At 60.3% G+C, this 112671-nt stretch carries 105 protein-coding genes, 2 tRNA genes, 1 pseudogene and 1 riboswitch (2 of these 109 only partly in view); of the genes and pseudogenes, 47 read left to right on the top strand and 61 right to left on the bottom strand.

Annotated features, from left to right (window positions below; translation table 11 throughout):
- Positions 1-496, bottom strand: the start of a protein-coding gene (locus FHT78_RS17395) for a 2'-deoxycytidine 5'-triphosphate deaminase (RefSeq protein WP_183746469.1). 599 nt of this gene lie to the left of the window's left edge; 496 of the gene's 1095 nt are visible here — the first part of the coding sequence; it begins with the start codon at positions 494-496; its stop codon lies beyond the left edge, outside the window.
- A gap of 73 nt (positions 497-569) precedes the next feature.
- Positions 570-648, top strand: a riboswitch (SAM riboswitch).
- A 45-nt stretch (positions 649-693) separates the two neighbouring features.
- Here FHT78_RS17395 and FHT78_RS17390 point away from each other — a divergent pair.
- Positions 694-1878, top strand: a complete 1185-nt coding sequence (locus FHT78_RS17390) for an O-succinylhomoserine sulfhydrylase (RefSeq protein WP_183746467.1) — start codon at positions 694-696, stop codon at positions 1876-1878.
- A gap of 245 nt (positions 1879-2123) precedes the next feature.
- Positions 2124-2516: a Co2+/Mg2+ efflux protein ApaG gene (gene apaG, locus FHT78_RS17385; RefSeq protein WP_183746465.1), complete on the top strand. Its 393-nt coding sequence runs from the start codon at positions 2124-2126 to the stop codon at positions 2514-2516.
- A gap of 8 nt (positions 2517-2524) precedes the next feature.
- On the opposite strand, the gene FHT78_RS17380 is transcribed toward apaG, so the two are convergent.
- The 3 genes from FHT78_RS17380 to FHT78_RS17370 all read right to left on the bottom strand — a co-directional run bounded on the left by FHT78_RS17380 (position 2525) and on the right by FHT78_RS17370 (position 5771).
- On the bottom strand, positions 2525-3517 hold the full coding sequence (locus tag FHT78_RS17380) for an Hsp33 family molecular chaperone (RefSeq protein ID WP_183746463.1): 993 nt from the start codon (positions 3515-3517) through the stop codon (positions 2525-2527).
- 91 nt (positions 3518-3608) lie between these two features.
- Positions 3609-4526, bottom strand: a complete 918-nt coding sequence (gene argF, locus FHT78_RS17375) for an ornithine carbamoyltransferase (protein WP_183746459.1) — start codon at positions 4524-4526, stop codon at positions 3609-3611.
- Between the two features lie 45 nt (positions 4527-4571).
- A complete protein-coding gene (locus FHT78_RS17370) occupies positions 4572-5771 on the bottom strand; it encodes an aspartate aminotransferase family protein (RefSeq protein ID WP_183746456.1) in 1200 nt (399 codons plus the stop codon).
- A 424-nt stretch (positions 5772-6195) separates the two neighbouring features.
- Between FHT78_RS17370 and FHT78_RS17365 the strand changes: the two genes are divergently transcribed.
- Both FHT78_RS17365 and FHT78_RS17360 read left to right on the top strand, forming a co-directional pair.
- Positions 6196-6726, top strand: a complete 531-nt coding sequence (locus tag FHT78_RS17365; RefSeq protein WP_183746453.1) for a GcrA family cell cycle regulator — start codon at positions 6196-6198, stop codon at positions 6724-6726.
- A gap of 298 nt (positions 6727-7024) precedes the next feature.
- Positions 7025-7816, top strand: a complete 792-nt coding sequence (locus FHT78_RS17360; RefSeq protein ID WP_183746450.1) for a pyrroline-5-carboxylate reductase — start codon at positions 7025-7027, stop codon at positions 7814-7816.
- A gap of 198 nt (positions 7817-8014) precedes the next feature.
- Here the strand turns inward: FHT78_RS17360 and phoB are convergent, their stop codons facing one another.
- The 7 genes from phoB to phoR all read right to left on the bottom strand — a co-directional run bounded on the left by phoB (position 8015) and on the right by phoR (position 15836).
- Positions 8015-8698: a phosphate regulon transcriptional regulator PhoB gene (gene phoB / locus FHT78_RS17355; protein WP_183746447.1), complete on the bottom strand. Its 684-nt coding sequence runs from the start codon at positions 8696-8698 to the stop codon at positions 8015-8017.
- A gap of 129 nt (positions 8699-8827) precedes the next feature.
- Positions 8828-9541 (bottom strand): phosphate signaling complex protein PhoU, encoded by a 714-nt coding sequence (gene phoU, locus FHT78_RS17350; RefSeq protein ID WP_183746444.1) that lies wholly within the window; start codon positions 9539-9541, stop codon positions 8828-8830.
- A 44-nt stretch (positions 9542-9585) separates the two neighbouring features.
- A complete protein-coding gene (gene pstB / locus FHT78_RS17345; protein ID WP_183746441.1) occupies positions 9586-10401 on the bottom strand; it encodes a phosphate ABC transporter ATP-binding protein PstB in 816 nt (271 codons plus the stop codon).
- Between the two features lie 14 nt (positions 10402-10415).
- The gene (gene pstA / locus FHT78_RS17340) at positions 10416-11738 is read right to left on the bottom strand and encodes a phosphate ABC transporter permease PstA (RefSeq protein ID WP_183746438.1); all 1323 of its coding nucleotides are present in this window, start codon (positions 11736-11738) and stop codon (positions 10416-10418) included.
- A complete protein-coding gene (gene pstC, locus FHT78_RS17335) occupies positions 11735-13216 on the bottom strand; it encodes a phosphate ABC transporter permease subunit PstC (RefSeq protein ID WP_183746435.1) in 1482 nt (493 codons plus the stop codon). The genes pstA and pstC overlap by 4 nt, the downstream gene beginning before the upstream one ends.
- A gap of 163 nt (positions 13217-13379) precedes the next feature.
- Entirely contained in the window at positions 13380-14414 is a 1035-nt protein-coding gene (locus FHT78_RS17330) for a substrate-binding domain-containing protein (RefSeq protein ID WP_183746432.1), read from the bottom strand.
- A gap of 198 nt (positions 14415-14612) precedes the next feature.
- Entirely contained in the window at positions 14613-15836 is a 1224-nt protein-coding gene (gene phoR, locus FHT78_RS17325; protein ID WP_183746514.1) for a phosphate regulon sensor histidine kinase PhoR, read from the bottom strand.
- A 246-nt stretch (positions 15837-16082) separates the two neighbouring features.
- Here phoR and ppk2 point away from each other — a divergent pair, with 246 nt between their 5' ends.
- Entirely contained in the window at positions 16083-16964 is an 882-nt protein-coding gene (gene ppk2 / locus FHT78_RS17320; protein WP_183746430.1) for a polyphosphate kinase 2, read from the top strand.
- Positions 16965-16986: 22 nt separating this feature from the next.
- Here ppk2 and FHT78_RS17315 read toward each other — a convergent pair whose 3' ends face one another.
- A complete protein-coding gene (locus tag FHT78_RS17315; RefSeq protein WP_183746427.1) occupies positions 16987-18231 on the bottom strand; it encodes a hypothetical protein in 1245 nt (414 codons plus the stop codon).
- Between the two features lie 396 nt (positions 18232-18627).
- Here FHT78_RS17315 and FHT78_RS17310 point away from each other — a divergent pair, with 396 nt between their 5' ends.
- Together FHT78_RS17310 and FHT78_RS17305 are read left to right on the top strand one after the other, a co-directional pair.
- The gene (locus tag FHT78_RS17310) at positions 18628-19587 is read left to right on the top strand and encodes a nitronate monooxygenase family protein (protein ID WP_183746425.1); all 960 of its coding nucleotides are present in this window, start codon (positions 18628-18630) and stop codon (positions 19585-19587) included.
- 125 nt (positions 19588-19712) lie between these two features.
- Positions 19713-19788 (top strand) — tRNA-Thr (locus FHT78_RS17305).
- A gap of 271 nt (positions 19789-20059) precedes the next feature.
- Here the strand turns inward: FHT78_RS17305 and FHT78_RS17300 are convergent.
- The 3 genes from FHT78_RS17300 to FHT78_RS17290 form a co-directional block, all read right to left on the bottom strand.
- Complete coding sequence (locus FHT78_RS17300; RefSeq protein ID WP_210289861.1) at positions 20060-20851, bottom strand: DUF3037 domain-containing protein; 792 nt, start codon at positions 20849-20851, stop codon at positions 20060-20062.
- Between the two features lie 2 nt (positions 20852-20853).
- Positions 20854-21888: a HipA family kinase gene (locus tag FHT78_RS29795; RefSeq protein ID WP_348644752.1), complete on the bottom strand. Its 1035-nt coding sequence runs from the start codon at positions 21886-21888 to the stop codon at positions 20854-20856.
- 305 nt (positions 21889-22193) lie between these two features.
- Complete coding sequence (locus FHT78_RS17290) at positions 22194-24641, bottom strand: VapE domain-containing protein (protein ID WP_183746417.1); 2448 nt, start codon at positions 24639-24641, stop codon at positions 22194-22196.
- Positions 24642-24651: 10 nt separating this feature from the next.
- Here FHT78_RS17290 and FHT78_RS17285 point away from each other — a divergent pair, with 10 nt between their 5' ends.
- Positions 24652-24858, top strand: coding sequence for a hypothetical protein (locus FHT78_RS17285; protein ID WP_210289860.1), 207 nt, complete (start codon positions 24652-24654; stop codon positions 24856-24858).
- Positions 24859-25078: 220 nt separating this feature from the next.
- Here the strand turns inward: FHT78_RS17285 and FHT78_RS17280 are convergent, their stop codons facing one another.
- Positions 25079-27082 (bottom strand): EAL domain-containing protein, encoded by a 2004-nt coding sequence (locus FHT78_RS17280; protein ID WP_183746512.1) that lies wholly within the window; start codon positions 27080-27082, stop codon positions 25079-25081.
- A gap of 260 nt (positions 27083-27342) precedes the next feature.
- On the opposite strand from FHT78_RS17280, the gene FHT78_RS17275 reads away from it, so the two are divergent.
- Complete coding sequence (locus tag FHT78_RS17275; protein WP_183746412.1) at positions 27343-28386, top strand: class I SAM-dependent methyltransferase; 1044 nt, start codon at positions 27343-27345, stop codon at positions 28384-28386.
- 72 nt (positions 28387-28458) lie between these two features.
- On the opposite strand, the gene FHT78_RS17270 is transcribed toward FHT78_RS17275, so the two are convergent.
- Together FHT78_RS17270 and FHT78_RS17265 are read right to left on the bottom strand one after the other, a co-directional pair.
- Entirely contained in the window at positions 28459-28962 is a 504-nt protein-coding gene (locus FHT78_RS17270; protein ID WP_183746409.1) for a hypothetical protein, read from the bottom strand.
- Between the two features lie 69 nt (positions 28963-29031).
- On the bottom strand, positions 29032-29874 hold the full coding sequence (locus FHT78_RS17265) for a glycosyl transferase (RefSeq protein ID WP_183746406.1): 843 nt from the start codon (positions 29872-29874) through the stop codon (positions 29032-29034).
- A gap of 367 nt (positions 29875-30241) precedes the next feature.
- Between FHT78_RS17265 and FHT78_RS17260 the strand changes: the two genes are divergently transcribed.
- Positions 30242-31735: an MDR family MFS transporter gene (locus tag FHT78_RS17260; protein WP_183746403.1), complete on the top strand. Its 1494-nt coding sequence runs from the start codon at positions 30242-30244 to the stop codon at positions 31733-31735.
- 54 nt (positions 31736-31789) lie between these two features.
- Here FHT78_RS17260 and FHT78_RS17255 read toward each other — a convergent pair whose 3' ends face one another.
- Complete coding sequence (locus tag FHT78_RS17255; RefSeq protein WP_183746400.1) at positions 31790-32689, bottom strand: GntR family transcriptional regulator; 900 nt, start codon at positions 32687-32689, stop codon at positions 31790-31792.
- Between the two features lie 249 nt (positions 32690-32938).
- On the opposite strand from FHT78_RS17255, the gene FHT78_RS17250 reads away from it, so the two are divergent.
- The 7 genes from FHT78_RS17250 (at position 32939) to FHT78_RS17220 (ending at position 40898) form a co-directional block, all read left to right on the top strand.
- On the top strand, positions 32939-34441 hold the full coding sequence (locus FHT78_RS17250; RefSeq protein WP_183746397.1) for an altronate dehydratase family protein: 1503 nt from the start codon (positions 32939-32941) through the stop codon (positions 34439-34441).
- 40 nt (positions 34442-34481) lie between these two features.
- Positions 34482-35501, top strand: coding sequence for an aldo/keto reductase (locus FHT78_RS17245; RefSeq protein ID WP_183746394.1), 1020 nt, complete (start codon positions 34482-34484; stop codon positions 35499-35501).
- Positions 35502-35510: 9 nt separating this feature from the next.
- Positions 35511-35957 carry an RbsD/FucU domain-containing protein gene (locus FHT78_RS17240; RefSeq protein WP_183746391.1) on the top strand — a complete coding sequence of 149 codons (447 nt, stop codon included), beginning with the start codon at positions 35511-35513 and terminating at the stop codon, positions 35955-35957.
- Positions 35958-36168: 211 nt separating this feature from the next.
- Positions 36169-37158, top strand: coding sequence for an ABC transporter substrate-binding protein (locus FHT78_RS17235; RefSeq protein WP_183746388.1), 990 nt, complete (start codon positions 36169-36171; stop codon positions 37156-37158).
- Positions 37159-37257: 99 nt separating this feature from the next.
- Positions 37258-38811, top strand: a complete 1554-nt coding sequence (locus tag FHT78_RS17230; protein WP_183746385.1) for a sugar ABC transporter ATP-binding protein — start codon at positions 37258-37260, stop codon at positions 38809-38811.
- A 27-nt stretch (positions 38812-38838) separates the two neighbouring features.
- Positions 38839-39813 carry an ABC transporter permease gene (locus FHT78_RS17225; protein WP_183746382.1) on the top strand — a complete coding sequence of 325 codons (975 nt, stop codon included), beginning with the start codon at positions 38839-38841 and terminating at the stop codon, positions 39811-39813.
- A 65-nt stretch (positions 39814-39878) separates the two neighbouring features.
- Positions 39879-40898 carry a zinc-binding alcohol dehydrogenase family protein gene (locus tag FHT78_RS17220; protein ID WP_183746379.1) on the top strand — a complete coding sequence of 340 codons (1020 nt, stop codon included), beginning with the start codon at positions 39879-39881 and terminating at the stop codon, positions 40896-40898.
- Here FHT78_RS17220 and FHT78_RS17215 read toward each other — a convergent pair.
- Positions 40895-41617 (bottom strand): copper homeostasis protein CutC, encoded by a 723-nt coding sequence (locus FHT78_RS17215; protein WP_183746376.1) that lies wholly within the window; start codon positions 41615-41617, stop codon positions 40895-40897. The two genes, FHT78_RS17220 and FHT78_RS17215, sit on opposite strands and share 4 nt — an antisense overlap.
- Before the next feature lie 33 nt (positions 41618-41650).
- Positions 41651-42865: a LysR family transcriptional regulator gene (locus FHT78_RS17210; protein ID WP_183746372.1), complete on the bottom strand. Its 1215-nt coding sequence runs from the start codon at positions 42863-42865 to the stop codon at positions 41651-41653.
- Positions 42866-42905: 40 nt separating this feature from the next.
- Between FHT78_RS17210 and FHT78_RS17205 the strand changes: the two genes are divergently transcribed.
- From FHT78_RS17205 to FHT78_RS17175, 7 genes are all read left to right on the top strand, one after another.
- Complete coding sequence (locus FHT78_RS17205; RefSeq protein WP_183746369.1) at positions 42906-43097, top strand: acetyltransferase; 192 nt, start codon at positions 42906-42908, stop codon at positions 43095-43097.
- A 199-nt stretch (positions 43098-43296) separates the two neighbouring features.
- A complete protein-coding gene (locus tag FHT78_RS17200) occupies positions 43297-44205 on the top strand; it encodes an ABC transporter substrate-binding protein (protein WP_183746367.1) in 909 nt (302 codons plus the stop codon).
- Positions 44206-44262: 57 nt separating this feature from the next.
- Complete coding sequence (locus FHT78_RS17195) at positions 44263-45429, top strand: ABC transporter permease (RefSeq protein ID WP_183746365.1); 1167 nt, start codon at positions 44263-44265, stop codon at positions 45427-45429.
- The gene (locus FHT78_RS17190) at positions 45426-46370 is read left to right on the top strand and encodes an ABC transporter ATP-binding protein (RefSeq protein ID WP_183746363.1); all 945 of its coding nucleotides are present in this window, start codon (positions 45426-45428) and stop codon (positions 46368-46370) included. The genes FHT78_RS17195 and FHT78_RS17190 overlap by 4 nt, the downstream gene beginning before the upstream one ends.
- Entirely contained in the window at positions 46367-47116 is a 750-nt protein-coding gene (locus FHT78_RS17185) for an ABC transporter permease (protein ID WP_183746361.1), read from the top strand. Before FHT78_RS17190 ends, FHT78_RS17185 begins: the two co-directional genes overlap by 4 nt.
- Positions 47117-47164: 48 nt before the next feature.
- Positions 47165-47560 carry a VOC family protein gene (locus FHT78_RS17180; protein WP_183746359.1) on the top strand — a complete coding sequence of 132 codons (396 nt, stop codon included), beginning with the start codon at positions 47165-47167 and terminating at the stop codon, positions 47558-47560.
- A gap of 16 nt (positions 47561-47576) precedes the next feature.
- The gene (locus FHT78_RS17175; RefSeq protein ID WP_183746357.1) at positions 47577-50027 is read left to right on the top strand and encodes a glycoside hydrolase family 2 protein; all 2451 of its coding nucleotides are present in this window, start codon (positions 47577-47579) and stop codon (positions 50025-50027) included.
- 49 nt (positions 50028-50076) lie between these two features.
- Here the strand turns inward: FHT78_RS17175 and FHT78_RS17170 are convergent, their stop codons facing one another.
- Complete coding sequence (locus FHT78_RS17170; protein WP_183746354.1) at positions 50077-50469, bottom strand: PRC-barrel domain-containing protein; 393 nt, start codon at positions 50467-50469, stop codon at positions 50077-50079.
- 239 nt (positions 50470-50708) lie between these two features.
- Between FHT78_RS17170 and FHT78_RS17165 the strand changes: the two genes are divergently transcribed.
- The 3 genes from FHT78_RS17165 (at position 50709) to FHT78_RS17155 (ending at position 55094) form a co-directional block, all read left to right on the top strand.
- Complete coding sequence (locus FHT78_RS17165; protein ID WP_183746351.1) at positions 50709-52409, top strand: long-chain fatty acid--CoA ligase; 1701 nt, start codon at positions 50709-50711, stop codon at positions 52407-52409.
- A 139-nt stretch (positions 52410-52548) separates the two neighbouring features.
- Positions 52549-54174: a glucose-6-phosphate isomerase gene (gene pgi, locus FHT78_RS17160; RefSeq protein ID WP_183746349.1), complete on the top strand. Its 1626-nt coding sequence runs from the start codon at positions 52549-52551 to the stop codon at positions 54172-54174.
- A gap of 116 nt (positions 54175-54290) precedes the next feature.
- Positions 54291-55094, top strand: a complete 804-nt coding sequence (locus tag FHT78_RS17155; RefSeq protein WP_183746346.1) for an alpha/beta hydrolase — start codon at positions 54291-54293, stop codon at positions 55092-55094.
- A gap of 2 nt (positions 55095-55096) precedes the next feature.
- On the opposite strand, the gene FHT78_RS17150 is transcribed toward FHT78_RS17155, so the two are convergent.
- From FHT78_RS17150 to FHT78_RS17140, 3 genes are all read right to left on the bottom strand, one after another.
- Positions 55097-56023: a carbohydrate kinase gene (locus FHT78_RS17150; RefSeq protein ID WP_183746343.1), complete on the bottom strand. Its 927-nt coding sequence runs from the start codon at positions 56021-56023 to the stop codon at positions 55097-55099.
- A 62-nt stretch (positions 56024-56085) separates the two neighbouring features.
- On the bottom strand, positions 56086-56781 hold the full coding sequence (locus FHT78_RS17145) for an orotate phosphoribosyltransferase (protein ID WP_183746341.1): 696 nt from the start codon (positions 56779-56781) through the stop codon (positions 56086-56088).
- 75 nt (positions 56782-56856) lie between these two features.
- The gene (locus FHT78_RS17140) at positions 56857-57510 is read right to left on the bottom strand and encodes a TetR/AcrR family transcriptional regulator (protein WP_183746338.1); all 654 of its coding nucleotides are present in this window, start codon (positions 57508-57510) and stop codon (positions 56857-56859) included.
- Between the two features lie 100 nt (positions 57511-57610).
- Here FHT78_RS17140 and FHT78_RS17135 point away from each other — a divergent pair, with 100 nt between their 5' ends.
- On the top strand, positions 57611-58093 hold the full coding sequence (locus tag FHT78_RS17135) for an anthrone oxygenase family protein (protein ID WP_183746335.1): 483 nt from the start codon (positions 57611-57613) through the stop codon (positions 58091-58093).
- Positions 58094-58192: 99 nt separating this feature from the next.
- Positions 58193-58834, top strand: a complete 642-nt coding sequence (locus FHT78_RS17130) for a glutathione S-transferase family protein (RefSeq protein WP_183746332.1) — start codon at positions 58193-58195, stop codon at positions 58832-58834.
- A gap of 1 nt (position 58835) precedes the next feature.
- Here FHT78_RS17130 and FHT78_RS17125 read toward each other — a convergent pair whose 3' ends face one another.
- The 7 genes from FHT78_RS17125 to FHT78_RS17095 all read right to left on the bottom strand — a co-directional run bounded on the left by FHT78_RS17125 (position 58836) and on the right by FHT78_RS17095 (position 65675).
- Positions 58836-59372: a glyoxalase superfamily protein gene (locus FHT78_RS17125; RefSeq protein WP_183746331.1), complete on the bottom strand. Its 537-nt coding sequence runs from the start codon at positions 59370-59372 to the stop codon at positions 58836-58838.
- Between the two features lie 185 nt (positions 59373-59557).
- Positions 59558-60736 (bottom strand): GGDEF domain-containing protein, encoded by a 1179-nt coding sequence (locus FHT78_RS17120; RefSeq protein ID WP_183746329.1) that lies wholly within the window; start codon positions 60734-60736, stop codon positions 59558-59560.
- 185 nt (positions 60737-60921) lie between these two features.
- A complete protein-coding gene (gene pyrC, locus FHT78_RS17115; RefSeq protein ID WP_183746327.1) occupies positions 60922-61962 on the bottom strand; it encodes a dihydroorotase in 1041 nt (346 codons plus the stop codon).
- Between the two features lie 64 nt (positions 61963-62026).
- On the bottom strand, positions 62027-62659 hold the full coding sequence (locus FHT78_RS17110) for a nucleoside triphosphate hydrolase (protein WP_183746325.1): 633 nt from the start codon (positions 62657-62659) through the stop codon (positions 62027-62029).
- The gene (locus FHT78_RS17105; RefSeq protein ID WP_183746323.1) at positions 62656-63438 is read right to left on the bottom strand and encodes an ATP-binding cassette domain-containing protein; all 783 of its coding nucleotides are present in this window, start codon (positions 63436-63438) and stop codon (positions 62656-62658) included. Before FHT78_RS17105 ends, FHT78_RS17110 begins: the two co-directional genes overlap by 4 nt.
- A 2-nt stretch (positions 63439-63440) precedes the next feature.
- The gene (locus FHT78_RS17100) at positions 63441-64505 is read right to left on the bottom strand and encodes an ABC transporter permease (RefSeq protein ID WP_183746321.1); all 1065 of its coding nucleotides are present in this window, start codon (positions 64503-64505) and stop codon (positions 63441-63443) included.
- A 150-nt stretch (positions 64506-64655) separates the two neighbouring features.
- Positions 64656-65675: a sugar ABC transporter substrate-binding protein gene (locus FHT78_RS17095; protein WP_183746318.1), complete on the bottom strand. Its 1020-nt coding sequence runs from the start codon at positions 65673-65675 to the stop codon at positions 64656-64658.
- Between the two features lie 211 nt (positions 65676-65886).
- Between FHT78_RS17095 and FHT78_RS17090 the strand changes: the two genes are divergently transcribed.
- On the top strand, positions 65887-67134 hold the full coding sequence (locus FHT78_RS17090; RefSeq protein WP_183746316.1) for an ROK family transcriptional regulator: 1248 nt from the start codon (positions 65887-65889) through the stop codon (positions 67132-67134).
- Positions 67118-67594, top strand: a complete 477-nt coding sequence (locus FHT78_RS17085) for an RbsD/FucU domain-containing protein (RefSeq protein WP_183746314.1) — start codon at positions 67118-67120, stop codon at positions 67592-67594. The genes FHT78_RS17090 and FHT78_RS17085 overlap by 17 nt, the downstream gene beginning before the upstream one ends.
- 9 nt (positions 67595-67603) lie before the next feature.
- Here the strand turns inward: FHT78_RS17085 and FHT78_RS17080 are convergent, their stop codons facing one another.
- The 10 genes from FHT78_RS17080 to FHT78_RS17035 form a co-directional block, all read right to left on the bottom strand.
- On the bottom strand, positions 67604-68641 hold the full coding sequence (locus FHT78_RS17080) for a 4-hydroxyproline epimerase (protein ID WP_183746312.1): 1038 nt from the start codon (positions 68639-68641) through the stop codon (positions 67604-67606).
- A 92-nt stretch (positions 68642-68733) separates the two neighbouring features.
- Positions 68734-69984: an FAD-binding oxidoreductase gene (locus FHT78_RS17075; RefSeq protein ID WP_183746310.1), complete on the bottom strand. Its 1251-nt coding sequence runs from the start codon at positions 69982-69984 to the stop codon at positions 68734-68736.
- A gap of 77 nt (positions 69985-70061) precedes the next feature.
- Complete coding sequence (locus tag FHT78_RS17070; RefSeq protein WP_183746308.1) at positions 70062-71336, bottom strand: alpha/beta hydrolase; 1275 nt, start codon at positions 71334-71336, stop codon at positions 70062-70064.
- A gap of 516 nt (positions 71337-71852) precedes the next feature.
- Positions 71853-72734: an aldo/keto reductase gene (locus FHT78_RS17065; protein WP_183746306.1), complete on the bottom strand. Its 882-nt coding sequence runs from the start codon at positions 72732-72734 to the stop codon at positions 71853-71855.
- 290 nt (positions 72735-73024) lie between these two features.
- Positions 73025-73690 carry a TetR family transcriptional regulator gene (locus tag FHT78_RS17060; protein ID WP_183746304.1) on the bottom strand — a complete coding sequence of 222 codons (666 nt, stop codon included), beginning with the start codon at positions 73688-73690 and terminating at the stop codon, positions 73025-73027.
- Positions 73691-73706: 16 nt separating this feature from the next.
- On the bottom strand, positions 73707-74366 hold the full coding sequence (locus FHT78_RS17055) for a methyltransferase domain-containing protein (protein WP_183746302.1): 660 nt from the start codon (positions 74364-74366) through the stop codon (positions 73707-73709).
- A 352-nt stretch (positions 74367-74718) separates the two neighbouring features.
- Positions 74719-74994 (bottom strand): hypothetical protein, encoded by a 276-nt coding sequence (locus tag FHT78_RS17050; RefSeq protein ID WP_183746299.1) that lies wholly within the window; start codon positions 74992-74994, stop codon positions 74719-74721.
- A 155-nt stretch (positions 74995-75149) separates the two neighbouring features.
- Positions 75150-75521, bottom strand: a complete 372-nt coding sequence (locus FHT78_RS17045) for a cell surface protein (RefSeq protein WP_183746296.1) — start codon at positions 75519-75521, stop codon at positions 75150-75152.
- 201 nt (positions 75522-75722) lie between these two features.
- Complete coding sequence (locus FHT78_RS17040; protein WP_183746293.1) at positions 75723-76037, bottom strand: hypothetical protein; 315 nt, start codon at positions 76035-76037, stop codon at positions 75723-75725.
- A 232-nt stretch (positions 76038-76269) separates the two neighbouring features.
- A complete protein-coding gene (locus FHT78_RS17035; RefSeq protein WP_183746290.1) occupies positions 76270-76704 on the bottom strand; it encodes a MarR family transcriptional regulator in 435 nt (144 codons plus the stop codon).
- Positions 76705-76839: 135 nt separating this feature from the next.
- On the opposite strand from FHT78_RS17035, the gene FHT78_RS17030 reads away from it, so the two are divergent.
- The gene (locus FHT78_RS17030; RefSeq protein ID WP_183746287.1) at positions 76840-78447 is read left to right on the top strand and encodes an FAD-dependent oxidoreductase; all 1608 of its coding nucleotides are present in this window, start codon (positions 76840-76842) and stop codon (positions 78445-78447) included.
- Positions 78448-78687: 240 nt separating this feature from the next.
- Here the strand turns inward: FHT78_RS17030 and FHT78_RS17025 are convergent.
- From FHT78_RS17025 to FHT78_RS17015, 3 genes are all read right to left on the bottom strand, one after another.
- A tRNA-Arg gene (locus tag FHT78_RS17025) sits at positions 78688-78764 on the bottom strand.
- A 123-nt stretch (positions 78765-78887) separates the two neighbouring features.
- Entirely contained in the window at positions 78888-80408 is a 1521-nt protein-coding gene (locus FHT78_RS17020; RefSeq protein ID WP_183746283.1) for a HAMP domain-containing sensor histidine kinase, read from the bottom strand.
- A gap of 153 nt (positions 80409-80561) precedes the next feature.
- Positions 80562-82553: a methyl-accepting chemotaxis protein gene (locus FHT78_RS17015; RefSeq protein ID WP_183746280.1), complete on the bottom strand. Its 1992-nt coding sequence runs from the start codon at positions 82551-82553 to the stop codon at positions 80562-80564.
- 450 nt (positions 82554-83003) lie between these two features.
- Between FHT78_RS17015 and rpmH the strand changes: the two genes are divergently transcribed.
- The 4 genes from rpmH to yihA all read left to right on the top strand — a co-directional run bounded on the left by rpmH (position 83004) and on the right by yihA (position 86136).
- Positions 83004-83138: a 50S ribosomal protein L34 gene (gene rpmH / locus FHT78_RS17010; protein ID WP_016552555.1), complete on the top strand. Its 135-nt coding sequence runs from the start codon at positions 83004-83006 to the stop codon at positions 83136-83138.
- A 22-nt stretch (positions 83139-83160) separates the two neighbouring features.
- A complete protein-coding gene (gene rnpA, locus FHT78_RS17005) occupies positions 83161-83562 on the top strand; it encodes a ribonuclease P protein component (RefSeq protein WP_183746277.1) in 402 nt (133 codons plus the stop codon).
- Positions 83562-85352: a membrane protein insertase YidC gene (gene yidC / locus FHT78_RS17000; RefSeq protein WP_183746511.1), complete on the top strand. Its 1791-nt coding sequence runs from the start codon at positions 83562-83564 to the stop codon at positions 85350-85352. Before rnpA ends, yidC begins: the two co-directional genes overlap by 1 nt.
- Positions 85353-85482: 130 nt before the next feature.
- Positions 85483-86136, top strand: coding sequence for a ribosome biogenesis GTP-binding protein YihA/YsxC (gene yihA, locus FHT78_RS16995; RefSeq protein ID WP_183746274.1), 654 nt, complete (start codon positions 85483-85485; stop codon positions 86134-86136).
- 83 nt (positions 86137-86219) lie between these two features.
- Here the strand turns inward: yihA and FHT78_RS16990 are convergent, their stop codons facing one another.
- Both FHT78_RS16990 and FHT78_RS16985 read right to left on the bottom strand, forming a co-directional pair.
- Positions 86220-86939, bottom strand: a complete 720-nt coding sequence (locus FHT78_RS16990) for an anti-sigma factor (RefSeq protein ID WP_183746272.1) — start codon at positions 86937-86939, stop codon at positions 86220-86222.
- A pseudogene (locus tag FHT78_RS16985) lies at positions 86936-87277 on the bottom strand (sigma factor-like helix-turn-helix DNA-binding protein); the annotation flags it as partial. The pseudogene FHT78_RS16985 and the gene FHT78_RS16990, both read right to left, overlap by 4 nt.
- Before the next feature lie 107 nt (positions 87278-87384).
- Here FHT78_RS16985 and argB point away from each other — a divergent pair.
- On the top strand, positions 87385-88272 hold the full coding sequence (gene argB, locus FHT78_RS16980; RefSeq protein WP_112753917.1) for an acetylglutamate kinase: 888 nt from the start codon (positions 87385-87387) through the stop codon (positions 88270-88272).
- 29 nt (positions 88273-88301) lie between these two features.
- On the opposite strand, the gene FHT78_RS16975 is transcribed toward argB, so the two are convergent.
- A complete protein-coding gene (locus FHT78_RS16975; protein WP_183746270.1) occupies positions 88302-89147 on the bottom strand; it encodes an oxidoreductase in 846 nt (281 codons plus the stop codon).
- A 119-nt stretch (positions 89148-89266) separates the two neighbouring features.
- Between FHT78_RS16975 and FHT78_RS16970 the strand changes: the two genes are divergently transcribed.
- Positions 89267-90184 (top strand): LysR family transcriptional regulator, encoded by a 918-nt coding sequence (locus FHT78_RS16970; RefSeq protein WP_183746268.1) that lies wholly within the window; start codon positions 89267-89269, stop codon positions 90182-90184.
- Here FHT78_RS16970 and FHT78_RS16965 read toward each other — a convergent pair.
- Together FHT78_RS16965 and FHT78_RS16960 are read right to left on the bottom strand one after the other, a co-directional pair.
- Positions 90169-90939: an isocitrate lyase/phosphoenolpyruvate mutase family protein gene (locus FHT78_RS16965; protein WP_183746266.1), complete on the bottom strand. Its 771-nt coding sequence runs from the start codon at positions 90937-90939 to the stop codon at positions 90169-90171. The two genes, FHT78_RS16970 and FHT78_RS16965, sit on opposite strands and share 16 nt — an antisense overlap.
- Positions 90936-92006 carry a trifunctional transcriptional activator/DNA repair protein Ada/methylated-DNA--[protein]-cysteine S-methyltransferase gene (locus FHT78_RS16960; RefSeq protein ID WP_183746264.1) on the bottom strand — a complete coding sequence of 357 codons (1071 nt, stop codon included), beginning with the start codon at positions 92004-92006 and terminating at the stop codon, positions 90936-90938. Before FHT78_RS16960 ends, FHT78_RS16965 begins: the two co-directional genes overlap by 4 nt.
- 103 nt (positions 92007-92109) lie before the next feature.
- Here FHT78_RS16960 and FHT78_RS16955 point away from each other — a divergent pair, with 103 nt between their 5' ends.
- Together FHT78_RS16955 and FHT78_RS16950 are read left to right on the top strand one after the other, a co-directional pair.
- Positions 92110-92817 carry a pyrimidine 5'-nucleotidase gene (locus tag FHT78_RS16955; RefSeq protein ID WP_183746262.1) on the top strand — a complete coding sequence of 236 codons (708 nt, stop codon included), beginning with the start codon at positions 92110-92112 and terminating at the stop codon, positions 92815-92817.
- 102 nt (positions 92818-92919) lie between these two features.
- Positions 92920-93543 carry a calcium-binding protein gene (locus tag FHT78_RS16950; RefSeq protein ID WP_183746260.1) on the top strand — a complete coding sequence of 208 codons (624 nt, stop codon included), beginning with the start codon at positions 92920-92922 and terminating at the stop codon, positions 93541-93543.
- A gap of 102 nt (positions 93544-93645) precedes the next feature.
- Here FHT78_RS16950 and FHT78_RS16945 read toward each other — a convergent pair whose 3' ends face one another.
- Positions 93646-94512, bottom strand: coding sequence for an LOG family protein (locus FHT78_RS16945; protein WP_183746259.1), 867 nt, complete (start codon positions 94510-94512; stop codon positions 93646-93648).
- A 195-nt stretch (positions 94513-94707) separates the two neighbouring features.
- On the opposite strand from FHT78_RS16945, the gene dapD reads away from it, so the two are divergent.
- The 3 genes from dapD to FHT78_RS16930 all read left to right on the top strand — a co-directional run bounded on the left by dapD (position 94708) and on the right by FHT78_RS16930 (position 97445).
- Complete coding sequence (gene dapD / locus FHT78_RS16940; protein ID WP_183746256.1) at positions 94708-95565, top strand: 2,3,4,5-tetrahydropyridine-2,6-dicarboxylate N-succinyltransferase; 858 nt, start codon at positions 94708-94710, stop codon at positions 95563-95565.
- A 103-nt stretch (positions 95566-95668) separates the two neighbouring features.
- Positions 95669-96862: a succinyl-diaminopimelate desuccinylase gene (gene dapE, locus FHT78_RS16935; RefSeq protein ID WP_183746253.1), complete on the top strand. Its 1194-nt coding sequence runs from the start codon at positions 95669-95671 to the stop codon at positions 96860-96862.
- Complete coding sequence (locus tag FHT78_RS16930; protein WP_183746250.1) at positions 96849-97445, top strand: hypothetical protein; 597 nt, start codon at positions 96849-96851, stop codon at positions 97443-97445. Before dapE ends, FHT78_RS16930 begins: the two co-directional genes overlap by 14 nt.
- Positions 97446-97481: 36 nt before the next feature.
- Here the strand turns inward: FHT78_RS16930 and truA are convergent, their stop codons facing one another.
- From truA to FHT78_RS16910, 4 genes are all read right to left on the bottom strand, one after another.
- The gene (gene truA, locus FHT78_RS16925) at positions 97482-98288 is read right to left on the bottom strand and encodes a tRNA pseudouridine(38-40) synthase TruA (protein ID WP_183746248.1); all 807 of its coding nucleotides are present in this window, start codon (positions 98286-98288) and stop codon (positions 97482-97484) included.
- Positions 98288-99223 (bottom strand): methionyl-tRNA formyltransferase, encoded by a 936-nt coding sequence (gene fmt, locus FHT78_RS16920; protein ID WP_183746245.1) that lies wholly within the window; start codon positions 99221-99223, stop codon positions 98288-98290. The genes truA and fmt overlap by 1 nt, the downstream gene beginning before the upstream one ends.
- 98 nt (positions 99224-99321) lie before the next feature.
- Positions 99322-99837 (bottom strand): peptide deformylase, encoded by a 516-nt coding sequence (def, locus tag FHT78_RS16915; protein ID WP_183746244.1) that lies wholly within the window; start codon positions 99835-99837, stop codon positions 99322-99324.
- 97 nt (positions 99838-99934) lie between these two features.
- On the bottom strand, positions 99935-101434 hold the full coding sequence (locus tag FHT78_RS16910; RefSeq protein WP_183746241.1) for a globin-coupled sensor protein: 1500 nt from the start codon (positions 101432-101434) through the stop codon (positions 99935-99937).
- A gap of 192 nt (positions 101435-101626) precedes the next feature.
- Here FHT78_RS16910 and FHT78_RS16905 point away from each other — a divergent pair, with 192 nt between their 5' ends.
- The 3 genes from FHT78_RS16905 (at position 101627) to FHT78_RS16895 (ending at position 106373) form a co-directional block, all read left to right on the top strand.
- A complete protein-coding gene (locus FHT78_RS16905; protein WP_183746239.1) occupies positions 101627-102850 on the top strand; it encodes a DNA recombination protein RmuC in 1224 nt (407 codons plus the stop codon).
- Positions 102851-102893: 43 nt separating this feature from the next.
- Positions 102894-103793: a ribokinase gene (locus tag FHT78_RS16900; protein WP_183746236.1), complete on the top strand. Its 900-nt coding sequence runs from the start codon at positions 102894-102896 to the stop codon at positions 103791-103793.
- Positions 103794-104036: 243 nt separating this feature from the next.
- Positions 104037-106373: a methyl-accepting chemotaxis protein gene (locus FHT78_RS16895; RefSeq protein ID WP_183746234.1), complete on the top strand. Its 2337-nt coding sequence runs from the start codon at positions 104037-104039 to the stop codon at positions 106371-106373.
- A 75-nt stretch (positions 106374-106448) separates the two neighbouring features.
- Here the strand turns inward: FHT78_RS16895 and ptsN are convergent, their stop codons facing one another.
- From ptsN to lptC, 6 genes are all read right to left on the bottom strand, one after another.
- Positions 106449-106913, bottom strand: coding sequence for a PTS IIA-like nitrogen regulatory protein PtsN (ptsN, locus tag FHT78_RS16890; protein WP_183746231.1), 465 nt, complete (start codon positions 106911-106913; stop codon positions 106449-106451).
- A 71-nt stretch (positions 106914-106984) separates the two neighbouring features.
- A complete protein-coding gene (gene raiA, locus FHT78_RS16885) occupies positions 106985-107566 on the bottom strand; it encodes a ribosome-associated translation inhibitor RaiA (RefSeq protein ID WP_183746508.1) in 582 nt (193 codons plus the stop codon).
- A gap of 323 nt (positions 107567-107889) precedes the next feature.
- A complete protein-coding gene (rpoN, locus tag FHT78_RS16880; protein ID WP_183746228.1) occupies positions 107890-109437 on the bottom strand; it encodes an RNA polymerase factor sigma-54 in 1548 nt (515 codons plus the stop codon).
- 155 nt (positions 109438-109592) lie between these two features.
- Positions 109593-110342: an LPS export ABC transporter ATP-binding protein gene (lptB, locus tag FHT78_RS16875; protein WP_183746225.1), complete on the bottom strand. Its 750-nt coding sequence runs from the start codon at positions 110340-110342 to the stop codon at positions 109593-109595.
- Between the two features lie 67 nt (positions 110343-110409).
- On the bottom strand, positions 110410-111057 hold the full coding sequence (locus tag FHT78_RS16870; protein WP_183746222.1) for an LptA/OstA family protein: 648 nt from the start codon (positions 111055-111057) through the stop codon (positions 110410-110412).
- Positions 111058-111070: 13 nt separating this feature from the next.
- Entirely contained in the window at positions 111071-111736 is a 666-nt protein-coding gene (gene lptC / locus FHT78_RS16865) for an LPS export ABC transporter periplasmic protein LptC (protein WP_183746219.1), read from the bottom strand.
- A gap of 214 nt (positions 111737-111950) precedes the next feature.
- Between lptC and sppA the strand changes: the two genes are divergently transcribed.
- Positions 111951-112671: the 5' portion of a signal peptide peptidase SppA gene (gene sppA / locus FHT78_RS16860; RefSeq protein ID WP_183746216.1), read on the top strand. It continues 230 nt past the right edge of the window; only the first 721 of its 951 coding nucleotides appear in the window; its start codon is at positions 111951-111953; its stop codon lies off the right edge, out of view.

Raw genomic sequence — 112671 nt, 5'->3', positions numbered from 1 at the left:
CGCGGAAGCGTATCTGCGACAGGCGCGAGCCGCGGCGCACGACGATCGGGAAGGTGCGCGGGCTGATTTCGAGATAGAGCGGCCCGGAATAGCCTGCCGGGATCTTATCGAATTCCTGCGCGTAATCAGTGATGACGCGGGTAAAGATATCGAGCCGGCCTGTCGAGCTCTTCGGATTGGCCGAAGCCGACATATTGGCCGGCAGATCGAGATGCTCCATCAGCGGCACGATGTAGACGCAGCCGGTTTCCAGCACTGCGCCTTCGCTGAGGTCGATGACATGAAGGCTCAGCCGGTCGAGCTTGTCGGAGACGAGATGCGATGGGCCGGGCATGAAGCTCGCGCGCACCCGGAAAGCCTTGGCGCCCAGCCGCAGATCCAGGCTTGCCGGCTGGATCTGGTCGCGATCCAGCTCGCGTTCGCTTTGAAGACGCCCCGTTTCAAACAGCGCGGCTATCGCGCGGTCGGCCAAAATTCCAGTTTCGCGAGCCATCATGCTCCATCCATAATTTGCTGCCGACAAAACCAAAGTCGGGGAATTGACGCAAGCGCAGAACGGCAGTATTGCAAATTTATCCCGTGGTGATTTGGCCGGTCGGCTTGCAGCCACGTTAAACAAGTGGCTAAAAAGACCGGGTTGAAACCGGTCTGCATTTGCGGCCGGTTTTTTTGTTGTTTGAAAGTGGTGATGGCATGAGCAAGACCTGGCGCCCGGCAACCCAACTCGTCCACGGCGGAACGCTGCGCTCGCAGTACGGCGAGACTTCGGAAGCAATCTATCTCACGCAGGGCTTCGTCTACGAGACGTCGGAAGCCGCCGAAGCGCGCTTCAAGGGCGAGACTGATGGTTTCATCTATGCGCGCTATGGCAGCCCCACCAATGACATGTTCGAAAAGCGCATGTGCATGCTGGAAGGCGCTGAGGACGCCCGCGCCACCGCCTCCGGCATGGCCGCTGTTACCGCTGCGATCCTCTGCCAGTTGAAGGCCGGCGATCATATCGTTGCTGCGCGCGCCCTCTTCGGCTCCTGCCGCTGGGTGGTCGAAACACTGGCGCCGAAATACGGCATCGACTGCACGCTGGTCGACGGCCGCACTCTGGAAAACTGGGAGAAGGCGATCACGCCGAAGACTAAGGTATTCTTCCTGGAAAGCCCGACCAATCCGACGCTGGAAGTGATCGATATCGCCGGTGTCGCCAAGCTCGCCAACCAGATCGGCGCAAAGGTCGTCGTCGACAATGTGTTTGCGACGCCGCTCTTCCAGAAGCCGCTGGAGCTCGGCGCCCATATCGTCGTCTATTCCGCGACCAAGCATATTGACGGCCAGGGCCGCTGCCTCGGCGGCGTGGTTCTCTCCGACAAGGAATGGATCGACGAGAACCTGCACGACTATTTCCGCCATACCGGCCCGGCCATGTCGCCGTTCAATGCCTGGACACTGTTGAAGGGTATCGAGACGCTGCCGCTGCGCGTCAAGCAACAGACGCAGAACGCAGCGAAGATCGCCGATTTCCTGGCCGATCAGGGCAAGGTGGCCAAGGTCATCTACCCCGGCCGCAAGGACCATCCGCAGGCCGATATCATCGCCAAGCAGATGTCGGGCGGCTCGACGCTTGTCTGTTTCGAGCTGAAGGGGGGCAAGGAAGCGGCCTTCGCGCTGCAGAACGCGCTCGATATCGTGAAGATCTCCAACAATCTCGGTGACTCCAAGAGCCTGATCACCCACCCGGCGACGACCACGCACAAGAACCTGACGGACGAGGCACGCGCCGAACTCGGCATTTCGCCGGGTACGGTACGTTTCTCGGCCGGCATCGAAGACACGGATGATCTCGTCGAGGATTTTGCCCGCGCGCTGTCGAAGGTTTCGGCCTGATCTTCTCAATATCGGCTCTGAAAATCGAGATCGATTTTCAGAGCCGATGCGTGCGCTTCAAGTGTAAAGCGCCAAGGATCATGCCGCGACCGCGGCATTTGCCTTGAAATTAACACCGAGAGTTAGGCTTAATGAACGAAAGGCCGCGCAGCTGGGAGTGGCGGAGCGGTGATCACTGTGCCGTTTCTTGACGGATGGGGCCACTTATAAGATACGGGTAACTTATCTTGACTAAGGTGTAAGGCATGTATCGCGCCCTCACACGAGACATCGAAGTGGTTGTCGAACCCTTTTATCTGGAGGAGCAATCCGATCCAGACGACGATCGTTATGTCTGGGGTTATCGCGTCGTCATCGCCAACAACTCCGACATAGCCGTGCGTCTCGTCAACCGCTACTGGAATATTACCGACCAGAACGGGCAGATTGATGAGGTCAGCGGCCCGGGTGTCGTCGGCGAGCAGCCGCGGCTGCAGCCGGGAGACACCTACGAATATTCATCGGGCTGCCCGCTGGATACGCCATCCGGCCTGATGTTCGGCCACTATCAGATGGAAACGGACGAAGGCGAGATGTTCGATGTCGAGATACCCGCCTTCTCCTTGGATTCACCCGGCCTGCTGCGCGTACTCAATTAGGGCCTTGATCACTCCGCCGCCGCAACTTCCTGCACCGGGAAACGATAGGTCGTGGAGCAGAATTCGCAGGTCACGGCGATCTCGCCGTTTTCCTGGCTCTCCTCGATCTCCTCGGCGCTGAAGCCTTTCAACACGCCGCCGATCTTTTCCCTCGAACAGCTGCAGCGATCATAGACGGCACGCGGATCGTAGACACGCACGCCGCGCTCGTGGAAGAGGCGGAAGAGCAGGCGTTCCGTGCCGACCTGCGGATCGGTCAGTTCGTCGGCATCGACCGTTTCAACGAGCGAACGGGCTTCCGTCCAGGCATCATCCTCAACATGCGCGCCTTCACGCGTATCGCCATCGCCGCCGTGAAGATCGGGCTGACGCATGCGCTCCGGCGCTTCCGGCAGGAACTGGGCGACGAGGCCCCCTGCCCGCCAGCGGTGACGCGGCTTGCCGTTCTCGTCGCGGTCGAAGAGTTCGGCGGCGGCGAGGCGCACACGTGTCGGGATCTGCTCCGACTGACGGAAATAGACACCGGCAATATCTTCCAGCGAGGTACCGTCAAGCGCGACAATGCCCTGATAAGGCTGGCTGAACTTGCCCTGATCGATGGTGAAGGCGAGCACGCCCTTGCCGAGAAGCTGTTCCGGCTCGGTTTCGCCTGCAGCAATCGCCCTGTCGAGCAAGGCCTGATCGAAGCGGGCGTAGGCCCGGACATTTTCCGGCGTCGAAAAATCGGCGACCAGGAGATCGACGGGACCGTCGCTTTTGGTCTGGACCGTGAATTTGCCCTCGAACTTCAGCGAGGTGCCGAGAAGCACCGTGAGCACGACCACCTCCGCCAGAAGGCGGGCGACGGGCGTGGGGTAATGATGGCGTTCGAGGATTGAATCCAGCATCGGGCCGAGCTGGACGGCGCGACCGCGCACATCCAGCCCTTCCACCTGGAAGGGGACGACGTGATCATCGCCGGCGAAATCGAACTCGCCGAGAGCGGCGGCAGCTTCTGCCATGGCTTTCACTCCTGTTTTGTCAGAGCAGCCGGCCAGCGTACCGGCTGCTTGCGCAGCCGCGAGTTTTGGACTCGCGACATCCGATTATGGTTCAGATCGCGCCCAGGCACCAAGCAAGAATCGACTTCTGCGCATGAAGACGGTTTTCCGCTTCATCGAAGACCACGGACTGCGGGCCATCGATCACCTCGTCCGTCACCTCCTCACCGCGATGAGCGGGAAGGCAATGCATGAACAATGCGTCTTTGCCGGCCTGCGCCATCAAATGCGCATTGACCTGATAAGGCTGGAAGACATTGTGACCGCGAGCCCGATGTTCCTGATTCATGGAGACCCAGGTATCGGTCACCACGCAATCGACGCCGGCGACCGCACGGTCGGCATCATGGTAAAGCATGATTTCGGCGCCCTCATTGCGGGCCCAGTTCAGATAGTGATCCTTCGGCTCGGAACCAAGGGGTACGGCCATGTTCATGCGATAGCCGAAGCGGGCAGCCCCTTCGACCAGCGAATGCAGCACGTTGTTGCCGTCGCCCGTCCAGGCGATCGTCTTGCCCTTGATCGGGCCGCGATGCTCTTCGAAGGTCATGATATCGGCCATGATCTGGCAGGGATGGGTATCGTCCGTCAGCGCATTGATGACAGGCACCGTGGCATGCTCGGCGAGCTCCAGCATCCGGCTGTGCTCGGTCGTGCGGATCATGATCGCATCGACATAGCGGGACAAAACCTTGGCGGTGTCGCCGATCGTCTCGGCGCGCCCGAGCTGCATTTCCGTACCCGACAGGAACAGCGTCTCGCCGCCGAGCTGGCGCATGCCGACATCGAAGGAGACGCGGGTTCGCGTGGACGGCTTCTCGAAGATCATGGCGAGCATCTTGCCGGCGAGCGGCTTGTCGGCGGAACCCGCCTTGAAAGCCTGCTTTCGCAGCTTGGCATCCTCCATGATGGTTCTGAGGTCGGATGCGGTGACTGCGGAGAGATCGAGGAAGTGTTTGGGGGAAGCCATTGTTCGTTACCTGCTACACCCGCCAGCGGGCGGGGCATTGTCCTATCAAGCGGTCTTCTTGACCTTGGCGGCACGGATGCTTTCGGCGGCGCGTTCGAGACGGGAAATCCCCTCGCGCGCCTCCTCCGCGGTTACGACCAGCGGCGGCAGCAGACGGATGACATTATCGCCTGCCGGGATCGCCAGAAGGTGTGCAGCGCGAATTTCCTTCAGCAGCTCGGCCGAGGGAATGGCAGCCTTGATGCCGAGCAGCAGGCCTTCGCCCCTGATGTCTTCGATCACATCGGGATAGCGATCCTTGAGCGAGGCAAGGCCCTGGCGGAAGACGAGGGTGACATCGCGCACGTGCTGCAGGAAGCCGTCAGCCAGTATGACATCGAGGACCGCGTTGCCGACAGCCATGGCCAGCGGATTGCCGCCATAGGTGGAGCCATGCGTGCCGGCCTTCATGCCCGAGGCTGCTTCTGCCGTCGCCAGGCAGGCGCCAAGCGGGAAGCCGCCGCCGATGCCCTTGGCAACGGCCATGATGTCGGGCGTTATACCCGACCATTCATGGGCGAAGAGCTTGCCGGTACGGCCGACGCCGGTCTGGACTTCGTCGAGGATGAGGAGCAGGCCGTGCTCGTCGCAGAGCTGGCGGAGCGCCCTCATGAATTCAGGCGTCGCCGGGCGGACACCACCCTCACCCTGCACAGGCTCGATGAGGATGCCGGCCGTCTTGTCGGTAATCGCGGCGCGCACGGCCTCGATATCGCCGAAGGGAACCTGATCGAAGCCCGGGGTCTTCGGGCCGAAACCTTCGAGATACTTCTCCTGACCGCCGGCGGCGATGGTTGCAAGCGTGCGGCCGTGGAAGGCGCCTTCGAAAGTAATGATGTGGAAGCGCTCCGGGTGGCCCTTGGAGAACTGGTAGCGGCGCGCCGTCTTGATGGCGCATTCGAGAGCCTCGGCGCCGGAATTGGTGAAAAACACCTTGTCGGCGAAAGTAGCATCCGTCAGGCGCTTGGCAAGCTTCTCCTGTCCCGGCACCTCATAGATATTGGAGAGATGCCAGACCTTGTCGGCCTGATCCTTGAGGGCAGCCACGACATGGGGATTGCCATGCCCCACGGAGGTGACCGCAACGCCCGCGCCGAAATCCAGATATCGCTCGCCGGTTTCGGTGATCAGCCAGACGCCTTCACCTCGCTCGAACCGCAATGGGGCACGAGAATAGGTATCATAAAGCGGCGAGGCTTCAGCCATGGCGCAATCTCCTGGTCAGGCTCTGAGACAATGGACTCCGGCTAAGAAAACCAGGTCCGAAAAATTAAAAATGCCGCCTCGCGGCGGCAGGGAGCACTATTTACTTTCCGCACTGCAATGTCAACAAAACTGAGGATTTAGCGCATGCGTCAAGCCTCAAATCGGCTTTACAGGTCTATCAACAGCTAATGTTGCAGAAATGACTCTACCGGGAAGCAAGTTGGGGAAAACCTCGAATTCGGATTCATCGGATTCGTGCGACTCTTGTCACAGAGTCAGGCTCACACTAGGTTAAAGTTCAATTACTAGACTGCATGCGGCGGAACTAGTCACCAAAATTGATCAGGCGTTTCTTGCTTCGGAAACTTTCGAGGCAACGGTGAGGGATTCTGCCATCACCAACGCGAAAGGTGGAGACAGGGCAATGAACTGGACAGACGAGCGTGTCGAGAAGCTCAAGAAGCTTTGGTCGGAGGGGTTGAGCGCCAGCCAGATCGCAGCGCAGCTTGGCGGTGTGAGTAGAAACGCCGTTATCGGCAAGGTTCACCGGCTCAGTCTTCCCGGCCGCGCCAAGGCCGGCGGCACGGCAACCGCGGCGCGCGCGCCGAAGCGCCCGACCTCGGCGCCCCGCGCCCCGAACTATGCATCTCGCATCGCTACCCGCACCGTAACGCGCCAGCAGGGCGCGACGATGCTGAAGGAAGAGATCGAGATCGAAACCGCCGAGGAAATGGAATATGTGCCGGCCAAAAATGTGGTCGTGCCGATTTCGCGTCGCCTCGGCCTGACGGAACTGACGGAGCGCACCTGCAAGTGGCCGGTCGGCGATCCGATGAAGGATGACTTCTATTTTTGCGGTTGCGACTCTACGGACTCGTCGCCCTACTGCAGCTACCATCAGCGCCTCGCATACCAGCCGGTGAGCGAGCGCCGCAAGGCTGTCCGGGTCGGCTGACCCGCGATCTTCCAACAGACTCAACGTACTATTGCCCCTCCTCGCCGATGCGCGGAGGGGTGATTTTTTGCCGGCATAGGGCTGGAAACGGCTCGTGGCCAAGACTGTCTGCCAGAGGCTGATCCTTGCCGGCCGTACACCATGCCGGAAGATGCGAAAGTTATGCGGCCAACGCCGCGAATGCGTTTCAGCCCTCAACAGGCATGGAATGGTGATGATGGCGCTGTAACGCGATTTTCTGATACAGATGCGGTATTCTCGTCGAGCAGCGCGGCGCAACAGTCGGTCAGGGGTCCCAATGAAAATCGATCCAAAGCGGATGACAATGGGGTTCGTTGGGACGGGCACGATTACCGAGGCCGTCGTCACCGGACTGGGCAAGACAGCTTTTTGCGACACGCCGATCGTGCTGTCCCCGCGTAGCGCAAGCGTCGCAGGCCGCCTCGCGGCGGCAAACCGGAATGTGTCGATCGCTTTGGGCAACCAGGATGTTCTCGACCGATCCGATCTCGTATTCATGGCCGTGAGGCCGCAAATTGCCGAGGAGGTCATCCGCTCGCTCCGATTTCGGCCGGACCACCATGTCATCAGCTTTGTCGCGGCCACGCCAATCGATCAACTGCTGGCGTGGATCGATCAGCCCGTTCACCACCTAAGCCTGGCAATTCCACTTCCGTTCGTCGCAGATCTCCAAGGGGCGACCGCGATCTACCCGCCCGACGAGGTTTCCCACACCCTCTTTTCGGCGCTCGGAACGGCGATCCAGGTTGAAGACAAGCAGGAGTTCGAACTTCTCGCGGTGGCCAGCTGCCTGATGGCCACCTATTTCGGCATGCTGGACGCGACGTCGAGCTGGCTGCAGAGCCAGGGGCTCTCGAGACCAGCTGGCGACGCCTACCTCCGTCAATTGTTTTCCGGCCTCGCCCATGCTGCCCGCTTAAAACCTGTCGCGAGTTTCGATGAACTCATCGGCGAGCATTCGACCAAGGGCGGATTGAATGAACAGGTGCTCGAAGACTTTCGCGAGTTCGGCGGCACGGCGGCTCTGCAGAAGGCTCTTGATCGGATTCTTGCACGCATCCGTCTGTAGAAGGCAGATCCTCTCGAAGTTCGCTTTCCGGCGACTGGTGTCGGCTCTTCATGAGAAGCTGGGCTTCGTCGAGACAGGTCACTTCAAGTTCGACGGACAGGGCGAGCCTACTCACCGCCGTATCTTGAGTAGGGCACCAGATAAGCAAACGGGCCGCCCGGCAAGCGAGCGACCCGTCTGGACCTCCGATCACTCGGATTAAGCTTCCATGGAATATCCTGCGCCGCGGACGGTACGGATGACATCCTGCATGTTGGAGAAGTTCAGCGCCTTGCGCAGGCGACCGACATGGACGTCGACGGTGCGTTCGTCCACGTAGATATCGTGGCCCCAGACGCCGTCAAGCAGCTGCGAACGAGAAAAGACCCTGCCCGGCGACGACATCAGGAATTCCAGCAGGCGGAACTCGGTCGGGCCGAGGCGGACTTCGCGGCTCTTGCGATGAACGCGATGCGTTTCGCGGTCGAGCTCGATATCGCCACACTTCAGAACCGTGGAGAGAACCTCCGGGCGGGCGCGGCGCAGCATCGCTCTGACGCGGGCAACGAGTTCCGGCGTGGAGAAGGGCTTGACGACATAATCGTCCGCGCCGGTCGAAAGACCGCGAACACGCTCGCTCTCTTCACCGCGCGCCGTCAGCATGATGATCGGCAGACGCTCGGTTTCCGGCCGCATGCGCAGCCGGCGGCAAAGCTCGATACCGGAAACGCCCGGCAGCATCCAATCCAGGATGAGCAGGTCCGGCGTGCGTTCCTGAAGCCGGATTTCGGCCTCGTCGCCACGGAGGATCGTGTCCACCTCGAAACCTTCGGCTTCGAGGTTGTAGCGGAGAAGCACGCTCAGCGCCTCCTCATCTTCAACAACTGCAACTCTTGGGATCATGCGTGTCAGTCTCCTAATGCACGATCCTTAAACCGGGGGTGATTTAAGCAAGGGATCATGCAGGAACTCGGAATTGGCTGCGACCCTTGCGCGCCCCAGCGCGGGCGCGCAAGCATCGGCAGTTCAGAATTACTCCGTCACCGCACCAACGGTGTTGGAGCTGTCGTCCTTCGGACGCTCGCCCTCCGGCTGGGCGCCGGTAGCCATGTAATAGATCGTCTCGGCGATGTTGGTCGCATGGTCGCCGATACGTTCGATGTTCTTGGCGCAGAAGAGCAGGTGCGTGCAGCTCGTGATGTTGCGCGGATCTTCCATCATGTAGGTCAGGAGTTCGCGGAACAGCGAGGTGTACATGGCGTCGATCTCGTCGTCGCGCTCGCGGATGGACTTGGCCTTGTCAGCGGAGCGCGTCGTATAGACGTCGAGCACTTCCTTGAGCTGGACCAGCGCCAGTTCGGACAGATGCTCGAGACCGCGGGCGAGCTTGCGCGGAACGCCGGTGCTCTGGACCGCGATGACGCGCTTTGCCGTGTTCTTGCCGAGATCGCCGACGCGCTCGAGGTCGGCGGCGATGCGGATCGAGCCCATGATCTCGCGAAGGTCGGAGGCCATCGGCTGACGGCGGGCGATCGTCACGATCGCCTTGTCGTTGATCTCGCGCTCGGTGTGATCGAGGATCACATCGTCGGAAATGACCTTTTGAGCGAGCGCGGTGTCACCGTTGACCAGCGCGCGGACGGCCTCGCCGACCATCTGTTCGGCAAGGCCACCCATCTCGGAGATGCGCCGGGAGAGGAATTTCAGATCGTCGTCATAGGCGGAAAAAATATGTGTCGATGCCATGGGGCTTTGTCCTCGAAAATCGGAAAGGCTTCACACCGCCAAAATCAGCCGAACCGGCCCATGATATAGTCCTGGGTGCGCGAATCGTCCGGATTGGTGAACATCTTGTCGGTATCGTTCTCCTCGACCAGGTTGCCGAGGTGGAACATGGCCGTGCGCTGCGACACGCGTGCGGCCTGTTGCATGGAATGCGTCACGATGACGATTGTGTAGTTTTCACGCAGCTCGTGGATCAGCTCTTCGACCTTGGCGGTCGCGATCGGATCGAGCGCCGAGCAGGGCTCGTCCATCAGGATGACTTCGGGGCTGACGGCAACGGCGCGTGCGATGCACAGACGCTGCTGCTGACCGCCGGAAAGGCCGGTGCCGGATTCGTGCACGCGATCCTTGACCTCATTCCAGAGGCCGGCGCGCTGCAGGCTCGACTCGACGATCTGGTCGAGGTCGGCCTTCGACTTGGCCAGGCCATGGATGCGCGGGCCGTAGGAGACGTTTTCATAGATCGACTTCGGGAACGGGTTCGGCTTCTGGAACACCATGCCGACACGGGCGCGGAGCTCGACGACGTCGATGTCAGGATCGTAGATGTCCTCACCGTCGAGCGAGATCTTGCCGGTGACGCGGCAGCCGTCGATCGTGTCGTTCATACGGTTCAGCGACCGCAGGAAGGTGGACTTGCCGCAGCCGGACGGGCCGATCAAGGCAGTCACGGTGTTTTCCCGGATGTTCAGATTGACATCGAAAAGCGCGCGCTTGTCACCGTAATAAACGGAGACATCCTGACCGATCATCTTATACGGGACGTTGCTCATTTTCTGGTCCAGCGCCTTCTCAACTGCTGCTTCCGTCAACATGTTCATGATCTTTACTCCGTTTACCAGCGGCGCTCAAAGCGACGACGCAAGAGGATGGCTCCGATATTCATGACGATGAGGAACAGGAGCAGGACGATAATGGCACCCGAGGTTCTCTCCACGAATGCACGCTCGGCTTCATTGGCCCACATGTAGACCTGAACCGGAAGTGCGGTGGAAGGATCGAGCGGCGTGGTCGGCGCCTGGGCGACGAAGGCGACCATGCCGATCAGGAGCAGCGGCGCGGTTTCGCCGAGTGCGTGGGCAAGGCCGATGATCGTGCCGGTCAGGATACCGGGCATGGCGAGCGGCAGCACATGGTGGAACACCATCTGCATCTTCGAAGCGCCGAGACCGAGGGCTGCCGAGCGGATCGACGGCGGCACGGCGCGCAGAGCAGCGCGGGTGGCGATGATGATCGTCGGCAGCGTCATCAGGGTCAGCACCAGGCCGCCGACCAGCGATGCCGAACGCGGCAGGCCGGCGAAGTTGATGAAGACCGACAGGCCGAGCAGACCGTAGACGATCGACGGGACGGCGGCGAGGTTGTTGATGTTGACCTCGATCAGGTCCGTCAGCTTGTTCTTCGGCGCGAACTCCTCGAGGTAGATCGAGGCGGCAACGCCGATCGGCAACGAAAGGACGAGAACGATCAGCATCAAATAGAGCGAGCCGATCAGAGCGACGCCGAGGCCTGCAGCTTCCGGACGGCTGGAATTGCCGTTGACGAAGAGGCCGGTGTTGAACTGCTTGTGGAGAGCGCCGCTCGCCTTCAGCTCGTTCATCCAGGTAACCTGCTTGTCATTGACCTTGCGGTTCTTCTCATCGACCGAGAGATCGATCTGGCCTTTGTTGGCGCTGTCGACATTGGCATCGGCAAGTACCGTAACATCGACCGTCTTGCCGATGATGGAGGGGTCGGCCACGACCATGTCGCGCAGCTGGATCGGCGCACTCTTCGAAATCATGGCGGACGCGTCGCGCACATCCGGACGGCTCGAAGGATTAACGCCGAGCTGCTTGACGATCGCGTCACGCAACAGAACCGGATAGTTGGCGGCGACCAGAACCGAGGGATCGGTCGCACGCTTGTTGTCGGGATCGATTGTCTTTTCGGAAAACTCGATCGGCAGCGTGATCGCGGTCTGCTGGAACGCGGTGTAGCCTTTGCCGATCACCGTCCACAGCAGGATGAACAGAAAGATCAGGCCGAATGCGATAGCGGCGATACCATAGGCCTGGAAGCGGCGCTCGGCGGCATAGCGGCGCTTGATGCCGATGTCGCGGCGCGCGGGCGCCTTGGAAACGGTGACGCCGGCTACGGGGGAAACAATATTCGTCATTCGTACTGCTCCCGGTATTTGCGCACGATGTAGAGCGCGTAGATATTGAGGCAAAGCGTGATGAAGAACAGCGTGATGCCGAGCGCGAAGGCAACCAGCGTCTGCGGCGAGGTGAACTCGAGGTCGCCGGTCAGCTGGTTGACGATCTTGACGGTCACGGTCGTCATCGGCTCGAAGGGATTGATCTGGATGCGGGCGGCGACACCGGCCGCCAGAACCACGATCATGGTTTCGCCGATGGCGCGGGAAGCCGTCATCAGCAAGGCGCCGACGATACCGGGAAGTGCTGCCGGCAGGACGACCTTCTTGATGGTCTCGGAACGGGTGGCGCCAAGGCCGAGCGAGCCATCGCGAAGCGCGCGCGGCACGGCGGTGATAATGTCATCCGAAAGCGAGGAGACGTAAGGGATCAGCATGATGCCCATGACGATACCCGCCGTGATGACGCTCTGCGCCTGGATGAAGTTCGTATAGCTGCCGGTCAGAAGACCGCTGATCTGCGCCGAGAAATCGCGCAGGAACGGACCGACTGTGACGAGGGCGAAGAAGCCGTAGACGATCGTCGGAATGCCGGCGAGCACTTCGAGAAGCGGCTTGGCAACCGAACGCACCTTGGAGGAAGCGTACTCAGCCATGTAGATGGCGGCAAAGAGGCCGACCGGAACGGCGACCAGCATGGCGACCAGGCCGATATAGAGCGTGCCGAGCAGCAGCGGGATGAGGCCGAACTGGCCGAAGGACGAATTGCCGGCGCCGGCAAAGCGCGGATCCCAGACGGTGCCGAAGAAGAAGTCGGTGAAGGGGACGACCGAAAAGAAGCGAGCCGCTTCCGTCAGCATGGAAAGCACGATGCCGATCGTCGTCAGAATGGCGATGGAGGAGGCGACGAGAAGCGCCCAGAGCATGACCCGCTCGACGCGGTTACGGGCGCGGAAACGCGGGGCAACCGAGCGAAGCGCGTAGAAGGCGCCCGCAACGGAGATAAGCAGGACGACCGCCGTCATGATGACGCGGCTCGTCATGCTCTCGGAGTTGAGCGTCTTTGCGGCATCGATCATGTAAGGCTGCGGTTCGCCGGCAAGCGGTACGCCCTTTTCGCTGAGCTTTGCCTGCAGGGCGGCGGGATCGCTGGAAAGGGACGAAAGCTCGCTCGAGGTCAGCATGTTCATGCCGCGCGCAACGGTGGCGACCATGCTGTAAGCGAGATCCTGCTGGACGGCCGGCTGCGCCTTCACGTCGGCAGGAAAGGTGCCGCGTACGGAAGAGGAGACGATGCCGGGGCTGACGGCCAGCCAGACAAACAGAACGATCAAAGACGGCAGGACAGCCCAGATCGCGGCATAGGAGCCGTAATAGGCCGACCGCGAATGCATGGCAGCGGACCTGCCTCCGGAAAGTGCTGCGGCACGGCTGCGCGCGGCCAAATAGGCAACGGCGCCGATCACCAGCAGGCACAAGAGTATGATGGATGTGCTCATTCGTTACGTCCCCAGGCCCACAGCCCCCAAAAAGCCCGGCATCTCCAGGAGCGTGCCGTCGGCTTCGATATCATGGAGAAGAATGATCCGCCCGACGCCAACTGCACCGGGCGGATAAGGCGATGCCGGCGCGGCGCCCGAAAGCGCTGCGCCGGCAAAGTCATTACATGGTCTTGCCAGCCTCTACGTCCTTGCGGATCGCGTCGCGCTCTGCATCCGGAGCGGCAACGAGGCCGTATTCAGCGAGCGGGCCGTCAGGGCCGATCATCTGGTCGGATACGAAGAAGTTGACATATTCCTTCAGGCCCGGAACGGCGCCGAGATGTGCCTTCTTGACGTAGAAGAACAGCGGACGGGAAACCGGGTAGGTGCCGTTAGCGATCGTTTCCGTCGACGGAACGATGCCGCTCATGGTCGCGACCTTGAGCTTGTCGGCGTTGTTTTCGTAGAAGGAGAGACCGAAGACGCCAACGCCGGTCTTGTTGGCAGCGATACGTGCCAGCGTTTCCGGATAGTCGCCGTCGATGTCGACGGCAGCGCCGTCCTTGCGGACTGCGACGCAGGCCTTGGTCTGGGCAGCCTTGTCGGTGATTTCCTTGGCGATGACGTCAAGAGCGCCGGAAGCCTTGCAGCCGGCGGCCAGAACGTTCTGTTCGAAGACTTCGCGCGTGCCGTGCTTTTCGCCCGGGATGTAGGCGGCGATATCAACGGCCGGGAGCTTCGGGTTGACTTCAGACCACTTCTTGTAAGGGTTGGCGACGAGCTTGCCGTCGACGACGACCTGGGCAGCGAGGGCCTTGTAGATGTCGGCCGGAACGTAGGCGACGTCAGGGTTGGAAGAGTCGGTTGCGAAGACGATGCCGTCGTAGCCGATCTTGACTTCCTGGATGTCGGTTACGCCGGCAGCCTTGCAGGCTTCCAGCTCGCTCTTGTTGATCGGGCGCGAAGCGTTGGCAACGTCGATCGTGTCTTCACCGACGCCCTTGCAGAATTCCTTCAGGCCAGCGCCCGTGCCGCCGGATTCGACGACCGGCGTCTTGAAGTTGCTGAAGGTCTCGCCGAAGGACTCGGCGACGATCTTGGCGTAGGGCAGGACGGTGGACGAACCGGCAACCTGGATCTGGTCGCGGGCGACGGCAACGCCAGCGAAAGCGGCGGTTGCAGCGAGCGCGGCAACAGTGAGTTTAAAGGTGTTCATTAGAAATCTCCCGGGCATTTGGGCTTGTGTGAGTGCGGCCTCGAAGAGGCCCTCGCATGCCTTTTTTCATCGGCAGGACTCTCTTAGCGCCTTAAGCACCGTCCTTTTATGTCAGATCGATGAAACATTTATGACAACTCAAGATATTGATTTCAAAAGCAAAAATATAACTGCCTAAATTAGGCGTAACATATGGCGTCAGAAACGCACGGTAAAGTCCGTGCCCTTGCCAACCTCGGATTTGACGATCAGACGTGCACGATGGCGCGTCAGGATATGCTTGACGATGGCAAGCCCGAGGCCGGTGCCCTTCTTGGAACGGCTGTCCTCGATGCTGACGCGGTAGAAGCGCTCCGTCAGGCGCGGCACGTGTTCGGCCGGAATGCCGGGCCCGTTGTCGACGACGCTGACTTCCACCGGCTGATCCGGCCCGTTCTTCAGCCAGACATCGACGGTCTTGCCTTCCTGGCCGTATTTGCAGGCATTTTCCATCAGGTTTTCGAAGACCTGCACGAGCTCGTCGCGATCGCCCAGCACCTCGACCTTGCCATCGGGCAGATGCAGGTTGATCGAAACGCCGACATCGCGCGCGAGCGGCACGAGAGAATCCCTGACGTGTCCGAGAAGCGGCACGAGATCCACCTTTTCATCGGGTGCGATATGCGATTTCAGCTCCAGCCTTGATAGAGACAGAAGATCGTCGACGAGCCTGCTCATGCGCGTCGCCTGATCGAGCATGATGGCGAGGAAGCGGGCCTGCGCCTTCGGATCGTTCTTGGCCGGGCCTTGAATCGTCTCGATGAAACCGCGCAGCGAGGCGAGCGGCGTGCGCAGCTCATGGCTGGCATTGGCGACGAAATCCGAGCGCATGCGATCGATGCGGCGCACCTCGGAAATGTCCCGGAAGGAGAGGATGTAATAGCGCTCGTCGCGGCCGTCGTCGTCCTTGAATTCGACGGGGGCGCTGCGAACGATGTAGACGCGCTCCGAAGGCAGGCGCTCGGAATGCTCGATCTGGTTCGGGGCGTTGGTGGCGATGGTTTCGCGCACCATGTCGAGCACACCGGGCGAACGCAGCCTCGCCGATATATGGGAGCCGAGCGCCACCTCGCCGAAAGCCTTTTCGGCAGCACGGTTCTGAAACAGCACCGAGGCATCTTCCGAGAGCACCATGGCCGGGATATCGAGGCCGGCGAGCGTGGCGGAAACTTCCGGCAGACGGCTCGGGGGCGCCTGCGGCTCGGGTTCGGCCGGCTCGACGACATCAGGTGCGATGACCGGCGCTTCGTTGAAGAGCGAGGTCACGATCATGACGAGCAGCAGGGCGAGCACGATCCACTTGTTCATGCCCGCGGCAAGCGCCACCAGCGCGCTCAAGAGCGTCGCCAGCAAGACCGGGCGCTCGCGCCGGATGCGCGCCAACAGGCTTTTCGTCCACGGCATCTCGTCTTCCAAAGCGCCCCCTCATGGCATCGATTCGTTTTTCTTCATATTTAAACTCTGCCTGATAGCCGCGTTTCATGACAGAAGTTTTCCGTTTCGGAAACTTCCGCGAAAAGCTGGCGCGCCCGACACCGAATTGCGCTTTGCTTCCGCAGAGGATTTGATTTTCAATGATAAATATGTTCGCCTGCTGAAAACGACATTATCCAAGCGCAGGGGGAGACGATGGCCGAGGACGTCGAAAGCAGAGCCGTGGAGCTGGAGATCAGGGGCAAGAGGCGCGTCTTCGACATCGACGATCCCGTGCTGCCCGACTGGGTGGACGACCATGCGCTGGAATCCGGCGACTACCCCTACAAGAAGAAACTCAAGGAAGACGAATACGCCGAAGAGCTTACAAAGCTGCAGGGCGAGCTCGTAAAAGTGCAGTTCTGGCTGCAGGCGACGGGCAAACGGGTGATGGCGCTCTTCGAAGGGCGCGATGCGGCCGGCAAGGGCGGCGCGATCCAGGCGTCTTCAGCCCATATGAACCCGCGCCTTGCCCGCGTGGTGGCGCTCGCCAAGCCGACCGAGCGGGAACAGGGCCAATGGTATTTCCAGCGTTATATCGCGCAGTTTCCGACATCGGGCGAATTCGTGCTGTTCGACCGCTCCTGGTACAACCGCGCCGGGGTCGAGCCGGTCATGGGCTTCTGCACGCCGAAGCAATATGAGGATTTCCTGCACCAGGCGCCGCAGCTCGAAAAGATCATCGCCCACGAAGGCATTTTCTTCTTCAAGTTCTATCTCGATATCGGCCGGGAAATGCAGATCAAGCGGTTCCACGACCGGCGGCACGATCCGCTCGCCGTCTGGAAACTCTCCTCCATGGACATCGCCGCCTTGACCAAATGGGACGATTACAGCGAGAAGCGCGACCGCATGCTGAAGGAAACCCACACGGAATTTGCGCCCTGGACGGTGATCCGCGCCAACGACAAACGCCGGGCGCGGCTCAACCTCATCCGCCACATGCTTGACACCATCGACTATGACGGCAAGGACAAGGGTGCGATCGGCGCGCTCGACGACAAGATCATCGGCTCGGGACCCGGCTTCCTGAAATAACCGTGTTGGGATAGCCGGGCGCTTACTGGCCCGGCAGGATGCGTACCGCGAAGAGATTGATGCCGCGGGCCTTGCCGTCGACATCGCTGTTGATCATCAGCTTGCCGGGAGAATTCGGCGCGAGCGAGCGATCGAAGCGAACCTGCAGCAGCGCGTCCGATTTTTCACGCGTGACGCTGAAACGATGGCGGGCGCAATTGCCGAGCGACTGGAAATCGCACTCGACGGTGATCTGCGTGGGTTCGTCCGTGGTGGACTGCAGGGTCAGCGCGATGGTGGAGGACTTGCCGGCGAGCTGCTGCAGGACGTTGGCCGGAATGCTGACGGAGACATTGCCATCCGTATTGCCGCTCTGCGACGTCAGGCGGACGGCCGGGCCTTCGGTTTCCGTGACATTTTCTGTGCGGGCACGTGGGCCGGCCTGGATCTTGTCGGCATCGGAAGGCTTGAAGATCTCGATCCAGTCTGAAGAGAAGCTGTTTTGCGGGTCGATCGTCACCGGCTGGTCGCCATTGGCGGGCGTGCCGTTCCCGGCGCTATCCTCGCCGTTGAAATCTTCCGGCTGGGTGCTCGCGGGCGGATTGGCGACGCTGGTGTCGCGCTCGGCCGCCGTCATCAGCAGGCCGGAACTATAGACCCACCAGGCACCCGTGCCGATGAAGGCGAGAACCACGCACCAGACGAGCAGGCGCGAGAAGAACTTGCGCGGCTTGCGGCGCACAGCGGCCCGCTCCGGGCGAAAATCCATGCCGCCGCGCTTTTCCGGCGCCCCGCGCACTTCGCCACGCATCTCTCCATCTGACGCAGCCCCCAGCTGATCGGCGCTGCTGGCCCTGATATCATCCAGGCCCGCATCGTCCGTGCGCCGGGAGGTGGGCTCATAGCCGCGCGTTTCGCCCGTAACAGACAGGTGGTCATCCCCGCCCTCGCGATGAATGCCCTCGCGATGAATGGGCTCTTGCTCAGGATAGGTAGGCTCTACCACGTGATGCGCGGGCTCGGGCATCTCCACAACGGGCGGGACCGGAACTTCCGGAGGCCCCTGGCGCGGGTGGAGGCGGGCGCGCTCTTCGCTCTCGATGGTGTGGATCGTGGTTTCGAGACGATGGCGGTGATGGGCCACCACGTCAGCATCGGTGATATCCTGCTTGCGCAGGCCGGCTTCCAGCGCCTGGCGCGCGGACTGATAGATGCGGGCGCGAACTTCCGGATTGTCGCGGTCGGAATTATCGAGCGCAGTTCTGATGGCCGTTTCTAGTCCGCTCACGTCAGGTCCTTCGCGTTTCGTGCCGGCATCGACCCCTAAAGCGCGTCGCGATCTTTCAGATCGCGTGCCACGCTTCAGGCTCTTCTTTTCGCATGTCGTTACCGCAAAACCGCTGCACACTTTTGCGCGACATGCTTTAGAGATTGAACGCCTGTCAAGATTCGGTAACGGCAAGCGCGGCAAACCGCAAGCCTTGCGGCCTTTCGGGAGCGGATCGGCGGGGGATAAGCGATGCCGCGCGGCGCCGTCAAGCTTCATTAGATAATCCGGAAATGGGCAGGATCATGGAAAGAGCGCGGCTCTCCTTCTCGCTGTTTTCCTCAAGCTCACTCTTTTCCTCAGGCGACGGCTCTGCTAATCAATTGACGTTTTCGTAAACGTCAAAACTGGTGAAACATGGCCCTGCCCGCGATACTTAGGGATAATCTGAGACTGCCGGTCATCGGCTCGCCGCTCTTCATCATCTCCCATCCGGCGCTGACGCTGGCGCAATGCAAGGCCGGCGTGATCGGCGCCTTTCCGGCGCTCAACGCGCGGCCGGAAAGCCAGCTCGACGAGTGGCTGGCGATGATCACCGAAGATCTGGCCAACTACAATGCCAGGCATCCGGAACGGCCGGCCGCCCCCTTCGCCGTCAACCAGATCGTCCATATGTCGAACAAGCGGCTGGAGCATGATCTGATGCTCTGCGTGAAATACAAGGTGCCTGTTGTCATTTCCTCGCTCGGCGCCGTGCCGGAGGTGAATGCGGCCGTGCATTCCTATGGCGGCATCGTGCTGCACGACATCATCAACAACCGCCACGCCAATTCGGCGATCCGCAAGGGGGCGGACGGGCTGATTGCGGTTGCGGCGGGTGCGGGCGGCCATGCGGGCACGCTTTCTCCCTTCGCACTGGTGCAGGAGATCCGCTCCTGGTTCGACGGCCCGCTTCTGCTCGCCGGCTCGATTGCGACCGGCGGCGCTATCCTCGCCGCACAGGCGATGGGCGCCGACATGGCCTATATCGGCACCCCCTTCATCGCGACGGAGGAAGCTCGCGCCGCCGATGCCTACAAGCAGGCGATCGTCGAGGGAGCGGCGGCCGATATCGTCTACTCCAACTATTTCACCGGCGTGCACGGCAACTACCTGAAACCCTCCATCCGCGCCGCCGGCCTCGACCCTGATAACCTGCCTGATGCCGACCCTTCGAAGATGGATTTCGAACAGGCAACCGGCGGCGCAAAGGCCTGGAAGGACATCTGGGGCAGCGGCCAGGGCATCGGCGCGATCAAGGCCGTGGAACCGGTCGCAAAGCTGGTCGACCGGCTGGAAGCGGAATATCAGGCCGCCCGCACCCAGCTCTCCCTCTGAAGGGCAAGCCTTTCCACAAGCTTCAGCTTTTTTGCCACGGGGCATAAGAGGGTGCTTGAAATCTCCCGACAATGCCTGTATCAGCCCCATGCAAATCGCGGGCCGCATGCTTCGCCCGCCGGATTGCCGCTTTAGCTCAGTCGGTAGAGCACATCATTCGTAATGATGGGGTCACGTGTTCGAGTCACGTAAGCGGCACCATTTTTTCACTATCCAATATACCGTGACGCCAATACCTACGCCCCCGCCCACCACTCTTCATCAATGTCTTCGGGGCGCTTGCTGAGCAAACTGTAAAAATCCGACTGTTGCGGCGGTGGCGCGACGATATGGATAGGTTCGGCGATTAACGCGGCATACGAATCAAATCCCGCGAGCGCCAAGTATATTGATTTTATTAATTTAATCGGTGGATTTCGCTGGACCCTTGGCACTTGCAAGTGCCAAGGTCGCCTGATGGCAGAGAGCGGAATTAATGGTGCAACGCGTAGTTTTTTCGAATGTCGAGTACCAACGGGCTCAGGTCTCTGAGGGTATAAAAACGGACCTTATGCTGCTCCATCTGGCTCGATACCATATCAACGAAGCTTGCATCATGAGCCTCAGACTCGTCTGCGATGACCACTAATCGCTTTTGTTGCAACGATTCCCGATAAAGGAGGCTTCCTTCGATCATCCGCGGACTGGCTTTATTAAGTGCTTTGTCAGGGTCACCTGCTAAAGAAATGGCGTCGATTAAATTGAAGGCGCCATTCTGGTAACCGTATTGTGCATCGATCCTCACTCCACTCGAAAGCTGAACGGGCTCCGGGCGCTCCAACAAGGTATCGACGCCCGCCTCCTTTAAGGCGGAAGCCAGTTTGGTTCTAGCTCTCACTGGCCTTGCGATAGGCTTAACCTCTCCGACGAGTTGAGAAAATAACTCATCCAAAGATTGTGCGGGATCTTTTATCAGCAGTGAACGAATTGGAGAAAGTCTGACCTTTCCAGACCGTTGCTGAACAAAATTTTCGAGAGAATCTTTACTCCAGCCGTTCCCAAATTCGTTTCGCAATCTGTTCGAAAGTGATGCCTGCAGAAGTTCGAAATGAACGCCCAAATTTACATTGAATGCCGCCTGCACCCGACGAGGCCGTTGACTGAATTTGGCAAAAACGTATGGAGCCGCGCACACGAAAACCACGATGCCGATATTGACATACTCGGCCCGCTCGGGAAGTTCAGCGTACTGAACGAGAGAAAAATATCCTTGGCTTCCACTCATCATTACATCCCCGGCAGTTCGGGTTCGTCTACCAATCGTGCTGCAAGCGTGTCCACAACATAAGTAGCGCGATTGCAAATGAAATCTACGAGACTGCTTCTGGCCGCGTCATTTAGCTCCCATTCTACCGGGACAGAATTAACAACTTCGACCACGAAGGGCTTCTCCAATGTCGACAGTTTTAGCAGCGCGCCATTCGTTGCTTTTGCAGTTATATAGTCATCGAATTCCGGAAACTTACCATAGACCGCAGGATCGTTCACCCAAATATCTGGTGCAGGCATCGTTGGGAAATCCGGGTCAGATCCTATGAAGCAATTCGAATGATCAATTGGTACGAGAGAGTATTTCAATTTGGTTGACCTGACGAAAAGCAAATTTTCGGAATTGGCTTCTCCGTTGAAGTAGCGATCCCAGTTGCGGATCCAGGTATCAAACACCACCAACTTCGCCACGTCTTCTGAATGGATCAACTTGGAAAGGAATGTCCCCGAGCCGTCGCGAGGAGTCCCATCGACCGCGCTGGAGAAGAACATCGGTGGGACCATCGGCATCCCGTTCTTCTTCATTAGTATTTCGATAGCGCATGTGTCTATGATCGAGAATGCGGGGACATTCAGGCCAAACCACGTTGCCAACTCGGCCGCGACGAGCTCTGACACCAAAGCAGCCGATCCCATAGGATTACCCAAGGACTTTATGAAGCCATCGCCCGCATCGGTCGCGACCCTCGCGGGACTCGTGCTGGATGTGAAATGCTCAATTTCACGAAGAATTTCGGTTGGTCGTACAGCACTTCCGCAGGCAAGCACCTTAATCTCCGGTTTTTGGCGCCTTGCTCTGATGACGATTAATTTGCCACAGACACTCGCCCTAGCGGCATGATTGGCATGATCCCTTCCTAATGTGTAGTCGTTCTTCCGTATTCTTATCGCATGATCTCGATGCAACAGCGCGATTTTGTTGCTCCCGTGTTTTTCCGGCCGGGACGGAGAGCTAGCATCCCCCCGGAGGAGGTGGCGGAGGTTAGAACGCATTTTCCAAGACTAGCCGAAAACACCCTGTATTTCGCCCTGTACAAGCCGGTAAAACCCTCTTCCACCACCTTTCAGCAAACAACCTCCTCCACCTCCTCCAGCAACGGATAAAACCTTAGAATCAAGAACTTACCCCGGCGGAGGTTACCTCCTCCATAACCTCCTCCAGCGTTACGAACCTCCGCCAAAACCTGCCTTCGCTGGCGGAGGTTCCATGCCTGGAGGAGGTTGCCTGGAGGAGGTTCGCCATTGCCTGGGAAACAAAAAACCCGGCTCGATGGCCGGGTTGTCAGGGTCGGTGCGCGTCAGAAAGGGTCATCGTCGCCATACGCCGGCTCATGCCTGTCAGGGCTCCACTCCCGAGCGTCGTCCGGATCGCCGCGAACATAGGCCGTCTTTTTCTCGCCGTCGCGAAAGCGGACGCCTTTGTCCTTCTTCTCGAACCCGAGGCCGACCATCGCCGCGCGCATATGGGCGTGATGGGCCTTCGTCAGCTTGTTGATGGTTTCCGGTCCGTCGAAGCCGACCAGCTTCCAGACATCCGTGGCCTTGATCTTCAGCGGACCGTCCGGGATGCGCTCGCCAAGGATCTCCAGCCACGGCCCGAAATCCGACGATTCATGCGCAACGCCGGCCGCTGCCTTCCGCAATGCCTGGTCATCCAGCGAAATATCCTCACCCGCCTCCCTCTCGGCAGCCTCGGCCCATAGCTGGTCTCGCACCGCCGCAATGCCGGCGGGATCGGCAGACGTGGCGCGGACGATCCAGAAGCGGCGGTTGCCGGTGGTGTCGGTCAGGTAGCGGCTTTCGTTGGTGGTGCCGAAGAGGACGAATTGCCGTGGGCGTTTGGTCGCAAAGCGGCCATAGGAGAGCCTGGCGACATCTTTCCGCGCGGGGATGAAGGATTTGACGCGGTTGGTGTCGCGGCGGCTCAGGCCGTCGAGTTCGGGCATTTCCAGGATCCAGTGGCCGGCGGTCTTTTCGATGGTCACCTTGGCGTCGGCGCCGATTTCGAGCTGGTCGGTGAACCAGCCGCTGTCATGGCACAGCGCCAGGATCGCCGAGGATTTGCCGATGCCCTGGGGGCCTTCGACGACGAGCATGTGATCGAATTTGCAGCCCGGATCCCTGACGCGGCGAACGGCAGCGCAGAGGATCTTGCGGCCGAAGGCGCGGTTGAGCGGCGTATCCTCGGCGCCGAAATAATCGACGAGCCAGGTGTCGATGCGCGGCTTTCCATCCCATTGTAGACGGGCGAGATAGTCGTGGACCGGATGATAGGCCCGCCGCTCGCCGATCAGCACCAGGGCATCGAAAATGTTGTCCTTGGACGGCTCCCTGCCCTGCGCGCGGGCGAGTTCGAAGCGAATTTCCGCCAGCCGCGCGTCGCTCATGGCAACGATGCCGCTGTTGCGATGAATCTCCAGCTCGCCCGAAAGCAGGTTGAGCTTGATGAGCCATTGGCGATCGACCAGCCATTGTTCGAGTTCGATATCGAAGCGCGCGATGCCCATCAGGCGCCCGGAATGCCGGGGCGCATCCCCGGCAGGCGTGATCGCCCACGCCGGCTCATCTTCCTGGACGAAGGCATCTGGGCCTTCGAACGCATCCGGGACCGGTTCGGAGATCTGCATGGAAACTGCCCGATTGAACGGCACGACGCGTCCCTCTTCCTTCTCGGCAGCGGGCTCCGGCCTCCAGTCGTAAAGCGTGGCGCTCATGAAGGCGTCGAGCTGGCCTTGCGTCCATCCGGCATCGACGGCATCGGCGCTGTCCCAGCCGCGGCGTGGAAAAAGGCCTGACTGCCAGTCTGCGAAACCGTAGCGCTCGATATCGGATGCGTGCGCCGCATCCGTGAAGCCGACGCATTGGACACGCGCGCCGACCGCGGTCAGGCGGGCGGCGATATCATCGGCAGCCGTCAGGCCCGGGCCGTCGAAATCCGGCCAGATCAGCACGTGCCGACCCGAGAGCGGCGACCAGTCCGTGTGCTTTGCGCCTTGGGTTCCGCCCGGCCAGGAGACGATGGTTCGGCCGCTCGCCTGGCCGAGCCGGTCGCGGCATTTCTCGCCCTCGACAATCACCACTTGGCTCCGGTCGCCGATCGTTTCCAGGCCGTAGAGCGGCCGCGGCTTGGGGAACGGGAAACGCGACCAGGTTTGCGTCCCGTCCGCCAGGCGAACGAACATGACCATCGGCGTTTCCTTAGCCCCGTCGGGCAGGTCCCGGCGCAGGACATAGCCGAAGAGGGAGCCGTCGGCATTGCGATAGGGAAACACCATCGACGGCGTGAACAGGCCCCACTCGGATCGTTCGCCCCTGCGCTTCGGGTTGTAGAGCCGGATGCGGGCGCCGGCCTTAAGCAAACCGGCCGGCGGCGGAACGGGCACGATCCCCTCATAGAGGTTGTGCGCCGGAGGGACGTTCGGCCTGATGTCGCGGCCGCCGAGAATGCGGATCGCTCCCTGAAGATCGACGCCTCTGACCTGCTGCACGAAATCGAGAACATCGCCTTTCCTGCCGCAGCCGAAGCAATGGAAACGCTCGACCCCATCCTGGCCGGCGAAGATCGTGAATGACGGGGTGTCTTCGGCGTGGAAGGGGCAGCAGGCGGAAAACTCCTGCCCGCTGCGGATGAGCCTGCAGCCGTATTGCGCTGCTGTCGAAGACAGGGACACGTCGCGGCGCAGCCGTCCGACATAGCCTGAGACGCCCGCTGCCGGCGATGGCGCGTATTGCGAGATTCTATCCATGGATTTTCCGATGAAACTGGAGGGCCGGCGCTATTTGCGTGCCTGCGAAGGGGCTTTGCGATCCGGCGCGGCGCGCCTCGAGGACATTTCATCCATCCAGGCGCCGACTTCGTCGGACCTCCAGAAATTGTTTTTCGCGACCCTTATCGGCGCAGGAAACTTGCCGTTCCGCACCCAGCGCCAGAGCGTCACGTTGGAAACCGGAGCGATCTTCTGAACGTCGCTCGTGCTTAAAAGTGTGTAGGAGATTGGCTTGCCGGTCATGCTCGTTCCTCTGAACTTCCGATCAGAGGCAGAATGCGCGACGATGGTTGTTTCTAATTCATGCGATGCAGTTCAACACGATACACGCCGGTAACGCGAGCTGTGTTGCCTGCCGCTGCAGATCGATGCGGCACGTCACCGGCAAAGGCGATGCGGGCCGCAGGCGCGCGAACCTATGCGCCATTCCCAAACAGACGTTTTGAATCGTGGTTCCTGACCCTGCTGAACGGCAAGACGTTATCAGCTTCAAGCTGGGCTGCCGGCGCGGGCCGGGCAATGAAATATCCCTGGATCTGATTGATTCCGTACTGCTGCATCAGCCGCTGCTGCTCGATCGTCTCCACACCTTCGATGAGGATCTTCACGCCGCGATTGCGCAACAGGCTGATGATGTCGAGCAACATCCTCTTGCCTCTCTCGGTGTTGCAGTCATGGAGGAAGGACCGGTCGATCTTGACGGTGTCGAATTCTATGAGGCGAAGCCACGAGAGGCCCGCAAAGCCCGTGCCGAAATCGTCGAGCCAGACTTGAGCGCCGAGCTTTCTGAGGTCGCTGATGCAGCGAACCACATCCTGGTCGATTTCCAGCTCCACGCCTTCGGTGATCTCGAACGCGAGCCTCGCGCCCGCCACCCCGAATTCTGCCAGCGTTGCCGCCACATAGGTGGCAAAACCCGGCATCTTCAGTTCGATCGGCGAAACGTTGACACTGGCAACCTGGACCATGTCGGCTGCCAGCAAGTCTCGGCAGACAGTGCGGATTGCCCATCGGCCAAGCTGGATGATCGACCCTGTCCGTTCCGCAACCGGGATAAATTTGACAGGCGGTACGGGCGTTCCGTCCAGCATGTTCAAACGCATCAGAGCTTCAACGGCGTCCGTCTTGCCCGTCTGAACGTTGCGGATCGGCTGATAGACGAGGGAGACAAGGCCGTGCTCGAGCGCGATCTTCAGGGTCGCGGCAATGTCCTCGCTGTCATCGCTGCTCTCCGGATCATCAGGATCGAAGACCACGAGCGTATTGCGGCCCGCAGCCTTGGCGGCGTAAAGCGCGCGATCGGCTTCGTGAATGATCTTGTCGACCTGCCTGGTCTGGTCGCGCGTACGCGACACGCCGACGCTGACGGTGATGATAGCGGTCCCGTCTCGCCTGTGCTCGTGTGGCCAGGCCAAGTCCCTGACAGCGGCACACATGGCTTCTGCGAGTTCGGTCGCCCTTTCCGAATTCGGCATTGGTGTGATGACGATGAATTCCTCACCGCCGTATCGCCCGATCATCGAATCCCAGGATGCGGCCACGCTTTGAAGAAGTTGGGCGACCGCGACGAGGCACCGGTCACCTTCCTGGTGGCCGTAGCAGTCGTTATAGCGCTTGAAATAATCGACATCGATAAGCAGGACGGCAAAAGGCACCCTGTCGTGCTGCCAGCGTTGCCAACAATCACGCAGGCGTTGATCGATTGCCCGGCGATTTTCCAGGCCGGTCAACGAGTCCGTGTTCGAGAGGTGCAAGAGCGCCCTGCCCCTTTCGTCGGCGGCAGCCTGCTGCAAACTGGCTTCAAATGCATTGAGGAAGACTTTGTAGCGCTCCCTGTTGAGCTGAAGGTTCACGTAAGAGGTGAAAACAAAGCAGGAAATACAGAAGGCGCCGAGGATGAGCTTGTGAAGAAGCAACATCGGCGCGAACAAAAAGAGGGCGCCGATGAAGATGAGCACGTTGGTTGCGGAGGCCGCAAGAGCAACCGGAAACCGGAAACTGAAGAACAGGTTGACGCTCATCATGAAGATCGCGCCAAACACCATATAATAGGAGAACGCCTCCCTGACCGCGGTCATCTGGGCGGTGAGAAGCCAGACAAGATAGGCTGCGAGCACGGACAGCGCGGCGGCCATGTCGACCGTATCGGCTTTTGCCTTGCGGTAGAGCAGGAATTCCAGCACGCATAGCGCACTGACGCCAACCGCCAGCCGGCCGGCGACCGTGTATTGGACGACGTCGCCGATAAAAAGATAGTCCGTGAAGGAATATGCAAGGTAAGCTGCGACCGCAGTCCAGAGGCCTTTGCGCGTCGCGCTTTTTCGGCCGCTCTCGCTCTCCTGCTTGTAAAGGCACCGCAACTGTTCTGGCGACAGCGTCGGCTGCACGGTAGCGGCTGCGGTCTCGGCTAACACGTGCATCATGCCCCTGCTACCAAACTTCTTGCAGCAGCTGCCCTCCGCAGACTGCTAGCTGACGCTGGATAACCTTACGCCAATTCCACATCAACCAATAACGCTCGAACGATCCCCAAGCGGGCGGAGTATCTGTTGGGTTCACTAATATTTTCTAAAGCTAAGACGTGCATTTGTCCGCCGCCGCCAACCTTAACGCTTGACCTTTATGCGAGTATTGGTGATTTTATACAATGTATTAAGTTTATATTAACCAGTGAGGTTCCGTGGCTCAGCCCCTTTTTGCTCTTGATGGCCAAAGCCTGATCACACCGCAGTCCGTCAGCAATAACTTCCCTTCACCCAACCAGGATAATGAACCAGACCTTCTGCGCACGGCGGAGGCCGAGTTCGCTGTCGTCATCAGCATTGCGATGCAGCGGCTTGCCGCGGGCAGGAACCTGCCTGATGCAGTCAGGTGGCTGATCGGCCAGCTCCATGACGTCCGTCACAAATTCGGCGCTGCTGTGTGGCAGAGGCTCATCCCGATTATTCAGGCCCATCCTTCGGCAGAAATTCTGCAGCAGTGCCCGTTCACTCGCTGGTCCTTTGAAAAACCTCGCGGCTATTCCGGGGATGCCAGTCTCATAGACTTTATTTATGGGCATCGGGCGGTGGCCGAAGAAGTGGCCAGATCCACGCCTCTCGGTCTTGATATCTTCGAATACACGATAAACGCCCCCGGCCCGGTCGCCGTGAGGGAACGTCGCGACATCCTGACCCGCTTCGTCGACGAGACCGCGGCGCGAACGGGTCCGGATACCGAGGTGCTGGCCGTCGCCGCCGGTCACCTTCGCGAAGCGGAGGCATCAAAAGCGCTTGCAGAAGGCCGCCTTAAACGTTGGGTTGCTCTCGATCAGGACCCCGAAAGCATTGGCACGATCTCCAGCCAATTCCATGGAACTGCCGTCGAGCCTGTCAATGGATCCGTGCGCGGCCTGCTGGCGCGAAAGCATCAGATTGGCACATTCGATCTGATCTATGCAGCGGGATTGTACGATTACCTCACCGATAAAGTCGCAATCCGGCTCACCCAGATCTGCATGGACATGCTGAAGCCGGGCGGCGTCTTTCTCTTCGCCAACTTCTCCGACGAGATGGCCGACGACGGATACATGGAATCCTACATGAACTGGGAGCTCCTCCAGCGTTCCGAGGCGGACATGTGGCGCATTGCCAACAACAGTGCGCCTGAGGGCACGGGCGAAAAGACGGTCTGGTTCGGTGCCAACCGCAACATCATTTACGCCACCATCAGAAAGCGGTCGTAACCCTTCGCCGGATCGGGGCATCACAGAATCCGATATCCCGATCCGGCGATCTCGCCGCTGTTGAGACATCAGTCACTGCCGCTGCAGATCGATACGGCTCGTCACCACCGACCGGCCCGATGCGGGGTCACGATCGACAGTCTGCAGGCGAAGGCCGTTCTGGCCGACCTTTTCGATCATCATGTTTGCGCTCCGGTCGCCATTGGTGACGCGCGCCCAGGTGACGTTGAAGGTGAGGGCATCGCCTTTCCGGCTGCCGACGAGCTTGGACGGCTGGCCCGATGGCCCGGTGTAGTTGCCGATGTAACGTTGCCCGGCGGCCTTCACATTTGCCGAAAAGCTTCTCGTGATGACGGCGAGACCGCGGCAGCTGCCGTTCATCGCAACGGTCGAGGCGCCCGCGTCGGATTTCAGATTGCAGGAGACGTTGACCTTCGCTCCGCCGATCCTGGTCAGGACCATTCCGCTTCCGCTCCAGTCACCCTCGAGCGAATTGAGGAAATCCGCCTCGGACGCGTTCGCGCCGGCAGCTAAACCTGTGAGCGTGAGCATTGTCGCAAAGAAAAGAGGACGCATGGGAGCACCCCGCAGTTTTCCTCAGCCGACAACAATCGAAATTGGAAATTGTTCCGCCGCCGCCCGTTCTCACTCGTGCCAATGCTCGGCCACCCAGGGCGTCGGCAATATATAATGGCGCAGGTAGCGGAAGGGCTGCTTGCCGTCGCGTTTGCTGGCATCGAAGACGCCCTTGATATGAGCGAGCCTGGTTTCGCCCCGGCCCCGCGGGCCGAATTTGCCTTCGATGGCGTTCTGCGGGTGGAAGCCGCGCGGGAAGAGGACGACGCGGGCGCTGGATGGCAGGCGCGGCGCGAGAAAATAGTTCAGCGGAAAGGCCCAGTGGCAGTCCTGCCGGAAATGCAGAACCCAGTTTCGCGGGAAGAATTTCACGCCGCCGGGCGCCTTGCGGGTGACGAAACGCTGCTCATACTCATATTCATCGGCCACTTTCTGCGGGTTGGCCCTGAACTCTTCCTGCAGCGGCAGGAGCTTGCCGACCGGAAAGCGAAAGAGCGAGCTCTGCCCGAGCCTTTCGAAAGGCGTCGTCTGGTTGCGGGCCATGACGACGTCATCGGGTCCTCCGACTTCGAAAAACGCATCGAGGGAGGCGACGATGACGAGGTCGAGGTCCAGATAGAGGACCGGCCCGCTCAGGCTGCCGAGCTTCGGGCCCCAAAGCCTCGCCTTCGGCCAGATGCCCCTGGTATTGACGGGCATCTCGACATCGAGAGGCGGCAGATCCTCGCACAGGATACTGGGATGGAGATTGTCCCGGCAGTCGGTGAAGCATGTGAAGGTGAAGGGCGGCGTGATGTTGCGCGCCACCATCGCGTAGAGCCGGTTGATGAAAGTCGGCCCGTATCTTGTACCCCAATTGATGCAAATTACCTGTTTAACGCCGCCGCTCGCAGCCAAAACATGCGCCATCATCACTCGCCATTTCCGTGCCCGGATCCGAACCTTTTCGCATCCGCGATGGAGCGGTTCACAGGCCTGCATCAGGTTTTCAGTTGGGATAACCTGGCGGAAATGCAATCCTGACATCCAAGAGCCCTGGCGTGCCAGATCTCTTTTTCCGGCGGGTACCCGCCGAAGCATCCTTCGCAAGATGTGTTGTATTTGAAATTCTCCTGGGCCGGAAGCGGTTTGAAGCGTCGGCATCGGAGAAAGCATCTCACTTACGCTTTACCTGCTATCAGCAGGAGCATAAAAGACTGCCGACACTTCGCGTTGCACTAGCCCACCAGCCGGCAGCGGCTTTTCCGTATCACGGAGAAGGCGCCCCGAGAGGTTCATCATGTCAGCCACCGCCCAGCAATCCAACCGCACGCTCGTCGTCGCCACGATCATGCTCGCGACCTTCATGGTGGCGATCGAAGCCACGATCGTGGCGACCGCGATGCCCCGCATCGTCGGCCAGCTCGGCGGCTTCACCTATTACAGCTGGGTCTTCTCCGCCTTCCTGCTGGCGCAGTCCACGACAACGGTCATCTACGGCAAGCTTTCGGATATTTTCGGGCGCAAGCCGGTGCTGATCGGCGGCATCCTGATTTTCCTCGTCGGCTCGCTCTTCTGCGGCCTTGCCTGGTCGATGGCCTCGCTCATTATCTTCCGGCTGGTGCAGGGCCTTGGCGCCGGGGCGATCCAGCCGGTGACGATGACGATCATCGGCGACCTGTTCAAGCTGGAGGAGCGCGGCAAGGTGCAGGGCGTGATGGCGACCGTCTGGGCGACTTCGGCCGTCGTCGGACCGCTCGCCGGCGGCATCATTGTCGATACGATCTCCTGGGCCTGGATCTTCTGGATCAACCTGCCGATCGGCGTCCTGTCGATCGCCGCCTTTCTGATCTTCCTGAAGGAGGACGTGGCGCACAGGCAAGCCAAGATCGATTATCTCGGCGCCATCCTGTTTTCGATTTCCATCGTCGCGCTCCTGACGATCCTGACGGAAACGACTGCGCCGGCCTGGATTCTCATCTCGCTTGCCATCGTCTTCGTCGTGACCGGCATTCTTTTCGTGCTGCAGGAGAAGCGCACGCCGGAGCCGATCATTTCGATTGCGCTCTGGAGCCGCCGGCTGGTGGCGACCAGCAATGCCTGCATGCTGCTTGCCGGCATGGCGCTGATCGGCCTTTCGACGATCCTGCCGATGTATGTGCAGGGCGTGCTCGGCCGCTCGCCGATCGTTGCCGGTTTCACGCTGACCATGCTGGTGGTCGGTTGGCCACTGTCGGTGATGCTTTCCAGCCGGTTCTTCAGGGCATTCGGCATCCGCAACACGCTGCGCGTCGGCAGCTTCATGTTCCCCTTCGGCGCGGCCTTCCTGCTGTTCCTCACGCCGGAAAGCCATCCGGCAGTGGCCGGCGCCGGCTCCTTCTTCATGGGCTTCGGCATGGGTCTCATCAATCTCACCAGCATTGCGCTGGTGCAGGACAGCGTGGAGTGGTCGATGCGCGGAAGCGCCACTGCCTCGAACATCTTTTCCCGCAGCCTCGGCAATACGCTCGGCGCCACGGTGCTCGGCGCCGTCCTCAATGCCGGCATCGACCACTATGCGACGGGTGAGGCGGCCAGCAGCCTGCGTGAGGCGCTGAACCAGCCGACCGGGCTCTCGGCACTCGCCGCCGATCCGGCGACTCGCGCGGTCTTCGATGCGGCACTGCACTGGAGCTTCTGGGGTGTCGTGGTCGTGGCGGTGCTGACCTTTGCGACGACCTGGCTTATTCCGATTGGTCGCGGCGTGAAGACCGGGGGCGCGAGCAGCAGGGCCAGCGAGGCGGCGTCGCATTAGGGTGGGCTGAAGGGCGGATGAGGGGGCCACGCGGCACACCCTTCAGGTGATAATTCAGACACCTTCCGTGGCGCCCTGCGGCAGCGATTGCAGCAGCGTCTGGCGGGCCGAGCGAAGGTGGATGCGGCAGGCGGCCTCGATCTTTGCCTGATCGCGGGCTTCCAGTGCTGCTATATAATCGAGGTGTTCGTGGATCGCGCGCTCGTTGCGTTCCCGGGCAGCCGTCTTGTTCCACTGATAGTGATAGTGAAAGATGATGGCGATCGCGTCGTAGAAATCGGCGATGAAGCGGTTCTTCGAGGCGCGGTGGATCAAGAGGTGAAAGCGCTCGTCGAGTACCGAGAATTCCTTGAAGCGGTTATTGATATCGGAGAGCATCGAGAGGTGATCTTCCTTGATAACAGCAAGATCGGCCCAGGCTTGATTTCCGGCAGGAAGCTTGCCGAATTCGGCTGCCGAATGCAGCTCGAACATTTCGCGCACATCGGCGAGTTCCAAGGCGAATTCGCGGGTAAAACCCTTCAGTGTCCAATGGCTGTTCGGACGTTTTTCGATCAGCCCGAAGCGGGAGAAACGGATCAGGAATTCGCGCACGCTGGTCGTGCCCGTGCCGATCTCGCGGGCAAGCTCCAGCTCGTTGATCTGCATGCCGGGGGCTGCCTCATCCGACAGGATGCGCTGCATGAAGCTGCGCTCGATGATGTCGTGCAGTGAATCCGTTTCTTCCGAGGGGAAGAAGTCGCGGTCAACAGGCTGGCGCAGCACGATCTTCTGGCGCTTGTTCCAGCGGATGATGCCCTCTTCGCTGAGGCGGGTCAGGATGGCGCGCGCGGTGCTGCGGCTAACGCCGAGCTGGGCGGCAATCTCGGGCTCCGAAGGCAGCGCTGTGTCCAGGCGCAACGCTGCCGCATACCGATTATACGCTTCCTTGAAGACCGTATTCTGTCTTGCCATCAGACCCTGCTTTCCGCCCAACCCGACGGTCCTGCGACACGGCGATGATGCCCGCCGCTGAGAACGGGCATAGCCGGACCAGGAGCCTCTTCAAGCGACTTTTATCTTATTTTCAGTCGCATGCGGCTGTTTGCCTCCCTCGTCCACAGGATCAATATTCCCGTTGACTTGAAAATGTTTATTGTAGATAAAAAACAAAATCAATGCGCATTTCGCCGATGTAGCGGACGCTTCCCCAGGGAGAAGAAATTGGACAGACAGAATTGGATCATCCTGTCGGCCGGAGACAATGTCGCGGTCGCAACGGCACCGATCGCTGAAGGATCTGATGTCGCCAATGTGAAGACGCGGCAGAAGATCGACGCCGGCCACAAGATCGCCATCACGGACATTCCGCTCGGAACACCGGTCGTCAAATACGGCCAGGCGATCGGCCGCACGACTGCGGACGTAAAAGCCGGCGATCACGTTCACAGCCATAATCTCCATTTCGAAAACGACCGGCTTGCCGCGACGGCCAATTCCGCTCCCGAGGAAGCAAGTGTTGATGACAAGGCGCGCACCTTCATGGGCTATCGCCGTGCCGACGGACGCGCTGCGACGCGCAACTATATCGGCATCATCGCCAGCGTGAACTGTTCCACCACGGTCTGCCGGGCGATTGCCGACGAGGCCAACCGCACCATCCTGCCGCATTATGACGGGATCGACGGCTTCGTGCCGATCGTTCACGACCAGGGTTGCGGCATGAGCTCGACCGGTGACGGCATGAACGTGCTGCACAGGACACTTGCCGGTTATACCCGCCACGTGAATTTCGGCGGCGTGCTGATGATCGGCCTCGGCTGCGAGGTCAACCAGCTGACGCTCTACGGCCAGAGCGGTGCGGGGGCCTCCAAGCGGCATTTCAACATTCAGGATGCCGGCGGCTCGCGCCGCGCGGTCGAACGCGCCATGGGCGTGCTGCGCGAGATCGCAGCCGATGTCGGCCGTGAAAAGCGTGTGCCGATATCCGTCGGCGAGATCATCATCGGCCTGCAATGCGGCGGCTCCGACGGCTTTTCGGGCATTACCGCCAATCCGGCGCTCGGTGTCGCGGCCGATCTGCTGGCCGCAGCCGGCGGCACCGCAATCCTTTCGGAAACCTCCGAGATCTACGGCGCGGAGCATCTGCTGCGCAGCCGCGCCGTCAGCGACGAGGTCGCCAGGAAGCTCGATGAGAAGATCGCCTGGTGGGAAGACTATGTCGCCCTGCATGGCGCCTCGCTCGATAACAACCCGTCTCCGGGCAACAAGCGCGGCGGCCTGACGACCATTCTGGAAAAGTCGCTCGGCGCCGTTGCCAAGGGCGGCCGCTCGCCGCTGACTGCCGTCTATGGTTATGCCGAGCGCGTCACGGCCCCCGGCCTCGTGTTCATGGATACGCCCGGCTACGATCCGGTGTCGGCGACCGGTCAGGTGGCCGGCGGTGCCAACATGATCGCGTTTACGACCGGCCGCGGCAGCTGCTTCGGCTGTCGTCCGGCGCCATCATTGAAGCTCGCCAGCAATTCGGCGCTTTACGCTTCGATGGAAGAGGACATGGACATCGATTGCGGCACGATCGTCACCGGTGACGCGACCATCAGCGGCAAGGGCCGGGAGATCTTCGATCTGATCGTGGAAACGGCCTCGGGCAAAAAGACGAAAAGCGAAATTTTCGGCTATGGCGACAACGAGTTCGTTCCGTGGCATCTCGGCGCCACACTCTGAATAGTATTTATCGAATTTCGGGTCTTCACGAGGAGGAATGATGAAGACGAGGAGAATTGGCAAGACGGCGCTGGAGGTCACCGAAATCAGCTTCGGTGCAGCAGCGCTCGGCGGCCTTTATCGCGCCTGCCCGCGCGAGCAGGCGATGGAAACGCTGGAGACGGCGTGGAACCACGGCATCCGCTATTACGATGTGGCGCCGTGGTATGGCCTGGGACTCGGTGAACGAAGGGTCGGCGATTTCCTGCGCGACAAGCCGGAAAACGATTACGTGCTGTCCACCAAGGTCGGCCGCCTGCTGCGCCCGGTGCCGACGGGTGCCGTTCCCGGTTACGGCTATGTGGATGCTCTCTCCTTCGATGCCGACTACGATTATTCTTATGACGGCATCATGCGGTCGGTCGATTTCAGCTATGCGCGTCTCGGCCTCAACCGCATCGATATGCTCTTCGTCCACGATATCGGCTCCTATACGCATGGCGCCGCGAAGAATGCCGTGCACCTGAAGAACTTCCTCGATACCGGCATCAAGGCGCTGGAAAAGCTGAAGTCTTCAGGCGCGATCAAGGCTTTCGGCCTCGGCGTCAACGAGGTGCCTGTCTGCCTCGACGTCATGCGCAATGCCGATATAGACGCGATCCTGCTGGCCGGCCGCTACACACTGCTCGACCGTTCGGCGGTTTCCGAGCTCATGCCCCTCTGCCGGCAAAAGGGCACATCGCTCGTCGTCGGCGGCGTTTTCAATTCCGGCATCCTTGCAACCGGCCCGGTGCCTGGTTCGCATTTCGATTACATGCCCGCGACCGACGAGGTGCTCGGCAAGGTCGGAGCGATGGAAGAGGTGGCCAAGCGCCACGGCCTGCCGCTGGCTGCACCCGCTCTGCAGTTTCCGTTGCGCGACCCCGTCGTCTCGTCGGTGCTGATCGGGACGGCGAAGCCTTCGAGCCTTACGCGCAACATGGAAAATTTCGAGCCGCAAATTCCGGCGGATATCTATCCCGAATTCGATCCCTACACACTGGTCGCCCCACCGCTCGGCGAAGAAGCTGTCCGCGTCTGAGGAAACAACATGCTCAAAGGTATTCATCCGCTTCTCGGCCCCGACCTGCTCTATGCACTGAAGAGCATGGGGCATGGCGACGATATCGTCATTGCCGACGCCAATTTCCCGGCAAGCAGCATGGGACCTGATGTCATCCGCGCCGACGGCGTCAGCGCCACAGCCATGGCCGAGGCGATCCTCACGCATATGCCGCTCGATACGTTCGTGCCGCAATCGGCATGGCGGATGGAAGTGGTCGGCGATCCCAAGGCCGTGCCCGAGGTCTGCGCCGAATTCCAGGAGATCGTCACCCGGCGCGCGGGTGATTTTCCCATCGCATCCGTCGAACGCTTCGCCTTCTACGAAATGGCGCGGAAGGCGGCCTATATCGTGGCGACCACCGAATTCCGGCTGTACGGCAACCTCATTTTGAAGAAGGGTGTCGTGCATCCGCATGAGGTGCAATTCAACTAAAGACCTTATTTTAGGTCTTTGTGTATTTAAAATAAAAACAATCGGTTGGGAGGCGATTCAATGAATCATGAAGGCGAGATCAGCGCTCTTGCAATTTGCCTGGACCTCGGCTAGCTTCTCACTGTAAATGTTTTTTATCGATAAAAATCGTCCGCCTGCGTTCAGCGGTCCGGTTTCATTGGAGGAGAACGCACCTGAGAGGAGAACCCTTATGAATATCGTGAAATCCATTCTGTCTCGCCGCGCCTTTACGGCACTGGCAGGCGCTGCCGTCATCGCTACGGCAATGCCGGCCACGTCCTTTGCCGCCGAAGTGACGATCCCGATCATCGTCAAGGACACGACGTCCTTCTACTGGCAGATCGTCCTGGCCGGCGCCCGCAAGGCCGGTAAGGATCTCGGCGTCAAGGTGCCGGAACTCGGCGCCCAGGCTGAATCGGACATCAATGGCCAGATCTCGATCCTGGAAAACGCCGTTGCCGGCAAGCCGGCCGCCATCGTGATCTCGCCGACCGAGTTCAAGGCGCTCGGCAAGCCGATCGATGAAGCCGCCAAGTCGGTTCCGATCATCGGCATCGACTCCGGCGCCGACTCCAAGGCATTCAAGTCGTTCCTGACGACCGACAACGTCCAGGGCGGCCGCATCGCCGCCGATGGTCTTGCCGCCGCGATCAAGGAAGCCACCGGCAAGGAAGAGGGTGACGTCGTCATCCTGACCAACCTTCCCGGCGTCGGCTCGCTGGAACAGCGCCGCGAAGGCTTCCTGGACCAGATCAAGACCAAGCATCCTGGCCTGAAGGTAATCGCCGACAAGTATGGCGACGGCCAGGCAACGACCGGCCTCAACATGATGACCGACCTGATCACGGCAAACCCGAAGCTCGTCGGCGTCTTCGCCTCGAACCTCATCATGGCGCAGGGCGTGGGCCAGGCGATCGCCGAAAACAAGCTCGGCGACAAGATCAAGGTCATCGGCTTCGACAGCGACGACAAGACGGTTGGCTTCCTCAAGGATGGCGCGATTGCCGGCCTCGTCGTTCAGGATCCCTATCGCATGGGTTATGACGGCATCAAGACCGCTCTTGCCGTCTCCAAGGGCGAGAAGGTCCCGGAAAATGTCGACACCGGCGCGAACCTCGTCACCAAGGCGAACATGAAAGAGCCGAAGATCGACGCGCTCCTGAACCCGAAGATCAAGTAAAACGACAGACCGCCGCGCCGGCTTCAAAACCGGCGCGGCTTTTTCCATCCATGGTATGTTTAGGATGGAGAGCAGACGTGACAAAAGGAGGAGAGGTCCATGGTCGGACTGGAAGAGGTCAGTCATCGCCACGATGACAGCGCGACGCTGAAAGAAGCCAATCGAATTCCCGCCGGATCGCCTATCCTCGAACTGAAAGGCCTGCAGAAGAACTATGGTCACGTGCAGGCGCTGAAGCCGGCGACGCTGACCTTCCTGGCCGGTGAAATCCACGCCATCGTCGGCGAAAACGGCGCCGGCAAATCCACCCTCATCAAGTTGCTCACCGGCGTCATCACCCGCACGGCCGGCGAGGTGCTGTGGTGCGGTCATCCGGTGGGACTGTCGACGCCGAACGAGGCGATCGCCCGCGGCATCAACGCCGTCCACCAGGAAGTCGTGCTCTGCCGGCACCTGACCGTGGCTGCCAATCTCTTCCTCGGCGACGAGGTCAACCGTTACGGGCTGATGCGCAGGAAGCAGATGGAGAAGATGGCGCAGTCCGTCCTCGACGATCTCGGCTTCGGCCTGCCGGCCGGTGCGCTTCTGAGCTCTCTGACGATCGGTCAGCAGCAGCTCGTCGCCACCGCGCGCGCGGCCATGCGCGGCACGCAGTTCCTGATCTTCGACGAGCCGACCGCCTATCTCACCCGCCAGGAATCCGCGCAGCTCTTCAAGCTGATCCGCCGCCTGCAGAGCGAAGGCGTCACCATCGTCTATATCAGCCACCGCATGGAAGAAGTCTTCGAGCTTGCCGACCGCGTCTCAGTGCTGCGCGACGGCACGCATGTCGGCACACGTCTGATCGGCGAGACCAACGAGGCCGAGCTGATCGCGCTGATGATCAACCGCTCGATCGAGCAGATCTATCATAAGGAAGACATTCCGATCGGCCAGACGATCCTCGATGTCAGGGGCCTTTCGGGTCCGGGCTTCGAGGACGTGACACTCTCCGTCAAGGCAGGACAGATCGTCGGGCTCTATGGCCTCATCGGCGCCGGGCGCAGCGAATTCGCGCTCGGTCTCTATGGGCGCCAGCCGACAAGTGCGGGCGAAATCCACTGGATGGGCAAGCGCGTCGATATCAGGAACGAGCGCACCGCGATGGAGCTCGGCATTGCGCTGGCGCCGGAAAGCCGGCGCGACCAGGGGCTTTGCCTCAACCTGCCGATCGGCCTCAACATCAACCTGCCGGTTTTCGGGCGTCTCAGCCACGGACCCGTTATCAACCATGCGCGCGAATCGGCCAATGCCGACAGCCAGATCCGCAATCTCAGCATCAAGACGCCGAGCCGGCGCGTTCCGGCCTCCAGCATGTCGGGCGGCAATCAGCAGAAGATCGTTATCGGCAAGTGGCTGAGCCATGGCGCCCGGCTTTTCATTTTCGACGAACCGACCGTCGGTGTCGACGTCGGCACCAAGGCGGAAATCTACCGGCTCTTCGCCAAGCTGCTGAAAGAGGGGGCAGGCATCATCCTGATCTCCTCCTACCTGCCCGAGGTCTACGAACTGGCCGACCGGCTGCACGTCTTCCGCAGCGGCAGGCTCGTTGCAAGCCATGATTTCCACGCGGCGACGCATGAAGAAGTGCTCAGCGAAGCGATCGGCGTCTGAGCCAAAAGAATAAGAGGGAGAAAATTCATGACTGTCACCCCCACCGAAATCGTCGCGCCGCCGCCGCGCCGGAAGATGAACATCCTGTTCGGCCTGACGCTGATCGGCTTGCTGATCTTCCTCTGGATCGTGCTCGGCTTCGTCACCGAGAGCTTCTGGACGCCACTCAACATTTCCAACCTGCTGCGCCAAGGCGCGATGACGGCGATCCTGGCACTCGGCCAGACCTTCGTCATCATCACCGCCGGCATCGACCTGTCGGTCGGCGCGATCGTCGGCTTCTGCACCGTCATCATCGCCTGGCTCTTGCAGACGGGCGTGCCGCTCTGGGCAGCGATCGTGCTGACGCTCGCCATCGGCATTGCGATCGGCGCCTTCCATGGCTTCGGCATCGTGCATATGGGCCTGCCGCCCTTCATCATCACGCTGGCGACGCTGACATCGCTGCGCGGCATCGGCCTCTTGATCACCAACGGCTCGACGATCAGCATCACCGACGAGAGCTTCAGCAATTTCGCCCGCGCCGATTTCCTTGGCGTTCCAAGCCTGTTCTGGATGGTCATCCTCGTGGCGATCCCCTCCTTCGTCTTCCTGCATCTGAGCCGCTGGGGCCGCTATCTCTTCGCCGTCGGTTCGAATGCGGAGGCCGCGCGCCTTTCCGGCGTCAACGTCAAGAAGATGATCTATCTGGCCTATATTCTTTCGGCTTCGTTTGCAGCTTTCGTCGGCGTGCTGCTTGCCTCGCGTATCGCAATCGGCAACGCGACACAGGCAGACGGCTGGGAACTGCAGGCAATCGCCTCCTCGGTCATCGGCGGCACGTCTCTCTTCGGAGCCGTCGGCTCCGTGCATGGCCCGCTGATTGGTGCGTTCATTCTGGCGACCATCAATAACGGCGCCAATCTCCTGAACGTCAACTCGTTCTGGCAGCGCATCATCACCGGCCTGCTGATCATCGTCATCGTCTACTTCGACCAGCTTCGCCGGCGCCGGGCGGGCTGAGCCAACAGCAAAGCGAAGCCGGCCCAAAGGCCGGCTTTCTCCATTCCAGAAATGCGAGAACCATCATGAAAGCAGTCCTCTGCCGCGAACCCGGTGTCCTCGATCTCGTCGAGCGCCCCTCCCCCGAAAAACCAGCACCCGGCTGGGTACGGCTCGCCGTCAGCCATGTCGGCATCTGCGGCACGGATTATCACATCTTCGAAGGCAAGCACCCGTTTCTCGAATATCCGCGCGTCATGGGTCACGAGATCTCGGCGACCGTGCTGGAAGCAGGCGACGGCGTGGCGATGGCGACGGGCACGCCTGTGATCGTCAATCCTTACCTTTCCTGCGGCAATTGTGTTGCCTGCCGGCAGGGCAAGCCGAACTGCTGCACCAATATTAGGGTACTCGGGGTTCATACCGACGGCGCCTTTTGCGAGGAGATCGTGGTGCCCGCAGGCAATCTCTACGCCGCCAAGGGTCTCAGCCTGGAAGCTGCCGCGACCGTCGAATTCCTGGCCATCGGGGCGCATGCGGTACGCCGATCCATGGCGCCTGCAGGCTCCCGCTCGCTCGTCATCGGGGCAGGCCCGATCGGCCTTGGAGCGGCGATCTTCTCGCGTATTGCCGGTCACGATGTGACGCTGCTCGATACGAGTGCGGAACGGCTGCAGATGGCCTCGGAGCGCTTCGGCTTTACGTCAGGCATCGTCGCCAACGATGGGACCGCAGACGCCGTGAAGGCCAGGACGGACGGCGATGGCTTTGATGTCGTCTTTGACGCGACAGGCTTTGGACCGTCCATAGAGAAGGCCTTCAGCTTTGTCGCCCATGGCGGCGCGCTTGTCCTCGTCAGTGTGGTGAAAGACGATATCCGCTTCTCCGACCCGGAGTTCCACAAGCGGGAGATGATGGTCATCGGCAGCCGCAATGCAACGCGTGTCGACTTCGAACATGTCGCGGATTCGATCGCCAAGGGCCTCGTGCCGGTCGACAAGCTGATCACCCACCGCACGACGCTTGCCGATGCGCCGCGCGATCTTGCCCGCTGGGCGCATGAGAAGAGCGGCCTCATCAAGGCCGTGATCAAGGTCGCTGATTAAAGCGTATCGATTGCGGCGCGCATCAGCCTGACGACCTCGACATCCGTCCGGTTCGAGGTCGGCACATCGAAGCCGAAGGAGACGGCGCGCGGATCGGCGCTGGCCACGGGTGAACTGCAGGAGCCGTGGATTTCGTGAGCACCCGTCGCCCGCAGGATTTCGACGGCATTGGTCGGGCGCACGCCGCTGCCAGGCATGATCGAGATGCGACCGGCTGCCTTGGCGGAAATGCGCTTCAGCATTTCGAGCCCGTCCATCGCTTTCGGCACACAGCCTGAAGTGAGGATGCGCTCACAGCCGAGTTCGACCGCCTGCTCCAGTGCCACATCCGGATCGGGCACGAGATCGAAAGCGCGATGCAGTGTCGAGCCGAGGCCGGCGGCATGCGCCTTCAAACGATGAATGAGCGGCATGTCGAGCGTGCCGTCCGGGCGATTGGCGCCAATGACGACGCCGGCAAGACCTGCGGCCCTGACAGCATCGATATCGGCTAGCATTGCCTTTTCATCCGTGGCATCAAATATGAAGGGACCGGCATGCGGGCGGATCATTGCATAGACCGGGATCGGCGCCTGCGCCGCGATCCGCATCAGGCTCGGTAGCGGCGTCAGCCCGCCAAGCTCGAGTGCTGAGCACAGCTCGATGCGGCCAGCGCCGCCTTCGATTGCCGCCGCAAGGCCCTGAGCGCTATCGACGCAGACTTCCAGCAAAACCGTCATCGTGCGAATCCCTCTTCTTCCATCGCAGCTTATTTATGCGAAGGCGGCATCTTTCGCGACAGGCGCCGGGGCAATTTTTGCCACCGTCGCGATCAGCAGGTCGCAAGCGTCAGCCGCGGCTTTCCGATGATTGAAGGCCACGTGATAGGACATGGGCATCGGCTCTTCGAGTTCGACGATGCGCACCCGGTCGGCGATCGGGATGGCGCTGACACGGCCGAGGAAGGAGACGTAACCGTGATTGGCGACGAGATCGACGATGACGGGCAGCGAATCCGCCGCCGTGATATCCCGGTCGCGGAGGCGGCGATGCACGGTGCGGTCATAGCCGAAGGTCATGGCGGCATGGCCGATCCCGGTGCGCGGACTTGGTGTGCAGATCGGATGGCTGGCGACAAGATCGGCCGCCGTCATTTCCTCGCTGTCGAGGGAGGCGATCGCCACCATGTCGGTGCGTAGCAATTCGCGATGGCGGAAGCTGTCCAGGCCAAAGACGGAATCGAGGATCGCGACATCGATGCGCCCGGATTTCAGCGCCTCGCGCAGATCGTCCGCGGTCATCGAGACGAGCGACAGAGCATTCTTGTTGCGCAGGGTATTCCACTCGGCAACGAGGCTTCCCAGGCAGCGCGCCACCCAGCTTTCCGAGCCCGTAGGGATAATGGCACCGATGCGCAGCGAGCGGGCGGTGCGCTGGTAGCGCTCGTCCGCAGCGGATTTCAGTTCGTTCCAGGCGAGGCTGATGGTCGAAAAGACCGTATAAGCGAAGCGGCCTTCTTCGGTCAGCGCCGAGCCTTGAGCCTGCCGCTCGAAAAGCCTGCTCCCGAAGAATTTCTCAAGATTTGCAATCTGCAATGAAAGCTGAGGCTGACCAAGACGCAGACGGCGAGCCGCACGATTGATGCTGCCCTGATCGGCGACCTCCAGATAACGCTCCATGGTGACGAGTTTTACGGGGATGCGCGCGGCCCATCGTCCGTAAGCCTCCGGCTCATGATGGCCGAGCAGGTTGCCAAGCTGCTCCGTCGCAGCAAGAATCGGCGCCAATCCTTCCTGGACCCTGCCGCCGGCGAGCAGAATGACCAGTTCGCCCGAGGACCGTTCGGCGAGCGTCAGGGCAAGCTCCGTCTCCAGATTGTCGATCGCCGCCGACACGGTCGAGACGGAGACGTTGAAGCGGCGCGCCGTCTCGCGCATGGAGCCGGAAGACAGGACATGGCTTGCGACAAAGAGGGCGCCGAGATGCAAGATTTTCTCCCGAAGATACTGAAAAAGCGTAGGATATGACGTGTTCGTGAAAAAAGATATCCCTGCCTGCAAACGTGCGGGCTATCGTTCGCTCAATAAGAAATCCGGCGGCGAAAGAACCGATCAAAAGCACCGGAACATCGTGGAAACACGCAAGGGGACAAAAACAAATCGCGCCGGCCTTGGAAAAGGGAATGCAATTCCGCGCAACGGTCTGCATTCGCCGCCATAATCGCGCCGCGACAGCGAATACTGGAGAGGGCTGCTTCGATCATCGGGCATCGATTTTTCGGGCATGCACACTATTTCCATGACGCACGTATTTCCGGCATGATGGCCTTGTGGCTGACCTGCCGGCAGGATTTCATGCGCGCAGGCTTCGCGCCTGGGGCTTTCGCGACATTTAACGGTGTTCAACCAAGGGGACAATCATGCTGAAGAAAATCGCACTTGCCGTTTCGCTTTCCGCCTTTGCGGCTGGCGCGGTCCACGCCGCAGACGTCGTCGTTTCGTCGAAGATCGACACCGAAGGCACGTTGCTCGGCAACGTCATCGCGCTCGCGCTGGAAGCCAACGGCATCAAGACGCAGGACCGCATCGCGCTGGGTGCAACACCAGTCGTACGCAAGGCGATCACCGCGGGTGAAATCGACATCTACCCGGAATATACCGGCAATGCCGGCTTCTTCTTCAACAAGGCCGATGACGCCGCCTGGAAGAACCTCGACCAGGGCTACCAGATGGCCAAGAAGCTCGACTATGACGCCAACAAAATCGTCTGGCTGACGCCGTCGCCCGCCAACAACACCTGGGCGCTCGCAGTACGCAACGATGTCGCCGGCCCGAACAAGCTCAAGACCATGTCTGATTTCGGCAAGTGGGTTTCCGGCGGCGGCGCCGCCAAGCTTGCGGCATCAGCCGAATTCGTGAACTCCGCCGGCGCCCTGCCCGCCTTCCAGACGACCTATGGCTTCACGCTGAAGCCGGATCAGGAAGTCGTGCTTTCGGGCGGCGACACGGCGGCGACGATCAAGGCCGCGGCCGACCAGACCAACGGCGTCAATACCGCGATGGTCTACGGCACCGATGGTGCTATCGAAGCGGCCGAGCTGACGGTTCTCGAAGACGACAAGAACGTGCAGCAGGTCTATGCGCCGACCCCGATCATCCGCGAGGCGGTGCTGCAGGCAAACCCGAAGATCCAGGAAATCCTTGCTCCGATCTTCCAGAGCCTGACGGCAGACGAGTTGCGCAAGCTCAACGCCAAGATCCAGGTCGATGGTGAGCCCGCGAAATCCGTTGCCGAAGGCTACCTGAAGGAAAAAGGCTTCTTGAAGTAATCGCTTGACGCCCCGTCCGGTATCCGGGCGGGGCACTTTCCGGACAGGGTTGGATCGATGGAAGAAACCTTAGCGGTCCGCAAGCTGGACCGGCTCGGCGTGGTACTGGTGGCAGGCGGCATTGCGGCAACGGCCCTTCTGCCTTTCATCTATGTGAAGGCCAACCGGATCGCCGCCGGCAAGCCGATGCTGCTGACGCAGCTTCTTCCCCAGACTTCAATCGTCATCCTGATGATTCTCCTTGTTGCCACTGCCTTGGCAGCGGTCTTCCTACGCCATGCTTTCATCCGGCTCGGGCTCGGCACGCTCTGCCTTGCCGCACTGATTGCTGCAATCGGGCTGGTGGCGACGGCTGCGACACCGCCCGGCAGCACTGTGGCGCGCATGACGCCTGGCGGTAGCTTCTGGGTACTGTTCGGTGTCATTGGCCTCATCATCTCCGACGCGCTGGTGAAGATCCGGCTGACGCCCTGGATGCGGGTCGCGGCCCTTATCGCCTATACGGCCCTGCTTGGCATCTGCCTCTCCTCCGGCCTGCTCGACAGTCTGTCGATCCTCAGGGAATTCTCCACGCGTTCGGCCCAGTTCTGGACCGAAGCCTATTCCCATCTGCTTCTCGCCTTCGGATCGCTTGCCATCGCCATCGTTCTCGGGCTGCCGCTCGGCATCCTGTGTTTCTGGGTGCCAAAGCTGCGCGCGATCGTGCTGCAGACGTTGAGCCTGATCCAGACCATCCCGAGCCTTGCGCTCTTCGGCATATTGATGCTGCCGCTCGGTTATCTCGCGACACATGTGCCGCTTGCGGCCGACATCGGCATTCGCGGCATCGGGACGGCTCCGGCGCTGATTGCGCTCGTGCTCTATTCGCTGCTGCCGATCGTTGCCAATACGGTCGTCGGGCTCGAAGGTGTCGACCCCTCGGTGCGCGATGCGGCGGCCGGCATGGGGCTGACACGCCGGCAGATCCTTGCCGGGATCGACCTGCCGCTCGCCTTCCCGGTCATCCTCACCGGCATCCGCATCGTTCTCGTGCAGGCAATCGGCATGGTGACGATCGCCGCGCTGATCGGCGGTGGCGGTTTCGGCATCTTCATCTTCCAGGGGCTCGGCCAGACGGCCATGGACCTCGTTCTGCTCGGCGCCGTGCCGACCGTTTTCTTCGCCTTCTCCTCGGCCGTCATCCTCGATGCGGTCATCGAAAGCATCCAGGGGCCAGCCGCATGAGCATGATCGAGATCAGGAACGTCACCAAACGCTACGGCTCTGCAACCGTCGTCGACAATGTCTCCATGAGCGTCGAGAAGGGCTCGATCACCGTCATCGTCGGCACGTCGGGTTCCGGCAAATCGACACTGATGCGGATGATCAACCGGCTGGTGCCGATCACCGAGGGACAGATCTTCGTCGGCGGACAGGATATCATGGATGTGCCGGCGACCGAGCTTCGCCGCAAGATCGGTTATGCCATCCAAGGGCACGGCCTCTTTCCGCACCGTACGGTGGCGCAGAATATCGCGACCGTGCCGGAACTTCTCGGCTGGGATACGGCCCGCATCGCCAGCCGGGTGACGGAACTGCTCGGCCTCTTCAATCTCGACCCGGCAAGTTTTGCCGAGAAATATCCACACCAGCTTTCGGGCGGCCAGCAGCAGCGCGTCGGCGTTGCCCGGGCACTGGCCGCCGAACCGGAACTGCTGTTGATGGATGAGCCCTTCGGCGCGCTCGATCCTGTCATCCGCGGCAAGGCGCAGGATGATCTCCTGGCGATCCAGAAACAGTTCGGCACGACGGTCGTGCTCGTGACGCATGACATGGACGAGGCCTTCCATCTGGGTAACCAGATCGCGGTCATGAGCGGCGGCAAACTCCTGCAGTGCTCGACGCCGGAGAAGATCCTGACTGAGCCTGCCGATCCCTTCGTGCAGCAATTGACCGGCACGTCGGACCGGGCGCTGAAGCTGATGTCGCTGACGCCGCTGAAGGACAGCATGCAGCCTGCCAAACCCGGCCTGCCCTATTCGCTGGCACAGTCGCTCAGCCTTCGGGATGCACTTGCCGAAATGATCTGGCAGGGCGTCGACGAGGCAGCCGTGCAGGATGCCAACAAGGCGCCAGTCGGTTCGATCTCGATGGAACGGCTGCTCGAACTGGGCCGCAAGGCATGAAATTCATCGTCGCCAATCTCTTTCGCGCGCTGGCATTGGTGATGCTGCTCATCCTGATCTTCAGGACGGAGTGGCTCTCCTTCATGCTGGTACCGCTGACAAACAACAATGCATCGCCGGTCTATACGCAGAACAGCCTCGCTTTTCTGGCGCTGGGGCACCTGGAGCTGGTTTTCATTTCGATCATCGGCAGCGCCGTGCTTGCTGTTCTCGGCGGCATTTTCGTTACCCGGCCAAGCGGCGCCGACTTCCTGCCGTTGTCACGCGCCATTGCCAATGCCGGCCAGACCTTTCCCCCTGTCGCGGTGCTGGCGCTTGCCGTTCCCGCCACCGGCTTCGGTGCTGCGCCGACGCTGATTGCGCTCTTTCTCTATGGCCTGTTGCCGATCTTCGAGAATACCGTCGCCGGCCTCAAGCAGGTGTCGCCGCAGGTGCTGGATGCCGCGGACGGAATGGGCATGAACGGAAGGCAGCGCCTTTTCCAGGTGGAGCTGCCGCTGGCACTGCCGCTGATCCTTGAAGGGCTGAAGGTCGCGACCGTCATCAATATCGGCACGGCGACGATCGGCTCGACGGTTGCGGCAAAGGGCCTCGGCGAGGTCATCATCGCCGGCCTGATTTCCGACAATACGGCCTTCATCCTGCAGGGCGGCTTGATCGTCGGCCTGATGGCGGTGCTGATCTATGATGTCGTCGGCATGCTCGAAGGTGCGATCACGCGCAGAATGGGCTTGCGTCCGGCTTGAGAGGACGGCTACCAAGGCAGCGGAGACAGTAGTCATGGGAGACCCGCCTTGGCCAAAATGATCCATTCCATGATCCGCGTGTTGGACGAGGTCCGCTCGGTCGAATTCTACAGCAAGGTCTTCGGGCTCAAGGTTGCCGACCGTGTCGATTTCGAGACCTTCACGCTGATATATATGAGCAATGACGAGACCGGCTTCGAGCTGGAACTGACGGTCAATAAGGGCCGTATTGAGCCCTATAATCTCGGCGATGCCTATGGGCATCTGGCTGTTTCCGTTCAGGAAGTGCAGGTCGAGCACAAGCGGCTGACCGATCTCGGTCTCAACCCCGGCAAGCTCGTGGAACTCAACCGCGACGGCAAGCTGTTCGGGCTATTTTTCTTCATCACCGATCCCGACGGCTACAAGATCGAAGTGCTGCAGCGTCACGGCCGTTTTCAATAAAAGATAAGAGGCTGACATGATTGGGAGGAGAGACCTTCATAGCGGCTGGACGCTTTCCTGTAACGATACAGGAAGAACCAGTCTGCCGGCGTCCATTCCGGCAACGGTGCCCGGCTGCGTGCATCTCGACCTGCTTGCCGAAAGGCTGATCCCCGATCCCTATCTCGATATCAACGAGATCACCAATGACTGGATCGGCAAGACGGAATGGGTCTACCGGCTGGATTTCGAGGCCGAGCCTGATGGGACCCAAGTGCAGGAACTGGTCTTCGACGGCGTCGATACAATTGCGACGATCAGCCTGAATGGCGAAGAGATCGGCCGCACCTTCAACATGCACCGCACCTATCGCTTCGACGTATCGTCGCTGCTGCGGGCAGGCGCAAACGAACTGAGCGTCACCTTCCATTCCGCCTACGCTTATGGCGCGGAGATGGAGAAGCATTACGGCTACCGCCCGAACAACTATCCCGGGCCGGGCAATCTGATGCGGAAGATGGCCTGCAATTTCGGCTGGGACTGGGGTCCGACGCTTGTCACGGCAGGGCTCTGGAAGCCGGTGCGGCTGGAGAGCTGGGATCGGTTGCGGCTTGCCGAAACACGTGTTTCGGCCACGCTTGCCGGTGGTGATGGCCTGGTCAAGGTGCATGTGCGGCTGGCGAGGCATGGCGAGGACCTGCCGGCGAGGCTCACGGCCGAGATCGGTGGCGCGACGCAGGCGGTCGTCGTCGAAGCGGATGCAGAGGAGCTTTCATTTGAAGTTCGCATCCCCTCGCCGCAGCTCTGGTGGCCGCATCATCTCGGGGCGCAGCCACTTTATCCTCTCGACATCCGGCTGGAAGATGCCAACGGCAACTTACTTGACCGCTATTCGAAAGAGATTGGCTTCCGTTCGCTGCGGCTCGATACGTCACCGGATGCGCATGGCTCGGCCTTCACCTTCGTCATCAACGACGTGGCGATCTTTGCCTGCGGTGCAAACTGGATACCGGACGATTGCTTCCCCTCGCGCGTGACTGCGGAGCGCTATGCGGCGCGGATCGACGAGGCGAAGGCTGCCAATATCAATCTGTTGCGCGTCTGGGGCGGCGGTATCTTCGAGCGGGACGAGTTTTACGAGGCCTGCGACCGGGCCGGCATGCTCGTCTGGCAGGATTTCCTTTTTGCCTGCGCCTCCTACCCGGAGGAAGAACCGTTGCGCAGCGAGGTGATCGCCGAGGTTCGCGACAATGTCGTGCGGCTGATGCCGCATGCATCGCTCGTCATCTGGAACGGCAATAACGAGAATATCTGGGGCTTTGACGAATGGGGCTGGCGGCCGATCATCAAGGACGGTGTCAGCTGGGGGCTCGGTTATTATCTCGATGTTCTGCCGAAGCTTTGCGCCGAACTCGATCCCATCAGGCCCTACTATCCCGGCAGCCCCTATTCGGGCTCCATGGATATCGAGCCGAATGACGACCGGCATGGCTGCAAGCATATCTGGGACGTGTGGAACGACGTCGGTTACGAGGTCTACCGCAATTACATCCCGCGCTTCTGCTCGGAATTCGGCTGGCAGGCCCCGCCGAACTGGGCGACGTTGCAGGAGAGCGTGCATGACGAGCCGCTGACGCCGGAATCGCGCGGCGTCTTCCATCATCAGAAGGCGACGCAAGGCAATGACAAGCTGATCAAGGGCCTTGCCGGGCATCTGCCCGTGCCGCAGACGATGGATGACTGGCATTTCGCGACACAGCTCAATCAGGCGCGCGCCATCCGCTTTGCCGTCGAGCACATGCGCTCCCATCGCGACATCTGCAAGGGAGCAGTCGTCTGGCAGTTCAACGATTGCTGGCCGGTCACGTCATGGGCAGCGCTTGATTCCGCCGGCCGGCGCAAGCCGCTCTGGTACGCGATGCAGCAGGCATTCCACCCTCGTCTGCTGACGATCCAGCCGCGTGGCCAAGGCCTTTCGGCAATCGCCGTGAATGAGCAGACGCTGTTCTGGCGCTCGAAGATCAGCGGCAAGCGTCTACGGCTGGATGGAACGGTGCTGGCGGAATTCGAATTCTGGCGGCTGCTCTGCGACCGGTTCGAAGCCAAGGAATTTCCTCTGCCCGAGGAGATCGCGAAAGCCGGCGCGGCAGATGAGGAAGTCATCGTCGTCCAGATGCTCGACAAGCGCGCCTTCCACTATTTTGTGGAGGATATCGACCTGAAACTTCCTGCGCCAGCGCTCGACATTTCGCTGGCAAGAATGGCTGGCGGCTATGAGGTCAGGGTCACAGCAAAGAGCTTCCTCAGAGATCTCTGCCTGATGGCGGATCGGCTCGACCCCACGGCGGTGGTGGATTCCATGCTGGTGACACTGCTGCCCGGTGACAGCCATGTCTTCCGTTTGACGTCCGAGAAGCAGCTTTCTGTTGAGGATATCGTGATCGGCACGGTATTGCGATGCGCCAATGATCTTGTGACCCCACGATGAAAGGCCCCGCTCTCGCGGGGCCTCATCCGGCTCGTCCTCACGGGTGACGTTACATCCAGTAGGGCGGCACGCCGTAGTAGTCATAAACGCGGCGGCCATTCTCATTGTACCAGGTGTCATCATCATCCGCGTAGCTTGGCGCTCCCTCGATCTGCTCCTTGGTGAGATCGATGCGGTAGCCGTCCAGCTGGGTATCGTAGGTCAGCTTTTCCCAAGGCAGCGGGTAGTGATCATGACCGATGCCGAGGAAGCCGCCAAAACTCAGAACGGCGTACGCGACACGGCCGTCCTGCTTCCCGAGGATGAGGCGCTCGATGGAGCCGATGTGTTTGCCATCGGCGCCATAGACGCGGGTGCCTTCGACGCGGTCGCTGGCGATCAGCGTCGGCGTATCCTTCACATCCGGGTCACGGCGGGTGGCGTCAGTATCCTGATTGAGCATGTGCACCTCCTTTGTCGTTTCCTCGTGGATCTTCCACACTGAGAAAACGTGCCCTATGCCTCAAAGTTCCGTGCCATTCATATGCGGTACGCGCGATATTGACGTTTACGTTAAGGTTATTGTAACCTCAATCCGCTTGAACCGCTCAAGCAATGGCCTAAGCTGCCCTGACGGAGGATGGAGGATCTTCCGATCGACGGGTGTATCCGGTTTCGGCGGCCGAATGGGAGAGAGACACGATGAACAGCATTTCCGTGCACCCCGGTGGTGCGAAACCGGAAAAACCATGGCTTGCCACCTATCCGGACGTCGTTCCGGCCCAGATTCCGCCGCTGGAATTCGCTTCGCTTCCCGACCTCCTGGAACAGAACTGCGCCCGTTTTGCCGATCGCAAAGCCTTTTCCAGCATGGGCAAGGTCATGACCTATCGCGAGCTCGAGGTGCAAACACGCAAGGTGGCTGCCTGGCTGCAGAGCGTCGGCCTGCAGAAGGGCGACCGCGTCGCCGTGATGATGCCGAACGTGTTGCAGAACCCGATCGCGGTCTACGGCATCCTGCGCGCCGGGCTCGTCGTCGTGAACGTCAACCCACTCTACACGCCGCGCGAACTCGAGCACCAGCTCAATGATTCCGGCGCCAAGGCGATCTTCGTTCTGGAAAATTTCGCACGCACGGTCGAACAGGTCATCAACAAAACGGACCTGCGCCATGTCGTCGTCAGCTCTCTCGGTGAAATGCTCGGCCCAAAGGGGCATATCGTCAATTTCGTCGTCCGCCGGGTGAAGAAGCTCGTCCCGTCCTGGTCCATCCCGCGACACAAGAGCTTCCGGCAAGTGCTGTCCGAGGGGGCAAACAGGACGCTTGCGCCGGTCGCGTTGACCCGTAGCGACATTGCCTTCCTGCAATATACAGGTGGAACAACTGGCATTGCCAAGGGCGCGATGCTGACGCATCAGAACCTGCTTGCCAATAAGACGCAGCTGCAGCTCTGGCTGAAATCCGCCTTCGACAAGAAGAAGCAGCCTGATGTCCTGAACTTCCTCTGCGCGCTGCCGCTCTATCACATCTTCGCGCTGACGGTGAATTCCCTGATGGGCATGTCGCTCGGCGCCCATAATGTGCTGATTGCCAATCCGCGCGACATTCCAGGGCTGGTGAAGGAATTCCAGAAATCGAACATTCATATCTTCCCCGGCCTTAACACGCTGTTCAATGCGCTGCTGAACAATGCCGATTTCGCCAAACTCGATTTCTCTTCTCTCGTCATGTCTCTCGGCGGCGGCATGGCCGTGCAGCGGCCGGTGGCGGAACGCTGGCTGAAGGTGACCGGCTCGCATGTCACCGAGGGCTATGGTCTGTCCGAGACGTCACCCGTTGCGACCGCCAACCGCTTCGATTCACCCGAATTCACGGGCTCGATAGGCCTTCCCATTCCCTCGACGGAACTCGATATCAGGGACGAGGCCGGCAATTCGCTGCCGCTTGGAGAGATCGGCGAGATCTGCATTCGTGGCCCGCAGGTCATGGCCGGATACTGGAACAAGCCGGAGGAGACGGCCCGGGTAATGACGCCGGATGGCTATTTCCGCACCGGCGACATGGGCTTCATGGACGAGCGCGGCTATACCAAGATCGTCGACCGCAAGAAGGACATGATCCTCGTCTCCGGCTTCAACGTCTATCCGAACGAGATCGAGGAAGTGGCCGCCATGCATCCCGGCATCCTGGAAGCGGCGGCGATCGGCGTGCCGGACGGGCATTCCGGGGAGGCTGTGAAACTCTTTATCGTGCGCAAGGATCCGAACCTGGCCGAAGCCGATGTGAGAGCCCATTGTGCGGCCAATCTCACCAATTACAAACGCCCGCGTTTCATCGAGTTCCGCACCGAGCTGCCGAAGAGCCCTGTCGGCAAGATCCTGCGCAAGGACCTGCGCGGCTAAATTTGACGGTCTCGTGATATTGAGAGCCATCCGCTTGTCGCGGGTGGCTTTTTTCATATTTCGTCAGACGGCCGAACTTGATTTGGCTGCGGGAAAGGGAATAGTTTCCGCGACCCCTCCGCCTCCAAAGGAGCCTTCCATGAATGCCATCGTCGAACAACTGAAGAGCACTGCGGCTGCCACCAATGCCACCGATCTGCGCGCCGCATTCGCTGATGATCCACAGCGCTTTTCGCGCTTTTCCGTATCGCTTGACGACCTGCTGATGGATTTTTCCAAGACGGCAGTGAACGATGACATCCTGAAGCTTCTGGTCAGGCTCGCCGAAGAAGGCGGCGTCGAGAAGAAACGGGAGGAGATGTTCTCCGGCAAGGCGATCAACTTCACCGAAGATCGCGCCGTGCTGCACACGGCGCTGCGCAACCGTTCCAATACGCCTGTGCTGGTCGATGGCAAGGATGTCATGCCTGACGTCAACGCCGTGCTCGCCGCCATGGGCAAGTTTGCCGACGGCGTGCGCTCCGGCGCGCTGAAGGGCGCGACCGGCAAAAAGATCACCGATGTCATCAATATCGGCATCGGAGGCTCGGATCTTGGCCCGGTCATGGCGACGCTGGCGCTCGCCCCGTTCCACGACGGCCCGCGCGCCCATTTCGTCTCCAATATCGACGGCGCCCATATTGCCGATATCCTGAAGCTGGTGCAGCCCGAGACGACGCTGTTCATCGTCGCTTCCAAGACGTTCACCACCGTCGAGACGATGACCAATGCGCAGACGGCGCGCAAGTTCATCGCCGGCGCGCTTGGCGAAGCGGCCGTTCAGCACCACTTCGCCGCCGTTTCGACGGCGCTCGACAAGGTCGCCGCCTTCGGAATCGAAAGCGAACGTGTCTTCGGCTTCTGGGATTGGGTCGGCGGCCGTTATTCGATCTGGTCGGCGATTGGCCTGCCGCTGATGATCGCTGTCGGCCCCGAGAATTTCGGCAAGTTCCTCGATGGCGCCCATGCCGTCGATAACCATTTCCGTAAGGCGCCGATTGCAGAAAACCTGCCGATGCTGCTCGGCCTGATCGGCTTCTATCACCGCAATGTACTGGGTTATCCGACGCGCGCCGTGCTGCCCTATGACCAGCGCCTGTCGCGCTTCCCGGCTTATCTGCAGCAGCTCGACATGGAATCGAACGGCAAGGGCGTGACGATCGACGGCACGCCGGTCGAAGGCAATTCCGGCCCTGTCGTCTGGGGCGAACCCGGCACCAACGGCCAGCATGCTTTCTATCAGCTCATCCATCAGGGCACGAGCATTATCCCGGCAGAGTTCATGATCGCCGCAAACGGTTTCGAGCCGGAACTGCGCCACCAGCATCAGCTTCTGATGTCCAACGTTCTCGCGCAGTCGGAAGCGCTGATGAAGGGCCGCACCTTCGCGGAAGCCAAGAAGCAGCTGACCGACAAGGGCATGGACGACAAGAAGGCCGATTTCATCGCCCCGCACCGCGTCTTCACCGGCAACCGCCCGTCGATCACCTTCGTCTATGATAAGCTGACGCCTTACGCTCTTGGCCGCCTGATCGCGCTCTACGAGCACCGCGTCTTCGTCGAAGGCGTGCTCTTCCGCATCAACTCCTTCGACCAGTGGGGTGTGGAACTCGGCAAGGAACTGGCGACCGGGCTGCTGCCCGTCGTCGAAGGCAAGGAAAGTGCTGCCGGGCACGATTCTTCTACGCAGGGGTTGGTCGCTGCGCTGGCAAAACTCGCCAAGTAATCCTGGCGAACGCTGTTATCGAAGCCCATCCGCCATGCGGGTGGGCTTTTTTATTTGACCCTGTCGAATTGCAGTGCATCTCGTCGTCTATAGAGAGAGTGACAGAGGAGAAGCTCATGACTGCAACGGATGATGAGCTGCTGAAATTCGAAGCGGAGGGGGCGCTGCCATTACCGCTCTCGAACGAAGAGGGCTTCATCGAGAATGAAGGCGCGCGCATTTGGTATGCGAGTTACGGCGCCGGTCCGGCCGTCATCCTTCTGCATGGCGGGCTCGGCAATAGCGGCAACTGGGGTTATCAGGTTCCCGATCTCGTCGAGGCCGGCCACCGGGTCGTGGTGATCGACAGCCGCGGTCATGGCCGCAGCACGCGTGACGACCGTCCCTATACCTATCACCTGATGGCATCAGATGTGCTGGCCGTGATGGATCATGCCGGGATCGAGGAAGCGGCCTTCGTCGGCTGGAGCGACGGCGCCTGCACGTCGCTGATCCTTGCCGACCGTCACCCGGACCGCGTCTGCGGCGTCTTCTTCTTCGCCTGCAACATGGACCCCGGCGGCACCAAGGAATTCAAGGCGACGCCGGTCATCGACCGCTGCTTCAACCGTCACAAGAAAGACTATCAGGCGCTATCGGCAACGCCCGACCATTTCGAGGCCTTCGTCGCCGATGTCTCGAAGATGATGGCGACGGAGCCCAATTATTCGGCGGAGCAGCTGGCCGGCATCAAGGTGCCGGTTTCCATCGTGCTCGGCGAGCATGACGAATTCATCAAGCCTGAGCATGCCGATTATCTGGCAAGGACGATTCCGGATGCGGAATTCGTGCTCATGCTCGGTGTCAGCCATTTCGCACCGCTGCAGCAGCCGGACCTCTTCAATCACGAGGTCAGGGCTTTTCTTGATCGGATCGAATAAGCTCAGAGCCCGATTTCGTGCGCCCAGGGCGGGTTTGCGCCGGCGCGGGAGACGGTGACAGCCGCAGCCTTGGCGCCGAGGGCCAGCGCATTGCGCAGGGCCTGCTCGTCGAGATTGGCGACCTGCGCCTTGGTCAGCAGGTTGTCCATCTTCAGCGAGGCGAGGACACCGGCATCGAACGTGTCGCCTGCGCCGACCGTATCGACGACAGTGACGCGCTCGCTCGGCACGGTGACCTTGCGCGCATTGGTGTAGCCGGTGGCGCCTTCCGCACCCTTGGTGATGACGACGAGCTTGACGCCGTGGTTCAGCCAGTGGGCGGCCAGCGCATCATGGTCGCCTTCGAGGCCGAACCATTCGAGATCTTCGTCGGAGAATTTCACGATATCGGACTTGGCCGCCATGCGCTTGATGCGGGCCATATGCGCGGCCTTGTCCTTGATGAAGCCGGGACGGATGTTCGGGTCGAGTGAGATGACGCGCTTTGCAGCTTCGCGGTCGAGCAGCGCTTCGTAGGTTTCGCCGCAGGGGCTCGGGATCAGGCTGATTGCGCCGAAATGCAGGGCTTCGCAATCATCACCGAGGGTGGGCAGATCATCTGTGGTGATCATGCGGCCGGCCGTGCCCTCGTCGTAAAAGGCATAGGTCGCCTGGCCGTTGACGAGCTTGACGAAAGCGATCGTCGAGGGGCGCTGCGTGATGGCGCAAGGGCTGTAATCGACATTGCTCGCCTTCAGCGTATCGAGCAGGATTTCGCCCATCATGTCATCGGCAATGCCAGTGAAGAAGGCTGTCGGGATACCGAGACGACCGAGCGCAATCGCCGTGTTGAAGATCGCGCCGCCGGCATAGGGCGCAAAGCCCTTTTCGCCAAGGGTCGTATCCCTCGGCAGCATGTCGATCAGGGCCTCGCCGCAGCACAAAATCATCGAATTCCTCCCAACAGAACTTGCACGTTCTTCAATCGATTAAGCGAGCTTTTGTCAAAAGGCTAGAGCGAAAGCTCACTCACGCCACCATTCCTTGCCGACCACGCGAGCGGCGCATCGAGGAAGGACTCGACCTCCTGCAGCGTCCTGTCGTCGAAGAGCTTCTGCTGCCTGGCGATTGCCAGAACCTCGCGCCAGGTGGCGATATAATGGAGCTGGACCTTGCCATTGGCAAAGCGCTGATGTGCCTCCGGGAAGATGCCGTAGAAAAAGAGCGCAATGCCATGATCGACGACACCGCCGGCGGCTCTGACAGCATCGATGAAGGTGAACATGCTGCCGCCGGCCGTCGTCAGATCCTCGATGACGAGAACGCGGACGCCTTCCTTCATCTCGCCTTCGATCTGCGCATTACGGCCATGACCCTTCGGCTTCTTGCGGACATAGATCATCGGCAGGCCGAGACGATCGGCAAGCAGTGCGGCAAAGGGAATGCCCGCGGTCTCGCCGCCGGCGATGCAATCGAACTGCTCGAAACCGGCATCGCGCAACAGGGTGCTGGCGGCAAAATCCATCACGGTCGAGCGGACACGCGGGAAGGACAGGAGCTTGCGGCAATCGATATAGACGGGGCTCATGATGCCCGAGGCGTACTTATAGGGCGTCTCGGCATTGAAATGCACAGCCTTGATCTCCCAGAGCATCTTTGCCAGCAGCTCTGCCATCACGGCGCGATCGGGGAATGTGGTCTGGATCATGCGGCTCTCTCCTTCGGCTGACGTTCCAGCGGCAATAGCAGCAAGAGCGGCCGGTTTCCAGACGGAAGAAGACCGTCAGCCAAGCAGCCGGCCGATATCCGCAACCTGCATCTTCTTGAAGAGAGCGATCGCCTGCGCACCCTCTTCCTCATCCAGCGAAACCGCATAACGGACGGCAGCAGCAAGAAGCTGCATCGTCAGCCGGGCGATGGCGAGAAGCTCGGCCTCGGGCCGCGCCGGCCACAGGTGTTGTAACACTGAAAGCAAGGCCTGCGCATGGAATTCCATGTCTTCGGCATCGACTTCCTGAAGAAGCTTGTCCGTGTGGGTCGCATGCCAGATATCGCGCATGACCGGCTCGCGGCGGAAGAAGGCGTAATATTCATCGGCGATGACTGAGAGCGCAATGCGCAGATTGTCCGCATCCGTCACCTTGGCCAGTTCGCCAGCCACGCATCGACGGCCTTCCTCGTTGAAGCGTTCGGCGAGCGTGCGGATGATCGACGTCTTGTCCGGAAAGTATTGGTAGAGGGCACCGAAGGAAAGCCCAGCCTTTTCAACAATTTCGCTCATCTTCAGAGCATCGCTGCCGTTCTTTTCGATGAGCTCGGAGGCAACCGTCAGGATCTTTTCGAAGCGTTCGCGGCCACGCTGCTGGCTCGGGATGCGGCGCGGTTGGCCGATCGGCTCCTGATGGCGCCTGCGTCCTGCAACCATCTCTTCCGCCATCTTTCGATTCCTTCGGTCATTGACAATGAAAATAAGAGAGATTATCTCATTTTGCAAATGAGAGAGTTTCTCTTATTTTAAACGAAGGAGGAGTTTCGACATGCAGATTGTTCTCGTCCTGTCGCTTGTTGCCGCCGCGATCGGCAGCGGCCTTGTCGCCGGTATCTTCTTCGCGTTTTCGACCTTCATCATGACGGCATTCTCGCGCATTCCAGCGGAACAAGGCATCGCGGCGATGAACTCGATCAATGTCACCATCGTGCGCTCGCCCTTCATGCTGCTCTTCGTGCCGACCGCGATCCTCTGCGTCGTGATCGCAGTGCTCGCTTTCGTGAACTGGCGCGCCGGCGCTTCCTCGATGATGCTCGCGGGCTCCGCCCTTTATGTCCTCGCATCCTTCGTCTCGACCATCGTTTTCAACGTGCCGATGAACGATGCGCTGGACAAGGTCAGCGGCAACGGGCCGGATGCAGTCGAACTCTGGACCGCCTATCTCAGGGACTGGACCTGGTGGAACCACGTGAGGACCATCGCCTCGCTGCTTGCCTCCATCGCCTTCGTGCGCGCACTGATGCTCGTCTGAGTGACTGCTTGCCGAACGATCCAACGCACCGTCAGGAATCGGGTGGCCGGCTTCGAGCCAGTATGCGAACATCAGCCGGTTGGAGCGGAGGGGACCGCCATGCTCACACTTCATGATTATCTGCCGTCGCAAAATGGCTGGAAGGTAAGGGTTTTGCTCGGCCTGCTCGAAATGCCCTACAGCAGCCGGAATGTCTCGATCTTTGAGGGTGAGAGCCGTACCGAGGCGTTCCTGAAGCTCAATCCGGTCGGCGCCATCCCGGTTCTCGAACTCGATGATGGGCGCGCGATCGCCGAATCCAATGCAATCCTCACCTATCTCGCCGAGGGCACACGCTTTCTGCCATCTGACAGCTACGAACGCGCGAAGGTCATGCAATGGCTGTTCTTCGAACAATATCATGTCGAGCCTGTCATCGGCTCGCTGCGCTTCTGGACGTTGACGGGACGGCTGGAGCGTAACCAGAGCATGATTACGGGGAAGCGCGAAGCCGCAACCCGCGCTCTCGCCGCACTCGAACGCGGCCTCGCCGACAGCCGGTTTCTTGTCGGCGAGGAGCTGACCATCGCCGATATTGCGGTCTATGCCTACAGCCATCGGGCTGGGGATTGCGGCTTTCCTCTCGCAGCCTATCCGGCGTTTGCTGCCTGGTGCGATCGCGTTCGAGATGCCATCGGCCCCGGCTATCCGGTCTATCCCTATAGCCTCGATCCGCATTCCGGCGCCCGCGCGGAGCTGTAGACTATATCTGCTGGCAGAAGGTGATGCGGTTGCTGAAGGGGTCGATGACGGTCATTTCCAGGCCCCAGGGCGCTTCCTCGACACCCGGTTTCATGTAGCGGTAGTTCCTGGCGGTGAGTTCGGCCTGATAGGCGCTGATATTCTTCACCCGCACGAAGGCCCGGGCGCCGGGGCTTGCATCGCCGGAATGCTCGCTCAAATGCAATTGCATTTTCTCGCGCGAAACCTGGCAATACAGCGGAAAATTCTCGCCGAAACGATGCTCCCAATCCAAGGCGAAACCCAGAAAGCCGCAATAAAATTCCATGGCTTTCTCGACCGAGAAAATGCGGAAGATCGGTACCGGCGGCTCGATGCCTGCAGCCGATTTCACACCTTCGGCCTCGTCCAGCTTTGCGGAAAGAATGTTCCACTGGTCGAAGCCGAATTGTCTGGCGACGATCTCCAGGGTTTCACTGTGGGTGAGGGAAATATCACGATCGGCAAGCGCCTGCCGAAGTGTTTTTGCCATAAGCTTGGCATCGCGAAAATCGCGCATTGTTCATCCTTCCGTCGGCGGCAAACAGGAAGATCAGTGCCCGCATCTGCTGACCCGTTCGCCATCGATTGCCGAGAGCAAGGATGTGAAGGTGGATTTGGATGCATTCACCATAATGCTTGCGCATCGCGGGGCGGCTGGCTGCATCCGACCGGCTATCAGCTTATGAAAGGTTGAGAGAACGATCAAGAGGCCGATCGCGCGAAGCCTGACGGTACCGAATGCAGGTGGCCGGCGAGTTCGACGCGATTGCGGCCGGCGCGCTTGGCGACGTAGAGCGCCTTGTCGGCAGCACTCAGCATGGAGTCAAAGTCCAGCGGCTTGGCGCGGCAGGGCGCGACGCCGACGCTGACAGTGCATTTGAGCACCTCGTCGTCGGTGGGGATCTCGCGCGCCTCGAAGGCCTTGCGGATACGTTCGGCGGCGACTTCCGCCCGGCCGGGCATGCTCTCCTTCAGCACCAGCGCAAATTCTTCGCCACCGAGCCGCGCGACGGTATCGTCGGTGTGGCAATTGGCCGAAAGTTCGTCGGCGAAGATCTTGAGCACGCGATCGCCCGTGGCATGGCCATAACGGTCGTTGACGGATTTGAAATGATCTATATCGAAGACGATGACGGCGGTGGTCGGGTCCATGGGACGCGTGCCGTATTGATCGAACAGCGCGCGGCGGTTGAGCAAACCGGTCAGCGGGTCGGTAATCGCCTCGAGCCGATGACGGGCGGCGAGCCGCCACTGATGCAATGCCAGCGACAGCGCGCCAATCCCTGTCATGCCCGCGATACAGACGGCGAGGCTCAGATCTTCCGCCCAATTGCTGGGCGCCTTTCCGAGCACGAGCTTTCCTTCGGAGATCAGCACGGCGGCGCAGAGAACGAAGGAGATGGCCGTCAGCGTATAGAGCGCAGCAATCCCGAGGAGCGGCGCCGGCGCTTCGGCGCGCGCGAGCCAATATTGCCTGGCGGTAGCAAAGAGCAGCAGGGCGATGGCAAGATTGTCGGCGATGAAGGCCAGGCCGTCATAACCTAATAGCATCGGCACAGTGGAGAAGACCATCGCCGCCAAAGCCCGGACTGCGATGGCCGGTATCACCAGGCGCCCGGTAAGAAACTGCTTGCCTGCACCCCATATGGTGGCAAACCCGGCATGAAACAGCACGAAATTGGCGATGCCGAACGATAGCTCCGGCTTACTCACATAGGCGCTGTAAGCAAAAATGCCGCTGACGACGAGGACGAGACCGATGGTGGCAGTGAGCAGCACGGTTTCGGCCCGACGGACGAGCCAACTGCCCATCAATGTCACGGCGAGACATGCCGCCGACACACCCAGCGCCAGCAGGAGGGAGTTGTAGTCAAGCATCATGCTTTCAGTCTCCGCAGCTATTGTCGCGCCAGAGGATATTGGCAGCTGATGGGCTTTGCGATGAGGAATGTCTTATGCATCCGTTAACAAATGATGCATCGCACAATAAAAATGTTACGCGTCTAACGTCGCGCCGGAATTTAAAACGAATATTCGATTTAAAATAGAAAATACTGACGTAGCACCTACGCCATCACCTGCCAATGAAGCGGAAACATCGGATCGAAGACGGTCACCGAGCCGGCGCCTGTTTCTACCTTGGCGGGAAAGAAGATTGGCTCGGCATGCCGGGACAGGGTGATGCGTTCCTCGTTCGGCGGCAAGCCGTACCAAGCGGGGCCGTTCAGCGACGCGAAAGCTTCGAGGCGTTCCAGAGCACCCTCCTCCTCGAACACATGAGCAAGGCAGCTCATCGTATTGATCGAGGTGTAGATGCCGGCACAGCCGCAGGCGCATTCCTTCAGCGGATCGACATGCGGGGCGGAATCCGTGCCGAGGAAGAAGCGCGGATCGGCCCCGGTGGCGGCCGCGCGCAGGGCCAGCCGGTGGGTCTCGCGTTTGGCGACTGGCAGGCAGTAATAATGAGGCCGGATGCCGCCGACGAGGATGGCATTGCGGTTGATGATCAGATGATGCGTAGTGATCGAGCCGGCGAGATTGCCTTTGGCCGCCTTGATGTAGTCGATACCATCAGATGTCGTCACGTGCTCCATCGTCACCTTCAGCTCGGGCAAGCGCCGGCGCAGCGGATCGAGCACGGTCTCGATGAAGACGGCCTCGCGATCGAAGATATCGACATCAGGCGTCGTCACCTCACCGTGGACGCAGAGCGGCAGGCCGATCTTCGCCATGCGCTCCAGCACCGGCATCGCCTTTTCCATGTCACGCACGCCGCCATGCGAATTGGTGGTGGCGCCGGCCGGGTAAAGCTTGACGGCGGTGATGAGCCCGCTCTTCTTTCCCTCTTCCACGTCGTCGGGGCTCGTATGCTCGGTCAGATAGAGCGTCATCAGCGGCTGGAAGCGATGGCCAGCCGGAAGCGCCTTCATGATACGGTCGCGATAGGCGGCCGCATCAGCGGTCGTGACGACGGGCGGCACCAGGTTCGGCATGATGATGGCGCGGGCGAAGGTGCTGCTCGTATCTCCGATCACACCTTCCAGCATGGCGCCGTCGCGCAGATGCAGATGCCAGTCGTCAGGACGGCGGATGGTGATCGATTGCATGGGAGCCTCCGAAGCGATGCGGGTTTCGCCTCGATAGCATCAACACCGGTGCGGAAACAACTGTTCAGGCCAGCGCGATTTCCAATGTGATGTCGGCAGGCCGACGATTTTCGAGAATGAGACGGCCGTTCGGCAGGTCGTTGCCGTAGACTTTGGCGCTTGCTTCTTCCTCGGTCAGCTTATAGCCGCGCCAGCGATCCCAGAGCCGCTCTTCCAGCACATCGATCGGCGGTGCCAGCATCACCGAAAAATCGAACACGCCTTCGAGTTCGGCCCATTTGCCCAGCGAAAACAGCAGGTAATTGCCTTCGACGATGATGAAGCGATGATCGGGGGAAATGGCGCGGGCCGACGCGATGGCGAGTTCGCGCGAGCGATCAAAGACCGGCACCAGAACCTCCTGGTCGGCCCGCCTGACAGCGCGGATGATATCGAGAAACCCGCGAACATCGAAGGTTTCGGGAATACCTTTGCGCGCCAGGAGGCCGCGTTCGATCAGGATGGCATTGTCCATGTGGAAGCCATCCATCGGCAGCACTTCGGCGCTTTCGCCTCTGGCCTTCAGCGCGACGGCCAGATTGTCGGCCATCGTCGACTTTCCCGCACCCGGCGGCCCGGCGACGGCGATCAGGAAACGTTTGGCATCGCCGGCGCGGACGAGAACCTCGCCGACAATGTCATCGATACGTGTGCTCATGCCGCGACAGGCTCCGTCGGCGCCGCCTTGGCGCCGGTCATGAACGCGACGGCGTCGGACATTGTATATTCCTTCGGATCGATCACTGTCAGCCGCCGGCCGAGACGGTGGATATGGATCCGGTCGGCCACCTCGAAGACATGCGGCATGTTGTGGGAGATCAGCACGATTGGCAGGCCGCGGGCGCGTACGTCGAGGATCAGCTCCAGCACGCGGCGGCTTTCCTTGACGCCGAGAGCCGCTGTCGGTTCGTCCATGATGATGACCTTCGAGCCGAAGGCGGCGGCGCGGGCGACAGCGACGCCCTGACGCTGGCCGCCGGAGAGCGTCTCGACCGCCTGGTTGATGTTCTGGATCGTCATCAGGCCCAGTTCCGACAGCTTGTTGCGTGCCAGCTTTTCCATCGCCGGCCGGTCGAGCATGCGGAACACCGAGCCGAGCGGGCCGCGTTTACGGATCTCGCGGCCGAGGAACATATTGTCGGCGATCGACAGTGCCGGCGACAGCGCGAGGTTCTGATAGACCGTCTCGATGCCGGCCTCACGCGCCTCCATCGGCGACCTGAACTGCACCTGCCGGCCTTCCAGCGTGATCACCCCCTCGTCGGGCGTGACGGCGCCTGAAATCGCCTTGATGAGCGAGGACTTGCCGGCACCGTTATCGCCAATGACGGCGAGGATTTCCCCCGGATACAAGTCGAAATCGGCATTGTCGAGCGCGGTCACGCGTCCATAACGCTTGACGAGACCACGGGCGGTGAGAAGGGGTTCGCGAACCATGATTACACCGAAACCTTTCTGATCCACTGATCGATGGCGACGGCGGCGATGATCAGCACGCCCGTCAGCAGGACTTTCCATTGCGGATCGGCACCGAGCATGTTGAGCCCCATCGACACGACGCCGACGATCATGGCGCCGAAGAGAGTGCCAAGAATGGAGCCGCGGCCGCCGAACAGCGAGATACCGCCGATCACAGTCGCGGTGATCGCTTGAAGATTATAATCGGTGACAGCCGAAGACGGTGAGATCGAGCCGTTGCGGCCGATCGAGACCCAGGCAGCGAAGGCAGCGATGATGCCCGATATCGTATAGACGGTCAGCAGCACCTGCTTGGTCTGGATGCCGGACAGCTTTGAGGCCTCGGGATCGTCGCCGACGGCATAAACATGTCGGCCCCAGGCGGTGTGATTGAGAACATACCAGAGCAGCAGGACGAGCAACACCATGGCGATGACCCCAAGGGTGAGCACGGCACTGCCGAGCCTGAAGCTCGCGGCGAAAAGATGAAGCAGCGGCGCCTGTTCGTCGACGTCGGCGTCGCGGATCGTCTCGTTGGCGGAATAGATGAAATTCGTCGCCATGACGATATTCCAGGTGCCGAGCGTGACGATGAAGGGCGGCAGTTTCATGAAGGCGACAAGGAAGCCGTTCAGCAATCCGCACAGGCCGCCGACAAGGAGGCCGGCTGCGACCGCGATCGGCGTCGGTATGCCGTAGGTAATCGCGACGTTACCCATGATAACAGCCGAGATCACCATGATGACGCCGATCGAAAGATCGATGCCGGCCGTCAGGATGACCAGCGTCTGGGCGGCGCCGAGAATGCCGACGATGGCGATCTGCTGCAGGATCAGCGTCAGCGTATAGGACGAGAAGAACCGTCCCCCGATCGCTATCCCGAAAATCACGATCGCCAGCACCAGCACGATCAGCGGCACGGCGGCCGGCGTCGAGTGCAGAAAATGCTGCGCGCGCTTGATCAGCGAGACATCCTGGTGCTCGAAGGAGGCGACGTTCTTGTCGCTGCCGTCGAGGACGCGTTCGAATTCCTGTGCTCCGGTCATTGTTCCTCCTCCGCATCCGCGCGCCGAACCGCGCGGAGGCCGTCACTCCTGTTCATCCGTTGTTGCTTAGCCGGTGGAGCGACGGCACATCGTCCGTCCAAAACGGCCGGGGATCAAGCCCCGGCCGTTTTCTCTTTCAATAGATCGGGCTTAGCCCCAGCACTTGTCCGTGCCTTCCTTGGTGTCGATCGACTTGACGCCGGAGACCGGCTTGTCGGTGACGAGCGAGACGCCGGTGTCGAAGAAGGACTTGCCTTCGGTCGGCTTCGGCTTTTCACCCGAGTCGGCGAACTTCTTGATCGCCTCGATGCCGAGCGAAGCCATCAACAGCGGATATTGCTGCGAGGTGGCGCCGATGACGCCTTCCTTGACCGACTTGACGCCCGGGCAACCACCGTCGACCGACACGATCAGCACGTTCTTTTCCATACCGACAGCCTTCAGCGCCTGGTAGGCGCCGACAGCGGCCGGCTCGTTGATCGTGTGAATGACGTTGATGCTCGGATCCTTCTGCAGAAGGTTTTCCATGGCCTTGCGGCCGCCTTCCTCGTTGCCGTTAGTCACGTCGTGGCCGACGATGCGCTTGTCGTCTTCGTCGCCGATCTTGTCCGGGTTCTTCGGATCGATGCCAAAGCCCATCATGAAGCCCTGGTCGCGCAAAACGTCGACTGTCGGCTGCGACGGCGTCAGGTCGAGGAAGCCGACCTTGGCGTCCTTGGCCTTGTCGCCGAGCGTTTCCTTGGCCCACTGGCCGATCAGCTTGCCGGCGAGCAGGTTGTCGGTGGCGAAGGTGGCGTCGGCGGCATCGGCCGGTTCCAGCGGCGTGTCGAGCGCGATGACCAGCAGGCCGGCGTCGCGGGCCTTCTTGACCGCAGGCACGATGCCCTTGGTGTCGGAAGCCGTCAGCAGGATGCCCTTTGCGCCGTCGGCGATGCAGCTTTCGATCGCCGCAACCTGGCTTTCGCTGTCACCATCGATCTTGCCGGCATAGGACTTCAGCGAAACGCCAAGTTCCTTGGCCTTGGCGGTCGCACCTTCCTTCATCTTGACGAAGAAGGGGTTGGTGTCGGTCTTGGTGATGAGGCAGGCGGAAACGTCGGCCGCCATGGCCGGAGCGGAAAAGGCGACACCGAGCGCGAGCGCGCTGAAAGCGAGAACGGATTTCTTCATGGACTCCTCCCAGAGTTTGCCGGCGCCGCCCCTGCGGAGCCGGAATTAAAGGCGGCACTCGGAGGCCTCTAAAGCCTTCCTGTGCCCTTGACGATGGCAATTAAGAGCGAAAGAAATCGGCTTGTCAATAAATAAATCCAATTGAATTATTAATTCGATGTGGCATGCTCGGCGAAAATCGGGCATAGGCCAACGATCGGGAGGAGCGGCCATGTCATCCTTGGATGGACCGGAAAACATGCCGGCCCCGCCACCAATTCTCAATCCGGCCGGGGGTGCGAACCAGGTCAGGGTGCGCGCCTATAACGAACGGCTCGTGCTGTCGCTGGTGCGCCTCTACGGCGCACTGTCGAAGGCCGATATCGCGCGACGCAGCGGGCTCTCGGCGCAGACCGTCTCAGTCATCATGCGGGTCTTGGAAAAGGAAGGCCTGCTTTTGCGCGGGGATCCCGTACGCGGTCGCGTCGGCCAGCCATCGATCCCCATGCATCTCAATCCCGACGCCGTCTATTCCTTCGGCTTGAAGATGGGACGGCGCAGCGCCGATCTGGTGCTGATGGATTTCGTCGGCCGCATCCGCATGCAGCTGCACCGGACCTATGCCTATCCGTTGCCGCACGAAATCCTCGCCTTCGTCACCTCGGGCATCCAGGAGCTCGAAAGCCGGCTCGACGAAAAGCAGCGCAGCCGCATTGCCGGCCTCGGCATCGCCGCACCTTTCGAGCTCTGGAACTGGGCCGAAGAGGTGGGAGCGCCGGCGGGCGCGATGGAGGTGTGGCGCGATGTCGACCTGCAGACCGATATCGCCGCGCGCGTTCCCCATCCGGTATTCCTGCAGAACGATGCGACCAGCGCCTGCGGGGCGGAATTGGTCTTCGGCGTCGGGCCTTCCTATCCGGATTTCGTTTATTTCTTCATCGGCTCCTTCATCGGCGGCGGCATTGTGCTGAACTCGGCGATCTTTTCCGGCCGCACCGGCACGGCGGGCGCGATCGGGCCGCTGCCGGTGCGCGGCAAGAACGGCGAGACGAAGCAGCTGCTCGAAATCGCCTCGATCTTCGTGCTCGAGAATATGCTGCGCGAGCGAGGCATCGATCCCGAGCCGCTCTGGTATTCCGCCGACGATTGGGTGGATTTCGGTGAGCCCATGGAAAGCTGGATCCAGGATACCGCCAAGGCGCTGGCGCAGGCGATCGTCGCTGCCGCTTCGATCGTCGATTTCAGCGCGGCCGTCATCGACGGCGGTTTTCCCGCCTGGGTGCGCAGCCGTGTGGTGCAGGCCACGATCGACGAAGCAGCCAAGCTTGACCTGCAGGGCGTCGTCATGCCCGAAATCATCGAGGGCGCGGTCGGAGCGCAGGCACGCGCCATCGGCGGCGCCAGCCTGCCGATTTTCGCGCGTTACCTCACCGACCAGAACGTTCTCTTCAAGGAGGTAGACCATGCTGAAAGGACTTGATCCGCTATTGAGCCCGGAGTTGCTTTCGACACTTCGGGCCATGGGCCACGGTGACGAAATCGCCATCGTCGACGGCAATTATCCGGGCGTCGAACATGGGCGGCGGCTGATCAGGCTCGACGGACATCATCTCATTCCGGTTCTCGACGCCGTTTTGAGCGTGCTGCCGATCGACGACTTCGTGGAGGAAGCGATCTTCCGTTCGACGGTGAAGACCGAGCGTGACAAGCTCGATCCCGTGCATGAGGAAATGATCGCCTGCTGCGCCCGCCACGAGCCGGAGCGACAGGTCGTTCCGCTGGTAGGGCAGGATTTTTATGGCCGCGTTCGCGCGGCCCACGCCGTCATCCAGACCAGCGAGCCGAGGCTTTATGCCAATATCATCCTGCGCAAGGGCGTGATCTATCCTTCGGCCGGTGACGAGCCCGCCAAGGCCGAGGTCGATCCCTTCGTCTATTGATGTCGGCCGTCAGATTTCGCCGGCCGATGGTCCCCAAACATCCGTCAGCGCAAAACCGAGGGGATGCGGATCGAAGGGATCGAGTGCGACCTGAGACAGGCCGAAGGTAAAGCCGCGGCCCGATATCGTCGGGATGACGGCCGGTTTTCCGGCCACTTCCGTCACCGCCTGCAGGCCGACTTCGAATTCCGAGCCGATGATCGATTTCGACTTGAAAACATCACCGACCTTTGCCTTTCCGCGCGCATGAAGCGTCGCGAGATTAGCCGAGTTGCCCGTGCCGCAGGGCGAGCGATCGGCGCGCCCCGGCCACATGGTGGTGCAGGTGCGCACGGTGCCATCCGCCTCGGTATCGCGGAACATGACATAGGCTACGCCCGAGATTGCCGGGATTTCCGGATGCACGACTTTGATATTGCGGTTGATCAGGTCTTTGAGGATCATGCCGGCCTGCACCAATCCTGCGGCATTCGCCTTCTCGATCGTCAGATTGATCTGACCGACATCGACCAGTGCGTAGAAGATGCCGCCGTAGCAGATGTCCGCCCTGATCTTTCCCCAATGCGGCGTGTCGATCTCGACATCCAGTTCATGGACGAAGGACGGCACCATGGTCAGTTTCACCTTTTCGCAGCGACCGTCGCGGCAGGTGGCCGTGGCCTTGACCAGTCCGGCTGCGGTTTCCAGCGTAACGACAGTTTCCGGCTCCTTCATCTCGACGATGCCGGATTCCAGAAGAGCGGTCGTCACGCAGATGGAATTCGAGCCCGAACTGGCATGCGCCTGATCAGGCTGCAGGATGATGAAGGCCGCATCTGCGTCCGGATGCTTCGGCGGCAGCAAGAGGTTGACCGAGCCGATCGGTGCGCCGCGCGGCTCGAGGCAGAGGAAGCGACGAAGCTCCTGCCCCTTGGGGTCGGTGTTCAGCCAGTGAAGCTGGGCCGCAACCGTCTCGCCCGGAATCTTCGGCACGCCGCCGATCGCCACCTTGCCGATTTCACCTTCGGCATGAACATCCAGAAGCTGGATCGTGCGCTTCCATCTCATCCTTCAAACTCCAAATCAGACGTGACCCCGCGCGATGCCTCCATCGACGCGGATATTGTTACGGGTGACGAAGGTTCCGGCCATGACCAGTCCTAGTACCTGTCGATGCGGAATGGCTTGATATCAACTGATGTTTTGACGCCTGCCACCATATCCGCAATCAACCGTGCTGTCGTTGCCGAATAGGTCAGGCCGAGATGGCCGTGGCCAGTGGCATAGAAGACGCCAGGTATTTTCGAAGAGGGCGAGATAATCGGGATCGTATCCGGCAGCGCCGGGCGATGGCCCATCCATTCGCGGGTGTCCTGAACCCTGAGATCGGGCAGGATACGCTGCGCATGGCGCACGAGCACACGCGGACGGCGGAAGTCGGGGGGAGCCGTCAGACCGGCCAGCTCGACATTGCCTCCAATGCGGATACCGCCGGCCGTCGGCGTGACCATGAAGGCGCGATGCGGCCAGATCACCGAATAGCGCATGGAAATTCCGGGCTGCATGATCTGCGTATGGTAACCGCGCTCGGTTTCAAGCGGGATCGGCTCGCCGAGGGCCTCGGCCAGGAACCGCGTATGAACGCCGGCCGCCAGGACGACCTTGTCGGCTTCGATGCGGCTACTGTTTTCGAAAAGAACTGCAACCTTGCCGTCACTGCTGCGTTCGACACCTTTTGCCTGGCCGAATACGAAGTCGGCGCCAGCGGCTCTCGCGGCATCAGTGAGCTTGACGACAAGTTCATACGGATCGCGGATCGACTTGTTGTCCGGCAGCAACACTGCCTTGGCGATTTTCGGCGAAAGGGTCGGTTCGTAATACTGGATCGCGCCGTTGCTCAGCACCTCGAATTCCAGGCCATAGCGCCGCATCAATTCGAGATGGCCACGGTCCGCATCGAATTCGGCCTCGGTTTCGTAGATCGCAAGACAGCCCTCCTCGGTCATCAGATCGGGCGCGCGGATGGCATCGAGCATGGTGCGGAAATTGCCGAGAGCGGCCTTGGAAAGGCTCATGCCCGCATCCTCGATCTCCCTGAGACGGGCCGGACGGCCGGCTGCGAGAAACCGCAGGAACCAGGGCAGGATTTTCGGCGCGTAGCCCGGTCGCAGCCAGACCGGGCCTTCCGGATCGATCAGCCAGCGCGGCAGCTTCTTCCAGGTCGACGGACCAGAACCAGCTGCGAAGTCAAGCGCGATGCTCGCCATATTGCCGTAAGAGGTTCCCCTGCCCGGTTCCCCCTTGTCGATCAGCGTTACCTGAAAACCCCGCCGCTGCAATTCGAAAGCAATCGAAGCGCCGATCACACCGGCGCCGACAACGGCCACCGTCCTATTCGTTTCATTCGCCATGTCTTGTCCACCGCACGGCAGAGTCGATTGCCGCCGGAGACGTGATATATCACAACGAAGCGGATGCCTATGATTTTTTACTGAGTGTCTTCCGGCAGCCCCGCTCCGACGCTGTCGCCCACTGAACCCACGGTATTGTTCATCGACTGGCCGAGACGGCGCACCTGAGCATCGTAGTTGCGGCGGGTGCGGGGATCGAAGATGGCGATCGGCGTGCTGACTGCGAGGCTGACTGCGCTGCCGGCCGTCTGGGCGGCACCAATGGCGACAGCGCCGACCGCTTCGCCGAGCCCGACTTCGGAATCGGTAATCGTCTGACCGGCAATCAGCCGGTCGCCGATGAGCTTCACCACTTCCGGACTTTCGGCGAATTTGCCATGATTCAGGCGATCGCCGGTTTTCAGCTTGGTGAGGTCGAGCACGGTGATACCGGCCGCCTCCAGCTTGCTGCGATAGGGCTCGGCGGACGGATCGATCTGGCCGAGGCGATCGACATTGCCGGAGATGCGCCGCGAGAGCGCGAGAGCGCGGTCATCCCGGGAAACGAAGATGGTGAAATGCGGCCTGTCCTTGCCGAGACTCTGAAACTGGCGGCCGAACACGTCGACATCGAGATCCGGCGAGGCAAGGATGACATTGTTGATCTTGGAGGCGACGTGGCCGTCGCGGATCGCCATCTGGCGCAGCGCCTCGACCGTCAGCCAGGTCCCCATGGAGTGGGCCATGATAGTGATATCACCCACCGACGGATTGTTGGCCGTGCGCCGCAGCAGCTCTTCCAGCGCATCGCGCGAATAGTTGGTACTCTCTTTGTCGTAGTTGTAATCGAAGATGCTGGCGCGCGATGGCCATGTGAAAACGGCGGGCGCCACGTCGGCATGCGAATCATGGACGATCTGTGCGAAGCGATAGACCGCATCCTCATAACGGTTATTGAAGCCATGTACGAAGATGAGGACACGCTTGCTCTTCGGCATATGCGTTCTCAACCAGTTCTCGCCCGCCTTCTCTCCATTAAGCGGATCGACTGCGACAGTGACGAAATCCTTGAGCGGATCGGCAGGTAGACGGCGGGGCCATTGCACTTGCCCGACCTTCCGATTGGCTTCCGGAGGAATGGAGACATCGACTGCATCGACCATCAACCCGGTGCCGCGCTCTCCGGAGAAGAGTATGGCCGGATTTTCATCGGCAGCGCGCGTGGTCGCTACCAGCAAATCGACGCGCGACGTGCCCGGCGGAACCGTGCCAGCCGCCTGCATGACGCCGATCGGCCGGCCGCAGGAAACAAGGAGGCCCAGGACGAGCAGGGCTGCGAGAGCTTTGCCCAAAACACTGCATCTGCCGATCATGACATCTCCGCAGGTTCAGGCGTCATCGCGCCAAACCACCAACATGCGCTTGCTGCGCGCCTTCAGATAGGCCCAGGCCAAGGGCGGAGTCAATTTTACGAAGGTTTGGGAGAACGATAATCCGGGAAAAAGAAAGAGCCCGACGCGGGAGGAGGTGCGTCGGGCTCTTGATCCTGACTGACAACTGGGAGGAGGAGTGTTGCCAGTCCGATGAAGGAGCGCTGGGAGGAGGAGTGCGCTGCCTTCGTGATTATCAATACTCAATTCACTCGATGGAGAACAGCGAAATTACCGCAATGCAGCAATGCATTGGGCGCAATGCTTGCCTCCCTGGTATCACACGTGCGCCTCATTTTGCGGCATCTTTGATCAACTGATCAAAATATTCCGCACATTGTCCATGCATGAATCCCACAGATTGCGTGCCTTTCCCGATGTCGCATGCGAAACGAGGGCGCGAAACGAAAACGGCCGTGGCTGAAACCGCGGCCGTTTCATCGCTGACTTTATGTTTAATCAAGCGGCCTTGAAGAGCTTCTTGCCTTCGGCATCGAGGGCAGTGAACTCCTCATCGGACAGCGTGATATCAACGGCAGCGACGTTTTCTTCCAGATGCTTGACCTTCGACGTGCCAGGGATCGGCAGCATGACGGGGCTGCGCTTCAGCACCCAGTCCAGCGCGATCTGGCTCGGCGCCGCATTGTGCTTCCTGGCGATGGTATCGAGCAGCGAGCCGGGCTTTGCGAGATCGCCGGCCGCCAGCGGATACCAGGGGATGAAGCCGATATTGTGCTTGGCGCAATAGTCGAGCACATCCTCGCTGGTGCGGTCGACGAGATTGTAACGGTTCTGAACCGTCGCGACCTTGAAGACCTTGGAGGCGGCTTCGATATCGGCGACCGAGACTTCGCTGAGGCCGGCATGTCGGATCAAGCCGGAATCGAGCAGCGACTTGATGGTGTCGAACTGCTCCTTGGCCGGCACTTTCGGGTCGATACGGTGAAGCTGCCAGAGATCGATCTGCTCGACACCGAGGTTGCGCAGGCTCTTATGCACCTGTTGGACCAGATATTCCGGGCGGCCGACCGGCAGCCAGATGTTTGGGCCATGGCGCGTGAGGCCGCCCTTGGTGGCGACGACGAGGCCCTTCTTGTAGGGGTAAAGCGCCTCCTTGATCAGCCATTCGGAAACGTCAGGGCCATAGGAATCGGCCGTATCGATGAAGTTGATGCCGAGTTCCGGCAGACGCTTCAGGGTGCGGATCGATTCATCGCGGTCGGCAGGATTGCCCCAAATACCGTCGCCGGTGACGCGCATGGCGCCGAAGCCGAGACGGTTGACCTCCATATCGCCACCAATCTTGAAGGTACCGGATTTCGCTGCATTGTAATCGCTCATCGTCTCTTCCTCTCTTGGTCAATAAATCATTCAAAATCGGTGGAGCTGAAAACCTGCTCCCAGGCGTCGGATTCGGTCTTGAGAAAGCCGAGCTTCTCGCGAACGGGGCTGATCGCACCACGCCCAAGCAACAGTGCGCATATAGGGCGGGACTACCTCCATGACAGCCACCGGACCGGAAATGTTGATCTCAAACTGGCGGCGCAGTTCGTTCATCGCCGATCTTCGACGCGCCTTATCGACTTCCTACGAAAGTACCGATCGAAAGCATCGCAACAGAAAGTGATCGTCTAGGCGTGGAATTCCCTAGAACCGGGTTTTGCTTCTTCGCCGAATTCGGCCAGCATCTTCCAGAGCTCGTCAAAGATCCCGCGTGCGAAGACTTCCATAGAGGCGCTTTCGGTCGCAGTATCCGGCGCACGCTGCTGCCAGAGCTCACCGCCAACGCGCAGCGCGCCGATAACAACGGCCGAAAGCAAGCGCATGTGCACCCGTGCATCCGGATCACCGCCCCTGCGGGTGACCAGCGCCTCGGTCAGCTTCTGCTCCAGCTTGGCATATTTGAGCTGATCACGGGCTTTGAGGGTTGGCGTGCAATGGATCAGTTCGCTGAGCGCCAGAGCGCGCTCGTCAGCCGAGGTGATTACAGTGGCAATAAGGGCTTCTTCAACGGCCTTGATGGGGGATTCGCCGGCCGGACGTGCGGCAATCGCCGTCATCAGGCGATCAGCGAAGGAATCCTGCCAGGCGAAGACAACCTCTTCCTTCGACGGGAAATAATCGAAGAAACTGCGCTTCGAGACATCAGCTGCCTCGGTAATCTCCTCGATGGTGGTCGCGTCGAAGCCGCGCTCCATAAAGAGGGTAATCGCTGCCTGTTCGATGCGCTCGCGGGTCTGACGACGCTTGCGCTCACGCCTGCCCTCGACGGCTTCAGGCTGTCTCTTCTCGGTCATTTCCATCAGCTGTCATTCAGTCGTCCGCTTCAGCGGCGATCTCCATATCCACTCCGCCGCTACGATATTTGAAACGCTCACGCGAGAGCTCAAGCGGCCTGCGGCGTGAAATCCGATAGACGGAGGCCGGCGGCAGGTTGCGAACCGTACCGCCGATACGCGTGGCCTTCAGGCCCAGGCGGTCGAGGATCGGACGCGGCACGGGACAGCGCGGTCCATAGGTGAACTGGTAAAAGGCGCCGCCGGCCCGCATATAGACGAAGGCGCCGGCAAGGATCGAGGCGATCTTGCGCGGCGACATGGAAAGCAGCGGCAGACCGCTGACGACCGCACCAACGGGTTCACCCTCGAAAATATTGGCCTGCGCCAGATGGCTGGCATCCATCTGCAGGATACGCGCGTCGGGGAAGCGCTTCTGAAGCGACCCGATGAACTCAGGACCGTATTCGATGAGCGTCAGGTCGCACTCGCTGATGCCACGCGTAAGCAGCGCGCGAGTAAAGACGCCGGTGCCCGGGCCAAGCTCGATGATCGGACCATCCAGAGCAGCGATCTCGCTGGTCATGATGCGCGCAAGCGAGTCGCCAGAGGGCGCGATGGCGGCCACCCTCAGCGGGTTGCTCAGCCAGGAACGGAAAAAATGCAGGAAATCTGAGAATGCACCGTTTGCGATCATGATTATCCCACCTGTCTGAAATGCGATTGACTATCGATGCGACGATCGTCTGCAGCATGGCGATTTGAAGGCAGCCCCGTCAACCCATCGTCTTGGTGGGTGCCTGTTTCCAACAACATTTCGTGTATTTTCATATCTAATGCATATTTGCAGTTAATGCAATAATTCCAAAACCTGAACGCCACTGCCCCCTTTCAAGGCGTCTGGCGAAGCTGTGGCAGATAGTTGAAGATGTCACCAGTCTTTCCTCCGACACCATGAGCTGGAACGAAAAAGGCAGCCGCGAAGGCTGCCCTCTTTCGCTGCAGGGACGTCGGTCCCCTTCTCCTCTGCATTGTGCCTGCAAACCGCCTCAGTAGTTGCACCCCGACCTGCTGGTTGGATTGAAGCGCAGGCCGCAAGCCATGTTGAGCGGCTTCTTCGGGCTATACTGATAAGGCGCCGAGCCGCTGGATACGCCGTTGATCGAACCGGTCGTGCGGGGCTCGTTGCGAGCGTTGGTGTTTTTGTGCTGCTTCACGACCTGTTGCTGTTGAGCCGGAGCTGCGTTGGCAGATGCGAATGCCGAAGCGCTGATGATTGCGCCAAAGGCCACGGCCACGAAACCATTCTTCACCACATTGATCATTTCATATCTCCTTGGGAGGATCGTTGGAATTTACGCCAAGGAGCTAGGAAGCGGATTTGTCATATTCTACCGCGCTGCAACAGCGATCACGGATACGTGAGATTCGGCAGCGCGCAAGAAAACGGCGGCTCGCAGCCGCCCTTTCCTTTGCCGGCTCAATAGCCGTTGTCGCACGGCATGCTGCCGGGACCGACGGAGCCACCAAACGTGGGGTTGCACATCGTTTTATGTGTGGATCGGTTCTCGGGGTTACGGACAATCGAACCCGTGGTGCCGGCTTCGACGCCGAACGCAGCAAGCGGATACCAGAAGCCATCTGAATGACGGCGGGTACCAGGGCGTTCCGTAGCGGAGCCGCGATAGCCATGCCAATAAGCGGTATGTGCTTTATATTGCGCCATTTCCACATTCGTCGGGACCGGAATCCGGGCTTGCTGAACGGGCGCCGCCAGCGCGGGAGCTGTAGACGAGAGGGCGAGAAGAGCGCTGAGCGCAAAGGCGGACGGAGCCATATTGAGCATTTCCATGATAAATCCTCCTTACTGGATTTACCTATGAAAAATGCGTTCTGCGCGGGTGGAGTTCCGCCATCACACGCAGTTTCCTGCACTTGTGATTGCACGCGATCGGGGGTGACTGGAAGACACAAAAAATCAAAAAAGTGCGATTGCAAAAGCCCCGAGAGCAATCGCCGGCGACAATTCATCGGGTGCGTGAATTCACTGTTCTCAATTCGCGTATAAAGGACGGTAGCCTTGGCTTGCGACGCACGAGAGGTATTGCCGATGGGCGGCGCCGCTCGCATTGGTTTCCCGTTCCACGGCATCGCGATGGCCGGTCATCTGCGCACGCAGGTCGTACTGCTTGTTCGCCTCATCATACATGGCATTGGCATCGGACATACACAGGCTGTGAGTGACACCGGGCGGATTGACGGGTGAGGCGACCGGCACGAGCACCGGCGCATTGGCGCGATCGATACAGCCTGCCAGAGCAGCCATCATCGCGACGAGACCAGCCATGCTAACAATTCTCGTCTTCATGCAATCCTCCGCCACTTCGCCTGACATAATCCATCGCTTCCGCAGATAGACGCCGAAGGTTGCGCGAAACTAGGCAGGAGGTGCCACCGTTTCTCGCAGATTTCCTTGCACTGCTGACGTCGTGGTTGAACTCGCGGCTGGAAAGGGCCGTGATGGTCAGGAGCATTTCATGCAGGCAGTCGATTTGCGCCGCCGCATCCTCTTTCTGTCAAGCTAGAAGTGGGCAGTGCGATCAAGCGCCTTCGACATGCAGTTTCCCGAAAATCCTGACGAGTGCGTCCAGATCACTCTCCGACAGGCTTGCCAACTCTGGTGGCGGCTGATGATAGGCAGCCAGCAATTCGGTTTTCGTTTCAGCCCCCTTTTCGGTTGCCCGCACGAGCTTCACACGTCGATCGCTTGACGATGGGATACGATCGGCCAGGCCGGATCGCTCCAGCCGGTCTACCAGCCAGGTTGCGGTCGAGGGGTCGCAGCCCCATTCGCGTGCTAATTCTCCGATCGGCTTGCCGTCCGCTCCAAGCGAAAAAAGAGCGCGGGAATCGTTCGGCGTCAGCCCAAGCCTCTGCTGCGCCGCCAGACGCTGCGGCGCCGAACTCATCAGAAAGCTGAACATCAAGCGCCAGGCTTCATTGGCACGGTTGGACGCATCGCGAGGGGGTGTCATGTCTCGGCTCCAGGGCTGCTTTCTTGACATATTTTGATTCATCAAATATTTTTGTCAATCAAACTAATAAACCTCCATTTGCAACCTAGCTTAGCCGGGAACGGACCTGTCGTATCCCAAACATAGGAGAAACGCATGAGCACGCATATCCCGGTTCTGATTATCGGCGGCGGCCTGAACGGCCTTACGGCCGCCGCGCTCCTCGCCCATCAGGGTATGGGCTGCATGGTGGTGGAGCGCCATGCTGACACTTCGATCCAGTACAAGTTCGCCGGCATCTCGCCGCGCAGCATGGAGATATTCCGTTGTCTCGGTCTGGAGAACGAAATTCGCGCTAAACGCACCGGCGACCAGCAAGGGGGCGGCATTGCACGGGCAAGAAACCTTGCCGATCCGGATATTCGATGGGCCGGTCCGGCATGGTGCGACGCCAGCCCCTATAGTCCCACACAACCCGCAACCTGCGACCAGCATGTGCTGGAAGCCATCCTGCGTCATTACGCGGAGAGGGGCGGTGCGGACATTCGCTTCAACACCGAGTTTTCGTCCTTGGAGCAGGACCCCGCCACTGTTCACGCCGTCATCCGCAATCGCGAAACAGGAAAGGAGGAAACAGTCGTCGCCGACTATCTGATTGCCGCTGATGGCGCCAACGGCACGCTGCGCGAAAAGCTCGGTATCGACAGGAAAGGACCGGGCGTGTTGCAGCACTGGATGAGCATCATCTTCGACACCGACTTGTCTCCCGAGATCGGCGGCAGACCTTTTACATCCTGCTTCGTCAGCGACCTCAACGCCACTATCACGCCGCGTCCTGGCGGACGTTGGCTGCTGGCGCAGCAATATTTTCCGGAAAGGGGTGAGCGACCGGAGGACTTCGACCGCGACCGTTGCCGGGATCTCGTCGAACAGGCGGCCGGACGATCGGGCATCAAGGCTGAGCTGGTCGATGCGCGGTCCTGGGAGATGGCGGCATTCGTTGCCGACCGTTTCCGCGCGGGCCGCTGCTTTCTGATCGGCGATGCTGCGCATCTCATGCCACCGACCGGGGCATTCGGTGGCAATTCGGGCATACACGATGCACATAACCTAGCCTGGAAGCTCGCCATGGTCGTTCGCAGTGAGGCGAATGCCAGCCTACTCGACTCTTATGATGCGGAGCGCCGGCCGGTGATCGCCTCGACGCTGGCGCAGGCGCTCGCGCGCTTGCAGCAGTGGTTCAAGGATCCTGCAGGGCGGTTGCCACCTGCCGTCGACATCGTGGATGACTACGATGTCGTGTTCGGGCAACGCTACGATACCGGCGCATTGATGCCTGAAGCCGCTGCTCCCGACCGGTCGTTCGAACCGGTCGCGGAACTCGCCGGCCTTCCCGGCACCCGCGCGCCGCATCTCGTCATCGAGCGCGAGGGCGAAAAGCTCTCGACGCTGGATCTGTTCGGGCGCGACTTCGTGCTGCTTGCAGACGATGCGAACTGGCATGCCGCGGCGGATCGCCTGCGCGAAAGCGCTGGCGTTCCACTTGCTTGCCATGTCTTTGGCTCATCCGGCGATCTCGATGCCCCGGAAGGACGTTGGCCTAGCGCCTACGGCGTGGGCGATGGCGGCGCCGTTCTGATTCGCCCCGACGGCTTCGTGGCGTGGCGTGCGCCAAGCGCGGAGACCGGCATCGAAGGTCGGCTCGTCCAAGTTCTGGACGAAATTGGTGTGCGTGTCGGCCATCGCGACGGGGCACGTCGATGACCTGCCGAACCAAATTGGGCCTGTTCGTCGATGCGCGCACTTCATCGGACCAAGAAGTCCGCGGGAAGGCGACGGTCAGACAACTGACTGGCGGCAAAACCGATCAGCCGTTGACCCGTGCCCGGTTTCGCGCCGGACGCCGATATAGTAGGGGAAGGATCGATCGAAATCGACGCGAATCGCCTTTGACGGCGCCACGTAATGGCGTAGCCACTCGCATGAAGTCATAAATTTGGGAGATGGCGCACCCGAAGAGATTCGAACTCCTGACCCCCAGATTCGTAGTCTGGTGCTCTATCCAGCTGAGCTACGGGTGCGTCTGCAGTGGCGGCCATGCCGCTTGCGTGGGCGGTTCTCTAAAGGGTCTTTTCGGGCAATGCAAGAGCAATTCGAAAAAAATCGCGACTTTGGTCCGGCAAGACTCGCTTGCGGAAATTGCATCACTTTTCGGCGTGCGACCGGCTGCGGTAATCTTCCAACGAAACCGGGCGATCCGGAATTTCGATACGGAACTGCGTGCCGACCGAAGGCTTTTCCACAAGTGCGATGGTGCCGCCATGGGCCAGCACCAGCTCGCGGGCGATGGTGAGGCCGAGCCCAGTGCCGCCGGAGCGGGCCGAACCGCGGAAGGCCGCAAACAGATTCTGGCGCGCCTTCAGCGGCATGCCGGGACCTGTATCGTCTATGGTGATGCTGACGACGCTGCCGACGCGTTGGGCGGCGACCGTGATGCGCCTGACCATCCCAGGCCCCTGCTCGCCCGGCGAAGTCAGCGCCTGCAGCGCGTTGCGGCAGAGATTGTGGATGATCCGGAACAACTGCTCGCTATCGGCGTCCACTTCCAGATCCGGCCCCATCTGTTCGATAAACTCGACACCGCTCTGCGGCTCGATGGCAAGGATATCCTTCACCTCCTGGATCAGCTCATAAAGCCGGATACGGCGGCGGTGCGGCGCCGATTCGGTCGCCTTGCCGTAAGAGAGGACTTCGGTCGTGTAGCCCACGGCACGATCGATCGTGCGCAGCAGCTTCGGCGCGAAACTCTTCACCATGGGATCGTCGACATCGACGAGGCGGTCGGACATGAGTTGGGCGGACGCCAGGATGTTGCGCATGTCGTGATTGATCTTCGAGACCGCGAGGCCGAGAGCTGCAAGGTTCCTCTGCTGCTTCAGCGTCTTCTGCAGTTCGAGCTGCATGGAGGTGAGATTGCGCCCGGCAACGGCCAGTTCATCACGGCCGCCATCGCCGATATAGACATGCGACGGATTTTCCGGATCGGAGGCGAATTGCTGCATGCTGCCCGTCAGCCTGCGGATCGGGCGGATCAGAATGCGGTTGATGGCGAAGAAGATCAGTGTCGCAGTAAAGAGCGAGATCAGGATCGACAGCAGCAGCACGTTGCGGGCATAGACGAGCATTGCCTTGCGCAACGGCCGGTCTTTCATCACCACTTCAACGCCGGTATTCGTCTCGCCCACCGGTCCGTAGACGCGGATCATGCGATTGCCGCCGAAGATCAAAGTGTCCAGCGCATCGCGCATAGCGGTCAATGGCGGGATATCGGTGAGGTCGTAGGATTCATCGACGGAGGTCGGCATCTCGCTCATAGCGAGCAGGCGGGAAGTGCCGTCCTTGCGCAACACGATCGCCTTGGTGCCAGTCGCTTCCAGCGTCTCTTTCTGCAGCGCGCGCGGCAGCTCCACGGGCTGCAGGCCATCGATGACGATTGCCGCAGCGGCGGCGGTATTCAGCCGATCTTCCAGCCAGCGCACGCGCATGCTCGCGATCGAGGGAAAGAAGATCAGGATTTCCGCCAGCATAATGAAAAAGACGGTTAGCCAGAGCAGCTTGCCCGACAGGCGGCTAAACATGCCGGCACGCGGATAAAAACTCCTGGCAGTTTCGCCGGCCGCTATGTTTTCTGCTTTGGAACTCTCGCCCTGGTCTTGAACAGGCATCTCGTCTTGTCCGTGCGGCGAAAGGCCGCCATCCGAATGAGCTCTTATATAGACGAGAATAGTCCGCTTTCAAATCTTTGCGAGGAGCGGCAAGTCGTCACAAAACGAAGACGCCGCCCGAAAGCGGCGTCCCGATTCCGTTCATGGAGGCTATCAGAACTCTTCCCAGTTCTGCTCGGCAACTGCGGCATTGCCGCTGAAGGCGCGCGCAACGCGGCCAATCGCGCGGCGCGCCGGAGAGGCGACCGGCTGGTGATGCTGCTGGCGGGCAACGGCAACGGGTGCCTCGTTGGAGACCTTGAAGCGGGCGATGAGGCGTACGAGGCCGTCGGCTTCTGCTGACAGCTTGTGGGTCGCAGCCGAGGTCTCTTCCACCATCGCGGCGTTCTGCTGGGTCACCTGATCCATTTGGTTGACGGCAGTATTGACTTCCTTGAGGCCGGTCGACTGTTCCTTCGCCGCGGTCGCGATCGAATGGATATGATCGTTGATGGCTATGACCCGGGTCTCGATCTCCGAGAGAGCTTCGCCCGTCGCCTGAACCAGCTTGACGCCGACCTGCACTTCGTCGCCTGACTTGGTGATGAGCGCCTTGATGTCCTTTGCGGCGGTTGCGGAGCGCTGGGCGAGTTCGCGCACTTCCTGCGCCACCACGGCGAAGCCCTTACCGGCTTCTCCGGCGCGGGCGGCCTCGACGCCGGCATTCAACGCCAGCAGGTTGGTCTGGAAGGCGATTTCATCGATGACGTTGATGATCTGACTGATTTCTCGGGAAGCCTGCTCGATACGGCCCATGGCATCGACGGCGTTGCGGACCACGACACCGGAGCGGCCGGCATTGTCCTTCGCCTCGGAAACCATGATCGTCGCTTCATGCGCACGTTCGGTCGAATTCTGAACAACGGCAGTGATCTCATCGAGAGCAGCGGAGGTTTCCTCCAGTGCGGCAGCCTGCTGTTCCGTACGCTTGGAAAGATCGTCGCTGGCGTTCCGGAGTTCGCTGGTATTGCCGTTGATCGCTTCCGTCGTCTCGCGTACCTCGCGCATGGTCGTCTGCAGCGTGACGAACGTGCTGTTGACGTTTTTCTGCAGTTCGGCAAAGGCGCCCTGGAACTGACCGCGCATGGTCTGCGTCAAGTCGCCTTCAGCAAGGCTTGCGATGACACGGCGGGTTTCGTCGACGCCGGCATCGACGCTCGACAGCAGCTTGTTGATATTGCCCGCGAACTGGTTGAGGCTTTCGTCTTCATAGTCCTTATCGATGCGCTGGCTGAAATCACCCGCGGCAGCGGCCGCCACGACGACGGACATGCTGGACTGCAGATCGTCACTCTTTGCACGCATGGCCGCTTCCTGGGCGTTCATGCGCTGGATGACGAGGCCGTTTTCCTTGAAGACGGCGACAGCGGCCGCCATTTCGCCGATCTCGTCCTTGCGGCCGGCAAAAGGCACATCGGCCTGGAAATTGCCGTTGGCGACTTCCTTGATCGCGTGCGTGACTTTCTTGATGGGCCGGCTGAGATGGCTGGTACCGATATAGAAGCCCATACCGACGCCGGCTGCGATGCCGATACCGGTGATGCTCAAGACCAGCATCAGGATCCAGCTGCGGAAGGCCTCGATCTCATCGTTGACCCGCGTCAGCTCTGCCTTATCGGTGTTGACGATGGCGTCGATCTCCGCCTGGAAGGCCTTGCGGTTGGCCCGGTTGGCATCGTTGTTGCCCTGCTCGTTGGCTGCCTGGGGGCTTACCTGCGTGCCGAGGCGAGCTGTTTCCGTGCGGAAAGTGCGGAATTCATTGGCACGGTCCACAAGCTTGGCGAAGGAATCCTTCTGACTGTCAGGCACCAGCGGCGCCCAGCCAGCGATGACCTTGTCGATCTCGTCCAAGTCAGCCATCAGTCCTTTGCCGAAGGCCGGCGTCTGTTCAAGGCTCTTTGCAGCATAAAGACCCCGCGATTCCATGACGACAGCGGTGACAAAGCGGTTAAGGCGTTCTCCGGCATAGGCGCGAGCCGCCGCATGCTCGTAAGCCGTCAAGTTCGCGCTGTACTCGCTCATCGCCGACAGCGCGGTGGCACCGATCAAAAGCGCAACGCCGCCCATAACGGAAACAAGAAGATTGATTTTGCCGCGGATTTTCAACGAACGCTCCCTCACCTTACACAGCGCCTGGAAGCAAATTCCAGCCATGCACTGAAAGATCGGATAAATTCGTTAATGTTGTATTTCGAATATTAACAATATCGACTACAAGAAATTACCTACATTTACCGTTGTGCGGATTAGCCAGCGTCCATAATCGAACAAATTCAACGAAGAAACGCTGCGCCTGGAAGTTTTCCGGTGTTTCAGGCCGAATATACAACTATATAGTGAGCCGCCGCATTGGTTAATACCGTAGTGCGAAATGTTGCTATCCGCCGAGCGCATTCAGGGAATCCGCCTGGATAATTGACTTTGGCAGACTTCATCCGTATAAGCCGCCGCACGTTCGGTCATTTAAGGTCTTTCATGACCTCGCCCGTTCGAAAAACCACGCTCCTTGCATTATGCAAATCCAAGAAGGGCCGCACTCCGCGGTGTTTTAAATAAATGAAGCGTACCTATCAGCCCTCGAAGCTTGTTCGCAAGCGCCGCCACGGTTTCCGTGCGCGTATGGCCACTAAGGGCGGCCGCAAGGTCATCGTTGCTCGCCGCGCTCGCGGCCGCAAGCGTCTTTCGGCCTAAGGCCGGATTTGCCCGATAGAACATGGCGGGCGACTTGAAGACCAAAGAAAACAAAAAGATTGTCGGGCGGCTCAAGAGCCGCCCGCAATTTCTTGCGGTCCGCGAGGGCGAAAAGCGCCGCGGCGGTCTCTTCCTTCTCGAGGTCCTGAACCGCAAGGAAGAAGACAGCGAAGCCCGTGTCGGCTTCACAGTCACCAAAAAACATGGCAACTCGGTTGAACGAAACCGCATGCGGCGACGCCTGAAAGAGGCGGTGCGGCTTCATGCAGGGTTTGCAATGCAGGCCGGACACGACTATGTGGTTGTCGCCCGCAGGGACGTATTGACGGCGTCCTTTCATGAACTGGCCGCGGAACTGAAAGCCCGCGTGGAAACCAGGCCGAAACACCGGCGCCCGAAAGACGAGCGCCCCAGGAACGTATGATGCAAAACAACCGCAATTACTTCATTGCGATCGCTCTCTCGGTGCTGATCGTCCTTGGCTGGCAGTTCCTCTATATGAACCCGCGCATCGAAGCTCAGCGCAAGGCTCAGGAAGCCCAGAAGGCACAACAGCAGACCGAGCAGACGCAGCAACCGGCAGCAACCGGCCAGGGCGCCCAGACGAACGGTGCCGCCCCGTCGGGTCAGGCCGCAGCGACCGCGACCCGCGAAGAAGCACTTGCAAAGACCCCGCGTGTCGTCATCGACACCGCGGCGCTCTCCGGCTCCATCAACCTCGCCGGGGCCCGCCTCGACGATCTGAAACTCAAGGGCTATCACGAGACGGTAGACGACTCGAGCCCGATCATCACGCTTTTCTCGCCGGCCGACACCAAGGACGGCTACTTCACCGAACTCGGTTATATCGGCAGCGACACGACAGGCGCCGTTCCCGGCCCAGCCACCGTCTGGACCGCACCGGAGGGCGCCAAGCTTACCGAAAAGACTCCTGTCACGCTGACCTACACCAATGACAAGGGCATTACCTTTGCCCGCACGATCTCCGTCGACGAGCGCTATATGTTCACGGTCACGGACAAGATCCAGAATGCCGGCCAGGCGCCTGTTTCGCTCTCCTCCTATGGTCGCGTGACGCGCTACAACAAGCCGACGACGCCGTCCGTCTACGTTCTGCATGAAGGCTTCATCGGCGTCATCGGTGACGACGGTCTGATCGAGAGCAAATATACGGCGGTTGAGAAGGAAGCCGTTACTCCGGCAAAATCCACCGGCGGCTGGCTCGGTATTACTGACAAATATTGGGCCGCTACAATCGTCCCGCCGCAGCAGGCAGCCTATGACGCACGCTTCTCACATTTCACCGACGGGCAGCCGCGCTACCAGGCGGACTATAAGCAAGACGCCGTCACGGTGGCGCCCGGCCAATCGGTCGAGCTCAAGAACCTGGTATTTGCCGGTGCGAAGGAAGTTCCGGTCATCGACGGTTACGAAGCGAGCTACAGCATCCCGCGCTTCGACCGCCTGATCGACTGGGGCTGGTTCTATTTCATCACCAAGCCGATGTTCAAGCTGATGGATTTCTTCTTCCGCTACTTCGGCAATTTCGGTGTCGCAATCCTCTGCACGACCATCGTCGTCAAGGCGTTGTTCTTCCCGCTCGCCAGCAAGCAGTATGCTTCGATGGCGAACATGAAGCGCATGCAGCCGAAGATGGAAGAGCTGAAGGCGAAATTCGGCGACGACCGCATGGGCCTGCAGCAGGCGACGATGCAGCTCTACAAGGAAGAGAAGATCAATCCGATCGCCGGCTGCTGGCCGGTGGCCCTGCAAATCCCGATCTTCTTCTCGCTCTACAAGGTGATTTACATCACCATCGAAATGCGCCACGCTCCGTTCTTCGGCTGGATCAAGGATCTTTCAGCGCCGGATCCGACGACGATCGTCAACCTTTTCGGCCTGCTGCCGTTCGAAGCTCCGACCTTCCTCCATCTCGGCGTCTGGCCGCTGATCATGGGTGTCACCATGTTCTTCCAGATGCGCATGAACCCGACCCCGCCCGATCCGACGCAGGCCATGATCTTCAACTGGATGCCGCTTGTCTTCACGTTCATGCTAGCAAGCTTCCCGGCGGGCCTCGTGATCTACTGGGCCTGGAACAACACGCTTTCGGTCATCCAGCAGTCGGTCATCATGAAGCGTCACGGCGTGAAAGTAGAGCTCTTCGCCAATCTGAAGAGCCTGTTCAAGCGAAAACCGGCACCATCCAAATAGTCGAGAAGCCCCGCTCCGGCGGGGCTTTTTGTTTCGGGCTGCGAGAAGGCCGAGCCAGACGAAACCTTGACAACCCACCTCAAAAACACGAAGCCGGTTTCATTCCTGACCCGGAGATTGCAGAACTCGCATGACTGAAATCGCAAAGCCGCTCTTCGGCCACCCCTGGATCTTCATCCGCGGCGTGCCTTCCATGAAGTTCCTTCCGCCGGAAGGCCCCTTGGAAGTCGCTTTCGCCGGCCGTTCGAACGTCGGCAAATCATCGCTGATCAATGCGCTCGTCGGCCAGAAAGGTCTGGCGCGCACCTCCAATACGCCGGGCCGGACGCAAGAGCTCAACTACTTCGTTCCCGACGGCTATTCCGGCGAGGGCGACGACCTGCCGCCGATGGCGCTGGTCGACATGCCTGGCTATGGCTATGCACAGGCGCCGAAGGAGCAGGTGGACAACTGGACGAAGCTCGTCTTCGACTATCTGCGCGGCCGCTCGACGCTGAAGCGTGTCTATGTGCTGATCGACAGCCGCCACGGCATCAAGAAGAATGATGACGACGTGCTGACGCTGCTCGACAAGGCGGCCGTCTCCTACCAAATCGTGCTGACGAAGACGGACAAGATCAAGGCGCCTGCGGTGCCGAAGCTGGTTGCCGAAACATCGGAAAAGATCCGCAAGCGCCCTGCCGCCTATCCGGCCGTGCTTTCGACCTCCTCGGAGAAGAACGAAGGATTGGACGAACTGCGGCAGGCGATTGCCGAAACAGTCGGCGTCAGCAACTGGAAGTAAAGAGGCGCTTCGAAGCCGCTGGTCTGCCCGGATATCGGCAATCGCGGAGGCGCTGCAGAAGAGTTTTAGGAACAGATCTTCGTTTACGGCCTGTGGATCGGCCCGCTGGCGATGATCGGGCCTGACGGCTGGTGTGTGAGCGAACCACCGAACGGCTCCAGGCTGACGGCCAGCGTCGCGCCATCGGAAATCTGGCTGCGCATACCGGTCGGGATGATCAGTTCACCATTCATGCCCGGTTGGAAAACGCCGAGAGAACGGGGCGTTCCGCTACCCGGCACGAGCCAGAGCTCCAGGGATTTCTCCTCCGGCTTGCCGGCCGCAACCGGCACGATCTTCAATCGGCCACTCTGGATTTCGTAGAAAGCCGTCAGATTGACCTGACTGTTCTGTCCCGAGAGGTTCGCCACCAGCGGCGGCGATGCCGGAGGCTGGGGCACGAGACCGGAAGCAAAGGCGATGACGCCCAGGGTGACCGCGAGCGAGGCAAATGTCAGCGAGCGCCAGAAAACGGCGGAATTCCATAGCCCGTACGAAAGGCGCGGCGCACTTTCTGCATCGGCGAAGAGGCGCGCCTCGATCTGCTTGAAGGTCTCGCGGTTCGAAGCAGCCGTGCCATATTCGTCGTTGAAGCTGGAGAGGTTGACCTCCCAGCGACTGACGATGGCGGCAAACGGCCGGTCACGGCGCATGCGCTCCTCAACGATCCTGCGATCCTGAAGGGAGAGGACGCCCAGCACATATTCGCCGGCAAGAACCTCATCCCGGGAGCGGTCTCCCTTGCTTTTGTCGGGCGATGTCATCGTTCCATGCACTCTCTCAGTTTCAGCAGGCTGCTCTTAGCCATGTCCGCATCGTATTCAGCGGGACACCAAACTGATCGGCCAGTTCCTGAGAGCTTAGTCCTTCGACATAAGCCCGTTTCACCGCGACCGCACGACCAGCTTCCAACTCTTCCATGCAGGTGTCAATCCGCCTTTCCTCATCATTAATCACGACTTGCGCTTCAGGATCGGAACCGTCATTGGAAAAATCGAGCGCCTTGCGGTCGCCGCGCACCACGCGGCCGGTTAAATCTGCAAATCGCCAGTCATGTCGCCTCGAGTGAACGATTTCGAGCTCAAACGTTTCAATATGAACTGGCAGGTCCCAGGTCGGCCTTAGATACGAAAAACTATTGCGTGCCGGATTATTCCATCTGTCAAAAACTTGAGATAAAAGGCCGCGATCAATTCTGCGGGGTCCCCCATGAACGAGTCCGAAAGCGAAATCCAAGCACGTCTTCTCGCACAGGCGCTGCCCTTCATGCAGCGCTACGAAAACAAGACGGTCGTCGTGAAGTATGGTGGCCATGCCATGGGCAATCCCGAGCTCGGCAAGGCCTTCGCCAGCGATATCGCACTATTGAAGCAGTCCGGCGTCAACCCGATCGTCGTCCATGGCGGCGGCCCACAGATCGGCGCGATGCTGACGAAGATGGGTATCGAATCCAAATTCGAAGGCGGGTTGCGCGTTACCGACCAGAAGACGGTCGAGATCGTCGAGATGGTACTCGCCGGCTCGATCAACAAGGAAATCGTCGCGCTGATCAACCAGACCGGCGAATGGGCGATCGGCCTCTGCGGCAAGGACGGTAACATGGTCTTCGCCGAAAAGGCGCGCAAGACCGTCAAGGATCCGGATTCCAACATCGAGCGCGTTCTCGATCTCGGTTTCGTGGGCGAAGTGGTCGAAGTCGACCGTACGCTGCTCGACCTTCTTGCCCGCTCCGAGATGATCCCGGTCATTGCGCCGGTCGCTCCGGGCCGCGACGGCGCGACCTACAACATCAACGCCGACACCTTCGCTGGCGCGATCGCCGGCGCGCTGAACGCCACGCGCCTGCTATTTCTGACGGATGTGCCCGGCGTTCTCGATAAGCAGGGCAAGCTCATAAAGGAGCTTTCTGTTGCCGAAGCGCATGCGCTGATTGCCGATGGCACGATTTCCGGCGGCATGATCCCGAAGGTCGAGACCTGCATCGATGCCATAAAGGCCGGCGTGCAGGGTGTTGTTATCCTCAACGGCAAGACGGCCCATTCGGTGTTGCTCGAAATCTTCACCGAGCACGGCGTCGGCACACTGATCGTTCCCTGATCGAAAAGGCGCCCTTGCGGGCGCCTTTCTTATGTTTCGACAAAGTTTGTCGAGAGCGTCAGATCTTCCCAGGCAACAATTTCCGAATTCAGGCTCTTCAGCTTGTCGCGAACAAGCGCCAGCGCATCGGCGCCGAGCAAGAGATGGACCGGCGGATCTTCAGCCTCGACCAGTGCCAGCACGGCGGCGGCTGCCTTGCGAGGATCACCTGCCTGTTTGCCGCTCTTTTCCTGGCGTGCCCTGCGGATGGGATCGAAGATCGCATCATAGTCGGAAATGCTCCTGTCGGAGCGGATCATCGATCGTCCCGCCCAGTCGGTGCGGAATGAGCCAGGAGCCACCGCGGTGACTGCGATGCCAAACGCCTTCACTTCCTTTGCCAGAACCTCGCTGATGCCTTCGAGCGCAAATTTGCTGCCGCAATAATAGGCGATGCCCGGCATGGTGATGAACCCGCCCATCGATGTGATGTTGATGATGTGGCCGGCCCGCCGCCGGCGCATGAACGGCAGAACGGCCTTCATCATTCCAACGGCGCCAAAGACATTGACCTCGAATTGCCGGCGCATTTCCTCAATCGGCGATTCCTCCAAAGTCCCTTCATGCCCATAACCGGCATTGTTGATGAGGACGTCCACCGAACCGATTGTTTCTTCGATACCAGCAACGGCCGGTCCGATTGCCTCGATATCGGTAACGTCGAGGCGAACCGCCGTTGTGCGACCGGGAGCCAGGCTCTCGAACAGAGCTGCGGCTTCCGCATTCCTCACGGTTCCCACCACGCGGTGGCCCTTTTCCAACGCAGCCTGCGCAAAGGCACGACCAAAGCCTGAACTGACACCGGTAATGAGAAACTGCTTTTCCATCGAACTCATCGTGAACTCCCGTCCTGATGCCGCTGCAACATGCAAAACGGCTCTCCTCGTCATGTGGCGGCCAGAAGCGATAGTTCCAATATATTGCGCAGGTGAAGGCGATATCTTAAAAGTATCACATGGAGCTTCGTCATCTTCGTTATTTCATGGCCGTCGCAGAAGAGCTCAATTTCACGCGCGCCGCACGGAAAGTTGGCATCGGCCAGCCGCCGCTCAGCAATCAGATACGTGATCTTGAAAACGAGATTGGTGCGGCCCTTTTCCGCCGCCTGTCGAACGGTGCGGAACTGACGGAGGCAGGCAAGGCTTTTCTGCCGGAGGCCCGGGCGATTTTGCTTCAGGCGGAACAGGCCAAACAATCCGCTATCCGCGCGGCGCGCGGCCAGAGCGGGCGGATCCGGGTCGGCTACACCAGCTCAGCAGTCTTCAATCCGGTCGTACCAGCCATCGTGAATGCCTTCCGCGAGAAATATGCGGCCGTCGAATTCAGCCTTGAGGAAGCGCCCACTGCGCAACTGCTGGAGAGGCTCGAAAGGGACGAACTCGACGCAGTCTTTATCCGTCCGGGCAGCGGCGATGGGCTTCAGGTTCGATGTCGGCTGCGGGCCGAAGATCCGATGATCATCGTGCTGCCGGAAAGACATCCGCTGTCGGAGGCGCAGACATTGCGCCTCGACGCGCTGGCCGGCGAGAGCTTCGTCCTTTTTCCACGCGAGGCAGGTGCCGGCTTCTTCGACGACATAATCGCCGCATGCCGGCGAGCGGGATTTGAACCGCAGCTGGCCCAGTCGGCGCCGCAGATCACCTCGATCGCGAGCTTTGTCGCAGTTGGTCTCGGCGTCTCGATCGTGCCGACGGAAATGGCGAAGATCAATGTCCCCGGCGTTCGCTACATTGCAATTGCGGGCGAAGCACCTGCGGCACGGCTGGCGCTCGCCACCCGACGCGACGAGCGCTCTTCCATCATTCGAAATTTCACAGCTCAGGCCATCGCCACGCAGAAAAGCTTGGCCAACAACAATCAGACCGCCGAATAGATCGCGGCCGCGGCTTCCTTCAGCTTTTCCATCATGACCCGATAGGGTCCGGGACCATAGCTGATGCGCGAGACGCCGAGCCTTGCAAGAGCCGCCGGATCCGGCGCACCAGTCTTCATCATGATGTTGACCGGCAGCGTGGATGCCGCGCAGACCTTCTCGATCAAAGCCGGCTCGATGAGGCCGGGGACGAAGAAGCCGCTGGCGCCTGCCGCCGCATAGGCCCTGCCGCGCTCGATCGCTGCATCGACCAGCCCTGCATGCTTGGAGCCGTCGCCTTCCTGCAGGAAGAGGTCAGTGCGGGCATTGATGAAGAAGTTGATGCCCTTTCCCTCGGCCATTTCCCTGATGGCGCGGATGCGTGCTGCCTGCGCTTCGATGGGATGGAGGCCAGCTTCGCCTACCTTTTGATCCTCGAAATTGATCCCGACAGCGCCTGCATCGATCAGCTTTGCGACATTGGCCGCGGCACCGGACGGTTCCGTCGAATAGCCGCCTTCGAAATCCACCGAAAGCGGCAAGTCGTTGACTGTGGTGATCGAGCGGGCGGTCTCGATCAGCACGTCCATCGGCAGCTTTTGGCCATCGCCATAACCATGGGCGGCCGCGACGGACCAACTTCCGGTCGCAAGGGCCTTTGCTCCGGCCTCCGTCACAGCCCTGGCCGTTCCGGCATCCCAGATATTGTACAGAATGACAGGTGTGCCCTTGCGATGCAGCTTGCCGAAAAGCTCGGCTTTCTCAATCTGGTTCATGCTGTCCTCTCCATCTTCTGTGCACTCATCTTTTCCTCGTGCCGAAGCAGCCATTGCTTGCGCCAAAGCCCGCCCCCGTAACCCGTCAGCGACCCGTCCGCGCCGAGGATGCGATGGCAGGGCACGATGATCGCGAGCTGATTGGCGCCGTTGGCGCGGCCGACGGCACGCACCACCTCCGGCCTTTCCATCTCTCTTGCGAGATCGCCATAGGCGCGCGTCTGGCCAATCGGAATGTCAACGAGCTTTGCCCAGACATGTTTTTCGAAAGGCGTGCCGCCAAGCGCCAGCGGCGTCTTGAAGGTGGTTAGCCGCCCTTCGAAATAGTCCCTGATTTCCGCCTCGATCTGGTCGATAACCGGCGTGCGGCCGATCGCGACCGAGGAACGGACACGCTTCTGCAGGGCTTCGAGTTCGGTCGGCAAAGCCTTGCGGTCGTGAAATTCGAGGAGATGCAGATGCGCCTTGTCGGCGACTGCCACCATCGGCCCGAGCGGCGTATCGAACCAATCGGCAAAGAGCAGTTCGCGGTTCTGAGAGAGCGCCGGCGCTTTGCCGACCAGCCGCTGGAAGGCCGCCCGGAAACCGCTTGGCGATTCATATCCCGCGTCGAGCTGCGCATCGATGACACGCGCACCATCGGCGATCTGCCGCGCGGCCTCGCCAAGCCGGCGATAGCGGACGATATCGTGGAAGGTCATGCCGAGCGCTCGTTTGAAAGCGCGGCGGACGGTCGATGGATCATATCCCCGGCGCACAAGTTCATCTTCGGTCCAACGGACTTCCGGTTCGCTGTCGAGCCGCGCCAGCAACATGTCGACGATTGGTTCGCGACCGGGCTGCTCCAGCGGCTTGCAGCGCTGGCACGGTCGGAAACCGGAATGCATGCAAGCGGCGATCGTATCGAAGAAGATGGTGTTTTCACGCTTCGGTTTACGCGCCGGACAGGTCAGACGGCAGAAGATGCCCGTCGTCTTTACGCATACATAGGCCTGGCCCTCATAATCCGCACTGCGCGCGATCAGGGCATCATAGAGCGTGTCGTCGTTGGGGCGTTCGAAAAACATGTCCGCTTTCTAGCACCTCGCGCATCAGCCGTCCGCCGAAAATCGGGCGTCTATTTTCTCTTGGTGATTTTCTCGACGCCGCGACCATGCCATAAAGGCTGCTATGACAAAGATCGACCGCACGCCTACCAAAAACGATTTCGAGCATGTGATCGAGTGGGTCTTCGACCTCGACAACACGCTCTACCCGCATCACGTCAATCTCTTCGCGCAGATCGACAAGAACATGACGGCCTATGTCTCGACGCTCCTGCAGATGGAGCATGGCGAGGCCCGCAAGCTGCAGAAGCAATATTATCTCGATCACGGCACGACGCTGCAGGGGCTGATGATCCATCATGGGGTGGATCCCAACGACTTCCTCGAAAAGGCGCATGCGATCGACTATTCGGCGCTGACCCCGCAGCCGGAACTCGCGGAAGCCATCAAGGCCCTTCCTGGGCGCAAGTTCATCTTCACCAACGGCAGCGTCCGGCATGCACAGGCGACGGCAGGCGCACTCGGCATTCTCGACCATTTCGACGACATTTTCGATATTGTTGCGGCCGATTACCTGCCGAAGCCGGCGCAGGCGACCTATGACAAGTTCACGGCGCTGAAGCAGGTCGAGACAGGCAAGGCTGCGATGTTCGAGGACCTGCCGCGTAATCTCACCGTGCCGAAGGCTCTCGGCATGCAGACGGTTCTGCTCGTCCCGCGCAATCTGGAAGAGACGGTCGTGGAATGGTGGGAGAAAACGAGCGGCGAGGACGATCACATCGATTTCGTCACCGACGATCTTGCTGATTTCCTGAAGAAGATTACCGGCTAACTTACCAAAGTTTCATCTGTCTTACAGATGTTTAACTGGGCCGCAGCGCGGTTCGGTCCTACCTTTCGTAGCAAGGGACATCCTACGAAAGGACACACTGATATGTACCGCAACAAGCTTATCCTGACGGCGCTTTCCTCTGTTCTTCTTCTCGGCGCAGCCGCCGGGGCGAGCTTCGCAGCACCTAGCGACCGGCCCGATCGTCCGGGCCACCACGGAAAAATGGGGCATGGCATGATGGGCGGTCCGCGTGGCGCAGCCTTCCGCGAAATCGCTTTTGTGCGTATGCTGAAGCAGTTCGACGCCAACAAGGACGGACAGGTTTCCAAGCAGGAAGCGACCGACGGCATGGAAAAGATCTTCGCCGCTATTGATACCAACCATGACGGCTCTTTGACCCCCGGCGAAATCCGCGAATACCGCGAGGCACAGTTCAGGGCCCGCCGTGAAACCGCCTCGGCCAAACAGGACGACGCGAATGACAATGCCGCGCCTGACATGGCCGACAACAATGATCATCGCCGCCCCGACCGCGACGGTCGTCACGGGACGCGCGCCCGCATCATGGGCGCCTCGCTGATGATGCACCGCATCGATACCGATCAGAACGGCCAGATCAGCAAGCAGGAGGCGGAGAACGCTTTCAGCAAATTCTTCGATCGTATGGACAGCAACAAGGACGGCGTGATCTCGATCGACGACATGCCGGACCGGCCCTTCCTTTAAGAGGGGACGACTGTTCTTTCCAAGATATCGCGAGGGGTGCCTCTCACCCGGAACCCTCTTCCCGCTTGCGGGGAGAGGGTTTTTGCTGCCGCGTTGGAGTTGCTATTCGCGGTGTTCGTAGAAGTCCTGTACGATCTTCCAGGCCTCGTCTGCGGTATCGACGAAGCTGATCAGGTTGACGTCTTCGGGCGCGATCGTGCCGAATTCGGCCAGTGCATCGAAATTGACGATGCTGTGCCAGAACTTCGAACCGAAGAGCAGCAGCGGGATGCGTTCCATGCGGCCGGTCTGGATCAGCGTCAGGCATTCGAAGAATTCGTCGAGCGTGCCGAAGCCGCCGGGGAAGACGGCGACGGCCTTGGCGCGCACCATGAAATGCATCTTGCGGATTGCGAAATAGTGGAAATTGAAGCTGAGCTCGGGCGTTACATAGGCATTGGGCGCCTGCTCATGCGGCAGCACGATGTTGAGACCGATCGAAGGAGCTCCCTCATCCGCCGCACCGCGGTTTCCTGCTTCCATGACGCCAGGTCCGCCGCCGGTGACGACGACATATTCGTGGAAGTCGAAGCCGGCCGCATAACGCGAGCAGAGGCGGGCGAATTTGCGCGCTTCATCGTAATAGACCGATGCGGCTTCGAGGTTTGCACGTTGCGTCTCGTTGCGGGCGGCCCAAGCGCTCTGGCCTGGCGCCGGAATACGGGCGCCGCCGAACATGACGACGGTCGACGCGATGCCGCGCTCGGCCATCATCATCTCGACCTTCAGGAGTTCGAGCTGCAGGCGGATCGGGCGCAACTCCTCGCGGCAGAGGAAATCCTCGTCCACATAGGCAAGGCGATAGGCCGGCGAGAGCGTCTGAGGCGTCTTCGGAACCGCTTCCGCGCGCTGCCTGTCGCTCGAACTGCTCTTTAACGGATCCCAGACCCCGTCCCTGCGCCGTCCGCCGCCGTTTCTTGCCTTTGCCATTTCGAAATGCCTTTCAGTATCACCGGTCACAAGTGACCGGATATGTCGCTATAACGCCTTGAATCCAGATATGATCTTGTCCGAAAAATCATTCCATTTTACGGGTGCATGCTGTAGATCGGGTGACAACCCGCCAACCGCAATTCCGGAGACTCCGCTGTCTCCACGATAATGATCGAAGTTTAAGGAATTCCCATGAGCGCCATCGACCTCGCATCCCTCGAAAAGACCGTCGAAACTGCCTTCGACAATCGCGATAATGTGAACACGTCGACGAAGGGTGAAGTGCGCGATGCGGTCGAGGCGGCTCTGAACCTGCTCGATGAAGGCAAGGCACGTGTGGCCGAACGCGGCGCCGATGGCGCCTGGAAGGTCAATCAGTGGCTTAAGAAGGCCGTGCTGCTGTCTTTCCGCCTCAACGACATGGAAGTCGTCAAAGGCGGTCCCGGTCAGGCAACCTGGTGGGATAAGGTGCCTTCGAAGTTCGAAGGCTGGGGCGAGAACCAATTCCGCGCTGCCGGCTTCCGTGCCGTGCCGAGCGCTGTCGTGCGCCGCTCAGCCTATATTGCTCCGAATGCCATTCTGATGCCGTCCTTCGTCAATCTCGGGGCCTATGTCGGCGATGGCACGATGGTCGACACCTGGGCAACCGTCGGTTCCTGTGCGCAAATCGGCAAGCATGTGCACCTCTCCGGCGGCGTCGGCATCGGCGGCGTTCTGGAGCCGATGCAGGCCGGCCCGACGATCATCGAGGACAATTGCTTCATCGGCGCGCGTTCGGAAGTCGTCGAAGGCTGCATCGTGCGTGAAGGCTCGGTGCTCGGCATGGGCGTCTTCATCGGCAAGTCGACCAAGATCGTCGACCGCGCCACCGGCGAGATCAGCTATGGCGAAGTACCGCCCTATTCGGTCGTCGTTGCGGGTTCGCTGCCATCCGACAAGACGATGGCAAACGGCCAGCAGGCGCCGAACCTCTATTGCGCCGTGATCGTCAAGCGCGTCGACGAGCAGACCCGTTCCAAGACGGGCATCAACGAACTGCTCCGAGATTGATGACAGCTCAGCGTTGATTCGGTAAACAATCGGCGTCTTTTTCGGCAAGGGGGTATCGCGCCTTGCCACGTCTTTGCCATTCCCACCGGATAATTCGACCGCTATGACCGTCACGAATCCTGTTGCCAATCTTCAGACGTTGATCCGCTGCCCATCCGTGACGCCGGCAGAAGGCGGCGCGCTTTCCGCGTTGGAAGCCATGCTTTCGCCGCTCGGATTCAAGGTCGATCGAATGATTGCGAAAGAAACCGGCACGCCCGATGTCGAAAACCTCTATGCCCGTCTCGGCACCGAGGGGCCGCATCTGATGTTTGCAGGCCATACCGATGTCGTGCCTGTCGGTGACGCCGACGCCTGGACTCACCCGCCCTTTGCAGCTGACATCGCCAATGGCGAGCTTTTCGGCCGCGGCGCAGTCGACATGAAGGGCGGCATTGCCTGTTTTGCCGCTGCCGTTGCCAGGCATGTCGAAAAGCATGGCGCACCGAAGGGCTCGATCTCCTTCTTGATCACCGGTGATGAGGAAGGCCCGTCGATCAACGGGACGATCAAGCTGTTGCGGTGGGCGACGGAGCGCGGAGAGACATGGGATGCCTGCGTCGTCGGCGAGCCGACCAATCCGAACAAGCTCGGCGACATGATCAAGATCGGCAGGCGCGGTTCGCTGTCCGGCAAGATCGTCGTGCATGGTGTGCAGGGGCATGCGGCCTATCCGCATCTTGCCGACAATCCGGTGCGCGGCATCCTGCAACTCACCCAGGCGCTGATGGAGCCGCCCTTTGACGGCGGAACGGACAATTTCCAACCGTCCAATCTCGAAGTGACGACTGTCGATGTCGGCAATCCGGCGACGAACGTCATTCCGGCAAAGGCTTCTGCGAGCTTCAACATCCGCTTCAACGACATCTGGACGGCAGATACGCTGCGGGCTGAAATCATCCGGCGCCTCGATGCGGCAGCGGCGGAAGGGGTGTTGCGGCCGGGCCGCACGCCAGTGAAATACGAGATCATCTGGGCCGACCGCCCGAGCCATGTTTTTCTGACCCGCAACAATGCGCTGATCGCCTCGCTGTCCTCGGCGGTCGAAAGCGTCACCGGCGCATCGCCGGCGCTGTCGACCACGGGCGGCACGTCGGATGCGCGGTTCATCAAGGATTATTGCCCGGTCGTGGAATTCGGCCTTGTCGGCCAGACCATGCACATGGTCGACGAACGGGTCGCGGTTGCCGATCTGGAGACACTGACGGCGATCTACGAGACCTTCATCGAACGTTGGTTTGAGAATGCCGGGGTTTAGAGAGGTTCAATATTATCTCGCCGGCATCTGGCTGCTGATCAAGCTCGACCCGCGCGGTTTCCGGTTCCTGGATCTATCGGATCGCGGCGTCAACCGCTCCTTCTGGGCGATCCTCTGGTGCCTGCCGCCGACGGGTATTTCCTGGCTTACGTTGCGCAACGGCTATCTCAGATCGATGCCACCGGAAGCTGATGTCGGCTATCCCTTCTATTTCCGGTTGGGGCTCGTCGAGCTTAGCAACTGGATCGTTCCGCTGATCTTTGCCGGACTTGTCCTGCTTGCCTTGCGCATGGGCGAGCGTTTCGCGCCTGTCGTCGTCGGCGTCAACTGGCTCAATGTGCCGCTCGCCTACATCAACGGGTTGTTGCTGTCGCTTGTCTTCTTCCTGCCGGGTTCTATCGACATCGTACGATTGCTGCTGCTCGTTTTTGTGCTGGCGCAAATTTTCGTGCTGGCGCGCGTTCTGCGGATGATCTGCCACGGGCACCTCCTTATGGTCAGCGCCCTGACTCTGGCGCTGATGGTGCCGCCGATGATGGTGTCGGACTATTTATTCAACTTCCTCGGCATTTCTCCGGCGTGATCAGCTCGGTTGTTGCTTGGCGTGCCGCAGGCTGGATTAGGACAGATCCTCACCATCATCGTTTTCATCCGCTTGTTTGCGGCGATCGGCGATCACCTCGGGATAATCCACCTGCATGAAATAGAGCCCGTCCGGCGGCGCCACGGGACCGCAGGCCTTGCGGTCATGCGCGTCCAACGCCGCACGCACATCCTCAGGTGTCCACTTGCCCTCGCCTGCAAGCTTCAGAGTTCCCGCGAAGGAGCGGATCTGATTGTGCAGGAAGCTCTGGGCAGTAGCGCGGATCTCGATCAGTTCGCCATTACGGGTCACATCGAGCCGGTCGAGTGTGCGCACGGGGCTGTTTGCCTGACAGTGAGCCGAACGGAAAGTCGAGAAATCGTGCCTGCCGACGAGCGTCTGGGCTGCGGCATGCATGACTTCATGATCGAGCGTCTTCGGCACCCACCATGCCTTGCCCGCCTCTAGCGCCAGCGGCGCGCGGCGGCTGATGATGCGGTAGAGATAATGCCGGCGGAGCGCAGAGAAGCGGGCGTCAAAGAATTCGCTCGCCATTTCCACATCAAGGATCGCCACTTTCTCACCCGCGAGTTTCAGATGGGCATTCAGCGCGTTCTGCAGCTTGAAGGGAGACCAGTCCTTTGAAAGATCGGCATGGATAACCTGCCCCATGGCATGGACGCCGGAATCGGTGCGTCCCGCGCCGCGGACGGACGCGGTGTCGCCGCTTGCCGAGAAGATCGCCCTTTCGATCGCGCCCTGCACCGAAGGTCCGTTATCCTGCCGCTGCCACCCGACGTAGGGCCCGCCGTCATATTCGACGATCATGCGGTATCTCGGCATCAGGCGAGCCTCGTGCCCGCAGCAAGCGGCGTGCCACGCAGGAAGTCGGCAGCGGCGAGCGGTTTGCCGCCGGCTTTCTGAAGCTTCGTAAGTCGAACGGCGGCGGTGCCGCAGGCAACCACGAGGTCATCGGTCAGGAGCGTGCCGGCTATGCCCGCACCCGTTGCATGCTCGGAGCCAAGCACCTTGACGCGCTCCGCCTTGCCATTGCTCTCAAGCTCGAACCAAGCGCCCGGGAAAGGTGCGAGGCCACGGATATGATTGTGAACATCCCTGGCATCGCGGCTGAAATCGATACGCGTTTCCGCCTTGTCGATCTTGGCGGCATAGAGCACGCCTTCGGCCGCCTGCGGGGTCAGCGGAAGATCGTCCATCTCCAGCTTGACCATGGCCTCAGCCATCGCCTTTGCGCCCGTTTGCATCAGCCTGTCATGCAGTTCGCCGGCCGTCATGTTGGGGCCGATCTCGACTTCGCGCGTCAGCGCCACGTCGCCGGTATCGAGGCCCTTGTCCATCTTCATGACCATCATGCCGGTCTTTTCGTCACCGGCCATAATCGCCCGCTGGATGGGGGCAGCGCCGCGCCAGCGCGGTAGCAGCGAGGCATGTCCGTTATAGCAGCCGTAGCGCGTGCCGGTCAGGATCGCCTCGGGCAACAGCAGTCCATAGGCGACGACGACGCCGACATCGGCACCGAGCGCGCGAAAGCGCTCACGCTCTTCAGGGTCCTTGAAATTGACCGGCGTAAAGACCGGCAGGCCGAGCAGCTCGGCGGCCTGGTGTACCGGCGATTTCTGAAGATCGAGCCCGCGCCGTCCACCCGGCCGAGGCGGCTGCGTATAGACGGCAACGATCCGGTGGCCGGCGTCGACGAGCAGGCGCAGCGTCGGGACGGAGAAGTCAGGCGTTCCCATGAAAACGATACGAAGAGACATTCTATCTCGCCAATTGAGGATCAACCGTCTTCAAACGGGTTTTCGAGCTCATAAGCAAGCCCGCTCGAAATCTTTCGTATGCGCGGCGGCCAGCCCGTTCAGAGCACCTTGGATTTGGCAGCCTTGGTGAACTTCTTGATCACCATTTCGCGCTTCAGCCGCGAAATATGATCGATGAAGAGCACGCCGTTCAGGTGGTCGATCTCGTGCTGGAGACAGGTCGCCAGAAGTCCGTCGGCCTCGACGCTTTCTTCCTTGCCTTCGCGGTCCAGATATTTAACCGTCACCTTCGCCGGCCGCTCCACTTCTGCATAGTAGTCGGGAATAGAAAGACAACCTTCCTCATAGACAGAACGGTCATCCGAGGAGCTGACGATCTCCGGATTGATGAAGACGAGCGGCTGCTTTTCTTCGCCTTCCTTCGAAAGATCGATAACGAGCATGCGGCGCGGAACGCCAATCTGGATTGCGGCAAGGCCGATGCCCGGCGCATCATACATTGTCTCCAGCATGTCGTCGGAAAGGCGCTGGAGATCGGTGTCGACTCGCTCGATCGGCTTGGAAACCTGACGGAGAACGGGATCGGGAAGAATGATGAGTGGCTTGATGGTCATGGCGTTCCCATAACCCATCTTTTCACACTAGGGAATTATCCGCCGGGCAAGGATTGCGGTTTTTTGCAACGCCCGCCCGGGTTTCTGCCTCGATTGTTCAGGCCGCGCGGCGGGCGGCACCGGCTGCCTGCCGGCTTTCAGCGCGTGCGCGGAAACGCTGCAGAAGCTCTATGAGGTTTTCGACCTCATCCTTCAGCCTTCGGGTTTCGGCGGACGTACGCTCCACCATGCCGGAGTTCTGCTGAGTGATGGTGTCCATATTGCGGATTGCGACGCTGACCTCGTTCACTCCCGTCGCCTGATCGCGGGCGGCTGCGGCGATATCGGCGACGAAGCTGTTGATGATGTCGATGCGGCTGATCATATCGCTCAGCGCTTCACCCGTGCTGCTGACGATGTTGACGCCCTCGTTCACCTGCGTCGAGCTTTGGGAGATCAGATTCTTGATTTCCTTGGCGGCATCGGCGGTGCGCTGGGCAAGCTGACGTACTTCCTGCGCGACGACCGCAAAGCCCTTACCGGCATCGCCGGCGCGCGCAGCTTCGACGCCGGCATTCAGTGCCAGCAGGTTGGTCTGGAAAGCGATCTCGTCGATGACGCCGATGATCTTGGCGATTTCGGTAGAGGACTTCTCGATACCCGCCATGGCCGAAACGGCGCTGGTGACGAGTTCGCCGGAATTCTTGGCCTTCTCCTGCGTTTCCCGCACGGCGCTTGACGCCTTCTCGGCATTGGCAGCGGTCTGGCTGACGCTGACGGAGAGCTGCTGCAGCGCCGCCGAGCTTTCTTCGACGCCAGCTGCCTGCTGCGCGGTGCGCAAGGCGAGATCGTCGGTGGCCTTGGACATCACATCGGCGCCTTCAAGAATGTGGCCGGACGTCGTGCGGACCGACGCAAAGGAATCACGCAGCGCGCCGACCGCCCTGTTGTAGTCCTCTGCCATTCCGCGGAAATCGCCGGGCAGATCGGAGGGTAGCGTTGCTTCCAGGTCACCGCGCGACAATGCTTCGAGGCCGCGGCGCAGATGTTCCAGCGCCAGCGCCTGATCGGCTTCGGCCCGGGCGCGCTCTTCTTCCAGCGCGCGGCGCTTTTCATCAAGCGCTTCCAGGTAAACCGAGATGGAATAGTCCATATCGAGCATTGCCGCCTTGATGACGGCGGTCAGCTTTTCGGCGAGCGCCTTTCCCTGCTGGCGGGCAAAGAGCGATGGCCACTGCTTTTCCATCAGGCCACGGACGAGTTCCGACATGACAAGCGCATAACCGCCGATATACCAGCGCGGCTCCAGACCAATGCGGGCATGGGTGCGACCGACGGCCGCAACACCATTCACGTAACTCTCGTCGAAATTGCCGCCCGAAAGATTGCCCCAATGCTCCTGCTGGCGCTTTTTGGCGTGGCCCATATGGGCCTTATTGGAGAAGAAGCCTGCTACCGCCGGCGTCTTTGCAAGTTTGCCGTAGAACTTGTCGAGCGCGTCGCCGAGAAGTTCCGAGATCGCCGGCCGCAGCTCCCGCAGGTTCTTGCGTGCCTCATCGTCAAGCTCAATGAAGTCAAGGCGCTGCCTGAGGGCATTATTGGTCTGCTGGGAAGTCATGGGGATCTCTATCTGGCGCGGATGCGGAGGGAAATTGCAGCGTCAGATTTGGCGAATATGGTTTAGCAATCGTTAAATGTGCGACCAATTTTTCTTCCGCTCCAGTTAATTAGCGTCATTCCCACCGGTGATACGGCGTGGATTGTTCACGTTTTGATCTGGATATTGTCGTTTATTTTGTTATGGTGCAGCATGACCGCGACATCCGACTCACTCACCATTTCCTTGCCGATGCTGAGCCCCGGCGTGCTTGCACTTGCTGGAGGCGCACTCGCCGTTCTCATCCTCGTGACAATCGTGTTTGCCTTGCGCAATGCGGGCATCCGGCGCGAGGAAGCGGAAGAGGCCAATCTTCGCGCCGCCGAAAGCGAGGCGCGCATGGCAGAACTTCTGAAAATACAGGCGGAGATGCAGGGACGCATCTCGACCATGACGGAAGTCTTCGGTGCACGGCAGGCCGAGCTCAACCATGCGATCAACCAGCGCCTCGACGGCATGTCACAGCGCATGAATTCGACGCTGACCGAGCAGACCAAATCGACGCATGACAACCTGCAGAAGCTGCAGGAGCGCCTGGCGGTGATCGATATTGCCCAGAATAATATTCAAACGCTCGCCAAGGATGTCGTCGGGCTGCAGGCCATTCTTTCCAACAAGCAGACGCGTGGCGCTTTCGGCCAGTCGCGTATGGAGACGATCGTCGCAGACGGCCTGCCCATGGGCGCCTATGCTTTCCAGCAGACGCTTTCGAATGGCTCGCGACCGGACTGCACGATCAGGATGCCGAACGGTGCACCGCCGCTGGTGATCGACGCGAAGTTTCCGCTCGAGGCGTGGAACGCGATCCGCGATGCAGGCAGTACGGATGCCGGTAAACTTGCCGGTCAGCAGTTTCGCCGTGATATGGAAGTTCACATCAAGGATATTTCAGAGAAATATCTGATCCAGGGCGAGACGCAGGACACGGCTTTTCTATTCGTTCCCTCGGAATCGATCTTTGCTGAAATTCACGAAAATTTCGAGGCGATCGTGCAGAAGGCTCACCGCGCGCGCGTCGTTATCGTCTCGCCTTCGCTCCTGATGCTGTCGATCCAAGTCATTCAGGCCGTGCTGAAAGACCAGCGCATGCGGGCGCAGGCGCATGTCATCCAAGGCGAAGTCGCCCTCTTGATGGATGATCTCGGCCGGCTGGACGAGCGGGTGCGCAAGTTGCAGGGGCACTTCTCGCAGACGCAGCGCGATGTGGACCAGATCATCACCTCGGCGGACAAACTCACCAAGCGCGGGGCGAAGATCGAGGCACTGGAATTCGAAGCAGGCGGCGACGGCAAGCAAGCGCAGGTGAGCGAGCCGCCGGCGAAGTCAGTCGAAAGCAGGACCGGACTGCTCAAGCTCAGGGTAGTTGACGAGGAGTGATCGCTTCGGCAGTGTCGCGACCCGAAGCAAGGACGGACATGCCATGATCACAGTTTTCGGCTCCATCAACATGGACCTTATCGCCACCACCGAGCGCCTGCCGAAGCCCGGCGAGACAGTTGCCGGTAACAGCTTCGCAACGGCTGCCGGCGGCAAGGGCGCAAATCAGGCACTCGCCGCACGGCGGGCAGGCCGTTATGTCCATATGGCAGGCGCTGTCGGCAAGGATACATTTGCCGAAGGTGCGCTCGAACTGCTCGACGGCGCCGGCACCGATCTTTCCCGCGTCAGCCATGTCGACGGACCGACCGGCACAGCCCTCATTCTCGTCGGCGGCGACGGCGAGAACATGATCGCGGTCATTCCCGGCGCGAACGGCGAGGTGAACGGCGACAATGCCGAGGCTGCCGTCGATGCCATGAACGAGGGCGATATTCTGATGCTGCAGCTCGAGGTTCCGGTCGTGGCGGTCGAGCGGGCGCTTGCCGCCTCTCGCGCCAAGGGCATCACCAGCATTCTCAATCTTGCCCCGCTCATTCCGGATGCGCCGCGCCTCGGCCGGCTGGCCGATATCGTCATTGCCAACGAGACCGAATTCGAGCGGCTGGCGGGACAGGAGAACATGAGTGCCGGCGATCGTGAGGCGGCGTTGGAGCGCCTGCATGCCGAGACCGCCCAGACCCTGATCGTCACGCTCGGCGGCGATGGCGTCATCGCGATCCGGGATGGTCAGATCGCGCGTGCACAGGGCCTCGTCATCGAACCCGTCGACACGGTCGGCGCCGGCGATACGTTCTGCGGCTACTTCGCAGCAAGCCTCGATGAAGGGCTGGATTTCAACTCGGCTCTCCGTCGTGCAGCGGTCGCCGGCTCGCTCGCCTGCCTGAAGGCGGGAGCACAACCCTCCATACCGCTCGCCGCCGAAGTCGCAGACAGACTATAATCTGATCTAACCACGAACAGTCGATGAAACGGCACCCTCATTTGGGGTGGCGCCCTGGTTTTGCGGCCGAAATACAGCGAATTTCATTCAAATTTAAGAGATTTCTGGCGATCATTCCGGTGATCGAACCTCGTCCATCCGCGATAGTGGTTCGCCTCTATTTATGGCTGCTCCATGATGGAGCGACGCCTTACCCGCTGTGCCGAAGAATGGCCCTTCGGCGCGTCCTTGCCCGAGGAACACATGTTCATTTTCAGAATGAAATCGCTTGCGGCGAAACTCATCGTCATTACCGGTGTCGCCATCGCGCTGGTGCTTGTCGCTTCAAACCTCTTCCTCATCGATCAGACTCGTAATCGCGTTCAAACCCTTACATTGGATCAGGCAAACTCGGAAGCCAAGTCGATCGCCAACGAGATTGCCGCTAATGTCGGCGAGCTGGCGAGCGCTGCCCGTACCATGTCGGGCGTCGTCGGGCGCGGACATGAAGGCAAGATCCTCGACCGCAAGGGCATCATCAGCATTCTGAAATCCAACCTCGAACAGAACGCTTTCGCCTTCGGCAGCTGGTTCTGCGAACAGCTCGGCGCATTCGATGGCAAGACTACGGAAATCGCCAACAACAACGACGAAGGCACCAACAAGGTTGGCGCCTTCACGCCTTACTGGTCGAAGAACAGGACCGGCGACATCCAGTTCTCGACCTTCGAAAACGATTACACTGCCGAATGGTGGAAGCTTGCTGCCGATAGCGGTAAGGGCGCAATCACGGCGCCCTACCTCGCCGAGGGCACCGACGTTCCGACCCTGCTGACCTCGATTGCCTATCCGGTGATGTCCGGCGGCAAGATGATCGGTGTGGAAGGCGTCGATATTTCGCTGAAGTCGCTCACTGACAAGGTGCAGGCACTGCGACCCTTCGGCTCCGGCCGCGTGACGCTGATCGCCCAGAACGGCAACTGGATCGTTGCTCCGCTGCCCAACCTGATGTCCAAGCCCTATGGCGACAATCCCGGCTCGGCTGACGTAAAGGCTGCGCTTTCGTCCATGAAGGTCGGCCTCGTCAAGAACCTGAGCTTCGACGGCCTCGATCCATTCGACCGCGTTGTCTATCCCTTCGCCGTACCCGGCCTGAACGCCAACTGGGTCGTGCTGGTCGACGTCCCGCACACGGCAATGAATGCGCCGGTTCAGGACCAGACCTTCATGATGGTCATCAACGGCATCATCGTGCTCGGAGCCGTGCTGCTCGCGCTCTATTTCGCCGTCCGCACGCTTGTTCAGCGTCCGCTCGCCGGTCTCGTTTCCAGCGTCAAGGGGCTGAGCGACGGAAAATACGACGAGACGGTCGCCGGCCAGAACCGTGCCGACGAAATCGGCTCGGTCGCCAAGGCTCTCGAAGGCTTCCGCTTCGCGCTTGCGGATACGCGGCGCCTCGAAGCCGAGGCGGACAGCCAGCGCCTTGCGGCCGAAACCGAACGCGGCCGCTCGGAATCGGAACGCCAACAATCGGTCAACCTGCAGCGTCACATCGTCTCGATCGTCGGCGCGGGCCTTTCCGAACTGTCACAGGGCAATCTCGGCCACCGCATCACAGAGGAATTCCCCGGCGAATACGGCAAGCTCAAGCAGGACTTCAATGCCGCTCTTGCAAGCCTTGAGGAAACCATCAACACGATGAACCTCAGCGTCGTCAACATCGGCTCCGGCACAGGTGAAATCAGCAACAGCGCCTCTGATCTTGCCAAGCGTACCGAGCAGCAGGCGGCGAGCCTCGAAGAGACGGCAGCGGCGCTCAACGAGCTGACTGCCCAGGTCAATTCCAGCGCCGAGAATGCCCGTACGGCGGCCGACAATGTCAATCTCGCCTGCGAAGACGCCGAGAAGTCAGGTGAAGTCGTCAAGAAGGCGATTGCCTCCATGCACGGCATCGAACAGTCCTCGACGGAAGTTTCGCGCATCATCGGCGTCATCGACGAGATCGCTTTCCAGACGAATCTCCTGGCTCTGAATGCGGGTGTCGAAGCGGCCCGCGCCGGCGAAGCAGGCAAGGGCTTCGCGGTCGTGGCACAGGAAGTCAGGGAACTCGCTCAGCGTTCGGCAAATGCCGCCAAGGAGATCAAGACACTCATCAACACCTCGGCCGTGCAGGTCAAGGAAGGCGTCGACCTCGTCGGCCGCGCCGGCGATACGCTGCACAAGATCGCCGAACAGGTGATGGGCATAAACGGCCTCATCCGCCAGATCTCGGCATCGGCAAGCGAACAGGCCGTCGGCCTCAAGGAAATCAACCAAGCCGTGAACCAGATGGATCAGGTCACGCAGCAGAACGCCGCGATGGTGGAAGAAACCACCGCAGCCAGCGTGACGCTGAACGACGAGGCTCAGACGCTGAAGGAACTGGTCACTCGCTTCCGCGTCTCCGGGCAGAGTAATGCAGCAGCACTGCGCTCCACCGCGCAGCAGATGCGTGCGCCGGCTGCTCCGGCACAACGCGCGGCTGCTCCGGCACCGCGCCGGGCCGCTGCCATGTCGCTCGGCTCGACCGCTGTCGCTCAGGACAATTGGGAAGAGTTCTGATTGCTGAGCGCATGACAAGAAAAAGGCGCCTGATCCCTCGGGCGCCTTTTTGCATTCAGGGTAGATCGTCAGACATCAGGCAGCGTTCGACGTCTGCTCTTCGTTGAGGAAGGCATAAATCGCGGATGCGGAATCGGTCGCGCGTAACTTGGCGACCAGATCATGGTCGCGCAGGACACGGGCGATGCGTGAAAGCGCCTTCAGATGATCGGCGCCCGCACCTTCAGGCGCCAGAAGCAGAAACACCAAATCGACGGGCTGGTCGTCCAACGCTTCGAAGTCAACGGGCTGTTCCAGCCGAGCGAAAATACCGACGATGGAGTGGATATTGACGAGCTTGCCGTGGGGAATGGCGATGCCGTTGCCGACGCCGGTCGAGCCCAGACGTTCGCGCTGTAGGATCACATCGAAGATTTCCCGCTCGGAAAGCCCCGTCGTTTTGGAGGCTTTTGCTGCCAATTCCTGAAGCAACTGTTTCTTGGAATTTACCCTGAGGGCGGGAATGATCGCATCCTGGTGCAGCAAATCTGCCAATGCCATTTCTTTTTCCTTCTGTCGCCGAAATCAGGATTTGAGAGAGCAGCACCTTGCGCCGCTCCCTCGTCCTGATCTCAGCCTTTGATATTGGCCGAATCGATCCAGCCAATATTTCCGTCGTGACGACGGTAAACGATGTTGATTTGTTCCTTGCCGGGGCTGCGGAACAGGAGAAGCGGCTCGTCGGTCATGTCAAGCGCCATGACGGCGGTTGCGACAGACATCGTCTTGAGCTGCTTCGTGCTTTCGGCGACGATGGCCGGAGCGAAATCGTCCGGGACCTCGTCTTCATGATCGGGAACCGCATCCATGACGGTATAGGCGACTTCTGCAAAGCCGTTGCCGTTCAGATGATTTCCGGCGTGGTGATCCTTGAGCTTCCGCTTGTAGCGGCGCAGGCGCTTCTCGATACGCTCGGATGCCGCATCGAAGGCAATCTGCGGATCCATGGCCTCGCCTGCGGCATGCAGCACGACGCCACTATCGAGATGAAGCTTACAATCGGCGGAAAAACGAGAATTCGACTTTTCCACGATCACTTGGCCGGAATATCCCCCGTCGAAGTATTTCGTGACGGCCAAACCAATTTGGTCCTCAATCTTTTGACGGAACGAGTCACCAATTTCCATATGTTTACCGGATACACGCACACTCATGGAGTTTCCCTTCTTATGGTCGTTTGCGAGTATCAGTTTACGCCAAGCCTTAACCTCATCCAAGCACTTCGCGCAATCTCAAGCAAGATGAGCTCAAGTCTGCGTGTCCCTGGTGCCATGAGGATGATGGGGATAATGCCCGGATGCCCTTCGCTGCTCCGATTGCGGCGGGCTTCTAGCGACAGCTTTCCGGAAAGTCAATAGTCTGGCGCGACGAAACCCAGCACACACGGAAAACGTGCAGCGGAAATCCCTGAAATGGGAGGGTCTCCAACATAAACGATCCCTGGCGGCGGCCATAAAGCTCATCCTTGCGTTGCAACTCAGAAGCCGGCGACCTTCGCCAGCGCGCGTTTTTCCCTGCGGCGCTGGACGGAGGAGGCGATGTTCATCGCCTCTCGGTATTTGGCGACCGTCCGACGGGCGAGATCGATCCCACCCTTCTTGAGCATATCGACGATGTCGTCGTCGGAGAGCACCGCATCTGGACTTTCCTGCAGGATCAGCGCGCGAATCTTGTGGCGAACGGCTTCGGCAGAATGGCTGTCGCCGCCCTCGACTGAGCTAATCGAAACCGTGAAAAAATACTTCAGCTCGAAGAGGCCGCGTGGCGTCAGCATGTATTTATTCGAGGTGACGCGGCTGACCGTCGATTCATGCATCTTGATCGCCTCGGCCACCGTCTTCAGGTTCAGTGGCCGCAGATGATCCACTCCATGCAAGAGGAAGGCATCCTGCTGGCGCACGATCTCGCTTGCGACCTTCATGATGGTCTTGGCGCGCTGGTCGAGGCTGCGCGTCAGCCAGTTGGCGCTCTGCAGACATTCGGAGAGGAAGGCATGATCCTCGCCGTTCTTCGCTACGTGCGAGAAATAAGACTGATTGACGAGAACCCGCGGCAACGTATCCGGATTGAGCTCGACCAGCCAGGCGCCATCCGAGGAAGGGCGAACGACGACGTCAGGCATGATCGCCTCTGAAACGCCAGCCTCAAAACCGCTGCCTGGCTTCGGATTGAGCTGGCGAATTTCGGCGAGCATCTCGAGCAGGTCTTCCTCATCGACGCCGCAGAGGCGCTTCAGGGTGATGAAGTCACGCCGTGCCAGCAGTTCGAGATTTTCGACCAGCGCCTGCATGGCGGGATCGAAACGATCCTTCTGGCGAAGCTGGATCGCCAGACATTCGGCAAGGCTGCGGGCAAAGACGCCTGGCGGATCGAGCGTCTGCAGCGCTAAGAGCACGCGCTCGATGTCTGCTGCGTCGGTACCGAGACGCTCGCCGGCTTCCGCGACATCTGCCTGCAGATAGCCGGTATCGTCGAGCTGATCGACGAGATTCTGGGCAATTAGGCGATCGGCCATATCGGGCAGTATGAAGGGTATCTGCTGGGCGAGATGATCACGTAAGGAAACCTGGCCTGCGACGAAATCGTCGAGATCGTAATTGTCAGCACCTTCGGCGCTGCCCGGCATCGATTTCCACTGGCTGATGAGTTCCGGTGCGTCGAGACGCTGCGGCGCGCCGTCATCAGGGAAGACATTGGTGTAATTGGAATCCAGCTCGTCGCTCAGCCGGCTTGAGCTGCCATTATCGTACCAGTCGCCGGACAGCGTTTCGCTAGGGTCCTCATATTCTCCGTCACCCGCATCATCCGTTTGCGGAGTGTGTGGTTCGTCCGCAGCCTCGCCGCGTTCGCCGCCCTCGCCTTCGCCCGACGGAAATTCCAGGAGCGGGTTCTTCTCCACTTCCTGGGCGATGAACTGAGTGAGTTCGACATGCGTCATCTGCAGCAACTGGATGGATTGCATCAGTTGCGGTGTCATCACCAGGGACTGGTTCTGTCTCAGAAAAAGATTGGCAGACAGGGCCATGGCGGACGCGAAACTCCCTCGACTCCTCCAGGAAACCGCGTCCGATCAAGGCTTCGGGCCACGGAAATCCGAGTTGGCCCAAAAATTGCTTTTTTATCCTATTTGGTCAAGCAGAACTATGCCGCAGCCGCAATTTTCTGTCGTCCGGGACTGGTTCAGAGACTGAAATTGTCGCCCAAGTAAAGCCGGCGCACTTCCGGATTGTTGACGATATCGTTCGCACGCCCATGGGTCAGCACTTCGCCGGCATGAATAATATAAGCGCGGTCGATCAGCCCCAACGTTTCACGCACATTGTGATCGGTGATCAAAACACCGATGCCGCGTGCCGTCAAATGATGCACAAGGTTCTGAATATCGGCAACCGAGATCGGGTCGACACCGGCAAAGGGCTCGTCGAGCAGCATGAAGGTCGGGTCGGTCGCAAGCGCGCGGGCAATTTCCAGGCGCCGGCGCTCACCGCCCGAGAGAGCCACAGCCGCGCTCTTGCGGAGCTTCGCGATGTGAAACTCCTCGAGCAATTCGTCGAGCTTGCGCTCGCGCGCCGCCTTGTCCTTTTCATGCACCTCGAGGACGGCGCGGATATTCTCCTCCACCGTCAGCCCACGGAAGATCGAGGCTTCCTGCGGCAGGTAGCCGACACCGAGGCGGGAGCGGCGATACATGGGCATCGTCGTCACGTCGTTGCCGTCGATTTCAATCGTTCCCTCATCGACCGGCACGAGACCGGTGATCATGTAGAAACAAGTGGTCTTACCAGCGCCGTTCGGTCCCAGAAGACCCACGGCCTCACCACGCCGCACGACCAGCGAAACGCCATTGACGACACGGCGCGTCGCATAGGTCTTGGTCAGACCGCGTGCGATCAGCGTTCCCTGATAACGGGCCTTGTCAACAGGAGCCACGGCTTCCGTCGCGGCTCTGCCGGACTTGGTGGATAAGGAGAATAGCTTCACGTGAAAGGCCGACTTCTCAGTTCTGCTTTGGCTGCTGACTCGGCTGCGATTTCGGGTCGAGCTGAATCTGGACACGACCACCGCAGCTTTCAAGCTCTGCCTGACCGGTCGCCATGTGAACCGTGAGCTGGCAGCCAGTAAAGACGTTCGGTCCGTCGGTGAGCACGACCTTCTTGCCGGTAAGGATAAAGACCTGCGAGGTCATGTCGAAATTGCCATCATCGGCTGTTGCGGTCTGCGTTCCCGAGGTCAGGTAAACCTTATCGGTCACCAGAATCTTGTCGATATCCGCACTGCCCGAAGCAAGCGAGTTCGATTGTTCGGCAGCAGCCTGTGCCGGCTGGGCAGCAGGTGCCGGCTGGGCGGCGCCGCCCGTTTGGGGCTGCTTCGCCTTATCCTTGTAATAGACCGTCATCTTGCCGGCCTGTAGCGTCGTCGTACCCTGAACGACCTTGACGTCGCCGGTAAAGAGCGCCGTGTGCTCCTGGTCATGGATTTCCAGTTTGTTGCTTTCAATCTGGATCGGCTGATCACTGGAAAGTTTCATACCTGGCATCGTCGTCGACTGGGCGGCCGCCCCCGCGACCGACAGAACGAAGGCAAGCGCGCCGGTGATGAAAGCTACGCCAGTCTTGCAAGTTGAAATGCGACAATCTTTTGTCATGTGACCCGGCTCTTTAGGTGCCCTGTTTATGGATGGTGGATGATTCAACATTCATGCGAACATTCCCCTCGAATGTGATCGCGCGCCCCTTATCCGTTATATTCATGGTGCGCGCAACAATCGAAGTATTGTCCTTGGTAATTCTGACGGGATCCTCGGTCGACATGTTTCCGCCCTTGATATCGAGATGGGCGGACTGAAAATTCGCAACCAGACCGCTGCTCAAGACGAGCGTGAACGGCGCCGTCATGTGAAGGTTGTCGGTCGCGCGATTGAAATCTGCCGTTGCGGCAGTAACGCGAGCCATCAGACCGTCATTCATCGGTACGGCGGCCTTGATCGTCTCGAGCGTGATGAGGTCGGGATTGCGGATGTCCTGAAGAGCGCGTTCGGCGAGCATCGAATAGTTGATGCCGTCGGAGTTACGTCCGGCGATCGCCGGCTTTTCCATCACCACCTTGCCATTTTCGATCTTGGCGCCCTCGATCTTGATGGTTTCCGGGAGGTACGTGCGGATCACCGAGACCGCAATGAAGATGAAGGAAATAATGAGAGCTGCGACCGGCAGCAAGAACTTCAGGCGACGGACACGCGTGGAATGGAACCGGGCAAGGCCATAGGCGCTGTCCTTTGGCCCTGCGTATGCGGGCTTCCCGTTATTCCTGAGGGTATCGAGCATATGCCTGGTCCGTGTGTGATGATTGCGCCGCTTATATAGCGATGCCGGCGTCAATCACAGTTCGTTTCGCATTATTACATTGGCTTGCCAATATGGATTTTTTTCTGCAACAAGCAACTAAACCGAAAATAGCGGGTTTCCGGGCATTTTCTCGCGGCAGCTTGCGCCTTATTTCCTCAGCGGCGACCGCTGGGTTGCATCTCTGGAGGTTGAAATGGACAGCTCGATCATCGCAGACCGCCGGCTGCTGCGCCGCAGGGTTGGCTTCTGGCGCCTTACCGCGGTCGTGCTGCTCGTTGCGCTCGGCTTTGCGCTTTATAATTTTACCTTCAGCGAAGGCAGCACCGCGCGGCCGCATGTCGCCCATGTGACTGTCTCTGGGCTGATCACCGACGATGACGAGCTGCTCGAGCGGCTGGAAAAGATCAAGGACAATGATCAGGTCAAGGCAGTCGTGATCTCGATTTCCTCGCCCGGAGGCACGACTTATGGCGGCGAAAAGATTTTCAAGGCGATCCGGGCTATTGCAGAGAAGAAGCCCGTCGTCTCCGACGTCAGGACGCTTGCAGCTTCCGCCGGCTACATGATCGCGACGGCAGGCGATACGATCATCGCCGGCGAAAGTTCGATCACCGGCTCTATCGGCGTCATCTTCCAGTATCCGCAGGTCCAGCCACTTCTCGACAAGCTCGGCGTCTCGCTGCAGGAGATCAAATCCTCTCCGCTCAAGGCCGAACCCTCGCCGTTCCACGATACCAGCGAGGAAGCCAAGGCCATGATCCGCAACATGGTTCTCGACAGCTACGATTGGTTCGTCAACCTCGTAGCGGACCGGCGCAAATTGCCGCACGATGAGGTGCTGAAGCTTGCCGATGGAACTATCTACACAGGCCGACAAGCGCTCAAAGTGAAGCTCATTGACGCCATCGGCGGAG

This window comes from Rhizobium sp. BK196 (genome assembly GCF_014193255.1).
In the GTDB taxonomy this organism is placed as follows: Bacteria; Pseudomonadota; Alphaproteobacteria; order Rhizobiales; family Rhizobiaceae; genus Rhizobium.
Note: the sequence above shows the minus strand (reverse complement) of the source record. Positions and strands in the feature narration are given on the sequence as shown.

Excerpts from the sequence above, each read along its gene's own strand:
- FHT78_RS17390 (WP_183746467.1), top strand. The coding sequence starts at position 694 with ATGAGCAAGACCTGGCGCCCGGCAACCCAACTCGTCCACGGCGGAACG.
- apaG (WP_183746465.1), top strand. The coding sequence starts at position 2,124 with ATGTATCGCGCCCTCACACGAGACATCGAAGTGGTTGTCGAACCCTTT.
- FHT78_RS17380 (WP_183746463.1), bottom strand. The coding sequence starts at position 3,517 with ATGGCAGAAGCTGCCGCCGCTCTCGGCGAGTTCGATTTCGCCGGCGAT.
- argF (WP_183746459.1), bottom strand. The coding sequence starts at position 4,526 with ATGGCTTCCCCCAAACACTTCCTCGATCTCTCCGCAGTCACCGCATCC.
- FHT78_RS17370 (WP_183746456.1), bottom strand. The coding sequence starts at position 5,771 with ATGGCTGAAGCCTCGCCGCTTTATGATACCTATTCTCGTGCCCCATTG.
- FHT78_RS17365 (WP_183746453.1), top strand. The coding sequence starts at position 6,196 with ATGAACTGGACAGACGAGCGTGTCGAGAAGCTCAAGAAGCTTTGGTCG.
- FHT78_RS17360 (WP_183746450.1), top strand. The coding sequence starts at position 7,025 with ATGAAAATCGATCCAAAGCGGATGACAATGGGGTTCGTTGGGACGGGC.
- phoB (WP_183746447.1), bottom strand. The coding sequence starts at position 8,698 with ATGATCCCAAGAGTTGCAGTTGTTGAAGATGAGGAGGCGCTGAGCGTG.
- phoU (WP_183746444.1), bottom strand. The coding sequence starts at position 9,541 with ATGGCATCGACACATATTTTTTCCGCCTATGACGACGATCTGAAATTC.
- pstB (WP_183746441.1), bottom strand. The coding sequence starts at position 10,401 with ATGAACATGTTGACGGAAGCAGCAGTTGAGAAGGCGCTGGACCAGAAA.
- pstA (WP_183746438.1), bottom strand. The coding sequence starts at position 11,738 with ATGACGAATATTGTTTCCCCCGTAGCCGGCGTCACCGTTTCCAAGGCG.
- pstC (WP_183746435.1), bottom strand. The coding sequence starts at position 13,216 with ATGAGCACATCCATCATACTCTTGTGCCTGCTGGTGATCGGCGCCGTT.
- FHT78_RS17330 (WP_183746432.1), bottom strand. The coding sequence starts at position 14,414 with ATGAACACCTTTAAACTCACTGTTGCCGCGCTCGCTGCAACCGCCGCT.
- ppk2 (WP_183746430.1), top strand. The coding sequence starts at position 16,083 with ATGGCCGAGGACGTCGAAAGCAGAGCCGTGGAGCTGGAGATCAGGGGC.
- FHT78_RS17310 (WP_183746425.1), top strand. The coding sequence starts at position 18,628 with ATGGCCCTGCCCGCGATACTTAGGGATAATCTGAGACTGCCGGTCATC.
- FHT78_RS17300 (WP_210289861.1), bottom strand. The coding sequence starts at position 20,851 with ATGAGTGGAAGCCAAGGATATTTTTCTCTCGTTCAGTACGCTGAACTT.
- FHT78_RS29795 (WP_348644752.1), bottom strand. The coding sequence starts at position 21,888 with ATGCGTTCTAACCTCCGCCACCTCCTCCGGGGGGATGCTAGCTCTCCG.
- FHT78_RS17290 (WP_183746417.1), bottom strand. The coding sequence starts at position 24,641 with ATGGATAGAATCTCGCAATACGCGCCATCGCCGGCAGCGGGCGTCTCA.
- FHT78_RS17285 (WP_210289860.1), top strand. The coding sequence starts at position 24,652 with ATGAAACTGGAGGGCCGGCGCTATTTGCGTGCCTGCGAAGGGGCTTTG.
- FHT78_RS17280 (WP_183746512.1), bottom strand. The coding sequence starts at position 27,082 with ATGCACGTGTTAGCCGAGACCGCAGCCGCTACCGTGCAGCCGACGCTG.
- FHT78_RS17270 (WP_183746409.1), bottom strand. The coding sequence starts at position 28,962 with ATGCGTCCTCTTTTCTTTGCGACAATGCTCACGCTCACAGGTTTAGCT.
- FHT78_RS17265 (WP_183746406.1), bottom strand. The coding sequence starts at position 29,874 with ATGATGGCGCATGTTTTGGCTGCGAGCGGCGGCGTTAAACAGGTAATT.
- FHT78_RS17260 (WP_183746403.1), top strand. The coding sequence starts at position 30,242 with ATGTCAGCCACCGCCCAGCAATCCAACCGCACGCTCGTCGTCGCCACG.
- FHT78_RS17255 (WP_183746400.1), bottom strand. The coding sequence starts at position 32,689 with ATGGCAAGACAGAATACGGTCTTCAAGGAAGCGTATAATCGGTATGCG.
- FHT78_RS17245 (WP_183746394.1), top strand. The coding sequence starts at position 34,482 with ATGAAGACGAGGAGAATTGGCAAGACGGCGCTGGAGGTCACCGAAATC.
- FHT78_RS17240 (WP_183746391.1), top strand. The coding sequence starts at position 35,511 with ATGCTCAAAGGTATTCATCCGCTTCTCGGCCCCGACCTGCTCTATGCA.
- FHT78_RS17235 (WP_183746388.1), top strand. The coding sequence starts at position 36,169 with ATGAATATCGTGAAATCCATTCTGTCTCGCCGCGCCTTTACGGCACTG.
- FHT78_RS17230 (WP_183746385.1), top strand. The coding sequence starts at position 37,258 with ATGGTCGGACTGGAAGAGGTCAGTCATCGCCACGATGACAGCGCGACG.
- FHT78_RS17225 (WP_183746382.1), top strand. The coding sequence starts at position 38,839 with ATGACTGTCACCCCCACCGAAATCGTCGCGCCGCCGCCGCGCCGGAAG.
- FHT78_RS17220 (WP_183746379.1), top strand. The coding sequence starts at position 39,879 with ATGAAAGCAGTCCTCTGCCGCGAACCCGGTGTCCTCGATCTCGTCGAG.
- FHT78_RS17215 (WP_183746376.1), bottom strand. The coding sequence starts at position 41,617 with ATGACGGTTTTGCTGGAAGTCTGCGTCGATAGCGCTCAGGGCCTTGCG.
- FHT78_RS17200 (WP_183746367.1), top strand. The coding sequence starts at position 43,297 with ATGCTGAAGAAAATCGCACTTGCCGTTTCGCTTTCCGCCTTTGCGGCT.
- FHT78_RS17195 (WP_183746365.1), top strand. The coding sequence starts at position 44,263 with ATGGAAGAAACCTTAGCGGTCCGCAAGCTGGACCGGCTCGGCGTGGTA.
- FHT78_RS17190 (WP_183746363.1), top strand. The coding sequence starts at position 45,426 with ATGAGCATGATCGAGATCAGGAACGTCACCAAACGCTACGGCTCTGCA.
- FHT78_RS17185 (WP_183746361.1), top strand. The coding sequence starts at position 46,367 with ATGAAATTCATCGTCGCCAATCTCTTTCGCGCGCTGGCATTGGTGATG.
- FHT78_RS17175 (WP_183746357.1), top strand. The coding sequence starts at position 47,577 with ATGATTGGGAGGAGAGACCTTCATAGCGGCTGGACGCTTTCCTGTAAC.
- FHT78_RS17170 (WP_183746354.1), bottom strand. The coding sequence starts at position 50,469 with ATGCTCAATCAGGATACTGACGCCACCCGCCGTGACCCGGATGTGAAG.
- FHT78_RS17165 (WP_183746351.1), top strand. The coding sequence starts at position 50,709 with ATGAACAGCATTTCCGTGCACCCCGGTGGTGCGAAACCGGAAAAACCA.
- pgi (WP_183746349.1), top strand. The coding sequence starts at position 52,549 with ATGAATGCCATCGTCGAACAACTGAAGAGCACTGCGGCTGCCACCAAT.
- FHT78_RS17155 (WP_183746346.1), top strand. The coding sequence starts at position 54,291 with ATGACTGCAACGGATGATGAGCTGCTGAAATTCGAAGCGGAGGGGGCG.
- FHT78_RS17150 (WP_183746343.1), bottom strand. The coding sequence starts at position 56,023 with ATGATTTTGTGCTGCGGCGAGGCCCTGATCGACATGCTGCCGAGGGAT.
- FHT78_RS17145 (WP_183746341.1), bottom strand. The coding sequence starts at position 56,781 with ATGATCCAGACCACATTCCCCGATCGCGCCGTGATGGCAGAGCTGCTG.
- FHT78_RS17140 (WP_183746338.1), bottom strand. The coding sequence starts at position 57,510 with ATGGCGGAAGAGATGGTTGCAGGACGCAGGCGCCATCAGGAGCCGATC.
- FHT78_RS17135 (WP_183746335.1), top strand. The coding sequence starts at position 57,611 with ATGCAGATTGTTCTCGTCCTGTCGCTTGTTGCCGCCGCGATCGGCAGC.
- FHT78_RS17130 (WP_183746332.1), top strand. The coding sequence starts at position 58,193 with ATGCTCACACTTCATGATTATCTGCCGTCGCAAAATGGCTGGAAGGTA.
- FHT78_RS17125 (WP_183746331.1), bottom strand. The coding sequence starts at position 59,372 with ATGCGCGATTTTCGCGATGCCAAGCTTATGGCAAAAACACTTCGGCAG.
- FHT78_RS17120 (WP_183746329.1), bottom strand. The coding sequence starts at position 60,736 with ATGATGCTTGACTACAACTCCCTCCTGCTGGCGCTGGGTGTGTCGGCG.
- pyrC (WP_183746327.1), bottom strand. The coding sequence starts at position 61,962 with ATGCAATCGATCACCATCCGCCGTCCTGACGACTGGCATCTGCATCTG.
- FHT78_RS17110 (WP_183746325.1), bottom strand. The coding sequence starts at position 62,659 with ATGAGCACACGTATCGATGACATTGTCGGCGAGGTTCTCGTCCGCGCC.
- FHT78_RS17105 (WP_183746323.1), bottom strand. The coding sequence starts at position 63,438 with ATGGTTCGCGAACCCCTTCTCACCGCCCGTGGTCTCGTCAAGCGTTAT.
- FHT78_RS17100 (WP_183746321.1), bottom strand. The coding sequence starts at position 64,505 with ATGACCGGAGCACAGGAATTCGAACGCGTCCTCGACGGCAGCGACAAG.
- FHT78_RS17095 (WP_183746318.1), bottom strand. The coding sequence starts at position 65,675 with ATGAAGAAATCCGTTCTCGCTTTCAGCGCGCTCGCGCTCGGTGTCGCC.
- FHT78_RS17090 (WP_183746316.1), top strand. The coding sequence starts at position 65,887 with ATGTCATCCTTGGATGGACCGGAAAACATGCCGGCCCCGCCACCAATT.
- FHT78_RS17085 (WP_183746314.1), top strand. The coding sequence starts at position 67,118 with ATGCTGAAAGGACTTGATCCGCTATTGAGCCCGGAGTTGCTTTCGACA.
- FHT78_RS17080 (WP_183746312.1), bottom strand. The coding sequence starts at position 68,641 with ATGAGATGGAAGCGCACGATCCAGCTTCTGGATGTTCATGCCGAAGGT.
- FHT78_RS17075 (WP_183746310.1), bottom strand. The coding sequence starts at position 69,984 with ATGGCGAATGAAACGAATAGGACGGTGGCCGTTGTCGGCGCCGGTGTG.
- FHT78_RS17070 (WP_183746308.1), bottom strand. The coding sequence starts at position 71,336 with ATGATCGGCAGATGCAGTGTTTTGGGCAAAGCTCTCGCAGCCCTGCTC.
- FHT78_RS17065 (WP_183746306.1), bottom strand. The coding sequence starts at position 72,734 with ATGAGCGATTACAATGCAGCGAAATCCGGTACCTTCAAGATTGGTGGC.
- FHT78_RS17060 (WP_183746304.1), bottom strand. The coding sequence starts at position 73,690 with ATGACCGAGAAGAGACAGCCTGAAGCCGTCGAGGGCAGGCGTGAGCGC.
- FHT78_RS17055 (WP_183746302.1), bottom strand. The coding sequence starts at position 74,366 with ATGATCGCAAACGGTGCATTCTCAGATTTCCTGCATTTTTTCCGTTCC.
- FHT78_RS17050 (WP_183746299.1), bottom strand. The coding sequence starts at position 74,994 with ATGATCAATGTGGTGAAGAATGGTTTCGTGGCCGTGGCCTTTGGCGCA.
- FHT78_RS17045 (WP_183746296.1), bottom strand. The coding sequence starts at position 75,521 with ATGGAAATGCTCAATATGGCTCCGTCCGCCTTTGCGCTCAGCGCTCTT.
- FHT78_RS17040 (WP_183746293.1), bottom strand. The coding sequence starts at position 76,037 with ATGAAGACGAGAATTGTTAGCATGGCTGGTCTCGTCGCGATGATGGCT.
- FHT78_RS17035 (WP_183746290.1), bottom strand. The coding sequence starts at position 76,704 with ATGACACCCCCTCGCGATGCGTCCAACCGTGCCAATGAAGCCTGGCGC.
- FHT78_RS17030 (WP_183746287.1), top strand. The coding sequence starts at position 76,840 with ATGAGCACGCATATCCCGGTTCTGATTATCGGCGGCGGCCTGAACGGC.
- FHT78_RS17020 (WP_183746283.1), bottom strand. The coding sequence starts at position 80,408 with ATGCCTGTTCAAGACCAGGGCGAGAGTTCCAAAGCAGAAAACATAGCG.
- rpmH (WP_016552555.1), top strand. The coding sequence starts at position 83,004 with ATGAAGCGTACCTATCAGCCCTCGAAGCTTGTTCGCAAGCGCCGCCAC.
- rnpA (WP_183746277.1), top strand. The coding sequence starts at position 83,161 with ATGGCGGGCGACTTGAAGACCAAAGAAAACAAAAAGATTGTCGGGCGG.
- yidC (WP_183746511.1), top strand. The coding sequence starts at position 83,562 with ATGCAAAACAACCGCAATTACTTCATTGCGATCGCTCTCTCGGTGCTG.
- yihA (WP_183746274.1), top strand. The coding sequence starts at position 85,483 with ATGACTGAAATCGCAAAGCCGCTCTTCGGCCACCCCTGGATCTTCATC.
- FHT78_RS16990 (WP_183746272.1), bottom strand. The coding sequence starts at position 86,939 with ATGACATCGCCCGACAAAAGCAAGGGAGACCGCTCCCGGGATGAGGTT.
- argB (WP_112753917.1), top strand. The coding sequence starts at position 87,385 with ATGAACGAGTCCGAAAGCGAAATCCAAGCACGTCTTCTCGCACAGGCG.
- FHT78_RS16975 (WP_183746270.1), bottom strand. The coding sequence starts at position 89,147 with ATGAGTTCGATGGAAAAGCAGTTTCTCATTACCGGTGTCAGTTCAGGC.
- FHT78_RS16970 (WP_183746268.1), top strand. The coding sequence starts at position 89,267 with ATGGAGCTTCGTCATCTTCGTTATTTCATGGCCGTCGCAGAAGAGCTC.
- FHT78_RS16965 (WP_183746266.1), bottom strand. The coding sequence starts at position 90,939 with ATGAACCAGATTGAGAAAGCCGAGCTTTTCGGCAAGCTGCATCGCAAG.
- FHT78_RS16960 (WP_183746264.1), bottom strand. The coding sequence starts at position 92,006 with ATGTTTTTCGAACGCCCCAACGACGACACGCTCTATGATGCCCTGATC.
- FHT78_RS16955 (WP_183746262.1), top strand. The coding sequence starts at position 92,110 with ATGACAAAGATCGACCGCACGCCTACCAAAAACGATTTCGAGCATGTG.
- FHT78_RS16950 (WP_183746260.1), top strand. The coding sequence starts at position 92,920 with ATGTACCGCAACAAGCTTATCCTGACGGCGCTTTCCTCTGTTCTTCTT.
- FHT78_RS16945 (WP_183746259.1), bottom strand. The coding sequence starts at position 94,512 with ATGGCAAAGGCAAGAAACGGCGGCGGACGGCGCAGGGACGGGGTCTGG.
- dapD (WP_183746256.1), top strand. The coding sequence starts at position 94,708 with ATGAGCGCCATCGACCTCGCATCCCTCGAAAAGACCGTCGAAACTGCC.
- dapE (WP_183746253.1), top strand. The coding sequence starts at position 95,669 with ATGACCGTCACGAATCCTGTTGCCAATCTTCAGACGTTGATCCGCTGC.
- FHT78_RS16930 (WP_183746250.1), top strand. The coding sequence starts at position 96,849 with ATGCCGGGGTTTAGAGAGGTTCAATATTATCTCGCCGGCATCTGGCTG.
- truA (WP_183746248.1), bottom strand. The coding sequence starts at position 98,288 with ATGCCGAGATACCGCATGATCGTCGAATATGACGGCGGGCCCTACGTC.
- fmt (WP_183746245.1), bottom strand. The coding sequence starts at position 99,223 with ATGTCTCTTCGTATCGTTTTCATGGGAACGCCTGACTTCTCCGTCCCG.
- def (WP_183746244.1), bottom strand. The coding sequence starts at position 99,837 with ATGACCATCAAGCCACTCATCATTCTTCCCGATCCCGTTCTCCGTCAG.
- FHT78_RS16910 (WP_183746241.1), bottom strand. The coding sequence starts at position 101,434 with ATGACTTCCCAGCAGACCAATAATGCCCTCAGGCAGCGCCTTGACTTC.
- FHT78_RS16905 (WP_183746239.1), top strand. The coding sequence starts at position 101,627 with ATGACCGCGACATCCGACTCACTCACCATTTCCTTGCCGATGCTGAGC.
- FHT78_RS16900 (WP_183746236.1), top strand. The coding sequence starts at position 102,894 with ATGATCACAGTTTTCGGCTCCATCAACATGGACCTTATCGCCACCACC.
- FHT78_RS16895 (WP_183746234.1), top strand. The coding sequence starts at position 104,037 with ATGTTCATTTTCAGAATGAAATCGCTTGCGGCGAAACTCATCGTCATT.
- ptsN (WP_183746231.1), bottom strand. The coding sequence starts at position 106,913 with ATGGCATTGGCAGATTTGCTGCACCAGGATGCGATCATTCCCGCCCTC.
- raiA (WP_183746508.1), bottom strand. The coding sequence starts at position 107,566 with ATGAGTGTGCGTGTATCCGGTAAACATATGGAAATTGGTGACTCGTTC.
- rpoN (WP_183746228.1), bottom strand. The coding sequence starts at position 109,437 with ATGGCCCTGTCTGCCAATCTTTTTCTGAGACAGAACCAGTCCCTGGTG.
- FHT78_RS16870 (WP_183746222.1), bottom strand. The coding sequence starts at position 111,057 with ATGACAAAAGATTGTCGCATTTCAACTTGCAAGACTGGCGTAGCTTTC.
- lptC (WP_183746219.1), bottom strand. The coding sequence starts at position 111,736 with ATGCTCGATACCCTCAGGAATAACGGGAAGCCCGCATACGCAGGGCCA.